The sequence below is a fragment of the Streptomyces sp. NPDC054872 genome, assembly GCF_053610705.1.
The window spans coordinates 341,066-456,408 of sequence record NZ_JBSGYY010000001.1; the positions used below are offsets into that span (position 1 = coordinate 341,066).

Consider the following 115,343-nt stretch of genomic DNA (forward strand, 5'->3'; position numbering starts at 1 on the left):
GCGTGCTCCTGGAGATGTACCGCGAGGCGAAGTCCCGGCTGCGGGACCCGGTCCTGGCCTGGGCGGACATCCAGGGGGATCCGGAGCGGCGCAGGACGTACCAGCAGGCGCGCGGCAAGGGCGGCCTCGTCCGGGCGACCTGGGACGAGGCCGTGGAGATCATCGCGGCGGCGCACGTCCACACGATCAAGACGCACGGCCCCGACCGCGTCGCGGGCTTCTCCCCCATCCCCGCGATGTCGATGGTCTCGCACGCGGCGGGCGCCCGCTTCATGTCGCTGATCGGCGCGCCCATGCTGTCCTTCTACGACTGGTACGCGGACCTGCCGGTCGCGTCGCCGCAGGTCTTCGGCGACCAGACCGACGTACCGGAGTCGGGCGACTGGTGGGACGCGGCGTATCTGATGATGTGGGGCTCGAACGTCCCGGTGACGCGGACGCCGGACGCCCACTGGATGGCCGAGGCGCGCTACCGCGGCCAGAAGGTCGTGGCCGTGTCCCCGGACTACGCGGACAACACGAAGTTCGCCGACGAGTGGCTGCACCCGCACCCCGGCACGGACGGCGCCCTGGCCATCGCGATGGGCCACGTCATCCTCAAGGAGTTCTTCGTCGACCGGCAGACGGACTTCTTCACGGACTACGTGCGCAAGTTCACCGACCTGCCCTTCCTCGTGACGCTGACCGAGCGCGACGGCGCGTACGTCCCCTCGAAGTTCCTGCGCGCCACCGATCTCGGTCAGAGCGGTGAGGGCGGCGACTGGAAGACGGCGGTGCTCGACGAGAACACCGGGCAGCCCGCCGTCCCGAACGGCTCGCTCGGCTTCCGCTGGACCGAGTCGGGCAAGGGCAAGTGGAATCTGGAGCTCGGCAACATCAAGCCGCAGCTCACCCTGCACGACTCCGACATCTCGACGGGCGTCGAGGTGCTGCTCCCCCGCTTCGACACCGAGGGCGGCACGCACGGCCAGGGCCGCGGGGAGATCGTCCGGCGCGGGGTGCCCGCCACGCGGCTCGGCGGCCAGGACGGGCCGCTCGTGACGACGGTCTTCGACCTGCTGCTCGCGCAGTACGGCGTCGGGCGCGCGGGCCTTCCGGGCGAGTGGCCTTCTTCGTACGAGGATGCCGACGCGCCCGGTACCCCGGGCTGGCAGGAGGCGCACACCTCGGTCCCGGCCGCGAAGGCGGTGAAGATCGCGCGGGAGTTCGCGCGGACCGCCGAGAAGTCACGCGGGCGCTGCATGATCCTCATGGGGGCGGGGACCAACCACTGGTTCCACTCCGAGACGATCTACCGTGCCTTCCTCGCCCTGCTCCAGCTGACCGGCTGCCAGGGCCGCAACGGCGGCGGCTGGGCGCACTACGTGGGTCAGGAGAAGTGCCGTCCGGCGACCGGCTGGGCGACGCTGGCCAGCGCCAATGACTGGAGCAGGCCACCTCGGCAGATGATCGGCGCCGCGTACTGGTTCCTGAACACCGACCAGTGGCGCTACGACAAGTTCGCGGCGGACGTGCTGGCCTCGCCGCTCGGCGATGGACGCTTCGCGGGCATGACGGGCGCCGACTGCCTGGCCCTGTCGGCGCGCACCGGATGGATGCCCTCCTACCCGACCTTCGACCGCAACTCCCTTGACCTGGGCGACACTTCGGGGGCCTCCGGCGATCCGGTGGCCAATGTCGTCGACGAGCTCAAGGCGGGCACACTCAACTTCGCCTGCGAGGACCCGGACGCCCCGGAGAACTGGCCGCGCGTCCTGACCCTGTGGCGCGCCAATCTGCTCGGCTCGTCCGCGAAGGGCGCGGAGTACTTCACCAAGCATCTGCTCGGCACGCACTCCTCGCTGCGGGCGGAGGAGGCATCGCCCGACGAGCGGCCCTCGACGGTGACCTGGCGGGACGAGGCTCCCGAGGGGAAGCTCGATCTGCTCGTCTCGCTGGACTTCCGCCAGACGTCGTCGACGCTGCTCTCGGACGTGGTCCTGCCCGCCGCGACCTGGTACGAGAAGCACGACCTCTCCTCCACGGACATGCACCCCTACGTGCACTCCTTCACCCCGGCGGTCGACCCGCCCTGGCAGGCCCGTACCGACTTCGACGCGTTCAAGGCGATCGCGGAACGGCTCAGCGAGCTGGCCGTGGACCATCTCGGCGTACGCAAGGACGTCGTCGCCACCGCGCTCCAGCACGACACCCCCGGCGAGACGGCGCAGCCCGGCGGTGTCGTCCTCGACTGGCGCAAGGGCGAGTGCGAGGCCATCCCCGGCAAGACGATGCCGGGCCTGACGGTGGTCGAGCGGGACTACACGGCGATCGGCGCGAAGTTCGCGGCGCTCGGCCCGCTCGCGGAGAAGCTGGGCCTGCCCGCGAAGGGCATCGCCCTGCGGCCCGACCAGGAGGTCGACGAGCTGCGCGAACGCAACGGCGTCGTACGCGGCGGCCCCGCCGACGGGCGCCCCGCCATGGACACGGCGGTCAAGGCGGCGAACACCATCCTCGCCCTGTCCGGCACCACCAACGGCCGCCTCGCCACGCAGGGCTTCCACACCCTGGAGGCGCGCACGGGCCAGGAGATGGCGCACCTGGCCGCCGAGCACGAGGGCAAGCGCATCACGTACGCCGACACGCAGGCCGCGCCCGTCCCCGTGATCACCTCGCCCGAATGGTCGGGCAGCGAGTCGGGCGGGCGGCGCTACACGGCGTTCACGCTCAACACCGAGCACCTCAAACCCTGGCACACGCTCACCGGACGCCAGCACTTCTTCCTCGACCACGACTGGATCCACGAGCTGGGCGAGGCGATGCCCGTCTACCGGCCGCCCCTGGACATGAACCGGCTGTTCGGGGAGCCACAGCTCGGCCCGGACGGCGAGAAGGAGGTGACGGTCCGCTATCTCACCCCGCACAACAAGTGGTCCATCCACTCCGAGTACCAGGACAACCTCTTCATGCTGTCGCTCTCCCGGGGCGGACAGTGCATCTGGATGTCACCGCAGGACGCGGAGGCGGTCGGAGTGAAGGACAACGACTGGATCGAAGCGGTCAACCGCAACGGCGTCGTGGTGGCGCGCGCGGTCGTCTCGCACCGGATGCCGGCCGGCACGGTCTACATGCACCACGCGCAGGAACGCACGGTCAACGTCCCCAAGACGGAGACCACCGGCAAGCGCGGCGGCATCCACAACTCCCTGACCCGCCTCATCCTCAAGCCGTCCCATCTCATCGGCGGCTACGCCCAGTTGTCGTGGGCGTTCAACTACCTGGGCCCGACGGGGAACCAGCGCGACGAGGTGACGGTCATCCGCCGCCGCTCGCAGAAGGTGGAGTACTGACACATGCGCGTCATGGCACAGATCGCGATGGTCATGAACCTCGACAAGTGCATCGGCTGCCACACCTGCTCCGTCACCTGCAAGCAGGCGTGGACCAACCGGGACGGCATGGAGTACGTCTGGTTCAACAACGTCGAGACCCGTCCCGGCCAGGGCTATCCGCGCCGCTACGAGGACCAGGAGAAGTGGCGCGGCGGCTGGGAGCTGAACAAGCGTGGCGCCCTGAAGCTCAAGAACGGCGGCCGGATCAAGGCGCTCCTGGAGATCTTCTCCAACCCCAAGCTGCCGGAGATCAAGGACTACTACGAGCCCTGGACGTACGAGTACAAAAACCTCACCGACGCCCCGCTGGGCGACGACTACCCGGTGGCCGAGCCGCGCTCACTGATCAGCGGCAAGCCCATGAAGATCGAGTGGTCGTCGAACTGGGACGACAACCTGGGCGGCGCGACCGAGTACGGCGACCTCGACCCGATGGTCGCCAAGACCCGTGAGAAGGCCACGGAGAAGGTGAAGTTCGCCTTCGAGCAGACCTTCATGTTCTATCTGCCGCGGATCTGCGAGCACTGCCTGAACCCGTCGTGCGTCGCGTCCTGCCCGTCCGGGGCGATGTACAAGCGCGAGGAGGACGGCATCGTCCTGGTCGACCAGGACAGCTGCCGGGGCTGGCGCAAGTGCGTGACGGGCTGCCCGTACAAGAAGGTGTACTTCAACCACCGCACCGGCAAGGCCGAGAAGTGCACGATGTGTTACCCGCGCCTCGAGGTGGGTCTGCCCACCGTCTGCTCGGAGACGTGCGTGGGCCGCCTCCGCTACCTCGGCGTCATCCTCTACGACGCCGACAAGGTGACGGAGGCCGCGTCGGTCAAGGACGACAAGGCGCTGTACGAGGCCCAGTTGGGGGTCTTCCTCGATCCGGAGGACCCCGAGGTGCGGCGCGAGGCCGAGCGGGCCGGGATCGGCCACGACTGGATCGAGGCGGCACGCCGCTCCCCCGTGCACGCGCTGATCAGCACGTACAAGGTGGCGCTGCCGCTGCATCCGGAGTACCGCACCATGCCGATGGTCTGGTATATCCCGCCGCTCTCCCCGGTCGTGGACGCGCTGAGCGAGACCGGGCACGACGGCGAGGACCTGGACAACCTCTTCGGCGCGATCGACACCCTGCGCATCCCGCTCGAATACCTGGCGGAGATCTTCACGGCCGGCGACGTGGGCCCGGTGCGGGCCTCGCTGGAGAAGCTGGCGGCGATGCGGGCACACATGCGGGCCATCAACCTCGGTGACCGGCCCGACAGTTCGGTGGCCGGGGCCGTGGGCATGTCTGGCCAGGAGATCGAGGAGATGTACCGCCTCCTCGCCATCGCCAAGTACGAGGACCGCTACGTCATCCCGACCGCGGCGGTCGGTGACGCGCAGCGCCTCGAGGAGTCGGCACTGCCCGACTCGTGCAGCCTCGACTTCGAGGGCGGTCCGGGGGCGGGCGGGGACGGCCCGTTCGGCCAGGACTCGGGCCGCAAGCAGCTGCCGCTCGTGACCATCGAGAACTTCCACACCCTGCGGGACCGGCAGACCGCCGACGAGCAGCCCTCCGCGACCGAGAAGGACACCCTGTGAGCGACCACGCCGTGCTCTACCGGGCAGCCGCGCACTGCCTGGCCTATCCGGACGAGGAGTTCCGCGACCTGCTGCCGCAACTGACGGCCGCCGCACCGGAGTTGCGTACCTTCCTGGAGCACGCGGCGGCGACCGGACCCTCCGAGCTGGCCGCGCACTACGTCCGGGTCTTCGACTTCAAGAACCGCCACAGCCTGTATCTGAGCTGGTGGCGCGACGGTGACACGCGGCGGCGCGGCATGGCCCTGGTCCGCTTCAAGGAGGTCTACCGGGAGCACGGCCTGGAGTTCACGGGCGAGGAGCTGCCGGACTTCCTGCCCGCGGTCCTGGAGTTCTCCGCGCACGCGGGCCCGGTCCTCCTGGAGGAGCACCGGCCGGGCCTGGAGCTGCTGCGGCTCGCCCTCACCGACTTCGGCACGCCCTACGCGTCCGTGCTCCAGGCGGTCTGCGCGACACTGCCCGGCCCCTCGCCGAAGGACCGGGCCGAGGCGCAGGCCCTTGCCAGGTCGGGGCCCCCGCGGGAGGACGTCGGCCTTGAACCCTTCGCACTGATCGGGGAGCACTGATGAGAACGCTGCTGTGGGGCGTCATCCCGTACGTGGTCCTCGTCCTCCTCGTGGCGGGCCTCCTGTGGCGCTATCGCTACGACAAGTTCGGCTGGACGACGCGCTCCTCGCAGGTGTACGAGTCGAAGCTCCTGAACATCGCGTCACCGATGTTCCACTACGGCATCCTCTTCGTCCTCGTCGGACATCTGGTGGGGCTCTTCGTGCCGGAGTCGTGGACGGAGAAGGTGGGCGTGAGCGAGCACACGTACCACCTGTTCTCGCTGTACGGCGGCACGGCGGCGGGGATCCTGCTGGTGCTCGGCATCCTGCTGCTGCTCTACCGGCGGCGCACGAACGCGCCGGTGTTCCGGGCGACGACCGCCAACGACAAGCTGATGTATCTCGTGCTGTTCGCGGCGATCGTGCTCGGCATGGTGGCCAAGCTGACGCACGCGTCGGGCGAGGGCTACAACTACCGCGAGTCGATGGCGCCTTGGGCCCGCAGCCTGTTCACCCTCCAGCCGGACACGGACCGGATGGCGGGGGTGCCGGTCATGTACCAGATCCACGCGGTGGTCGGCATGGCGCTGTTCGCGCTGATCCCGTTCACGCGGCTGGTGCACATGTTCAGCGCGCCGGTGCAGTACCTGTTCCGGCCGTACGTGGTGTACCGCAGCAAGGACCCCCGCCGCGTGGGGCCGCGTCCCGAGCGGCGGGGGTGGGAGAAGACGGGGTCGTGATCTCCCGCCCCGCCGGCCGGGACCCGGGCTAGCTCTGAGTGCCCTTCTCCTTGCCCTCCCCCGGCCTCTCGTCGCCCTCCCCCGGCTTCTCGTCGTCCACGATCTCCGCCTCGACCACGACGTCATCGGGGGAGGAGCCCGGAGCCGCCTGTTCCTGGGCGCTCTCCCCCGGGCTCTCGTACATGGCCTGCCCCATCCGCTGACTCACCGAGGCCAGCTTCTCCGCGCCCGCGCGCAGCGCCGCCGTGTCGTCGGCCCTGTCCTTGAGGAGGCCCTTCAACTCCGTTGCCGCCGCCTCCACCTCGGTCCTGGTGTCCGCGGGGATCCGCTCCTCGTTCTCCCGCAGGAACCGCTCGGTCTGGTAGACGAGCTGCTCCGCCTGGTTGCGGGTCTCGGCGGCGTCGCGCCGCTTGCGGTCCTCCTCCGCGTGCTCCTCGGCCTCCCGCACCATGCGGTTGATGTCGTCCTTGGGCAGCGCGGAACCGCCCGTCACCGTCATGCGCTGCTCGCGCCCCGTCGCCTCGTCCTTCGCCGACACGTGCATGATGCCGTTGGCGTCGATGTCGAAGGTGACCTCGATCTTGGGCACGCCACGCGGTGCCGGGGGCAGTCCCGTCAGATCGAAGACGCCGAGCCTCTTGTTGTACGCGGCGATCTCCCGCTCGCCCTGGAAGACCTGGATGCCGACCGACGGCTGGTTGTCCTCGGCGGTCGAGAAGGTCTCCGAACGCCGGGTGGGGATCGTCGTGTTGCGTTCGATGAGCTTGGTCATGATGCCGCCCTTGGTCTCGATGCCGAGGGACAGCGGGGTCACGTCCAGGAGCAGGACGTCCTTGACGTCGCCCCTGATCACACCGGCCTGCAGCGCCGCGCCGAGCGCCACCACCTCGTCCGGGTTGACCCCCTTGTGGGGCTCGCTCCCGGTGAGTTCCTTGACCAGTTCCGTCACCGCGGGCATCCGCGTCGAGCCGCCCACCAGGATCACGTGGTCGACGGCCGAGAGCTTGATGCCCGCGTCCTTCACCGCCTGGTGGAAGGGACCGCGGCAGCGTTCGAGGAGGTCCGCCGTCAGCTCCTGGAACTGGGCGCGGGTCAGCTTCTCCGCGAGGTGCAGGGGGCCGTCCGCCGACGCCGTCACGTACGGCAGGTTGATGTCGGTCTCGCTCGACGACGACAGCTCGATCTTCGCCTTCTCGGCGGCCTCGCGCAGCCGTTGCAGCGCCATCTTGTCCTTGCCGAGGTCCACTCCCTGCGTGTTCTTGAACTGCCGTACCAGGTACTCGACGATGCGCTGGTCCCAGTCGTCGCCGCCCAGCTGCGTGTCGCCGTTGGTGGCCTTCACCTCGATGACGCCGTCGCCCATCTCCAGGAGCGACACGTCGAAGGTGCCGCCGCCGAGGTCGAAGACGAGGACGGTCTGGTCGTCGCCCTTGTCGAGGCCGTAGGCGAGGGCGGCGGCGGTCGGTTCGTTGATGATGCGGAGCACGTTCAGGCCCGCGATCTCGCCGGCCTCCTTGGTGGCCTGGCGCTGAGTGTCGTCGAAGTACGCGGGCACGGTGACGACCGCGTCCGTGACGTCCTCGCCCAGATAGGACTCGGCGTCACGCTTGAGCTTCTGCAGGACGCGGGCGGAGAGCTCCTGCGCGGTGTACCGCGTGCCGTCCACGGAGCCGCCCTCCGGGAAGCGCCAACTGCCGTCGCCCATATGGCGTTTGACGGAACGCGCGGTGCGCTCCACGTTCGTGACCGCCTGCCGCTTGGCCACTTCTCCGACGAGCACGTCGCCGTTCTTGGCGAAGGCGATGACCGAAGGTGTGGTGCGCGCTCCCTCCGCGTTGGCGACGACCGTGGGATCACCGCCCTCCAGGACGGCCACCACCGAGTTCGTCGTACCGAGGTCGATCCCGACTGCACGTGCCATGTCCAGTCCCCTTCAACGCGAGCCCGTTTCCCGGAGTACTTCGACCTCCATCACAAAACTTGAGCGGCTTGTTGTCAATGCCGCCCATGGCTGTGCCGCCGTCCCCGGGGGGACGGCGGCACAGTCGGGGACCGGCCGGAAAGGCCGTGCTCCGGGCTTGGGTCAGGCGAGCTTCGCCGTCAGCGTGATCGTCGTGCCCGTCAGCGCCTGGCTCACCGGGCAGTTCGCCTTGGCGTCCTCGGCGGCGGCGGTGAACGCCGCCTCGTCGATGCCCTCCACCGTGCCCTCGACGGTCAGGTGGATGCCGGTGATGCCGGTGCCCGGCTGGAAGGTCACGTCGGCGGACGTCACCAGCCGGGTCGGCGGAGTGCCCGCCTTGGCCAGGCCGTTGGAGAAGGCCATGGAGAAGCAGCTGGAGTGCGCGGCGGCGATCAGCTCCTCCGGGCTGGTCTTGCCGTTGGCCTGCTCGGCGCGGGACGGCCAGGACACGGCCTGCTCCCCGATCCCGGAGGAGTCGAAGGTGACGGTGCCGGAGCCCTCCAGCAGGTTGCCTTCCCAGACCGTGTGCGCGGAGCGCGTGGTAGCCACGATGTACTTCCCTTCAGTGCGGTTCCGGGATGCGTTCCGGAACTTCCGTGCGCCCATCCGATCACACCCGGACGCGGTGCACGCGCAAGTCCGGTCCTGTCCACCGGGGTTCCTGAGGCGTCAGTACAGCCCCGGGGCATGGTCGCTATGGCCGAAATGCCAACTGTGCAAGGCGCGTCCACGGTGACACTTTGAGGCCCCCTCGCCCACGGGACGAGGAGTCCACTCAGGGGGTTTGACCATGCGCATGAACTACTCCGAACGCGGTCCGTCTCCACTGGAGGGCGCGAAGCCCGGAGCCGCCGGTGACCGTGACTCGACGTTCGGCTGGTGGGGCGCCTTCAGCATCCAGAAGTTCGTCAACCAGTCATCTCTCTTCCACACGCACGCCGACGCCACCGGGTGGCTGGCGTACCTCCAGCAGTTCTACGACCGCAACTTCTGGTTCGCCGACGGCGGGGCGCAGGTCTGGGCGTACGAGGAGACGTACGACAACTGGCAGGACCGCTACGGCATGGACGCGGTGGTCGCCGTGTACCACTCGGGTCACGGCGGCATGGACAACAACGGCGTCTTCTTCGCGCCGCTCGGGGCGGTCTGGGACGGCCGCAGCGACGCGGTCTCGAACCGGATGGCGCTGGGCAACGAGAAGGCCAACTACGTCTTCTGGTCCACCTGCACCTCGCTGCGGGTCCTCGGCGGGCACTCCCCGATCCGCACCTGGGCGGGCCCCAACATCGGCTTCCGCATGATCTTCGGGTTCGAGACCGTCAGCATCGACAGCCCGGACTACGGCAAGAAGTTCTGGGAGAAGTGGCGGGCCGGCCAGACGTTCACCGACGCGTGGCTGAACGCGAGCTGGGACATCTACAAGGGCCAGGCGCCCTCGGTCTGCGCGGTCGGCGCCAACCAGGCCGAGGCCACCGCCCGGCTCAACGGTGAGCGCACCCTCTACCGCGAGCACGTGCCGGACAACTGGTACGCGTGGCGCTGGTTCAACGCGCGCGACTCCCTCAGGGAGCCGCTGACGCAGGCGCCGGGCAGCCCGCAGATCGTGCAGCTCGCGCCGCGCGACCCGGGCGCCGAGCTCACCAAGATGGGCCGCATCGCCGACTTCCCGTCGGCGGCGCTGCAAGAGGTGCAGGTCGAGCGGCAGGGCGTGCTCAGTGCCACCTCCGGCGACCGGACCGTCTCCACGGCTCCGCACGCGATCCGGTGGGTCAAGCTCGCCGAGGCCAACCACCGCAACCTGCGGCAGCTGCCCACGGAGCGGGCGGTCGAGGCGGCCCGCGCGTTCGCCGAGCAGCACGCCGACGGCGCCGAGCTCGTCGTGGACAGCGTGCACGACCTGATGCAGAACTCCGGGGCGAAGGACGGCTCCGAGCTGGGCGAGCCGGTGTCACTGGAGACCCACGTGACGTTCCGGCAGGTCTTCGACGGCATACCGGTCATCACGCCCGACCGCGGTCTCATCCGGGTGGCCCTGGACAACGACGCGACCGTCGTCCAGGCGCAGATCTCCACGCGCGACACCACCGGCACGACGCGTGAGCCGAGCACCGACATCGCGCCGCCGCCCGCGGGCGGCAAGGCCGCGGCCGCCCCGCAGCGGGCACGCGACCCGCGCGAGGCCCTCGCAGCCGCCCAGCGCAAGCTGCTCGCCGAGCTCGCCTCCGTCACGGCGGACGAGCAGGGCGGGCGGGGTGCCGCCCCGCAGCGCGAGCCCGAGGTCCGGGACGTGCTGGGCACCTTCGACGTCGGCTATGAGATCGAGGGCAACGAGGCCTACCCGGCCGCCCGCAAGCTGATCGAGATCGGGTCGCCCGACAGCATGTACACCACCCGCCGCTGGGTGGTCGCACCGCTCGCCAGGTAGTCCGGGAGCATCAGTGGGTGGCGGTCCGCTCCTTGCGGGCCGCCATCCACGCGTAGACGAGCACCCCCGCGAAGAGGAACAGGACGCCCTGGTAGACGGCCGCGTATCCGGACCCGGCGACCAGCCACATGGAGAATCCGCACGCGATGCCCGCGAGGACGCCGTCCCGCACCAGGGCGGCACGGTTGACGCGCTCGCCCTGCCCGGAGACCAGGAAGTAGATCTGCGCGGCGGTGGCCAGCAGATAGGGCACTGTCGCGGTGAAGGTGGTGATCAGGACGAGGGACTCGAAGACGCCGCTCGATCCCGCCGTGTAGTTGTAGACGGTGAGCAGCGAGGCCAGGACGACGGTGACCAGGACTCCCACGGTCGGCACACCGCGCTTCTTCTTGCCGAAGACCTCGGGGAAGAGCCCGTCCTTGGCGGCGGCGTACGGCGTCTGGGCGCTCAGCAGGGTCCAGCCGTTCAGGGCGCCGAGGATCGAGACGACCGCCGCGAGCGCCACCGCCGTACCGCCCCAGGAGCCGCCGAACATGACGTTGACGGCGTCCGAGAAGGGTGCGGTGGAGCCGACGAGCTTGTCGTGGGCGACGGTGCCGAAGACGGCGAGGGTGCCGAGCAGATAGACGAGGGCGGCGCCGAGGGTGCCGAGGATGGTGGCGCGTCCGACGTTGCGCCGCGGGTCGCGCACCTCACCGGCGCTGACGGCCGCCGATTCCACGCCCAGGTAGGAGAAGAGCAGGATCGCGGCGGAGGCGGAGATCGCGCCGGCCGGGCTGTCGTCACTCGCCTGGAAGGGGCCGAGGTTGGCGCTGTCGAAGAAGAAGAGCCCGCCGATCGCGACCAGGAGCAGGGGCACGAACTTCAGGACGGTGGCGACGACCTGGACCGCGCCGACGTAGCGGGTGCCCGCGAAGTTCGCGAGTGCGGGCAGGAGTTGCAGGGCCAGGGCGGCCAGGCAGGCGGTCCACCTGTGGTCGCCCACCGGTATCAGGACGTCCAGATAGCCGACGGCGGCGACGGCGAGCGCGGCGTTCGACACCCAGGCGGTGGCCCAGTAGGACCAGGCCGCGAGGAAGCCGGCGAAGTCGCCGAACGCGGCGCGGGCGTAGACGTACGGTCCGCCGGTGCGCGGGTCGCGCCGCGCGAGCCGGCCGAAGACCAGGGCGAGGGCGATGGCGCCCGCGGTCAGGACGACGAACGCGACGAGGCTGATGGTCCCGAAGGGGGCGACGGAGGCCGGGAGCAGGAAGATGCCGCCGCCGATGATGTTGCCCATGACGAGGCAGGTGGCGATCGGGAGACCGAAGCGGCGGGCGTGCCTGCTGCCGCCGTCCTCGTGCTGCTCCGTCCGCTGTTCTTCCTGGTCGGGGGCCGGAGCCGACTGGTTCACGGTTCCGGTGTCGTGCATGGGGTGGTGCCTCTCAACGCGTCGGACGCCCGGGATCGCCGGGGCGAGAGACATGGTCGGGCACGAAGGGAACCGTACAAAATCAGCGCGTTTTGTCCTGCGCGGCAGGGTCGGCGACCGCAAAAGCTGTCTCGTCCGGGCCCTCGTGCGGGGAATCGTCCACGGCTGCGGGACCCCCTCCCACCTGCGGAACCAGCGGAACCTCCGGGCCCTGGAACTCCCCGAGCCAGCGCCGCAGCACCTCGTGGACGCGCTCGGCGCCGACGAGTTCGTGCCCGTCGTCGAGCGGCGCGGAGAGCAGGAGGGGCGAAAGGATGAACGGCTGCGCCTGGGCGCCGCCGAGCCCCCCGTGCGAGCCGATCTGCTCCTCGAAGGCGAGAACCTCCCCGTCCTCGGGGTCGTACCAGGAGTTGACCATGATGTCGGCGACGTGCGGGAAGCCGTCGGTGCGGCGCACGGCGTCGGCGGCGCCGGGCCCGAAGTCGGCGAGCGGGCCGAGGTCGCCGTGCTCTGTGTCCTCTTCACCCCCTTCGTCCGCTTCGTCGAGATACACCTCGGCGCCGCGCGCGCCGAGGACGAGGGGGCCGCGCTCCTGACTGCGTACGAGGAGGAAGCCGACGCCCGGGTGGTTGGCAAGGGTCGGCAGGAGCGCCGGGTGGCGCAGGTCGATCTCCTCGCGGGTCATGCGGTGCGGGACGTCGGGGAAGGAGACGAGGCCGAGGTTGCCGGACGCGAGGACGATCGGCTCCGCGCGGCGGGCGGGGCGGTGTTGTCCCGCGCCCTCCTCGACGGGGCGGCGCAGCGCGGCGCGGACCGTCGAGCGTGCCTCGGCGCCGCTGTGCGTGCGCTGCGCCTTGCGGGGCACGGGCAGGCCGCAGCCGGCCCTGACGAGGTCGCCGAGGGTGAGGCCGTAGCGGGCGTGGAAGGTCTCGCCGGGGCTCTGGCCGTGGTCGGAGAGGACCACGATGCGGTAGGCGCGGGGGGCGTGTTCGGCGACCTTCGCGATCAGCGCGAGGGACCGGTCGAGCCGCTGGAGCACCTTCTCCACGTCGTGGCCGGTGGGCCCGGAGTGGTGGGCCACCTCGTCGTAGGCGACGAGGTCGGCGTAGACCGCGCTGCGCCCGGCGAGCATGTCCCCGATGACCGCGGCGACGACGACATCGCGCTCGACGACGGTCGCGAAGGCGCGGATGAAGGGGTAGAGCCCGCCCCGGCCGACGCGCGGGCGCCGCTTGCTGATCCGGGCCCGGGTCGACTCGCCGATCTCGCGGCCGACCTCGGCGACGAAGGAAAGGGCGGTGCGGACGGCGTTGGCGGGGTCGGAGAAGTAGGCGAAGTACCCGGCGCGCGAACGGTTCTCCTTGCCGCGGCGTGCGGCCATGGAGAGCACCAGGGCGACCTGCTCGGCGCCGCCGCTGAAGAGGTTGCCGCGGCTGGCGCCGTCGAGGGTGAGGAGGCCGCCGTCACCGGTGCGCTCGATGGCGCGGCGCTGGAGCTCGACGGCCGAGGCGGGCCGGTTGGAGACCATGACCTCGCCGGTGTCCTTCTCGTACCAGCGGAAGGCGGGAACGTCGTGGTTGGAGCCGTGCAGGATGCCGAGCTGGCTCGCCCCGGTCTGGGACGACCAGTCGGTGCGCCAGGGGGTGAGGCGATGGGTCGGCGCCCCCTCCTGGCCGAGCCAGACGGCGACGGTGGGCATCAGGCCCTTGTGCACGGCGGTGCGCAGGACGTCGTGGCCGACGCCGTCGAGCTGGATGAAGACGGTGCCGGGCGGTACGGGACCGAAGCGCCCTTCGGCGAGGCGGCGCCGCTTGCGGTCGGCCAGGCGGTAGAGGCGGCGGCGGTAGGCGTCGTCGTCGCGGACGGCGAGGGCGCCGCCGGTTGCGGAGGCGACCGCGGACATGACCGCGGCGACGACGACGGCGGTCTCGGGGTTGGCCTCGCCGCGGCCGTCGGGGATGAGGCTGAGGGCGAGCAGCAGCAGTGAGCCGTTGAGGGCGAAGGCGAGCAGGCCGAGCACGAGCGCGGGCACGAGCAGCAGGGCCCGCACGAGCAGGGGCCACACCAGCGAGGAGAGCAGGCCGAAGGCGCCGGCGCCCAGGGCTGCCGTGCTGGCGATGCGGGTGGCGCTGTCACCGTTGTCGGCCTGCAGCTGGAAGTCGGGCAGGATCCCGGCGAGCGCGAGCATGGTGAGCGTACTGACCAGCCATACGGCGACGGATCTCCACAGCACGCTGCCGACCGCCCGCCATCGCTCTCGCCCCACGCCGTGCCGCCTCACGTTTCATGAAAGATCCGGACACCAGCCTGTCACAGGGTGTACGGCCGGGTGCCGGGGACCGGTCAGCGACCGTCGTACCCCGCGGTCGGCATGGAGAGCCGCCGGTGGACATGGGCCTTCATCACCGCGTCGTACGACGGCTCGGCGAGCCCCGCCGTCTCGATCCGCACCCCGCGCCGCCCGCACTCCGCGGTGAACTCGTCCGGCGAACGCAGCGCGCGGTCGAGCACGCGGCGGCTCGGCACGACGAACAGGTCCACGAGGCCCTCGTCGACGTCGGCCCAGAGCACGGCGTGATCGGCGGGCAGCCCGTGCACGACCAGTTCGCGCGTGATGACGTACCCCCGGGCCGCGGCCCACCGCGCGCACATCGCGTGCTGGCTGCGGGAGTCCACCAGGAAGGGGTCGGCGTCCAGCTCCTCCAGCGGTATCAGGCTGGCGATCGCGGCGACCCGCACCACTGTCACGCTTGCGGCGTCCCCCATCGCGTCCCCCTCACCTCTGGCATCCTCACCACTGGCGTCAGCCGAAGACCCTACTCCTGGCCGTAGGCTCGTAAACAGTCGCGCGAGGGGGGAAGAAGGAGGAATGGGAGTGCCGGTGGAGATCACCTGGTGGGGTCATGCCACCTGCACGGTCGAGGATTCCGGTCTCCGGGTGCTCACCGACCCGTTGTTCGCCCGCCGCCTCGCTCATCTGCGCCGGCGCAGGGGCGCGCTCCCGCCGCCCGAGGCGGCCGTAGCCGACGCCGTGCTCCTCTCCCATCTGCACGCCGACCATCTGCACCTGCCGTCCCTCGCACGGATCACCCCGGGCACCCGGGTGCTGTTGCCGCGCGGCGCACGCCGGCAGGTGCCGGGGCTCGCGCGGCGGCTCTCCCATCTGCGCCTCATCGACGTCGTGCCGGGTGACGAGGTGCGGATCGGCGATCTGGTCGTGCGCGTGGTGACGGCGCGGCACGACGGGCGGCGGCTGCCCGTCGGACCGCATGCCGCGCCCGCGCTCGGCTTCGTGGTGCGAGGTGAGGCGCGGACGTACTTCGCCGGGGACACCGGGCTCTTCGACTCGATGGCCGAGGAGGTCGGGGAGGTCGACGTGGCGCTGCTTCCGGTCGGTGGCTGGGGGCCGTATCTCGGCCATGGTCATCTCGACGCGGGGCGCGCGGCCCTGGCGCTGGCCGAGCTCGCGCCGCGCAGCGCGGTACCGGTGCACTACGGGACGTACTGGCCGATCGGCATGGACGCCGTGCGGCCCCATGAATTCCATACGCCGGGCGAGGAGTTCGTGCGCCAGGCCGCGCGGATCGCGCCCGGGGTGGCGGTGCACCGCCTGGGGCACGGCGAGAGCGTGCGGCCCGAGGTCGCCAAGGGAGACACTCAGTGATCCTCGCCCTGACGGCGCAGGTGGCTCCTGGTTCGACGCAGGCCGTCGGCTATCCGTCGCTGTTCCTGCTCATCGTGGTCGGCGCGCTTGTGCCCGTGGTTCCCACGGGCGCGCTCGTCAGCTCGGCCGCAGTGGTGGCCTTCCATCAGCAGGCGCCCCTCGCGCTGCTCCTGGTGTTCGTGGTCTCCGCGTTCGCCGCGTTCCTGGGTGACATGGCGCTGTACTGGCTCGGCCGGCGCGGCATGCACTCGAAGAACGGCTCTCGCTGGCTCGCGGCGATCCGTGACCGGGCGCCCGAGGAGCGTCTGGCCCAGGCACAGGAGAAGCTCGCCGATCACGGCGTGCTGGTGCTCGTCCTCTCCCGGCTCGTACCGGCCGGGCGGATTCCGGTGATGCTGGCCTGTCTGATGGCGAAGATGCCGCTGCGCCAGTTCGCCCGCGGTGACATACCGGCGTGCCTCGCCTGGGCCGTGACGTACCAACTGATCGGCATTCTCGGCGGCTCCCTCTTCAAGGAGCCGTGGCAGGGCGTGGTGGTGGCGGTCGGTCTGACGGTGCTGATCAGCGTGGCGCCGACGGTGTGGCGCAAGGTCCGCCGGCGCACGGCGTCCTAGGTCCCGTCGTCACCGAGGGGGTTTCATGCGCTGCGCTGTCGCGCGGAGATCGTCGAAGGTCGCGCCCAGTGCGCTCAATGCCCTCCCCACATGCGGCAGTTCGGCCTCGTCCGGTGCGGCGAGGGCCGCGAGGCGCTCCTGCGGGGTCGGGCCGAGCAGAGGCCCGGTGGACAGACGTACACGCAACGCCCCCAGTTCGTCGCCGAAGCGGTGGCCGCCGGGCGCGGGCATGGCGAGGCGTTCACCGAGGAAGTCCTCCAGGTCCTGCGAGTCGCCGACGCCCCGCGCGGCGAGGGCCTGGCGGAGCGGTCCGAGGTCCACGTAGAGGTGACGGCCCGCCCTCGGCGGCCGGGCCAGCGCGCCCGCCGCGAGCACCGTGCGCTGCGCGGCCGCGGCCACGCGCGCGTGCAGGCGGGTCGCGCGGACGAGGCGGTCGGTGACCTCGTCGGGCTCGCCCAGGGCGTAGGCGGCCGCCGCCCCGACCGGCGCCGTGACGCACGCGCCCAGCGCGGTGAGGACGTCCAGGGTGCGGGCCCGCAGCGCCGAGCCCCGGGCCCCGGCCGGGAACCGGGCGACCGCGGCGGGCCAGCCCGGCGGCAGGAACGCTCCGGAGAGATCGGCCAGCACCGTCACGCGTCCGGGATCCATCTCGGCGGGGCTCACGAGGACCGTGTCGTGCGGCCGGTGCAGGGTGTCGCGCCAGGTCTCGTCGCTGACGATGTGCAGCCCCTCGTCCGCCGCCGCCTCCACGGCTTCGTGCAGCACCTCGGGCGGCGGCACGGTGGCGGTGGGGTCGTCGGCGACGGAGAGCACGAGGAGGCGTGGGGTGCCGCCCTCGGCTCGGATGCGGCGAACGGTCTCCAGGAGGGCGAACGGATCGGGGACGCCGCCGCACTCGGCGGGCGTCGGCACGTGATACACCGACCGGCCGAGCAGCCGCGCCTGCGGCGCCCACCAGGCGGGGCAGGGGCGCGGGAGCAGGACGTCGCCGCCGAGGGCGGCGGTCAGCGCGAGCAGCAGGGGCGCGGCACCGGGCGCCGCGACGACCTGGTCCCGCTCCCCCGGCAGCCCGCGCCGGGCCCAGTAACCGCTCGCGGCGTCGAGCAGGGCGGGGCTGCCGCCGGGTGGTTCCGCGTGGGGGCGGCCCGCGGCGCCGGCGAGCACGGCGGCGAGTCCGGGTAGGACCGGGAGGCCCGGCTCCGGCAGGGGAGGCCCGTACCGGACAGGGCCACGGCCTTCGGGTTCCGTCCGCATGTACCCATCGAAACGCGACGGGCCGCTCTCCGCGCGCGGGGGCCGCAGCCGAGTGCTTTCATTCCGGTCTCCGGCCTCCAGATTCTGGATTCTGGTCTCGGGTCTCTGGTCTCCGGTTTCCGGTCTCTGGTCTCGGGTCTCCGGTTTCGGGTCTCCGGTGGAGCTGGGCGGTCAGTTCTCCGCTGCCAGGGCCGCCAGCTCCTTCTCGAGGCCCTTGCCCCGCCTCTCCACCACCGCGGCCGCGACGTCGGCCAGTTTGCGGTTCGTGGTCTGGGAGATGCGGCGCAGCATCGTGAAGGCCCTGTCCGCGTCGCAGGTCAGGACGTGCATGATGATGCCGCAGGCCTGGTCGACCACGGGGCGGGTGCGCAGGGCGGTGCCGAGGTGGTCCAGTTCGGTGAGGGCCGCGCGGTAGCGGCGGTCGCGGACCAGGGCCGTCGTGGCGAGGTCGCCGAGCGCCTGGGCGGGACCGTGCCGGACGTCGTCCAGGGCGCCGGGGCGGAAGCTGAACAGGGTCAGGGTGACCGTGAGGCCCCCGCGCTGGAAGGGGAGCGTGACGCTGGAGCGTACGCCGGAGTCGAGCGCCATGGCGCGGTAGACGGGCCACCGCTCGTCCCGCAGCAGGTCATCGGTCTCCACCGGCGCGCCCTGCTCCTGCGCCGCCGGAATGGGCCCGTCGCCCGAGCGCAGCTGTACGGAGACGAGACCGGCGAGGTCGGGGTGGGTCACCGAAGCGGGGTGGTCGCTGCCGCCATCCGACACGGTCGTGCCCGCGCCGCAGCACGCGGTGGTGCAGCGCACGGCCTGTTCCGCCAGCTCCGAGAGCCTGCGTCCCGGCAGTGCGGACTCCGGTCCCGCCAGGTCGAGGTCCGGTTCCGGTACGAGGGGCATCATGGATTCCTCCTCCTCTTCTCCGCCTTCCCGCGAGTACCCCCGCAAAACGGCCGCAGCGGATACGTTCGGCACATGGCTCAAACGGAGGAGTTCGGTGAGGATATTGCGGATTTCGTGCGCCGCGTCGCCGAGTTGAAGTCGGCGCGCTCCCTGCCGGCGGACGACCTCGGACCCGTTCTCGACGCCGCTCTCTTCGAACTCGACCACGTGGCCGCGCAGTTGCGGCCGCTCTACGAACGCCTCTCCGCCGACGGCCACTTGGGCGGCGGCACTCCCGACCGGGACGAGCAGCGTCTCCTGCGGGCCCTCTTCCAGCGCCTTCCCCTGCCCGTCGCCCTCGTCGACCGGGAGTCGGTGGTACGGCGGATGAACTTCGCCGCGACCGGCCTCACCGGCGTACGCGCGGGGTACGCCACCGGCAAGCCGCTGACCGGATTCCTGCTGCACGCGGACCGGGTCGCGTTCCGCTCGCAGACCGCCGCGGTCGCCCGTGGCGAGGGTGACCGCAGCCTCACCGTCCACCTCCAGCGCGCCCCGCACCTCCCGGTCCGCGCGACGCTCACCGCACTGCGGCCCGGCGCCGAGCCCCGCACGGCGGTCCTGGTGGTGCTGCAGCCGGGCACGCGGCCCGCGGACTCGCACGCGTCGCCCCGGGGTGCCTCACACGCTCCCGCCCCCGACCTCGGCGAGGCGACCCGGCACGCGGCCCGCGTGGATCTCGCGGACGCCATGACCACCGCCCTGCTCACGGCTCCCGCCGGGGACCGCGCGGTCGTGCTCGAACGGGCGGCCGGTGTCCTGCACCCGCGGTTCGCGGACTGGGTGATCGCCGACGAAGGCTCCGCGCGGCAGCGGCGTACGACCGTCCTCGGGCCGAAGGACGCGCCGGTCGGCGACGTCCTCGCACAGCCGCCCGCCGCGTGCCCCCTCGTCGTCGAGGCGGCACGCGGCGGGGCGCCCATGCTGCAGGTGCGTCCGGAGGACCCGGACTCCTTCGGCCCGGACGCGTCCGGCGCCCCCGTCCTCGTACGCGCACAGGTGACGTCCCTGCTGTGCGTGCCGCTGAGGGGACGCTCGGACGGCCCGGTGGAAGGGGTCCTCACGCTGTTCAGGAGCGGGGCGCGGCTCGCCTTCTCGATGGCCGAGGCGCAGACGGTCGACGTGATGTCGCGCCACATCGCCCTTGCCATGGCCGCCCGCCGTGCGAGCCGGGGGACCTCCGGGCCGAACTAGGCGGCGTCCTGCATGACTTCCTCGCGCAACCGGTTGCAGCAGCGGCTGATCAGGCGCGAGACATGCATCTGGGAGATGCCGAGTTGCTCGGCGATCCGGCTCTGCGTCATGTCGCCGAAGAACCGCATGTAGAGGATGTCGCGCTCCCGCTCGGGCAGCGCGGCGATGCGCGGCTTGACGGCCTCGCGGTCGATGACGACGTCCAGCGCGGGGTCGGGCGCGCCGAGTGCGTCGCGCAGCGCGTATCCGTCCTCGCTGCCCGGCAGTTCGGCGTCCAGGGAGAGTGCGGTGAAGCTCTCAAGCGCCTCCAGACCGGCGGCCGCGTCCTCCTCGGAGAGCTGCGCCTTCTCGGCGATCTCGGCGAGGCTCGGCGCGCGCCCGGGGACGGTCTGGGTCAGCTCCTGGCGGGCGAACCGCACCCGGTTGCGCAAGTCCTGTACGCGGCGCGGCACATGGAGGGTCCACATGTGGTCACGGAAGTGGCGTTTGATCTCGCCGGTGACCGTCGGCACGGCATAGCTCTCGAAGGCGCTGCCGCGCTCGGGGTCGTAACGGTCGACGGCCTTGACCAGGCCGAGGGCCGCCACCTGGCGCAAGTCGTCCAGCGCCTCACCGCGGTTGCGGAACCGGCCGGCGAGCCGCTCGGCCATTGGCAGCCAGGCCCTGACCAACTCCTGGCGCAGTGCATCGCGTTCGGGACCGTGCGGCATCTCGGTCAGCCTGCGGAAGGCGGCTGCGGTGTCGGGGGCGTCGTCGTGCGGGTGGCGCTTCGTCTGTCGCGCGTCGGATCGCATGATGCGTCGCAACTCCCTGTTCGGTGCCTTGGGTTGAAGAGTCACCGTGGGGTGGACGCGACAGCGCGACGGGGCACACCCGGGCGAGCGCGAATCGCTCCCACGGACGTGCCTCCGGTCCGAAGCACTGTGAACTCCGCCTGCCCCGAGGCCCGGGAAGCAAACACGTGTGCGCTACGGGGGGGGCGGCACCCGCGGGAGGGGGCGCCGCCCTGCCGCCTTCATGTGGCGCGGCGTACGGCTTCCGCCTCGTCGGCGTTCACGGCGTGCTCGACGGACGGCAGCATCCACTCCTCGTACCGGCCGAGTGCCAGGATCACGCCCAGCATCAGGACCGGGATGAACACAGCGAGTACCGCCATGACTCCTTCCCTCCCAGAGTGCCCGTGGGGGGTGCAGGAGGCGGGTCTCCCCACTTCTTGGGGGCAAACCCGCATGGACCGGCCCCTCAGGGGTACTGCGGCACAACGACCGACCCCCCACAGAAAGGGCCCCACCATGGCTGTTGTCGTAAGGGACGTCATGACACCGGGCGTCGTGGCGGTAGGTCCCGATGCCTCGCTGGTGGAAGCGGCCCAGCTGATGCGCGCGCAGGACATCGGGCACGTCCTGGTGGCCACGTCCGGCCGGCTGGTCGGCGTGCTCACGGACCGGGACATCACGCTGCGGGCCGTGGCTGACGGCGCCGATCCCCTCACCGTCAGCGCGCAGGCCATCTGCACGCCGAATCCGGTGATGGTCGCCCCCGACGACGCGGTGTCGTCGGCGGTCAGCCTGATGCTGGAGAACGCCGTGCGCAGGTTGCCCGTCGTCGAGGACGGAACGCCGGTGGGCATGGTGACACTCAGGGATCTCGCCGCCTCGGCCTGAGGCGGGTCCGGTTGCACGGATGGTGCAGGGGGAGCGACCGGACCCGCGGCACGGGCCCGGCCCGGCCTGAGGCCGGGCCGGAACGTCCCCGGTGGTCCGTCACGGTCACAGCCCCGGGGCGGGTTGAGGACCCGTGGGCGGCGACCGGCCCGACCGGTGACAGGTAAAACGATAAATCGCTGCCCCGGTGGTCACGATCCGCTGAGCGCGCCCGCTGTCCGAATAACGCAGGCTCCGTTGACCCGCGCTCCGGACAACGCACCCCGGGGATCCGGATTCAGCCCCGCAGCGTCCGGGACGGCAGCTCCCCGAAGCGGGCGTGGTACTGCTCGGCGAACCTCCCCAGATGGCTGAAGCCCCACCGGTGCGCCACCTCGCTCACGCTGAGCGCGCCCGGCTCCGCCTCCCGCAGTTCGTCGCGCACGCGGATCAGCCGTACCTCCCGTACGTACGCCATGGGGGACATCCCCACATAGCGGCGGAAGGCCTCCTGGAGCCGGCGCACCCCGACGTGCGCCTCGGCGGCGAGCCCGGCGGGCGTGAAGGGGTGCTCGGGCCGCTGCTGCACGGCGTCCATCGCGCGCTTCACCGGCGCCGGGCGCAATCTCCGCTCAGGGAAGGTGAGTTCGTCGCGGTAGGGGTGGTCGACGGCGAGCAGCAGCCCGCTCAGGATCGCCTCCTGCAGGGGCGCGGCGACCAGGGGCGACGCGTAGAGGGACGGCTGGTCCGGCCCAGCGCCGGGCTCCGCGCGCAGATCCCCGATGACCGTGGTGACGAGCCGGGCCCAACTGCGGCCCGGGCCACGGGTGATGTCCAGCTCGGGGGCGAGGGTCAGCGGGACGCGGGGCGGCCGGCCGAGGAGCTGCTCGAGACGCTCTTCGAGCGCCTCGCGGTCCATCTTCACCGCGAGCACCCGGCAGTCGCCGGTCCACCGCTCCACCACCGTGTCGCCGACGGGCTGGAACACCCCGGCCCGCTGAGCCGTCGCGACGGTGCTCGCGCCGCCGCCCTGCCTGAAGCGCATGTGCCCGCCGAGCGGGATGTTCACGTGATACGCGCCCAGTTCACCGACCCGCATCCACACATCGGCGCCGCAGCTGAGCTCGCCGACGGTGAGCGCACCGAGCCGCCCGATGTCGAACTCGGCACGGAAGGCGCGCGGCCCGTCGAGGACATCCATGAAGTTGCTGTAGAACGCGGCACCGATCACCTGTCGCGCCTCGTCCACGTCCGCGGTCCTGAAGGGCGTCCTCAGCACCTGGGCACTCACGCGTGACTCACCGCTCCCCCGACATCGTTGACGCTCCCCCGCTGCTACACCTGGCGCCCCACCAGACTCAGCAGCTCCGTCTGTGCGTCGGCGTCCTGCGGCGGTTCCACCGCGGGGGCGAAGAGCCCACTCTTCGCCAAGTCCGCAGCGTACGGCTTGATTTCGTGCAGGGAGAAGGCGACGAGGTCTTCCGGAAGGGTTTCGTCCGCGCCGATGGCCCGGGACAGGTCCCAGGCGTGCACGACGAGATCGGTGATCATCTGCCCGCAGTAGAAGTCGGCCGCGGTGTCGCCGAAGGAGAGGTGCACCGTGCGGTAGATGGCGCCCGGCTCGCCGAACGCCTCCTGGGCGGCGGCTGCCGCCGTGTCCCAGGATGCGACGGGGTCGGGGCCGAGCACGTCTCCGTCGAAGGCGTCGCCGACGGAGGTGATGGTGGCGCCGTCGCGGACGAGGGAGGGCACCCAGAGCTGCTCGGTGGTCAGGTGATCGACGAGGTCGCGCACGGACCAGTCGGTGCACGGCGTTGCCGCGTCCCACTGGTCGGGCCCGATCGCGTGCACCCGGTCGCCGAACAGGTCGAGGGCGGCGGCGTGCCGGTCGAGGAGCTCGCGGTCGTTCAGGTCGGACGGGCCAGCTGTGCCAGTCGTGTCTGCCATACCCGCCATTGTCCTCCCACGGCCAAGAGCCGCTACCGCTTGCGCTCCACGCGGCGCTCGTCCCACACCGGCTCGGGCGTCTCGCGCACGAGACCGTCGCTGCCGAAGACGAGATAGCGGTCGAAGGAGCGGGCGAACCAGCGGTCGTGCGTCACGGCGAGGACCGTTCCCTCGTACGCCTCGAGACCTTCCTGAAGGGCCTCGGCGGACTCCAGGTCGAGGTTGTCGGTGGGCTCGTCGAGGAGCAGGGCGGTGGAGCCCTCCAGCTCGAGGAGCAGGATCTGGAAGCGCGCCTGCTGGCCGCCGGAGAGCCGTTCGAAGCGCTGTTCGGCCTGCCCGGTGAGCTCGTACCTGCGCAGCCGCGACATGGCGGGGCCCTTGGCCTGGGCGTGCTCGCGCCACAGGATGTCCAGGAGCGTGCGGCCGAAGAGCTCCGGGTGGGCGTGGGTCTGCGCGAAGTGGCCGGCCACGACGCGCGCGCCCAGCTTCCAGGCGCCGGTGTGCTCGACGTCGCCGCCCGCGAGCAGGCGCAGGAAGTGCGACTTGCCCGAGCCGTTCGAGCCGAGGACGGCGACCCGCTCGCCGTAGAAGACCTCCAGGTCGAAGGGCTTCATCAGGCCGGTCAGCTCGAGCCCCTCGCAGGTGATGGCCCGGATGCCGGTACGCCCGCCCTGCAGTCGCATGGTGATGTCCTGCTCGCGCGGCGGCTCGGGCGGCGGCCCCGCCTCCTCGAACTTGCGGAGGCGGGTCTGCGCGGCGGCGTACCGCGAGGCCAGCTCATGGCTGATGGATGCGGCCTGGCGCAGGCTGAGGACCAGCTTCTTCAGCTGCGCGTGCTTCTCGTCCCAGCGCCTGCGCAGCTCCTCGAAGCGCGCGAAGCGCTCGCGCCGCGCCTCGTGGAAGGTGTCGAAGCCGCCGCCGTGCACCCAGGCGTCGGCGCCCGCGGGCCCCGGCTCGACGCTGACGATCTTCTCGGCCGCGCGGGCGAGGAGCTCGCGGTCGTGCGAGACGAAGAGGACGGTCTTGCGCGTCTCCTTGAGCCGCTCCTCTAGCCAGCGCTTTCCGGGTACGTCGAGGTAGTTGTCCGGCTCGTCCAGGAGCAGCACCTCGTCGCCGCCGCGCAGCAGGGCCTCGAGCACGAGGCGCTTCTGCTCACCGCCGGAGAGCGTGCGGACCTCGCGGAACTGCGCCTTGTCGTACGGGATACCGAGCGCGGCCGTCGTGCACATGTCCCAGAGGGTCTCGGCCTCGTAGCCGTGGGCCTCGGCCCAGTCGGACAGCGCCTGGGCGTACTGGAGCTGGGCGGCCTCGTCGTCGACGGTCATGATCAGGTGTTCGGCCACGTCGACGGCCTTGGCGGCATCGCGGATGCGGGGGTTCGACACGGAGACCAGCAGGTCACGCACCGTCGTCTCGTCGCGCACCGACCCGACGAACTGCGGCATGACACCGAGGCCGCCGCTGACGGTGACGGTGCCGCCGTGGGGCTGGATCTCGCCCGAGATCAGCCGGAGCAGGGTGGTCTTGCCCGCGCCGTTCGCCCCGACGAGGGCGACGATGGCGCCCTCACCGACACGGAAGGAGACATCACCGAGCAGCGCTCGGCCGTCCGGCAGGTAGTACTCGATGTGCGCGGCTTCCAGATGTCCCATGCGGGGGATTCTCCGTGGGGGGCGCGCGTTGCCGCAAATGCGTTTCCCCTCCCTCTTCCGGTCCCTCTTCCGGCCCCTCCATTTCCGGCCGACCCTTTCCGGCCCCCGGACGCCGGGCGGGGTGGACGGTCCGTCCCGCCCCTACTCAACTGCTGCCCACATAGTGATACGCGGGTCTCATTATGCGACATGGCGGCGTACCGTTCGGTCCACCGCAGCGAGCGGCAGCGAACGTGAAGGAGTTCCCGCCATGCCGGAGGAGACCGCCGTCTACACGCACGGACACCACGAGTCCGTCCTGCGCTCCCACACCTGGCGGACCGCCGCCAACTCGGCCGCCTATCTCGTCGACGCGGTGAAGCCACACATGCGGATCCTCGACATCGGCTGCGGACCCGGCACCATCACCGCCGACCTGGCCGCGCTCGTGCCCGACGGCCGTGTCACGGGCGTCGACCACGCGCCCGGCATCCTGGACCGGGCCCGCGCGACAGCGTCCGAACGCGGCCTGCGGAACGTGGAGTTCGCCGTCGCGGACGTCCACGACCTGGACTACCCGGACGACTCCTTCTGTGTCGTCCACGCGCATCAGGTGCTCCAGCACGTCGGCGATCCGGTGCGCGCCCTGCGCGAGATGCGGCGCGTCTGCGCGCCGGGCGGCATCGTCGCCGCACGCGACGCGGACTACTCGGCGATGGCCTGGTACCCGAGGCCCCCCGCCATGGACGGCTGGCTCGACCTGTACCGGCGGGTGGCCCGCGCCAACGGCGGCGAGCCGGACGCGGGAAGCCGCCTCAAGTCCTGGGCCCTGGAGGCCGGTTTCGACGACGTCACCGCGAGCGCGAGCACCTGGTGCTACACCTCGCCCGAGGAGCGTGCCTGGTGGAGCGGCCTCTGGGCGGACCGTACGGTCGCCTCCGGCTACGCGGATCTCGCCGTGCAGGGCGGACACACCGACGCCGGTGAACTGCGGGCCTTCGCCGACGCGTGGCGGGAGTGGGGAGAGCGGGAGGACGGCTGGTTCGCCGTACTGCACGGGGAGATCCTCTGCCGGAAGTGACGGGGCGCTGCCGGCGCGACGAGCCTCAGCCGTGCAGGGCACGCAGTTTGCGGCGGGCCGGGCCGAGGGCGCGCCCCGAGCGCAGGAGGCCCGCCCAGGGATCGGTGCGCGCCTGGTCGACCGCGTCCGCGATGGTCCAGCGGCGGGCGCCGAGCGCGGGGTCGTCGATGTCCTCCCAGGCGACGGGCACGGCGACCGGGGCGCCGGGTTCGGCACGGACCGAGAAGGGGGCCACGGCGGTCTGCGCGTACGCGTTGCGCTGCACGTCGAGGTAGAGACGGTCGCCGCGGTCCTTCTTGCGGGCGGCCGTCGTCAGCTGCTCGGGGTGGGCCCGGGCGAGCGCTTCGGCGACGTCCTTGGCGAAGGCGCGTACGTCGTCGAAGTCGTGCCGGCCGTTGAGGGGCACGAGGACGTGCAGTCCGCGCGAGCCCGTGGTCATCAGGGCGGACGGCAGTCCTACGTGGTCGAGGAGTTCACCCAGGAGACGCGCCGCCTCACGGACCGGGCCGAAGTCGTCCTCGGCCGGGTCGAGGTCGAAGACCAGCCGGTCGGGATGGGTGACACCGCCCGAGCCTCCGACCCGGGACGTCCAGCGGTGCAACGTGAGACAGGCCTGGTCGGCGAGGTAGAGGAGCGTCGCGGTGTCGTCGCACACCGTGTGGGTGACGGTGCCGCCCTCCTTGGCGACCTCGGCGCGGGTGATCCAGTCCGGGTAGTGGTCCGGGGTGTCCTTCTGCATGAAGCGGGGGCCGTCGACGCCGTCCGGGTGCCGCTCCAGCATCAAGGGGCGCCCGCGCAGGTGGGGCAGCATGAACGGGGCGACGGCCCGGTAGTAGTCGGCGAGGTCCCCCTTCGTATGACCCGCTCCCCCGCCGTCGGGGAAGAGGACCTTGTCGGGCCGGTGCAGCCGTACGGTGCGGCGGCCCGCCCGCAGGGTTCGTGCGCTGGTCATGTGGGGTTCCTTTCATGCTGCACAGGGGTGCTGACAACACCCGAAGAGGGGGGTCGGCGGGCGTGCCCCGGGCCACGGTCAACCGGAACCATCGAGGCAGACGGTTCAGGGTGGACCGCAGTGAGCGAGGCACACCATGGCGAACACGACGCAGAGACACCCGGGGCACCGGCCGGCGCGGCGGGGCGGCGGTGAACCCTCCGCCCCGCCGCCCGTCCACGCCGCGTTCGCGCTCTGGATCACCGCGGTCGTGGCGGGCTTCTTCGAGACGGTGCTCATGGCCGGCGGCCTGATGGCCGACGGCGACGCGTCCGCCGGGGAACTGGCGGGCGGCCTGCTGCTGCGGATGGCCGTGTTCTCGGCGGCCGTCCTGACCGCCGTCCAGCTGCGCCGCGGCAGGAACTGGGCGCGTCTGACGCTGGCCGTGGGCCTCGGCGTCCTCGGCACGCTGTCCCTGGTGGTCGAGCCGCTCCGGTGGCTGGCCGACGGACACTCCCCGGGGGAGGCCTTCCGGGACCTGGGGGCGGTGGACGTCCTGTTCGGCGCGAGCCGCGTGCTGCATCTGAGCGCGGTGCTCGTCGCGACGGTCCTGATGTTCCGGCCCACGTCCAACGCCTGGTTCAGGGCGCGGACAGCGCGGTCGGTGGGCTCGACGGGGCCCGGCAGGCGCTGACCGGCCTCACCGCACGACCGCCTGCTCCACGAGGAGCCGCGCCGCCGCGGCGATGGACTCGGCGTCGATGCCGGCGAGGTGCAACTGCTCCTCGGGGGACGCCGATCCGGGCATCGTGTTCACCGCGAGCCGCACCAGGCGGGGCACCGGTCCGCCGTCGCCGAAGGCCTCGACGACGGCGTCGCCGATGCCGCCCTCCGGCCGGTGGTCCTCGACGGTGAGCAGACAGCCGGTGCGTTCGGCGGCCTCGCGCAGGGTGGCGCGGTCGACGGGCTTGACCGAGTACAGGTCGATGACCCGCACCTGGATGCCCTCGCGGTCGAGGTACTCGGCCGCGGTCAGCGCCTCGTGCACGGTCACGCCGGCGGCGACCAGCGTGAGCCGGTCGTTGTCGGACGAGCGCAGGGTCTTGGAGCCGCCGACGGGGAACTCCTCCCCGGGGCCGTAGATGACGGGCGCGTCCCCACGTGACGTACGCAGGTACCGCACGCCGTCCAGGCCCGCCATCTGCGCGACGAGCTTGCCCGTCTGATGGGCGTCGCACGGATACAGGACCGTCGAACCGTGCACGGCGCGGAACATCGCCAGGTCTTCGAGGCCCATCTGGGACGGCCCGTCCTGGCCGATGGCCACACCCGCGTGCGACCCGACGAGGTTGATGCCGGCGCCGCTGATCGCCGCCATGCGGACGAAGTCATGGGCGCGGGTGAGGAAGGCGGCGAACGTCGACGCGTACGGCACCCAGCCGCGGGCCGCCAACCCCACGGCCGCGGCGACGAGTTGCTGCTCGGCGATGTAGCACTCGAAGAAGCGGTCGGGGTGTTCCTTGGCGAAGTACTCGGTCCGCGTGGAGTCGCCGACCTCCCCGTCGAGGGCGACGACGTCGCCGCGTGCGGCGCCGAGCGCGGTCAGCGCCTGGCCGAAGGCGGTGCGGGTGGCGACGGAGTCGCCCACCTCATGGCGCGGCAGTTCCAGATGGCCGCTGCGTGTCGCGTGCAGCGCACGCGCGGCGGCGGGCTTGCGCACCTCCACCCGGACGTCGGCCGCGCCGCCCAGCTCCTGGATCGCGGCTGCCGCATCGGGCAGGGGTTTGCCGTGCAGGCCCTCGCGGTCCTCGGCGGCGGCGACTCCCTTGCCCTTGACGGTGCGGGCGAGGATGACCGTGGGCTGCCGGGTGGTGGAGCGGGCCTCCTGGAAGGCTCGGTCGACCTCCTCCAAGTCATGGCCGTCGGCCTCCACGACATGCCAGCCGAAGGCGGCGAACCGGCGTGCGTAGGCGTGCAGATCCCAGGCGTGGCGGGTGGGGCCGCGCTGCCCGAGACGGTTCACGTCGACGACGGCGGTCAGATTGTCCAGGTGCTCGTACCCCGCGTGCTCGGCGGCCTCCCACACCGAGCCCTCGGCCAGCTCGCTGTCGCCGCACAGCACCCAGACCCGGTAGGGAATGCGGTCGAGGCGCTTGCCCGAGAGGGCCATGCCCACGCCGACGGGAAGCCCCTGACCGAGGGAGCCGGTGGCGACCTCGACCCACGGCAGGCGGCGCGGCGTCGGGTGCCCTTCGAGACGGCTGCCCTGGGCGCGGAAGGTCAGCAGTTCGTCGTCGGTGACGACGCCCGCAGCCTTGTACGCCGCGTAGAGGAGGGGCGAGGCATGCCCTTTGGAGAGGATGAAGCGGTCGTTGCCGGGATGGTCGGGCCGGTCGAAGTCGTACTGCAGGTGGCGTGCGACGAGCACCGCCATCAGATCGGCGGCGGACAGCGAGGAGGTGGGGTGCCCGGAGCCCGCGGCATCGGCGGCCCGGACGGAATCGACCCGCAACTGCCGGGCGATCGGGGCCAGTTCACTGGTGGTCATGGCGGGTCCTCCTCGGGTGGGGCGGGTGGTTCCGGCGGTCCGCCGGGCGCGTCGGCCGTCGGTTCCTGTCGGGCGTGACCACCGACGGCACCGGCACGCGGGCCCTTCGGGTTGCCCTTGCGCCCCGCCGTCAAACACCGCGGCGACGCGGGGTGCGATCCGGGGCCGGTCCGGTTTGCCCGCCCGGCTTCGGGATACCCGTATGGAGCGCCGTCGCAGGTGCGGGGGGTTCGAACCGGCCCCGCGCCGCCCCGCGCCCCCCACCCCGCACGTGATCCAGGACGGTCCCGATGAAGGACGCAGTGCCCATCGAAATGCCCGCCTTGTCCGCCTACTCGGTCCCCGCGGACGCCCCGGAGGCGGACGGCACCTTCGCCTGGGAGAGCACCACCATCGTGATCGTCGAGATCACGGCGGGCGACGCGACGGGCACGGGCTGGACCTACGCCCCGGCGTCCACCGTCGCCCTGCTGGCCGAGCAGCTCGCCCCGGCGGTCACGGGCCTCGACGCGCTCGACATCCCCGCGGCGCACACGGCGATGACGAAGGCGGTGCGCAACACCGGCCGCCCCGGTGCCGCGTCGTGCGCCGTCTCGGCGGTCGACATCGCCCTGTGGGACCTGAAGGCGCGCCTCCTGGAGATCCCCCTCGTACGCCTTCTGGGCGCCGCCCGCGACGAGGTTCCCGTCTACGGGAGCGGGGGCTTCACCACGTACCACGACACGCATCTGGCGGCCCAGCTGAACGGCTGGGTGCACGGCCAGCGCATACCCCGCGTCAAGATCAAGGTCGGCGAGGACTGGGGCCGGGCGGCGGCCCGCGACGTGCTGCGGGTGCGCACCGCGCGCGATGTCATCGGCTCGCAGGCCGAGTTGTACGTCGACGCGAGCGGCGGCTACACCCGCAAGCAGGCGATCCGGGTGGGCCGGGTGCTTGCCGAGCACGGTGTGGGCTGGTTCGAGGAGCCGGTCCCTTCGGAGGATCTGCGGGGCCTCGCGCTGGTGCGGGACGCGCTGGTCTGCGACGTGGCGGCAGGCGCGTACGGCTACGACCTCCCGTACTTCGCGCGGATGATCCCCTCCGTGGACTGCCTCCAGCTGGACGCGACGCGCTGCGGCGGTCTGACCGAGTGGCTGCGCGCGGCGGCCCTCGCGCAGGCGCACGGGATCGAGGTGTCGGCCCGCGGCGCGCCGCACGCGCATGCCGCGGTCGCCGCGTGCGTGCCGAATCTCCGGCACATCGAGTGGTTTCACGATCACGTGCGGATCGAGTCGATGTTCTTCGACGGCGCCCTCGACCCGACGGGCGGCGTCGTCCGCCCCGACGGCGGCGTGGGCCACGGCCTGGAGCTGCGGCGCACGGAGGAGGTCGAGGAATACCGGGTCGCGTAGCGGCGCCCCCGCCTGCCACGCTCGGCTCATGCGAGAGCGAAAGACGGAGGCCCTGCTCATCGGGGGCCGCTCCGGGGCGGGCAAGTCCTCGGTCGGCCGGGAGGTCGCCGCGCGGCTGCGGGCGGCGGACGTGGGGCACGCGTACATCGAGGGCGACGTACTGGACGCGGTCCATCCGGCGCCGCCGGGCGACCCGCACCGCTCCGGGATCACCGAGCGGAATCTGGCCGCGCTCTGGGCGAACTACACGGACCTCGGCTGCCGTCGTCTGATCTACACGAACACGGCGAGCGTCCTCGGGAGCGAGGAGCGGCTGTTCACCCGCGCCCTGCGCGGCCCGCGCCTCATCCGCGTGCTCCTCACGGCATCGGACGCCACCGTCGAGGAGCGGCTGACCGCGCGCGAACGGGGCTCGGAGCTCCAACGGCAGTTGCGCCGCAGCGCGTTCATGGCCCGGTGGCTCGACGACCACGCGGCCGAGGGCACCCACCGCGTGGCGACGGACGGGCGGCGGGTCGAGGACATCGCGGCCGATGTGGTGGCCGCCACGGGGTGGGATCCCCGGAAGTCCGCCGAAACGATCTCGGATGCCGGCCGGGCCAACTAGGCTCGCCCGTATGGAGATCCTGGGAGCCACGCTGCGTATCTGCGTCGAGGACCTGGAGTCCTCGGTCGCCTTCTACGAACGCCTCGCGGGCGGCACCGCGCAGCGTTTCGAGCGGGAGGGCGTGTCGGTCGCGGCGGTGGGCTGCTTTCTGTTGATGAGCGGGCCCGAGCGTGAGCTGGAGATCCTCAGGAAGGTCTCGGCGACGATCGCCGTACCGGACGTCGACGAGGCGTACGCCGTCCTGAACGCGTCGGGCGCCCGTGTCATCGCGGGCCCCGTCCCGACGCCGGTGGGCCGCAACCTCATCGCTGTGCACCCGGACGGCACGGTGTTCGAGTACGCGGACCGGCGCCCCGCGTCCTGAACCGCGCCCGCGCGGCCCTCCCCGTATCCTCCACGGCAGGCAGGCCGAACGGAGGACGGTGCACGTGGCGGGCAGTACGGCGGACGGTACGGAACGGATCTCGCTGAGCGCTCAGGCGCGCGAGGCCGTCCGGCAGCGCATCGTGGACCGCCGCTACCCGCTGGGCTCGCGTCTGGTGGAGCGTGAGGTCGCCGAGGAGCTGCGGATGTCGCGGGTCCCGGTGCGGGAGGCGCTGCGCGCGCTGGTCGCCGAGGGCCTCCTCGAACTCCTGCCGCACAGCGGGGTACGGGTGCGCCGTCTGGAACGCTCCGATGTGCGGCATCTGTACGAGGTGTGGGAGCCGCTCGCCGTCCAGGCCTCCCGGCTCGCGGCGCGCCGGGTGACAGGGAGCGCGCCGGAGGAGCCGCCGGGTCTCGCCGCGCTGCGGGCCACCCTGCGGCAGGCCGAGCAGGCGTCGGACGTGGACGACGGGCCTCGCGAGGTCGCCGCGCACACGGCTTTCCACGAGGGCATCGTGGCCCTCTCCGGAAATCCCCTCCTGGCCCGCACGATGGAGCAGCTGAGCTGGCAGCTCCAGCTCCTGTTCGGCATGCGCGCGGAGCCGGACCACATGCGGGCCCAGCATGACCTGATCTACCGGACGATCGCGTCGGGCGACGAGGAGACGGCCGCGGCGAGCACGCTGCTGCATGTGCGGGACAGCCGGTCGGTGGCGCTGCGGTCGCTCTTCGAAGAGAGCGTGGAGAGCGACTCCTAGGTTTCTTGTATACCAACACGTGCAGGGCAACACTCCCACACGTAGCACTCGGCACATACCTGCGCATTTCTTTACGCTCCCTTGCGGGCCACTCCGGCTTGGTATACAAACTGCGGACGCGTTCCCTCCGCAACCCGCCCTGGAGCAGCCCCATGTGCGTCGAGTCCATCCCTCCGCCCTCCTCCCGGCTCACCCGGCGCGGCGTCCTCGCGGGTGCGGCGGCGCTCGCCGGGACCACGGCAGCGCTGACCGCCGCCGCGCCCCGGGCCGGCGCGAGCTCCGCCGCCCCCGGCAGCCGGCGGACCGGCGGTGATCTGGTCGTCGACGGCGGCACCCTCCTGGACCCCGCGACCGGCGAGGTCACCGAGGACGCGGTGGTCGTCATCGTGGACGGTGTCGTGCGCGCGGCGGGCAGGCGCGGACGGACGGAGGTGCCCGAGAACGCCGAGGTGCTCGACGCGCACGGGCGCTGGATCCTGCCGGGTCTCGTCGACGCGCACATCCACCTCAACACCGCGGCCGAGGCACGTGACGCGGTGCTGCTCGGGGCGACGAGCGCGCGCAGCGGCTCGACCAACTTCTTCCAGGACATCGCCGTACGGGAACTGGCCCGCCAGGCCCCGCGGCAGGCGCCCCGCCTCCGCGCCGCCGGTGTCTTCGTCACGCCCGACCTGGGCGACACGATCCTCGCCGACCCGGAGCTGACCCCGCTGGCCAAACTGCGTGACGGCGTGCGCTCGCCCGAGGCGCTGCGCCGCGTCGTCGAGGTCAACCTCGCCCGTGGCGCCGACGTCATCAAGACCCGGGTCAACGAGCGGGCCGGGCTGCCCGAGCAGGACCCGCTGGCCCAGGTGTACGACCGCGAGCAGCTGTCCGCCGTGGTCGCGGCGGCCCGGCGCGGCGGCAAGGGCGTGCTCTGCCACAGCTACAGCGAGAAGGGCTGCCACGACGCCGTCATGGCGGGTATCCGCTCGCTGGAGCACGGCGCGTTCGTCGGCGAGCGCACGCTGCACGAGATGCGGCGCAGGGGCACGTACTTCACGCCGACCCTCACCGCGATCGCCGGTCTCGCGGAGTCCTCGGACCCGGTGCTCGCGGAGCGCGGCCGTCAGTACCTGCCGGTCCTGAAGCGGGCCGTGCTCGCCGCGCACGAGCTGGGGGTGCCGCTGGCCGCGGGCACGGACTCCTCCGGCGGGAAGATCAAGCCCATCGGCCGCGAGGTGGAGCTGATGCGGGCGGCGGGGCTCTCCGCGCTCGACGCGATCCGTACGGCCACCACCGGCGCCGCCCAGCTGCTCGGCGTGGACCGCACGGCGGGCCGCCTCGCGCGTGGCTTCGCCGGTGACGTCCTCCTCGTGGACGGCGACCCGCTGGCCGACGTGACGGTCCTCAAGAAGCCCGTACGCGTGGTGCGTTCGGGCATCGCGCTCTGAACACCCCCGAGTCCCCGGTCACTCCCCGCGCACCACACCTCTTGAAGGAGACCCCATGACGCCTCTCTCCCGCCGCGGCGTACTCACCGGAGCCGCCGCCCTCGCGGGCACCGGAGCCGCCCTTTCGGCCGCCGCACCGGCCGTCGCCGCACCTCACGGCGACAAGCGACGCTCCAGGGCCGTGGTGTTCCGCGATGTCCGTCCCTTCGGCGCGAAGACCCCCGTGGACCTCACGGTCGTCGACGGCCGCATCACGGAAGGCCGGGCGCCCAAGGGTGCCAAGGTGATCGACGGCGGCGGCCGGGTCGCCCTGCCCTCGCTCGTGGACGCCCACATCCACCCGGACAAGACGACGTGGGGCGGCGACTGGGTCACGCGGAAGCCCGCGAGCGGCATCGCCGACTACTGCGCCCAGGACGTGGAGCTGTTCAAGAGCCAGGCCCGGCCGGTCGGCGAGCGCGCCCACGGCCTGATGGCGCACGCCGTGACCCGTGGCACCCGCGCGATGCGCGCGCACGTGGACGTGGCGCCCGCCTACGATCTGGCCGGTGTCGAGGGGGTGAACGCGGCCCGCGAGCGGCTGCGGGACGCCCTGGACGTGCAGATCGTGGCGTTCCCGCAGCACGGCGTGATCCGGACGCCCGGCACGGCGGAGCTCCTGGAGGAAGCGGCCCGTTCCGGCGCCGTCGACCTGGTCGGCGGCATCGACCCGATCAGCTTCGACGACGCGATGGACGAACAGCTCGACCTGGTCTTCGGCCTCGCGGACCGCCACGGCGTCGGTGTGGACATCCACCTCCATGACCGCGACGAGAAGGGCACGAAGGTCCTGCGGGCCATCATCGAGCGCACCCGCGCGCTGTCTCTGCGCGGCAAGGTCACGGTCAGCCACGTCTTCTGCCTGCCCCACCTGTCCGACACCGACCTGGGCAAGATGGCGGCCGACCTGGGCGAGCAGGACATCTCCCTGACGACGGTCGCGCCGAACGAATCGCTCGTCCTGCCGATCGCGAGGCTGCGCGAGCACGGGGTGCGGGTCGGGCTCGGCTCGGACGGGGTGCGCGACGCGTGGAGCCCGTTCGGCAACGCCGACATGCTGCACCGTGCGCACATCCTCGGCTGGGTCACCGACGTCCGTCTCGACGACGAACTCGCCGACTGCTACGACGTGGGCGCGCACGGCGGCGCGGACGTGATGGGCCTCGACCGCGCCGACCTCGAGCCCGGCTCCCCCGCCGACTTCATCCTCGTGCGCGGGGAGTGCCTCCCGCAGGTCCTGGTGGACATGCCGCAGCGGGACATGGTGGTGCACGGCGGTCAGGTCGTGGCCAGGAACGGCGAGTTGACCTGACCACGGGCCTCACGTCTCCGGGGCCTTACTCCTGAGAGGCTGCCCGCATCCGGTAGTCGTACCGAGCGGGCAGCTCCTCGTCGCTCACCGCGCGCCAGAGCTCACCGAGCACTTCGGCGCCCTCGCGCAGGTCGGCCACCTCGAAGCCCTCGTCGAATATCGCCCGGGCCGCGGCCTTCTCCCCCTCCGCCAGGAGCAGTTGGACCTCGACGAGGCGGAAGCGGCCCTCCGCCCGCGTGGCGGGTGGCAGCCGGTCCCACACTCCGCGGGCCGTCTCCTGTCGTCCGACCGCGAGCAGGACCTCCATCGCCTCCCTGCCGAGGGCGGCGCTCGCGGACGTCCACAGGACACCGTCGTCGCGCCGTTCCTGGCACAGGTCGTCGAAGGCTTCCGCGTACCGGTCGGCGGCGCGCTCGAGGTGTCCCGCGTCCTGGTCGGCGACCGCGAGGCAGCGCAGCAACGGCCAGCGCGAGGGGGCGAGTTCGAGGCCTCGCTCCCAGCTGCGCACCGCCTGCGCCAGGTCGCCCGCGTGCCACTGCGCCACACCCAGGTGGTACTCGGCGGCCGGCCGCGCCGGCGCCGTCTCCAGCATGTCCCGCCAGTGCGGGGCGACCAGGGTCGGGCCGGGCGGCGCGACACGGCGCGGTTCGGGGACGGCGCCGGAGTGCAACAGCTCCAGCCACGGCTCCTGTTCGGGGCCGAGCGTGGACTCGGCGAACGGCGTGCCCGGCAGCTTGTGCCCCGCGCGCAGGACTTCGAGCGCGCCCCACCCGGAGCCGGTGGCGAGCACCTCGCCCGGCTCGCTGTCGGCGCACGGCCGCCACGCGTCGTACGCCTCCTCCACCGCGCCGCGCGGCAGCACGTCCGCGAGCCGCGCCTGGGTCTCCTCGCGCGCGGCCCGCCAGTCGGGGCCGTGCGCGAGGCCCGGGTCCGCCGACAGCGGTCCGTACGACTCGAGCCAGCTGAACTCGCTCTCGGCGTCCAGGCGTACGTGCTCCAGCTGGGTCCGTGCGAGGCCGGCCTGGATCTCCGCGTACCCTCCGGTGCCGGGCTCCGTCAGCCACTCCTGCCAGCGCCGCCCGCCCGCGCCCGAGCCCCACACGAAGAGTTTGCGGCCGCGCAGCAGGTCGGTCGACGTCTGGACGAGGCCGTGCCCGTCGTCGTCGAGCGCGGCGATCCAGCGTCGAGCGCGGTCCGGTACGTCGTAGAAGTAGTCGGCGGCGTACTCGCTGCGCGGCGGGTAGGTGCGGTCAACGCCGTCGGTCTGCGGCACCGGCACCTTGCGCAGCGCGCCCGTGTACCCGAAGTGCCAGGCCTCGTCGGCCGGGGCGAGGACCCGGCGCTCCTCGGGCACCGCGATGTTGGACCACCAGTAGACCGGCACCGCCTTCTCGTGCGGGTTGCGGATCCGCACGCCGACGTGGAGGAAGTCGGACCCCTCGGGCAGCCACAGGTCGACCTGGAACGGCACGTCGCGCAGTCGCTCCCACTCCCAGAGCCGCAGCATCTCTCCGCCGTCGGGCGCCGTCACGCGGGCGGCGTGCAGGGGCGCGCAGGACAGCGTCGTATGGCCGGTGGCGCCGATGTTCCACTCGATGCCGCCGGAGAACCAGGCGCCGTTCAGCGCGAAGGCGGCGGGCTGCAACACCGGGTTGCGGTAGAGGAGCTCACGTCCGGTCGGCTTGTGGAAGAGGGAGTGGACGCGGCCGCCGAAGCCCGGCAGGACGGTGGCCCGCAGCCGGTCGTTCTCGATGACCAGGGTGTCGAGGGTCGTGTCGGTCCGTTCCCGCCCGTACCCGTCGAGGACGCGCGTCGGCAGGACCCCGCGCAGCGGCTCGTACCCGAGCTGGCGCGCCATGTCGCGCGGCAGTCCCTCTCTGCCGCGCTCGTCCAGCGCGTGCACCTCACGGAGCGGCCGCAGCGGCGGCAGCGGGTTCTCGGGGCCCAGCGGGGCGGCGGGCAGCGTCAGTACGTCACGTCGCACGGTGGTCGTCACGATCACCATGGAACACGCTCGACGCCCTCCCGACCAGGGTCTCTCCCGGTCAGGATTGCGCAAAGGCGCTACTTGCGCCGACGCATGAAGTACGCCCCGCACAGCGCACCGATCAGGCCGGTCCCCAGGAGTGCCACCCACAGGGGCATGGTCACCTCGGGGATCAGGAGTCTGATCTTGGTGTGGCGGGTGTTCTCGAAGATGAAGACCAGGGTGAGGACGCCGATCGCGAGGACGGCGATCCTGCCGGGCGTCATGACGCCACGGCCGCCACCGCCGCCGCCCGAGCCGCCCTTCGAGCCGCCCGTCGAGCTGCTGGGACTCATACGTGGACCTTCCGTCGGAGCTTCGACCGGCCTCCCCCGGTGACCAGCATGGGCAGCTGGTCCGGGTTCGCGCGCGGTGAGCGCCCTTCCGGGGTGGCGGTGTGGGCCGTACGGGTGAGTCCGGGGCGGGTCGGCCCACCGCGGGCGGCCTGCGCGGGTGAGCGAGGTCTCGCGCGCGGGGAGCGGACCTCATGTCCTCATGCGAGCGCGGGCGTCTCCAGCGTCAACGTCCCCTTTTCCGCGTCCAGTTCACCTTCCAGGCCGAACGGCACGGTCAGCGCCCCGTCACAGTGCCCGAACCCGAACTCCTCGACGATCGGCACACCGAGACCGCCGAGCCGGTCGAGCAGCAGCGCCCGCACCGTGTCGTACGTCTCGCAGTCCACCCATGAGCCGAGTGCGATCCCGCGCACCCCCTCCAGCCAGCCCGCACGCAGGAGTTGGGTGAGGTAGCGGTCGAGGCGGTACGTCTCCTCGCCGATGTCCTCCAGGAAGAGCAGACCGCCGCGTGCCGACGTGCGCACCCCGGGGGCACCGACGTCCGAGGCGAGCAGGCAGAGGCAGCCGCCCAGCGTGACCCCCCTCGCGCGACCCGGCACGAGCGCGGTCCCGCCCGAGGCGATCACCTGGACCTGCTCGGGCGCGAAGAGCGTGGCCCGCAAGTGCTCCTGCGCGCGGTCGCTCTTGAGGAAGTCCATGGCCGCGACCATCGGGCCGTGCAGCGTCGCGAGGCCGAGGCGCGCGGCGAACGCCTCGTGCAGCGTGGTGATGTCGCTGTAGCCGACGAACACCTTGGGGCCCGCCGCCCGCATCGCCGCCCAGTCGAGGGACTCCACCATGCGCAGGGCTCCGTAGCCGCCGCGGGCGCAGAGCACCGCGGCGACGGACGGGTCGCACCACGCGTCCTGGAGGTCGCGGGCCCGGCCGGCGTCCGTGCCCGCGAGGTAGTCGAGGCGCGGGTGGCGGTCCAGGACGTGCGGGGCGACGACCGGTTCGAGGTCCCAGCCCCGCAGGATGTCGAGGCCCGCCTGGAGCCGCTCCTCCGGGAGGGGCCCGCTGGGCGCGACGACGGCGACCCGCGCGCCGGGGGCGAGCCGCGCGGGACGCGTCAGGGGTATCACTTCGCAAGCTCCAGAGTGGGCGCGGCGCCGGACAGCTTGAGGCGGAACACCTGGGCGTACAGGGCGAGTTCGGCCTCCAGGGCCCGGATCAGGGTGTCCGCGCGGCGGAATCCGTGCCCCTCGCCCTCGAAGGCGATGTAGGCGTGCGGCACACCGCGCCCCTCCAGTTCGGAGACGAACCGCTCGGCCTGTTCGGGCGGGCAGATCACGTCGTCAAGTCCCTGGAGCAGCAGGAAGGGCACAGTGACCCGGTCGGCGTGCTCCGCGGGGGAACGCTCCACGTACCGCGTGGGCACCTCGTCGAACGGCCCGATCATCGAGTCCAGGTACCGCGACTCGAAGTCGTGGGTGCCGCCCGCCGCCCATTCCGTGAGGTCGAGCACGGGGTAGATGATCGTGCCGCAGGCGTACACGTCCGTCGTGGTCAGCGAGGAGGCCGTGGTCCAGCCGCCCGCGCTGCCGCCGCGGATCGCGAGGCGGTCGCGGTCGGCGGTGCCCTCGTCGGCCAGGGCCAGGGCGACGGCCGCGCAGTCCTCGACGTCGACGACGCCCCACTGCTCGCGCAGCCGGTTGCGGTACGCGCGGCCGTAGCCCGTCGAGCCGCCGTAGTTGACCTCGGCGACGCCGATGCCGCGCGAGGTGAAGTAGGCGATCTCCAGGTCGAGCACGAGCGGGGAACGGCTGGTGGGCCCGCCGTGCACCCACACCACGTACGGCGGGAGTTCCTCGTCGGGGGCCACGCGGGCCGGGTGGTGCGGAGGATAGATGTGCGCGTGGATCTCGCGGCCCGCCGGACCGCTGAAGGTGCGGATGCGCGGCTCGGGGTAGTACGCGGTGTCCACCGGGTCGTCGTGCGCGGCGCCGATCACGCGGGCGCGGCCGGTGCTGGTGTCCAGCTCCACGACCTCGTACGCGCTACGGGGGCTGGCCGCCACGCCGACGGCACGGGTGCCGTTCACCGCGACGGTCGCCGCCCACTCCGTCCAGGGGCCCGCCGCGTCGACGACTTCACCGGTCTCCGGGTCGAGCACACCGAGCGCGGTGGCACCCTTGCCGTGCACGACGGCGACGAGGCCGCTGTCCAGGGGCGCGAACCAGCCGGAGCCGATCTGCCACAGGGGGCCGCCGAACTCCTCCTCGCGCGGACAGACAGGGGATCCGTCACCGCCCTCGGAGACGTCACCGCGGTAGAGGTTCCACCAGCCCGTGCGGTCGCTCGCGAACAGCAGCCGCCCGTCGGGGGCCCACTCCGCCTGCGCGATGGACTCCTCGGGGCCGCCCGCGAACACCCGCGGGGCACCGAACGTGCCGTCCGCGCGGACCTCGGCGACCAGGAGTTCCGTGCCGTCCCACGGCATCCGGGGGTGGTCCCAGGCGATCCACGCGGCGCGGGCGCCGTCCGGCGAGAGGCGGGGCCCGGTGATGAACCGGTGCCGGTCGTCGGAGAGTTCCCGGACCGCCGCGCGGTCGTCGGCCGCCGAGCCGTCGAGCGGCACGGCGACGGCGACTCTGCGCACATCGGTCGGCCCCTCCCCCGTGTACTCCTCCAGGACGCACCACACCTCGCCCCGGTCCAGGTGCACGCACGGGTCGATGTACCGCAGGCCGCCGCCCACGACGGAGAGCGGGGTCAGCGGGCTCGGCACGGCTCCGGGGGCGTCGGGCGCGTACGCGTACAGGCGCTGGTCCGCGAAGTTCGCGAACACGATCAGTGGTCCGTCCGGTCCCGCGGCCCCGGCCCACGAACGCCCCCCGTACTCGATGACCCGGCTGCGCACGTTCCACGGCTGGGGCAGCACGGACTCCTCCGTGCCGTCCGCACGCCGTCGCACCAGCGCGCGCCTGCCGCCCTCGGCGGGCCTCGGCTCGGTCCACCACGCCTCGTCCCCGACGAAGCCCACGGTGGCCGGGGAGCCGTCGTGGGCCGCGGCGAGCGCCGCGTCGATGGGCGACGGCCATGATCCGTAAGCCTGGGTCTCCATCATGTCCTTCTCTTCCCCCATGATCGGTTGTGTTCCCTAGGCCGTTCTCAGATAGCGGTCGAGTACGCGGACGCCGAAGTGCAGCGCGTCGACCGGGACGCGCTCGTCGACCCCGTGGAAGAGCGCTTGGTAGTCGAAGCCCTCCGGTGTCCTCAGCGGCGAGAAGCCGTAGCCGGTGATGCCGAGTCGCGAGAACTGCTTGGCGTCCGTGCCGCCGGACATGCAGTACGGCACGACCTGTCCCTCCGGCGCGAATTCCTCGACGGCTGCCCGCATCTTCGCGTACGTCGACGAGTGGACCGGCGCCTGCAGCGCCACCTCACGGTGGTGGAACTCCCAGTCGACGTCCACTCCGGTGAGCCGGTCAAGAGTGGCGGCGAACTCTTCCTCACCACCCGGCAGATACCGGCCGTCCACATAGGCGACGGCCTCTCCGGGAATCACGTTCACCTTGTAACCCGCTTGCAGCATCGTCGGGTTGGCGCTGCCCCGCACGGTCGGCGCGACCAGGTCGGCGGCCGGACCGAGCTTCTCCAGGAGCGCGTCCACGTCGAATCCGGGCACGTCCAGGTCGGCCTGTTCCCCGTACAGCTGGGCCAGTTCGGTCAGGGAGGCCCGGACCGTCGGCGTGAGCCGCACCGGCCAGCGGTGCTCACCGATGCGGGAGATCGCGGCCGCCAGCTTGCTCACGGCGTTGTCCGGGTTCACCTTCGAGCCGTGGCCCGCCTTGCCGCGCGCGGTCAGCTTGAGCCAGCCGGTGCCGCGCTCCCCCGCGGCGATGGGATAGAGCTGATTGCCGCGGCCGTCGTGGAAGGTGAAGGCGCCGGACTCGCTGACGCCTTCCGTGCAGCCCTCGAAGAGGGACGCGTGCTGATCGGCGAGGAACCCGGACCCGTCCTCGGCGCTGGCCTCCTCGTCGGCGGTGAACGCGATCACGATGTCGCGCCGGGGCCGTACCCCCGCGCGCGCCCAGCCGCGCACCACGGAGAGGATCATCGCGTCCATGTTCTTCATGTCGATGGCGCCGCGGCCCCAGACGACGCCGTCGCGGATCTCCCCGGAGAAGGGGTCCACGCTCCAGTCCGCGGCCTCGGCGGGGACGACGTCCAGGTGACCGTGCACGAGCAGCGCGTCGGCCGAGGGGTCCGTGCCCTCGATGCGTGCCACCACGTTCGTACGGCCCGGTGTCCGCTCGAGGAGCTTGGGTTCGAGCCCGGCTCCGGCCAGGCACTCGGCCGCGTACTCGGCGGCGGGCCGCTCCCGGCAGTCGCCGCCGCCCCTGTTCGTGGTGTCGATGCGGATGAGTTCGGAGGTGAACCGGACGACCTCGTCGAGCGCCTGCCCGTCGACGTGTCCGGTGCTCCGATGCCCCGGCTGCTCCTCAGCCATACTGCTCCTCCACGGCGGCCGATGCGATCGTCGTGACCGCCTTGAACGTACGAATGCCCTCGTACATGGTCTCGCTGGTGTAGGCGACCTTCCGCTCGCCGGTACGCCGTACGCCGGGCACCACGGTGGACGCCATGGACAGGTGCTCGGCGTCGAATTCGAGCTCCACGGTGAACGGGCCGCCCTGTACCGGTTCGTGCCGCACGGCGAGCGGGGCCGCCTCCTTCGCCGCGGCGCGGATCTCGGAGGCGGTCCGCCGCGGGGTGCGGCAGACCGCCGCGTACCGCGACACGTGGTCCTTGACGGCGACCTTCAGCGCGCCGGGCGCGTAGCCGAGGGCGTCCTCACACGCCAGGTCGTCGCCGGTGACGAGGACGACGGGGACCCCGTACTCGGCGACGACGTGGGAGTTGAGCAGCCCCTCGCTGGCCCGGTCGCCGTTGACCCACACGCCGGTGATCGAGTTGGCGAGGTAGGTGTGCGCGAGCACGCCCTCCATGCCGGCGCCCGCGTGGTAGCCGATGAAGGCGATGCCGTCCACGTCGTCGTGCTGGACGCCCTCGACCATGGAGAGGGACTTGTGCCGCCCGGTGAGCATTTCGGCCCGCTCGTCGAGGTCCTCCAGGAGCAGATTGCGCATGGTCCAGTGTGCTTCGTTGATGAGCACCTCGTCGGCGCCCCCGTCGAAGAAGCCGAGCACGGCGGCGTTGACGTCCGAGGTGAACATCGAACGGCACCGCTCCCACTGCGGCGTACCGGGCAGCACGTCGGCCGGCCACGTGACACCTGTGGCCCCCTCCATGTCTGCGCTGATCAGGATCTTCATGCGGCCTCACGCTACGCGTTCGCCAACTCCTGGACCAGGTGCGTCGGTGACCGCGTCGCGTGCCGGTTGCCAGAGTGTGCTGCGCAGATCCGATCCGCGGACCAGCTGGATCCGCCAGGGCTCGATGCGGATGACGTGGTACTCGGGGTCCTGCGGGCCGCCGCGCCAGTAGTGGACCGGGTCGTACCCCACGCCGGGCGGGCCGCCCCGGGTGTAGAGCTCCCAGGCGTGGCGTCTGGATGCCTCGTCCTGCGCCCAGGCGGAGAGGGCGTCGACGTGGACGGTGTTCTGTCGGGGGTTCCAGTAGGAGTACGTGGTGTGCGGGTTGTCGGCCAGATGGGCGGCCTTGACGGGTGTCCTGTACGCGGCGAGCCAGCCGACGGGGCGGCCGTCGACGATCTCCCAGACGGGCACCAGGACGCGGGCCCTGGGGCGGCTCTTCCGGTCGACGGTGATCATCGTGGCGTACTTGATGTCGCGTACGTACGAGAAGAACGTGTCCCGCACTTCGGAGAAGTCGCTGACTTTGGTGGTGGGCATGGTTGAGGCTCCTTGCTGGGCGGGGTGGCGTATCAGTGGGCGGCGGGGATCTCGGGGGTGCGGTCGTCCGCCGGCGCGCCGGAGGCCTCCACCGTGCCCGGCCGCGAGCGGAGCCCGAAGGCGCTGATCAGCGCGGCGAGCAGGGCCGCGGCCAGCGGGACCCAGAGGGCGGCGCGGTAGCCGTCGAGGAGTGCGGCGGGTGAACTCGACGTGGTGGCCCAGACGTTGACGGCGGATGCCGTGGAGAGGCCGAGCGCGGCACCGAACTGGAAGGCGGTGTAGAGCAGCCCGCCGGCCAGGCCCTGCTCCTCCTCCTTGACGCCCTCGGTGGCGACGATGGTGAGCGGGCCGTAGGTGAGGGCGAAGGCGAGGCCGAGGATGATCAGGCTCGGGAACATCGCCGCGTACGTCCAGTCGGCGCCGACCGGCAGGAACAGGGCGTAGGAGAGCGCGGCGAGCAGCAGTCCGCCGAAGATGACCCGGGCGTTGCCGAAGCGCTCGACCAGCTTGGGGGTGAGGGTGGGCGAGAGCACCGCGTCGGCACCGATGACGAGCATCGCGAGGCTGGTCTGGAGCGTGGACCAGTCCCGCAGCTCCTGGAGGTAGAGGACGACCAGGAACTGGAATCCGAAGAAGCCGCCCGCGAAGAAGAGTCCCGCGAGGTTGGCGCGGACCAGAGGGCCGCTGCGGAGGATGCCCAGGCGGACGAGCGGGGAGGGCGAGCGGCGCTCGACGGCGACGAACACGGCGAGGAGGACAAGGCCCGCGCCGAGGGTGCCGATCGTGGCGGCGGCGCTCGCGTGGGAGGCGCGCTCGACGCCCAGGACGAGCAGCACGATCGCGGTGGTGACGGTGAGGGCGCCCGCCAGGTCGACGCTCTGCCCGGTGCGGTCGGGCCGCGGGGACTTGGGGACGTAGGCGAGAGCGGCGGCCAGGATCAGCGCGGAGAGCACGACGGGCACGAAGAAGACCCAGCGCCAGCCGAACGTGGTGAGCAGACCACCGACGACCAGGCCGATCGAGAAGCCGCCCGCCGCGGTGCCGGAGTAGATGAGCAGCGCCTTGTTGCGGCGCGGGCCCTCCTCGAAGCCGGTGGTGATGATGGAGAGGCCCGCGGGGGTCATGAAGGCCGCGGCGACGCCGGTGACGAAGCGGGCGACGATCAGCGTCCAGCCCTCGGTGGCGAATCCGCCGAGCCCGGAGAAGACCAGGAAGACGGAGAGCCAGAAGACGAACATCTGACGGCGTCCGAAGAGGTCGGCGGCGCGGCCGCCGAGCAGCATGAAGCCTCCGTATCCGAGGACGTAGGCGCTCATGACCCACTGGAGGGAACCGGTGGACAGGCCGAGGTCGGCGCGGATGGACGGCATCGCCACGTTGAGCATGGCCACGTCGATGCCTTCGAGGAAGATCGCACCGCACAGGACGAGCAGGACGCCCCACTCGCGGGGCTTGAAGGTGACCGGAGGGGCGCTCGGCGCCCCGGCTGATGAGGGTGACTGCGTACGCGAACTCATGTCGGTTCTCCGCCAGTTGTACGGTGACACCGGGGATTTCCCGGCTCACTCACCCTCGATCAGGGCGTAGGCACGGAACAACGGCGAAGATCGCAACGTTCGTTCAACCAGGCTTACCGATCCGAGCTGCCTGGGGGGACGTCGATGGAACGCGATGAACTGGAGTGCTTTCTGCTCCTTGCCGAGGAGCTGCATTTCGGCAGGACGGCCGAGCGCATGCGGCTGTCCCGGGCCCGGGTGAGCCAGCTGATCCAGCGCACCGAACGCCGCGTCGGGGCCCCGCTGTTCGTCCGCACGAGCCGCCGTGTCGGCCTCACCGCGCTCGGCCGCCAGCTCCGCGCCGACCTGGAACCGCACCACCGGGCCATCGACGCCGCCGTCGAACGGGCCGCGGCCACCGCGCGCGGCATCGACGGCGTGCTGCACGTCGGTTTCGCCAATCCGCTGGCGGGAGAGATCGTGCTGCGGGCGACGGAGGTGCTGCGCGTCAGCCATCCGGGGCTCGCGGTGGAGATCTGCGAGGTGCCGCTCGGTGATCCCTACGGGCAGTTGCGCAAGGGCGAGTTCGACGTGCAGCTCACGGAGCTGCCGGTGCGCGAGGATGACCTGGGGGGCGGTCCTGAGCTGCTCGCGGAGGAGCGCGTGCTCGCGATCGCCTCGTCGCATCCGCTGGCCGTACGGGACTCGGTGTCGCTCGACGATCTGGCCGACGTGCCGCTCCTGCCGATCGAGGGCGAGGTGCCCGACTACTGGCTGGAGCACCACGTCCCGTCGCACACCCCGTCCGGCAGGCCGATCGGCCGCGGACCCGCGGTGACCAACATGCAGGAGGCGCTGACGCTGGTCGCCGGCGGCAGGGGCGCGTTCCTCGCCCCCGCGCACACGGGGACGTACTTCGCCCGGCCCGGCGTCGCGTACGTGCCCTTCACCGACGCCGAGCCGGTCGGTTACGGCCTGGTGTGGCGGGCCGGGCACGGCACGGGGGCGGTCGCGACCTTCGCGCGGACCGCACGCGAGGTGGCCCACGAGGTGGCGCTGGGAGATCCCCGGAGCGTGGTGCCGGGGGGCGTCAGCGTGGCGGGCTGACGGAGGCGGGGCCTGGGCCGGGGGCCAGGTGCGGCGCGCCGCACGGATCGCGCCGACGGCGACCACGGCCCGGGCCGCGAGCGCCGAGGTGGCCGCTCACAGCTTGAACACCACTCCCCGCCACACCCACCCCGCGCCGAGGACCGCGTCGCGCAGGGGGTCCTTCATGTCCGCGGGGTCGAAGCGGAACGTCTCCTTCTTGTGCAGCTTGCCGTCGGCGCCGCGCTCGTAGGTCCACTGGCGGGACTTGACGGTCGTCTGGCCGCGGGAGTACTCGCGTGACGCGGCGAGGCGTGGCGTGTCCCCGACCCACGAGACCTCCCACTGCTCGTCCAGGGCCCGCACCTCATGGCTGTCCGGCACCAGGCGCATCCGGGTCTTGATGGTCCGGTCCAGCTGGGTGCGGACGAAGAAGGTGTGCCAGGCGGGTTCCAGGATCCGCCACTCCGCCACCAGGTCGGCGCCCTCGGAGGGGGTGCCGTTGCGTATGCGGTACGGCACGTCGGAGCCGTTGAGCCCGAGCAGCGCGGCCCGCACTTCATCGGCCGCACGTGGTGCGACACCACTGCTGGGGTGCTTGGTGCCGGTCAGCTTGTCGAAGAGGCCCATCGGGTCAACCTAGAGACGGTCGACGTGAACCCGCAAATGCCGGACGGGGTCCGGTGACGGGCGCGCCGCACCTGCCGCAGGTGCCTTGCCAAGCTCTATTCAACGGTCGTAGAGTTCAACACCGGACGAGTTCAACGGGTGTTGACTTTGATGTTCGTCCGCCCCCACGGCGCCCCCTACGACCAGGAGAGGCAGGGCTCGCTCGTGCAACAGATCCCCTTCCAGATGAACGACGGCGGTCTCGTCGCTCTCCTGCCGGACGGGCACGTCGAGTTCCTCGCCGCGCCTGCCCGGGAGCTGATCCTGCGTCACAACGCAGGGAACCCGGTGTCGTCGGCCGAGTTGATGAGCCATGTGCTCACCGACCCCCTGGTGGAGCTCGAGCGGTTCCATCTGTCCGCGCCCGCCATCGCGTTCGTGGAGACCACGAACCTCTGCAACCTGCGCTGCCGGCACTGCTACGCGGACTCCGCGCTCAAGCGGCCGGACGAGATCTCCACCCCGCGCATCAAGCAACTCCTGGACGACTTCGCCGAGATGGGCGTACTTCAGGTGTTCCTGACGGGGGGTGAGATCTTCTCGCACCGGGACGCCGGGGAGATCATCCGGCATGCGCGCAGCAAGCCGTTCAGCACGCAGATCTTCACCAACGGGCTGCTCGTCACCGAGGAGCGGCTCGCCGAGATCCCGGCGGGACAGTCGTTCTTCATCAGCTTCGACACCGCCGACCCGGAGCGCACCGTGCGCGGCAAGATGGACTTTCCCAAGCTGCAGCGCGCCTTCGAGATGATGCGCAAGCACGGGCATGTGTTTCGCACCGCGATCTCCGTGCACCGCAACAACATCCACGACGCCGAGGAGATCTTCGACTGGTGCGCCGAGCACGGCTACCCCCGGCCCCAGTGGCTGGAGACCCACCCGGTGGGCCGCGCCCTGCTCCACCCGAACATGCTGCTCAGGCCCGAGGACATCGATGAGGTCTTCGGCGTCTACCAGCGCTGCATGGAGCGGTACTCGTCGGACCCGGGCATGGCGCCCGGCGACGGCGCGGGCTCCGGCGGTGGTGCCGGGACCGGGCGGCGCGCGGCGGACGAGATCCGCGGCGTCGACACCATCAAGTTCTGCCAGCGCCTCGAACGCGCCGTGGGGCAGGAGAAGTGCGGCCGCTCCGTCGTCTACGTGAACAGCCGCGGCGACGTGTACCCGTGCAGCAACTGCATGTCCGGACAGCTCTACGGCGCGGGGAACATCACCGAGCGCTCGTTCAGGGACATCTGGGAGCACGGCTTCGACGAGTTCCGCGACATCCGGTTCAGCGACCACTCCGTCTGCGGCCAGTGCCCGGTGGCCCAGGAGGACATCTGGTGCCAGTTCCGCTGCCCGCCCCTCGCCCGCAACATCACCGGCGACCCGAAGGGCTGCGGCGCCACCGAGTACCTCCAGGAGTTCACCCTGCGCTCCGGCCGCTACTGGCGCGGGCGCGCCCAGCGCGACGTACGGCTGACGCTGACCCCGCGTTAGCCGCCCTAGCGCCCTTTGACCCCCGCTCCCGACGACGTGAGCGGGCCCCCGTCCACGGCGGCACCACCGAAGCCGCCCCACCGAAGGGAAAGATCATGGGAGCCGAGGAGAAGAAGGTCATCCGCATCCACCTGGAGCCGGGGCAGGAGGGCGTGACGCTGAGCGCCGTCGGCGCCGCTTCGGCCACCGCACCCTCCGAGACGCTGGTGGAGGCCACCACCGTCACCGAGGCCACGGTCATCGAGGTCGAGGTCTGAGCCCCACAGGACCCGCAATCCGGCGCACCGCCGCCCGGCACCGGCCCCGCCCCTGACGTGGGGCCGGGCCGGGACGGCCCGCCGCGCCTGCCGAGCACATCCCCTCCGGTCCATATCCCGTCACCAGAGACGAGGTCGCGACGAGCATGGAGAAGACCGCCTCAGCCAGCACCACCACCCTCCGCCCCGGCACCGGGCTCGCGCGACTGCTCCAGGAGAACCCCGCGCTGCGGATCGGCCAGGACGACTACAACATCAACGTGACCGCCAACTTCGGCGAGCAGCTGTCCGATCAGCACGTGGCCGACGCCCTGCGGCACCATCCGGGGGCCGGGCGTCCGGCGCACCTCTACTTCCATGTGCCGCTGTGCGCGTACATCTGTCACTTCTGCAACTACGTCAAGCGCAAGGTGCCCGAGGGCCCCGAGGGCGAGCAGGCGCCGCGGATCTGGACCGACATGCTCCTCGACGAGTCGGACCGCCAACTGACCCACTCCCCCTGGCTTTCCGGTGCCCGCATCGAGTCCGTGTACCTCGGCGGAGGCACCGCGTCCCTGCTCGGCACGGAGCAACTCGCCCGCCTCGTACGGCACATACGCACGCGCTACACGCTCTCCGCCGACTGCGAGATCTCCCTGGAGGGCAACCCGGACAACTTCCAGCACGACGAGCTCGCCGAGGCCTGCGCCATCGGCTTCAACCGCTTCAGCGTCGGTGTCCAGTCCCTGCAGAGCGAGGTCAACGCCTTCGCGGGACGTGGCCACGACGCCGCCATGTCACTGACCGCGGTGGAGAAACTGCGGTCCACGGGGCGGCCGTTCAACGTCGACATGATGTTCGGCCTGCCGCAGCAGAGCGTGGCCACCGTCGCCGACGGGATACGCCGCCTGGTCGACCTCGACGTGCCCACCATCACCATCTACCGCCTGCGCAACGCCGACCGCGCGAAGATGGGCATCGGCAACCGTGCCCTGTGGAACGTCGAGAGCGTCAAGGCGCGGCTGAACGACGAGCACCGCTTCCCCGCCCTCGGCGAGACGTACGAGATGCGTGAGGCCATCGTCGAGACGCTCCTGGACGGCGGATACCACCCGAGCCCCTGCGGCTGGTGGAACCGCCCCGGCGTCTACCCCGACGGAAACATCCCCCGCGTATCCCGCAACAAGTGGCAGCGGCACGACTCGATGATCGCCATCGGCCCCGGCGCGTACGGCTGGCTGACCGGGGACGGGGACGAGATCGTGCAGACCCACAACATCGCCGACATCTCCTCGTACGCCCGCCGGTTGCGGGAAGGGCCCGGGCTGCCCCTCGCCTCCGGCCGCCGTCTGGTGGGCCACGAGGCCATCGGCATGGTGCTCGGCTTCGCCTTCAAGGCGAACCAGCCGATCGACGCCGGGCGGTTCAGGAGGCGGTTCGGCGTGGAGCTGTTCCGTGACGAGCCGTTCGCCCCCGTCTTCGACGAACTGATCGAGCGCGGACTCGTGGAGCCGGTGCCGGGCACGGCGGAGAGCGTCGTTCCCACACTGGACGGCGAGGCGCTGCACGAGGAGATCATCAGTGTCTACTTCCACCAGCGCGTCGGCGGTTTCGCCGAAGCCGTCTGCCGTCGGTGACCCCGTGGCCGTACAGGAACGCACCCAGTGGCGGATCGACCCCGCGGGCTGTGCCTATCGCACCCGGCGGTCGTTCCCGGCCGGGCCACCGAACGCGACGGTGCTGCTCGCCGGGCCCGGCAGTGTCTTCGCCCTCGACGGCGAGGGCCGTGACGACACACTGCTGCGGGACCTGACACGCCGTCTGGTGACGGGCGGGGCTCAGGTCCTCACCTGCGAGATGCCCGAGAGGGACCGCGGGCGGCCCGCGGACGACTCCGACGCCCGCGCCAGGGCCGACCGGCTCGGCCAACTCCTGCGCGCCCACGAGCACGTGACGGCAGGCCCGGTCACCCTCATCGGGTTCTCGCTGGGCGGACAGGCCCTGCTGCGGATGCTCGCGTCCGGCGACCCTCGCCGGACGGACCGGGTGGTCCTGGTCGGCACGGTGCTCGAGGAGGACACCTTCCTCAGCAGCCAGATCGAGACCCTCGACCTGGTCTACGGCAGCCTCGACCTGATCGGCTACGTCGCCGAGGCCGACGACGGCCTGCCGCCCGTGGCCCTCACCCCCGACATGTACGGCAAGTGGTCGGCCGCCCGGCTCATCGGACGGCACGCACTCGACGTGCACGTCTATCTGTTCAAGGGGCTCGGGCACACGCTGCACCCCTGCGCGGCCGGTCCGCTGCCGGACCCGGTCTCGGCACTGACCGCGCTGGCCGCCGGCCGGTGACGACGAACGAGAGGAAGCAGGCCAAGAACATGCTCTCCAGCCAGCGATTCGACAAGATCGCCGACAATTTCGCCACCAGTGAGGTGCACCGGTCGAGCCCGACGATGGAGGCCCTGCACGAGACGCTCGGCCCGCAGACCGGCAAGGACATCTGCGATGTCGCCTGCGGCGCCGGTCACCTGGCGCTCTCCTTCGCCGACGAGGGCCCGTCCCGCCTGGTGGGCGTCGACCCCGCGCCCAGCATGCTCGAATCCTTCCTCAAGCTCGCCGCGGAACGCTCGGCGACGGTCGAGTCCGCCGAGGCCTTCGCGGAGGAACTCCCCTTCCCCGACGCCTCGTTCGACCTCGTCGTCTCACGTCTTGCCCCGCATCACTTCCGTGACATGCCGACGGCGGTGGGCGAGATGACCCGGCTCCTGAGGCCCGGCGGGCGCCTCGCCGTCATCGACCTCGAAGGTCATCGCGACCCGGAGGTCGACGCCCTCAACCATGAACTGGAGATGCTCCACGACCCGACCCACCACCGCAGTTACACCCTCACGGAGTGGGTCGGCTTCCTCCAGGACGCCGGTCTGAACGTGCCGGTGGCCCGCGGCTCGCTCGCGGAGAGCCGCACCGGCGTGCCCGTCAAGCGGTGGTGCGAGATCGCCTCGTCGGGGCCGGAGGCCGAGCAGGCCATCCGGCGGCGGCTCGCCGACGCCCCGAGCGGCCATCTGCACGCCCTGGGCATCCGCAAGGACGGCGCCGAGTTCCGCATTCCCGTACGCACCTGCATGGTGATCGGCGTCAAGCCGCTGCGGGGGGCGCGCTGAGATGCCGGTCATCAGGCTGTACTCGCCGGCGCCGAGCCCCGGCGAATCCGTTCTCGCCCAACTGGCCAGTTCCGTCACCGAGTTGCTCGGCATTCCGGCGGGCCACTGCTGGCTCTGGTGGCAGCAGGTGGAGCCCGGCTCCTTCCACCGGCCGCAGTGGCAGGGCCCGGGGAACCCCGCGCCGGTGGGCTTCGTCGTCTGCAAGGAGAGTTACGGACGGGCCCAGGTGAGCAGCCTTCTGCGGCTGCTCCGGGACCGCATCGGCGACCTGCTCGACGTGCCCCGCGCGGATGTCTACCTCACGGTGGCGCGCGCGGGGGCCGGGGAGCTGCTGGTGCGGGGCGAGGTCTGGCAGGGCGACGCCCAGGAGCAGGGCGGGCCCGGGGAAGTGACCGGCATCGTGCCGATCGCCACCGTGCACAACGACCGCAAGGCAGTCGTCGACGACCACTGGGGGCCCGTGGCCTCCGTGATCCGTCTGGACGCCGGACGTTTCGGCCCGGACGCGCTGCTCGGCCTTGATTCCTTCTCGCACGTCGAAGTCGTCTTCCACTTCCACCGGGTGCCGCCCGAGAAGGTGGAGCGCGGGGCCCGCCACCCCCGCGGGAACCCGGACTGGCCGCAGGCCGGCATCTTCGCGCAGCGCGGCAAGAACCGCCCGAACCGCATCGGCGTATCGCGTTGCCGACTGGTCAAGACGGACGGCCTCGACCTGCACGTCCTGGGACTCGACGCGGTGGACGGCACACCCGTACTGGACATCAAGCCGTACATGACGCAGTTCGCGCCGCACGGCGATACCGAACAGCCCTCGTGGGTCGACGAGTTGATGCGCGACTACTACTGAGCGATGCGACACCGGGGCGAGGCAGCGGAGAGAGACGGGGGCGAGGGCGTCATGGCGGAGCCGACGGAGCACACGCGCGACGGACGGCGGCGCGGGCTGCCCGGAGCGGCGGGCAGCCTGCTCGCCGCCGTGTTCGTCGACGCCCTCGGGAGCGGCCTCTACATGGCCGTGTCCGTCATCTTCTTCACGCGGTATCTGGACCTGGGGACGGGCCAGGTCGGCATCGGCCTGTCCGTCGCCGGCGCCCTGTCGTTCCTGTCCCTCGTGCCGATCGGGGTGCTCGCCGACCGGGTCGGCCCGCACCGGATGCTGGTCGCCGCGCATCTGGTGCGGGCGGCGCTGCTCCTCTGCTACCCGCTGGCCTCGGACTTCTGGGCGTTCCTCGTGGTGGTCTCCGTCCTCGCGGTGGCCGACCGCGGGGCGTCGCCGCTCGTTCAGGGGCTCTTCGGGGCGGCGGTGGGCAAGGAGGAGCGGGTCCGTGCCATGGGGCGCGCGCGGTCGCTGCAGAACCTGGGGCTCGCCCTGGGCGGTCTGGCGGCCGGCGCCACTCTGCTGCGGGAGAGCGACACGGCGTACGTGAGCACCGTCTACGCCAACAGCTTCTCCTTCGTCCTCGCCGCGGCCCTGGTCCTGCGGCTGCGGACGCCCCGCCATGACGCGGGCGGCGGCAGACCGCTCCCCTGGCGGCAGCGCCTCAGTGTCCTGAAGGACCGCAGGTTCAGCGCGCTGACCTCGTTGAACTCCCTGGTCAGCCTGCACGTCACCGTACTGACCACGGGTGTGCCGCTGTGGGTGCTCGCCCATGACGACATCCCGCGGGGCACCATCGCCTGGACGCTCGTCCTCAACACCGTCGTGGTCGTGCTCTTCCAGGTCCACGCCACCAAGGGCACCCAGAGCGCGGCGGACGGCGGCCGTGCCCTGCGGCGGGGCGGCCTGCTGCTCGCCGTGTGCTGCGCCGTCCTGGCCGTCAGCGGCGCGGTGCCCGTCTGGGCGGCCGTGACCCTGATCCTCGCGGCGGTCGGCTGCCAGGCGTTCGCGGAGATGCACCAGCAGGCGGGGGCCTGGGCGATCTCCTACGACCTCGCGCCCGAGGACCGGCGCCAGGTCTATCTGGCGTTCTTCAGCCTGGGCAACGCCGCGCGCAATACGTATGGGCCGCTGGTCATCACCTTCCTCGTGGTCCGACAAGGGCCGGTGGGCTGGCTGTTGCTCGGGGCGCTCGTGCTCGGCGCGGGCACCTGGGCCGCACGCCTCGGACTGCCGCGGGCCCGGGCGCCCGTGCCCGGCCGGCCCGTGCGATCCGGCGCCACCGCTCCCTGAACCGCGCGAACACCCGTTACCGAACCAGCCACAGCCATCGCCACAGCCGTACGAGTCCAAGGAGGACCCCGTGGCCACCAGCGCCCCTCAGCAGTCCGTCATCGTCGTCGGGGCCGGGCCCACCGGTCTCGCCCTGGCCTGTGAACTGGCCGCCGCCGGGATCTCCTGCACGGTCCTGGAGCGCCGCACCGCGCCCTCCGCGCAGTCCCGTGCGATGGGCCTCTACAGCAGGACCATGGAGGTCCTCGACCTGCGCGGCCACGCCGACGACCTGGTGGCCCTCGGCCGGCCGGTGCGCCGGATGGTCCCGGCCCGCGGCGCGGTCGTCGACTTCGCCGAGCTCGACACCCGCTTCCCCTATCTCAACGTCATCCCGCAGAGCCGGACCGAGTCGGTGCTCCAGCAGCGCGCGATCGACCTCGGCGTCACCATCGAGCGGGACGCCGAGGTGTTCGGCCTCGGCCAGGACGGCAAGGGCGTGACCCTTCAGGTGCGTTCGCCCGCCGGGGAGTGGGAGGAGAGCGCCGACTTCGTCGTCGGCTGCGACGGCGCGCACAGTGTCGTACGCGAACTCGCGGGCATCGCCTTCCGGGGACGGACGTACGACATCGCGCCGATCCTCGCCGACGTGCGGCTGCGCAAGCCGCCGCCGGAGGCCGTGCTCCTGCGCAACGGCGGGGGCGGGATCGTGCTCTCGGTGCCTTACGGCGACGGCCTGTACCGCCTCGCCGTGGCCCACCGGGACCGGCCGTGGACGCGTGACCCGGTGACCCTTGACGAGCTGCGCGGTCTCCTGATCGATGCGCTCGGATTCGACCCCGAGCCCTACGAGCCGACCTGGCTCGCCCGGTTCAAGATCCACCAGCGGATCGCGGACCAGTACCGCACCGGGCGGGTCCTGCTCGCCGGGGACGCGGCCCATCTGCATTCGCCGCTCGGCGGGCAGGGCATCAACCTCGGCATCCAGGACGCGGTCAACCTCGGCTGGAAGCTCGCCGCCGAGGTGCAGGGCTGGGCGCCCTCGGGCCTGCTCGACTCCTACGCGTCGGAGCGCCGCCCGCACGCCGAGCAGATCCTGCGCGCCACGGACCGGGCGACGCGCCTGGCCACGAACCCCTCCCCCGCGCTCAACACCGTGCGGCGCACCGTCCTCGCGCGGCTCCTGTCGCACAGCGGGCCGAGGCGGGTGGCAGGGGAGGCGATCAGCGGGCTGCGCGCCGGCTACGCGCCGCGCGGCAGCCGGGGCGGCGGCCTTCCGATCCGGGCCGGACAGCGGGTGCCCGACCTGCGGGTGCAGCGGCCCGACGCGCCGCCGGTGCGGCTGTACGAGCTGATGCGCGACGGTCGTTTCCTGCTCGTGGACCTGACCGACGACGGGGCGGCGGCGAAGCTCGCCGAGGACTGGGGTTCGCGGGTGAGCCCGGTCCGGGCGACCGGGCCGCTGCCCGGACTGCCGGGCGTGGAGCTCCTGTTGGTCCGGCCCGACGGGTACGCGGCCTGGGTGGCGGGACCGGAGGAGCGCGGCGCGGACGAGGACCGGGTGAGCGAGGCCCTGCACCGGTGGTGCGGGGTCCAGGGCCCGGCACCGAGCCGCCGTACGCACGAGACGCCGGCCGCGCGGCCGCCGCGGTCCGCCCCGGCCCCCGCGCCGGAAGCCCGTGCGGGCGGCAGGGCGGGCGATCAGGCTGACGGCCGGGCGGGCTACCAGTCCGGCGCGGAGAGCCTGACCTCGCGGCCCGAGGCGTAGCCGGTCCGCGTCCCTCTCCCGCACCGGGGCCGGGTGCGCGCCGCTGAAGCCGCGTACCCGGCCGGCTGTCGCATCGCCACCGCGCCGCCACCACTTCCACCCGGTCAGAATCCGCCCGGTCAAGAAAGGGGATGCCGTGGACCACAGCGGGACCACACGTTCGCACCGCACGCGCGCGGCCATCCTGTACGCCGCCCGGCTGCACTTCGCCGCCGACGGCTACCAGCGGGCCACCATCCGCGCCATAGCGGCCACCGCTTCGATAGACCCCTCGATGGTCATGCGGTACTTCGGGACCAAGGACCAGCTCTTCGACGCCGCTCTCGACGTCGACCTGGGCCTCCCCGACCTGACCGGCACGCCTCCGGAGCAGCTGCCGTACGTCCTGGTCACCTATTTCCTCGCCCCGTGGGAGAACGACACCGACGAGGGCTCCCTGCGGCTGCTCCTGCGGTCCGCCGCGACCAACGAGCGGGCGGCCGAGCGGCTGCGGCGCATCCTGCACCAGCAGTTCACCAGCAGCCTGACGGGCGTGCTCGGCGCCGAGCGCGCCGCGTCCAACACCAGTCTGGTCGCGGCGCAGTTGCTCGGTGTGGCGTTCGCCCGCTATCTGCTGCGGCTGCAGCCGATCGCCGATCTGCCCGTGCAGGCGCTCGCGAAGCTGGTCGCGCCTTCACTGCTCACCGCCCTCTGGGCCAACTAGGCGCCACTGAAGGTCAGTTGCGCCAACTGAGCGGGGAGCGGTAGCGGGACTGCGGGCCGGGGCGCTCCCACAGCGGGACCACGGTCACGGACTCCGCGGCGGGCTCGTCAGCGTCCTGCGGGGCCACCGCCGCGGCGCGGGACAGCAGCACCGCCGTCAGGGCCGCGAGTTCCTCGTCGAGGACGCTGCCGCCCTTGACGACACGGACCAGGGGCTGTGCGGGGGTCGCGGTGGTCATGTGTACTCCTCCTGCGAAGTGGGGTGGGGTGGCTGCGCTCTGTTGCCGGGGGGCCGCCTACTGCGGCGGGTTGCCGTGCTTGCGTGCCGCGAGCTCCGCGTGCTTGGTCCGCAGCATGCGCAGGGCGCCGACGAGGACCCGGCGGGTGTCGGCGGGGTCGATCACGTCGTCGAGGAGTCCGCGTTCGGCGGCGTAATAGGGGTGCATGAGCTCGGCCTTGTACTCCTTGACCATCTGCTCGCGCATCGCGTCGGGGTCGTCGGCCGCCTGGATCCGGCGCCGGAAGATCACGTTCGCGGCGCCTTCGGCTCCCATCACCGCGATCTCGTTGGTGGGCCAGGCGTACGAGAGGTCCGCGCCCACGGAGCGGGAGTCCATGACGATGTACGCGCCGCCGTACGCCTTGCGCAGGACGAGCGAGATCCGCGGGACGGTCGCGTTGCAGTACGCGTAGAGGAGCTTCGCGCCGTGCCGGATGATGCCGCCGTGCTCCTGGTCCACGCCGGGCAGGAAGCCCGGTACGTCGAGCAGGGTGACCAGCGGGATGTTGAAGGCGTCGCAGAGCTGCACGAAGCGCCCCGCCTTGTCGCTCGCGTCGATGTCCAGGACGCCGGCGAGGGACTGCGGCTGGTTGGCGACGATGCCCACGACCTGCCCGCCGAGCCGCGCGAACGCGACGACGACGTTCGTCGCCCACCGCTCGTGCACCTCCAGGAACTCGCCGTCGTCGACGATCTCCTCGATGACGCGGCGCATGTCGTAGGGGCGGTTCCCGTCGACCGGCACCAGGTCGGTGAGCGCGTCGCACGGCCGGTCCTCGGGGTCCTCGGGCGTCACGGCGGGCGCGGTCTCACGGTTGTTCTGGGGCAGCAGCGAGAGCAGATAGCGGACGTCCTCCAGGCAGCTGTGCTCGTCGTCGTACGCGAAGTGCGCGACACCCGAGACGGTGGCGTGCACGTCGGCGCCGCCCAGACCGTTGTGTGTCACCTGTTCCCCGGTGACGGCCTGCACGACGTCGGGGCCGGTGATGAACATCTGTGAGGTCTCGCGCACCATGAACACGAAGTCCGTGAGCGCGGGGCTGTAGGCCGCGCCACCGGCGCAGGGCCCCAGCATCACGCTGATCTGCGGGATCACGCCGGAGGCGCGGGCATTGCGGGTGAAGATCCCGCCGTAGCCGGCCAGCGCGGTGACGCCTTCCTGGATGCGGGCGCCCGCCCCGTCGTTGAGCGAGACGAGCGGTGCCCCCGCGGCGATGGCCATGTCCATGATGCGGTGGATCTTCGCGGCGTGCGCCTCGCCGAGCGCGCCGCCGAAGATACGGAAGTCATGGGCGTACACGAACACGGTCCTGCCGTGCACGGTGCCCCAGCCGGTGACCACGCCGTCCGTGTAGGGCCGCTTCTCCTCCAGGCCGAAGCCCTGCGCGCGGTGCCGCCGCAACGGCTCCACCTCCTGGAAGGTGGCGTCGTCGAGCAGCAGCGCGATGCGTTCGCGCGCGGTGAGCTTGCCCTTGGCGTGCTGGGCGGCGGTCGCCTTCTCGGAGGGTCCGCTCTCGGCGAGTTCGCGGATCGCGCGCAGGCGGGCCACGCGGTCGCGGGCGTCCGACGCGAAGGCGTCCGGGGTGAAGGGGCCCGGGGTGAAGGGGTCCGGCACGGGGCCCGCGGAAGGCGTCTTCCCGGCCCGCCCTTTCGGCGCGCTCATGACGCCAGCGGCGCGGGGCCGCCGGCCGCGAGCAGGTCGGGGACGTTGCACAGAGCGTCGGCCACCGCTGAACTTCGGCGCGTGGGCCGGGTGTTGCCCTGGGCCGACATGCTCCATGTCAGCAGCGCGGTCCCGATGCTCATGCCGCCGCCGAACGCGGCGAGCACGACCGGGTCGCCGGGTGCCGCCGCTCCCTTGCGGTCCATCTCGGCCAGGGTGATGGGTACGGACGCCGCCCCGGTGTTGGCGTACCGCTCCAGGGTGAGGTGCAGCGCGGCGCGGTCCATGCCGAGTCCGGGCCAGAGGTCGGCGAGCATGATGCCGTTGGCCTGGTGCGGGACGAAGTGGCGTACGGCGGTGGCGGGGACGCCGGCGCGTCGCAGCAGGCCGCCGATCTCGTCCGGCAGCGTGCGCTGGATGAAGTCGCGTACGCCGCGGCCGTCCATCCGGAAGTAGTGGCCGCCCTCGGTCACGGTGGCGGGCGATGCCGGGTGCCGGCTGCCGCCGGCGGCGACGCCGATCAGCCGGTGCGCGTCCCCGCGCGACGTCAGGGAGATCTTGTGCAGACCGAGGCCCGGCGCCACCGGGCCCAGGACGGTGGCCCCCGCTCCGTCCCCGAAGAGCACGGCGGTCCGCCGGTCGGCGTAGTCGAGGATGCGGGAGTAGATGTCGGCGCCGATGACCAGGCCGTGGCGCGGCTCGTCGGCGGGCGCGCCTGCCAGCATGCGCTCGACGGCCTTGAGCGCGTAGACGTAGCCGCTGCACACGGAGTTGACGTCGAAGGCGGCGGCCCGGGTCGCCCCGATCAGGTTCTGTACGAGGGCGGCCGTGGCGGGCTGCGGGTGATCCGGGGTCGAGGTGGCGACCACGACGTACGCCAGCTGATCAGCCGTCAGACCCGCTCGTTTCAGGGCTCGTTGCGCCGCCACGGCGGCCAGGTCGGAAGTGGCCTCGTGGGCCGCGGCCCTGCGCCGTTCGCGGATTCCGGTCTTACGGACGATCCACTCGTCGGTCACGCCCGCGCCGCGCCCGATCTCCTCGTTGGTGATGATGGTCTCGGGCAGGTAGGACCCCACTCCGACGATGCCGATCGACTGCACGATTCCTCCTCGGCGCGGTGCGAACCGCGGTTCCACTGGGGGCGCTCTCACTGGCGTCGACTGCCCGCGCTGTCCGGGCGGTTGCGGAGCCCACAACTCCACACCCGATGAACTCATCGCTTGTGGAGTTTTGCACACGCGCGCCCGCCCGCCAAGCCCCCACCACCGCGTCGACGTTGACCACCGATGGGCACATCTCCCTGCCACACGCGGCCACTTGACTAATTCAACGCCAGTAGAGTTCACTGCATCGTGAAATAATTCAGCGGGGGAACACCCGCACCCGGCGGCCGTCGAGCACGGGTCTCGTCACACGGCACTCCCTCTGCCGGCGCCGGCTGCACAGCGTCGCCACGTCACACACCAACGGGAGATGCACCATGACCATCACCACCGAGAGCCTCGTGGACACCCAGCGGACCGAGGCCGCCCAGGCCCTGGTCTCCGCGGCCCGCACACTCTTCGTCGAACGCGGCTACCGGCAGACGAGCCTGGACGACCTCGCCGACCAGGCGGGGCTCGAACCGGAGCTCGCCCGTGCGCTGTTCGCCGACAAGGCCGAGGTCTTCGCCGCCCTGCTCCGGCGGACCTTCAAGGTGGCCGGGCTGCTCGCGCCCGAGGTCGCGGTGGGCATCGACGACGACCTCCCGACCCGCCTCGCCCGCAGCTACCTGCCCCTGTGGGAGCCCGGCGACGAGGAGTCACCGCTGGTGGAGGTCTACCGCATCGCACTCTCCGACCGGGACGCCTCCGCGGTCCTGCGCACCTGCATATCGGAGTCGCTCAACGGCCAGGTCGACCACCAGCTCCCCGGCCCGGACGCGGACCTGCGCACCGCGCTCTTCGGGGCCCACCTCGGCGGCACCGCGATCGTCCGGCACCTGATCGGGGTCGAGGCCGTCGCCTCCGCCGACCTCGAGACGGTCATCGAAACGATCACCCCGGGACTGCGCCACACCCTGATCGGACCCGCCAACTCCCGGTGAATCGGCCTCCGGCACGTGCCGGAGGCCGGGCGCCGGAACGGGGCATGACTCCGCGCCAAGATCCACGCACACCTCTGGAGTCCTCGGTTTGCGCCTGTTAGGATGTTTTCACTAAGCAATGAATTACCCGCTCTGACACCCCCCGAAGTGCAGTGATTCCATGACACCCAGGCGCACGGACGGACCAGCGACGTCCGCCCGAAAGTCCACGTCCCCTCAGAAGCCGCCCTCCGGCAAGAAGCCGAGGCCGCTGCGCGCGCGCAGCGGCCGCCGACCCGGCGACAGCGGCACACGCGAGCAGATCCTGGTGGCCGCACTCCATCTCTTCGCGGACCGCGGCTACACGAGCACGACCATCCGCTCCATCGCCGAGGCAGCACAGGTGGACCCGGCGCTCGTGCATCACTTCTTCAGCAACAAGGAAGGGGTCTTCCGCGCCGCGGTCGAGTCCCGGCTGAGCGTCTCCGCCGCCTTCGACGAGTTCGACGCGCCCCAGCCCGACGGTTCCACCCGGACCGCCGCATGGCTGGCCCGGACGTACCTGAACTTCTGGGAGCACGAGGACACCCGCTACGCGATGACGGCCATCTACCGCGCGGGACTCGCCGACAGCGCCACCTCCGACCTCCTGCGGGACCGGATCGAGACAAGCATCAAGAACTGGGCCGGGCAGATGGTCTTCAAGGACCACCCGGACGCGTCGATCGTCTCGGCCCTCGCCTCGTCCCACCTGGCGGGCGTCGCCATCATCCGCTACGTCCTCAAGGTCGAACCACTGGCCTCGATGGACTTCGAGGACATCATCCGCTGGGTGACTCCCACCCTGAACCTGCGTCTCGCCTCGCTGGACCTCCCAGATGTCCCGGACCTCCAGAACCTTCCGGACACCGCCCCGGAGGGCCAGGACTGACCCGGTCCCTCGAGCCGGGGGCCGGACCCGGTCCGTCCACAGGACGGCCGGACCCGACCCCTCGGGACGAAGACCGGGGAACCACGATGCAGCTCCCCGGCCCGCCAACTGTTCCTCCCCCGAGGGCAGTTGACGCGTCGCGTGTCAGGCCCGCCAGGTGATCTTCGAGGCGATGAGCGAGATGCCGGGGCCGAGCGCGAGCAGCAGCCCGTGGTCACCGTCGGCCGGCGGCTTGGCGAAGGTCCTCTCCAGTACGTCGAGGACCGAGGCCGAACCGACGTTGCCGAGCTCCCGCAGGGAGTCCCGGGACAGGTCCACCATCTCCGGCGGGCAGCCGAGGCCCGCCATCACGGCGTCCAGGATCTTCGGGCTGCCGGAGTGCGAGACGACGAACCCCGGCCGCGCGTCGGCACCGGGTGGCGCGGTTCGCTCCAGCCACTCCTTGACATGCGGCGCGATGTCCTGCACCGCCCGCAGCAGCCGTGGGGCGTTGTGCGCGTGCAGCCCGTCGGAGTCGACGTAACTGCCCACGATGTCGCGGCTGCCGGGGAGGAGGTACTCCCAGGGGTCGTTGAGCTCCATGTGCGGGCCGTCCGTCCCCGCGCGCACCACGCAGGCACCCGCGGCATCCCCGATGAGCCCCTTGAAGATCATGCCGTCCATACCGGTGTCGGCCGGGTGCAGATAGTGGCTGTAGACGTCGGCGCAGACGACAAGCACCGTCGCGTCGGGCCGCGCGACGACCAGATCCCTGGCCCGGGTGAGGGCGAACGCTCCGCCCCCGCAGCCGAGTTGGGTCACCGGGAGGCGACGGACCGAGCAGGGCAGGGCGAGCCGCTCCATCAGGTGGATGTCGAGGCCCGGCATGGTGTGCCCGGTGGCGCTCGTCACCACCAGGTTGGTGATGTCGCCCGGCTCGAGGCCCGACTCGAACAGGGCCTGCCGGGCCGCGCTCTCCGCCAGATCGAGGGAGTCGCGCAGGTGGGTGCGCATCCGCTCCACGACGGGTACGTCGGTGCTGAACTGCTCGGCCAGCGGGCGGGTGTACCAGCGTGACCGGACGGACGTGGCACGAATGGCCGTGTGGATGGCTTCGAGCCGCGGGTGGTCGACGTACAACTCACTCAGCAGGCTGAGGAGTTCGTCGGTGTCGACCTGATGGCGGGGCAGGGCTACGACAGGTGCGCTGACGACCGGCATGGGAACCTCCAAGACGCTCGGACAGTGGCGAACTGAGCGCGAGCCCGAGCTTCGAGCGGCATGGGGCGCCGTGACATCTGTGGGGATGGCGGCCGCCGGTCCGTTCGTCAGCTCTCGCAATGGCAGTAAATGCACGTAAAACACCCCTTCAGGTGTCCGACCGTGCTCCCCCCGTTGGGAGCGCCGTACAGCGCGGATGAAGAACGTCGAGCTCGATGGCGCGTGGCGTTCAAGAGCGTGGATCTGGGCTGCCTGGTGCCGGGGGGTGCGTCGGCCGGTGCCGGGGCACAGCCAGGGCACGTCCGTCGGCACTCCCCCGGGACCCGATTCGGGTCCGTGTGGTTTGAGCCATGGGGACCGTACGCCAAGCGAGTTGGCTCCAGCAAGACTTGATTTCAACACGCGAGGAATCCACAGAACGGGCGCGGCACGACCACCTCACGGTCACGACCCCGGCGCCCCGGCAGGCCGGGGCCGCTCACCTGGGACATCTTCCGTCGACGCGGGCGCGGGAGCGGTTTCATGCAGGAACCACGCGTCCGCGGTGCCGTCTTCAGGCCATCTCGATTGAGCTCAACACCCATTGAAATCATTGAGTGTTGACTTTATTCTCGACAGCAGCGGGACGGCATCACCGCGTCCGCGGTACGCCGCGGGCACCGCCGCTCGCCATGGTCGTCTTCAGGTCATTGAGGGGGCGGTTCCGCATCGGTTCGGGGCCGCGATGAAGCGAAGGAAGGGCCGACCGACATGTACGCACCAGCGAATCAGCACACACTCGGGGCACCCTGGGTGGAACGGGCGGCCTGCCGTGGCTGTGATCCGGACACCTTCTTCCCGTCGGGGAGGAGCCCGGACGACACGGAGTCGGAGGCGGCCGCCAAACGGCTCTGCGCGAGCTGCCCGGTGGTCGCCGACTGCCTGGCCGAGGCGCTCGCACACGAGGAGAGCGCCGGCATCTGGGGCGGGCTCACCGTCCGGGAGCGCCGGGAGCTGCGGCGCGTGGCCGGCACGGTCGACGCGATCAGCGGGAACCTCCACCAGTTCCTGGAGAGCGGCGGCCGGAGGAGCAAGCCGCGCCCCCAGGAGCGCTCGGCCTATGTGTGGTTCCTGCGCCGCCGGGGGTGGGGCCAGACGCGTATCGCCACGGCGCTCGGCATGACCTTCGGGCAGGTCCAGCACGCGTGGCGCACGGCCGAGTTCGCCGCTGTCTGCGGCTGCGACTTCCCGGCCACGCCGCAGCCCACCGAACCGGCCCCGGCGCTCCCCGCGGAACCGGTGCCGGCGCTCCCCGCCGAGCACGAGAAGGCGTCATGAGTACCGCCGCGCCGGCCGAGCCGCGCCACCAGGTTCATGTCCTCGGCACCCCTGACGGGGCCGAGCTCGCCGTGTCCACGCACGGTGATCCCGATGCCCCGCTCGGCGTGCTCCTCTGTCACGGCTGGACGATGTCCGCCCTCGACTGGCGTCCGCACATCGACGCGCTGACCCGGCCGCGCCCCGGCTTTCCCGCCCTGCGCGCCATCAGCTTCGACCAGCGCGGGCACGGCCGTTCGACGCGGGGCAGTGCCGTACTCGACATGGAACTGCTCTGCGCCGACCTGGCCCTGGTCCTCTCCGACGCGGCGCGTGACGGCAGGCCCGTGATCCTGATCGGCCACTCCATGGGCGGCATGGCCATCCAGGAACTGGCCGCGCGGCGGCCCGGCCTGTTCGGCACGGAGGTGGCGGGCGTGGGCCTGATCTCCACCTCGCTCAACGAGGTCGGCGCGACGCTGAGCGCCCTCAACGACCGGCCGGGTCCGACGGGTACGCCCGGGTCCCGGCGGCGCGCTCGCACCCAGCAGAAGGTCGCCGACCGTCTGCTGCGCTCACCCCGCGCGGCGCGGACCGCCCACCGTCTCCTGACGGGTCCGCTCTCCCACCCGACGACGGCGCCGCTGTGGCGCGCGGTCTTCGGCCCCGGGCCCACCACCGAGGCGGTCCGGGCCAACGCGCGCGCCTTCCGTGACGTGCCCGTCCTGGCGATCGCCGAGTTCTACTCGGCCCTGACCTCGCACGACTGCGCGGGCCGCATCCGTGCCCTCGGCAACGTCCCCACCCGCGTCCTGGTGGGCGAACTCGACCGCTACACACCGCCCGACCAGGCGCGGGCCCTCGCATCGGAGATACCGGGCGCGACCCTGCAGACGGTGCCGGGGCACGGCCACGACCTTCCGTACGAGCAGCCGGTCCTGGTGGTGGAGACGGTGCACGCGCTGCTGCGCGAGGGCGCGCACGGGCTCCCCGGGGCCAGTGGCATCTCGACTGCGGCGCCCCGGTGACGGGCCCGGCCCGCGGGCCGAGGACCGACGTGCTCACCGCCCGCCGCATCGTGGTCAAGGTCGGCTCGTCCTCGCTCACCACGGCTGCCGGAGGGCTCGACTCCGATCGCGTCGACGCGCTCGTGGACGTCCTTGCGCGTGCGAAGTCCGCCGGTGTCGACGTCGTGCTCGTTTCCTCCGGCGCCATCGCGGCCGGTCTCGCCCCGCTGGGCCTCACGGCCCGTCCGCACGACCTGGCGCGGCAGCAGGCCGCCGCCTGCGTCGGGCAGGGGCTGCTCGTCGCCCGGTACACCGCCTCCTTCGCGCGGTACGGGGTGCGGGTCGGGCAGGTGCTGCTCACCGCGGAGGACGTGAGCCGCCGGGCGCACTACCGCAACGCGTACCGCACGCTGGAGCAGGTGCTCGCCATGGGCGCGCTGCCGGTGGTGAACGAGAACGACACCGTGGCCACCGCGGAGATCAAGTTCGGCGACAACGACCGGCTCGCGGCGCTCGTCGCGCATCTGGTGCGGGCCGACGCGCTCATCCTGCTGTCCGACGTGGACGGTCTGTACGACGGCGTACCGGACCGCCCGGGGTCGCGCCGCATCAGCGAGATCCGCGGGCCCGCTGATCTGACGGGCGTGGAGATCGGCAGCACCGGGAGCGCGGGCGTCGGCACCGGCGGCATGGTCACCAAGGTCGAGGCCGCGCGCATCGCCACCGATGCGGGCATCCCGGTGGTCCTCACCGCCGCCCGGCACGCGGCGGACGCGCTGGCCGGCCGGGACACGGGCACCTACTTCCACCGCACGGGAGCGCGCGCCGCCGACCATCTCCTCTGGCTGGAGCACGCGAGCAGCCCGCGCGGGGCGCTGCACCTGCACGCGTCCGCCGCCAGGGCTCTCGCGGGCAGGGCGGGCCCTGTCCTCGCCACCGGCGTGACGTACGCCGACGGCGACTTCGCCACGGGCGATCCCGTGGAGCTGATCTCCCCGGCCGGGCAGGTCGTCGCACGGGGCCTCGTCAACCTGGACGCCCGCGAACTCCCGCCCCTGCTGGGCCACTCGGACACGGAACTGGTGAGCCTGGACGACCTCGTCCTGCTCCTCCCGGGCCCTTCGGCCCTGCCGCACCTTCCGCAGCAGCCCCCGGCGCCGGCACCCCGACGTGTCACCATCCGGGTGCGGCCGGCTGCCGGGCTGGCCACGGAGGCGATGCGCTGAGGCGCGCGTGACCGTCGCCAGAAGGCGCCCCCGCGATCCTCTCGCGTGGGCGCCTTCGGTGTGCGGTGCGCGTGGTCCCTCAGTCGATGCCCCGCACGATGTGGGGCTCCGTCGGGTCGTCCTCCGCGCCTGCCAGGCCGAGCCAGGGCGGGACGGGGGCGGCGGTCCGGGGGAAGCGGTCCCTTGGACGGCTGTCCTCGTACAGGAACCTTCCGGAAGGTTCCGTGGCGGTGAAGATGCGTACATGCATGGCCCGTTCCTCCTTGAACTACCGGATCTGACCGTCGCCCACCAGGACGTATTTCGTGGTCGTCAGGGCGGTCACGCCCATCGGGCCCCGCGCGTGCAACTTCTGGGTGGAGATGCCGAGTTCGGCCCCGAACCCCAGCTCGCCGCCGTCCGCGAACCTCGTCGAGGCGTTGACGGCGACGACCGCCGTGTCCAGGGCGAGGACGAACCTGCGTGCCGCGGACTGGGATTCGGTGACGATCGCCTCGGTGTGCCCGGTGCCGTGGCGGCGGATGTGCTCGACCGCCGACTCCAGCGAGTCGACCACGGCGGCCGCGATGTCCGCCGCGAGGTATTCGCGGTCCCAGTCCTCCTCCGTGGCCGCGACGACCTCCGGCCCGCCCGCGGCGGACGGGACAGCGGATGCCGCGGCCAGGACGCGGGCGTCACCGTGCACGGTGACGCCGTGCCGCGCGAGCTCCTCGAGCGCGCGCGGCAGGAACAAGGGCGCCACGGCCTTGTGCACGAGAAGCGTCTCCGCCGCGTTGCAGACGGACGGACGCTGCGTCTTCGCGTTGATCAGGATGCGTAACGCCCGCTCCACGTCGGTGTGTTCGTCTACGTAGACATGGCAGTTCCCGACGCCCGTCTCGATCACCGGGACCGCCGCGTCGCGCACGGTGGTCTCGATCAGCTCCCGGCCGCCCCTCGGTATCAGTACGTCCACCAGGCCGCGCAGCGACATGAGTTCCTTTACGGAGGCATGCGTATCGCCGGGTACTGTCTGGATCGCATCGGCCGGCACCGCCGTGTCCTTCACCGCGTCCCGCATCACGGCGATCAGCGCGGCGTTGGTGTGCCGGGCGGCCGAAGAACCGCGCAGCAGCGCCGCGTTGCCGCTCTTGACGCAGAGCACGGCGGCGTCGACGGTGACGTTGGGCCGGCCCTCGTAGATCATGCCGACGACACCGAGGGGCACCCTGATCTGGCGTACTTCCAGGCCGTTGGGCAGGACGGAGCCACTCGTGACCGTACCGACCGGGTCGGCCATGGCGGCCACGTCACGCGTCATGTCCGTGAGGCGGGCGAGCTGACCGTCAAAGATGGCGAGCCGGTCGAGCACCGCCTGCGGGCGTCCGGCCGCGCGGGCGTCGTCCATGTCCCGTTCGTTCGCGGCCAGGATCTCCGGCGCCCGGTCGGTGAGGGCCCGCGCGATCGCGCGCAGCGCGGCGTTGCGCTGGGCCCCGGTCGTGGCGGCGAGCCGGGCGGCGGCGGCCTGGGCCGCCACCGCGGCTTCCCGGACAGTGCGCGTGGCCATGGGTGTGGAGGTGGTCATCGGCTCGCTCCCTCCGGCAGCGGCTGTCCCGCTTCGGGGGCCTCGCAGAGCCCTCGTACGAAGGGGTCCAGGTCGGGCCATCCGGTGAGCTCGGCCAGCATGGCGCGGGCGATGGCGTCCACGCCGACCTCGATCTCGGCCCTGCGGTGGTCCCGCCGGTGCTCGGCGCCCGTCTCGGTCCTCATGTCCTCGTCCATCCGTTGTCCACCCGTTCCCTTCCGTCACGCCCTCGGCGATCAGCCCGCTCACCCATGGACCCGGAATCCCGCCCCCGCCTTGCGCCCGGCCCGTCCCGCGGCGACCAGGTGCTCCATGAGGGGCGCGGGCGCGGTCGCGGGGTTACCGTCGGCGGCGTGCAGGATGTGCTGGATGCTCAACGAGATGTCGAGGCCGATGACGTCGAGGAGTTCGAAGGGGCCGAGCGGATAGCCGAAGCCCAGTTTCATGACGGCGTCGATGTCGTCGACGGTGGCGTAGTGGCTCTCGGCGAGCCGCACCGCGCCGTTGAGGTAGGGGAAGAGCAGTGCGTTGACGATGAAGCCCGGCCGGTCCATGCAGCGCACCGGGTGCTTGCCGAGCGTGCGGCACAGCTCGCGGGCGGCGGCGACGTTCTCGGGCGCGGTCTCCAGGGAGCCGATCACCTCGACGAGGCGCATCACGGGTGCCGGGTTGAAGAAGTGCAGTCCGAGTACGTCGGCGGGGCGGCCCGACGCGAGTCCGCACTCGATCACGGGCAGGCTCGACGTGGTGGTGGCGAGCAGCGCGCCCGGCCGGCAGACCTCTCCCAGCTCGCGGAAGAGCTGCTTCTTGACGGCCAGGTCCTCCGCCACGGCCTCGATCACCAGGTCGCAGTCGGCGAGTTCCGTCAGATCGCTGCTGGGGGTCAGGTGGCCGAGGGCGGCGTCGCGCGTCGTCTCGTCGAGCCGTCCGCGTTTCAGGGAGCGGCCCGTCGAACGGGACACCGCGTGCCAGGCCGACTTGGCGCGTTCGTCGGTGCGGCCGACCAGGACGGTGGCGCGTCCGGCGAGCGCGAAGACCTCGGCGATTCCGGCGGCCATGGTGCCCGACCCGACGACCCCGACCGTGCGGATGGCGGACGGACCGGAGGGCTTCTCGGGAGCGGCGGAACCTTCCCCGCTCCCCCGGTAGTCGTAGAAGCCGCGTCCCGACTTATGGCCGAGCAGTCCGGCGAGGACCATGTGCCGCAGGCGGCGCGCGGGGCGCAGCGCGGGCTCGTCCCACCGTTCGGCGAGCACGGTGAGGATGTCGCAGGCGGTGTCCGTGCCGATGACGTCGAGCAGCTGCAGCGGTCCGAGCGGCAGTCCGCAGCCGAACCGCATCGCGGCGTCGATGTCGTCCCGGCTCGCGACCTGCTGGTCGTACATGGTGACGGCCTGGTTGAGGTAGCCGAAGAGCAGCGCCGACGAGATCAGTCCGGCCCGGTCGCCGACACCGACCGCCCGGAGGCCGAGCCGCTCCACGAGATCCTCGACCTGCTCGAGGGCGTCGTCGTCCGCCATCACCGTGCGGCCGACCTCGGCGATCTCGGCGGTGGGAAGAGGGAGTTGGAGTCCGACCAAGCGTCCGGGCCGACCGCAGGCCGCCGCGAGGTCGGTGAGCGAGAGGGCGGCGGCCGTGCTGGCGATGACCGTGCCGGGCGGGCAGATCCGGGTGACGGCGCGCAGGACGTCCACCTTGGCGGTGCGTCGCTCGGGCACCGCCTCGACGACCGTGGCCGCCCCGGCGAGCTCCTCCCAGCGTTCGGCGCGGCGGATCCGCGCACCGGCTTCGCGGGCCTGCTCGGCGGTGACCGTCCCGTCCGCGAGGCCCGCCTCGAAGAGTTCGGCGGCCCGGTCGCGCGTGGTCGGGGTGTCCTTGTCGATGACGATGACGTCCAGGCCGCCGAGCGCGGCCCTGCGGGCGAGCGCGGAGCCGATGCTCCCCAGGCCCACCACCGCGAGCGTTCCGTGGTCGCCGTTCACGCCGCCACCCCTTTCAGGGAGGGGAGTTGGGACGGCGCGGAGGGCGCGGTCCGGAAGCGGTTGATGGCCGTCTCGTGGCGTTCGCGGAACTCGGGGGCCGTGACTCCGAGGCCTTCGGCGGGTGCGAGGCAGCGCACTCCGACCTTCCCGTGGTGTTCGTTGCGGTGCAGGGACTCCACGGCGGCGCCGACCTCGTCGAGGGCGTAGGTCCGCGAGAGGGTGGGGTGGATCTTGCCCTTGGCGATGAGGCGGTTGGCCTCCCATGCCTCGCGGTAGTGGGCGCAGTGCGAGCCGACGATCCGCTTCAGGGACATCCACAGATAGCGGTTGTCGTACTCGTGGTTGTAGCCCGCGGTGGACGCGCAGGTGACGATGGTGCCGCCCTTGCGCGCGACGTACACGCTCGCGCCGAAGGTCTCGCGTCCCGGGTGCTCGAAGACGATGTCTGCGTCCTCTCCCCCGGTCAGCTCCCGTATCCGCTCGCCGAGCCTGCGCCATTCCTTGCGGTCCTGGGTGCGTTCGTCGCGCCAGAAGCGGTAGCCCTCCTCGGCGCGGTCGATGATGAGCTCGGCGCCCATGCGGCGGGCCAGTTCGGCCTTCTCGGGCGAGGACACCACGCAGATGGGCGTGGCGCCGCCGGCCAGGGCGAGCTGGGTCGCGTACGAGCCGAGTCCGCCGGCAGCGCCCCAGATGAGGACGTTGTCGCCCTGCTTCATGCCGGCGCCGTTGCCGGTGACGAGCTGGCGGTAGGCGGTGGAGTTGACCAGGCCGGGCGAGGCCGCCTCCTCCCAGGTGAGGTGCTCGGCCTTGGGCAGGAGCTGGCTCGCCTTGACGAGGGAGAGTTCGGCGAGGCCGCCGTAGTTCGTCTCGAACCCCCAGATGCGCTGCTCGGGGTCGAGCATCGCGTCGCCGTGTCCTTCCGCGCCTTCGAGTTCGACGGACACGCAGTGGGCGACCACGCGGTCACCCGCGTGCCAACGCCGTACCCCTGGGCCGGACTTGAGGACCACGCCCGCGAGGTCGGAGCCGATGATGTGGTACGGCAGGTCGTGGCGCGCCGCGAGTCCGCCGAGCCTGCCGTACCGCTCCAGGAAGGCGAAGGTCGGCACGGGTGAGAAGAGGGCGCTCCACACGGTGTTGTAGTTCACCGCGCTCGCCATCACCGCCACCAGGACCTCGCCGGGGCCGGGCTCCGGGGTCGGCACCTCCTGGATGTGCAGGGAGTCGGCCGGGGCCCTGTCGCGCAGCTCGACGCCCTCGAACATGGCGGCCTCCTCCTTGCGCAGGACGGCGGCGCGGTAGGAGTCGGGAATCCTGAGGGCCGCCACATCGGCCGGGCCCGAGTCCGGGGCCTCGATCGCCTCCACCAGTTCGCGCATGGTCACGCACCGCCTTCCGAACAGGGAAACTCACCAAACAGTGAACTCAACTGGCGATGAGTTTTGCATGGACCGCGCACCCCAGCAAGCCCCCGAAGCGACCCGAAAACGCCGTGCACGGACCGCTCGGAGTAGCTCAAGAACGGGTCAAGGGACGCCAGTTCCCCCTTGCAGCGCCCGACATCGGCATGCAAAACTCATCACCAGTTGACTTCAGCGACGAATGAATTAGGTGACGCTGTGCCCACTCCACATGAGCTGGAAGACTTACAGGCCACCGCTTTCGCCGGCATCGCGGTCATCCTGACTGTCGGCGCACTGCTGGCACGCCTGGCACGGCGGTTTCATCAGCCCGCCGTCATCGGCGAGATCACGGCGGGCATCATGCTCGGCCCGAGCCTGCTCGGGCTCCTGCCCGGCGACCTGACGAACCGTCTGTTCCCGAACGACGTACGCCCCTTGCTCTCGATGGTCGCGCAGATCGGCCTGCTGCTCTTCATGTTCACCGTGGGCTGGGAGCTGGACTGGGCGACGATGCGACGGCGCAAGCGGTCGGTCGCCGCGGTGACCGCCGGCAGCATTCTCGTCCCGCTGGCCCTGGGCATGTCGATCGCCTGGGTCATCTACCAGAACCACTCGGTGGTGAACGGCGAGAAGATCGACTTCTTCTCCTTCGCCCTGTTCCTCGGCGTCAGCATGTCGATCACCGCCTTCCCGGTACTTGCCCGCATCCTCAAGGACAAGCACCTCTCGCGCACCAAGGTCGGCGCGCTCGCGCTCACCAGCGCCGCGTTCGGCGACGTCATCGCCTGGTGCGTGCTGGCCGGAGTGGTCGCGATCGTCACCGCGTCCGGGCCCACCGGGTTCACCAACACCCTCTGGATGTCCGCCGGTTACGGCGCCGCGATGATCGTCGTCGTCCGCCCGGCGCTGACCCGCGCCGTCGCGTGGATGTCCCGGCGCGGCAGCGGCACCTACCTCGCCGCCCTCGTCACCGCGGGGCTGCTGCTCTCCGCGTACATCACGTCGAACATCGGCATCCACCCGATCTTCGGTGCCTTCGCCTTCGGCCTGGTCATGCCCCGCAAGCCGAGCGAGCTCCTCGAGGAGAAGATGCTCCGGCCGCTGCAGCACGCGGGCGAGCTGATGCTGCCCGTCTACTTCATCATCACCGGCCTCTCCGTCGACATCGCCGGCATGTCCGCCACCGCCTGGGGCGAGCTGGCCCTGATCCTGTCCGCCGCCATCGTGGGGAAAATCGTCGGCGCCTCGCTGCCCGCCCGCTCATTCGGGCTCAGCTGGCGCGAGTCACTGGGCGTCGGCGCCCTGATGAACACCCGTGGTCTGACCGAGCTGATCATCCTCGGCATCGGTCTCAACCTCGGGGTCCTCGACCAGACCCTCTTCACCGAGATGGTCCTGATGGCACTCATCACGACCGCCATGACCGGCCCCGCGCTGCCCCACCTGCTGCCGCGCACCCGGATGGACCTCGTGACCCGACGCGGTTCAGGCCCACCGCGCCCGTCCGCGCCGCTGCGCGAGCAGCCCGCGGTGCGCGACGCGTCGAGCACCCGCGAGAGCGTGACCGCCCGCGACACCACCCCCGCCGTGGTGCGGCTTCCCGAACCGGCCGACGACCACGCACCGGACATGGCGGGATAGCAGCCGCCGGCTCGGTACGACGACAGAGAAGGAGATGCCCCACGTGCATCCCGTCATCAGCACGCTCTCCCGGGTCTTCGACATGCCGTCGGAACACATCGGCGACGAACTGCGGCTCCGCGCGGTGGCCAGCTGGGACAACCTCACGGCCGTCGAGCTCCAGGTCCACCTGGAGCATGAGCTCGGCACCACACTCGACAACGGTCTGATCGAGCACATTGAGTCCGTGGGCCAGCTCCGCGCGTTCTACGACGAACGCCTCGCCGAGCTCTCCACGTCCGACGAGCTGGCGGAGATCGACATTCCGCAGGACGCGTCGGCCGTGACCCCCGCGCTGCCCCGCATGCAGCGCCCCGACCCCGAGCGGACACCCGCCGTGGCGGACATGATCGTCGGCGAGACCGGTATCTCCGAGGTGGACCCCGACCGCGGCAGGCTCGCCTACCGCGGGTACCCCATCGAGGAACTGGCGGGCCGGGTGACCTTCGAGGGGGTCGTCCACCTGCTGATCCGCGGCTGGCTGCCCGACCCCGACGAGCTGCGCGCCTTCCGGGCCAGGCTCGCCGCGGCCCGTGAGCTGCCCTCCATGGTGGCCACCAACCTCGTGCTCAACGCCGGGTGCAGTACGTCATCGGTGCTGCGCACAGCGGTCTCCGCGCTCGCGGTCGCCGCCGAGGCCGACGCCGACCCGGCCGCGCACATCGGCCTCGGCGAACGCCTGATCGCGCGCATCCCGACCATATTCGCCATCCAGCAGGCCGCCCGCACCGGCCGCCGGATGATCAGCCCCGATCCCGAGCTCTCGCACGCCGAGAACATCCTCCACATGCTGGACCTGCCCCGCGACCCGGAACGCGTCCGCCTGGTCGACCTCTGCCTGGTCCTGCAGGCCGAACACGGCTGCAACGCCTCGGCGTTCGCCGCCCGGGTCGCGGCGGGCACCGGCGCCGACACCTTCGCCGCCATCACCGTGGCACTCGCCACGTTCACCGGACCGCTGCACGGCGGCTCGGCGAACCAGGTGGTCGACCAGGCCCAGGAGACGGAGAACCCCGACGCGGCCGCCGCCTACCTGCGGGGCCGTGCCGATCAGGCCGCCGCCGTACGCACCCGACCGGTGCCGTACGCGATGGAGGATCCCCGGGTCGGGCCGCTGCGCGAGGCGGCCCGCGGCTTCCGGGCGAGCCCCGGCCGCGACCACGTCCTGAAGGTCCTGGACGCGGTGCGCGCCGCCGCGCACCCCTCCAAGGGGCCCCGCCCGTACCTGACCGTGGACTGCTACGCGGCCGCGATCTACCACCTCCTCGGCATGCCGTCCGACCTCTTCGTCCCGATGTTCGCCGCCGCCCGGGTGCCCGGCTGGCTCGCCCATGTCGAGGAACAGCGCGCCCAGCAGGGGCGCATCCACCCGCGGCTGCGTTACGTCGGCCCGCGGAACCTGCGCCACCTGCCCGGCCCCGCCTGACGGCACGCGGCACCCACCACTCACCCAGATCCCGACGCGGGAGGGAGCCCCTTCCCCGTACGACAGGAGCAGATGTGGAGTTCGGCTGGAACGAGGGCCAACAGGCCCGCTACGACGAGGTGCTGGCAGCCACCCGGGCCGCCTTCCCCACCGGGCCCGGCTCGGGCCACGGGTTCTACACCCGCAAGGACTGGCTGCGGCTCGGCGAGATCGGGCTGCTCGGCGCCCCTCTGCCCACGGAGGCCGGCGGTCAGGGGCTCGGCGCCCTGGACACCGCGCGCGTCGTCGAGGCGGTGGGCCGCGGCTGCGCGGACACCGGCCTGGTCTTCGGCGCCGCCGCGCACACCTTCGCGTGCGCGGTGCCGGTCGCGGAGTTCGGCAGCGCCGCCGTACGGGAGCGGCTGCTGCCCGAGCTGGCCGCCGGACGGCTGATCGCGGGCAACGCGATGACCGAACCGGACGCGGGATCGGACTCCTCCAGGCTCGGCACGATCGCCCGTCCCGTGGACGGCGGCCTCGTGCTCAACGGCACCAAGAGCTTCGTCAGCAACGGTCCGGCCGCCGATGTGTACGTGGCGTACGCGACCGTCAATCCCAAGGCCGGGTTCCTCGGCGTGACCGGCGTCGTCGTCGACCGGAACACGCCCGGCGTCGTCGTGGGTGAGCCGCACGAGAAGATGGGCATGCACTCCTGCCCGGCCGGTGCGATCACCTTCGAGGAGTGCTTCGTCCCCGACGAGAACGTGCTCGGCGGTGTGGGCCAGGGCGCGGCGATCTTCCAGCACTCCATGGGCTGGGAGCGGGCCTGCCTCTTCGCCCTCTACGTCGGGCTCCTCGAACGGCTCGTCGAGAGGTGCGTGCGGCACGCCACCGAGCGGCGCCAGTTCGGCAAGCGCATCGGCGAGTTCCAGTCGGTGTCCCACCGGATCGCCGAGATGAAGCTGACCCTGGAGAGCGCCCGGCTCCTGCTGTACCGCGCCTGCTGGGAGATGGACCAGGGCAACCCGGCCGTCCTGGCGATCGCGCTGTCCAAGCTCGCGGTGTCCGAGGGCGTGCTCGCCGCCGCCACCGATGCCGTACGGGTCTTCGGCGGACGCGGCTACCTCCGCGACGACGGCATCGAGGCGGCCCTGCGCGACGCCGTGCCCAGCACGATCTTCTCCGGCACCTCGGACATCCAGCGCCAACTGATAGCGAAGGAGATAGGACTGTGAGGCTCCACCAGCTCGTCATCGACTCCGCCCGCCGCACCCCGGAGGCACCGGCCGTGCGGTCCCCTCAAGGGGTCTACAGCTACCGGGAGTTGGATGCTCTCGCGGACCGGTATGCCGCCGCGCTGCACCGGCGCGGGGTGCGGCCCGGCGACCGGGTCGTGCTGTGGAGCCACAAGACCCTGGAGGCGATCGCCCTCATGCAGGGCGCGCTGCGCGTCGGCGCGATCTACGCCCCGGTCAGCGCCGCCAACCCCGCCGCGCGCGTGCGGCGGATATCCGACAGCTGCTCCCCCGCCCTCGTGGTGGCCGACAGCGACGGCCTGCGCCGCGCTCACGCCGGCGACTGGCCCGCGTCGGTGCCGCTGGTCGGATTCGCCGACCTGGCGCAGGAGGCCACCGCGGACGACGCCCCGGCGGCGTACGAGAACGAGGCCGACGAGCCGGCCTACATCCTCTACACGTCGGGCTCCACCGGGGAGCCCAAGGGCGTCTGCATCAGCCACCGCAACGCCCTCTCCTTCATCCGCTGGGCCGCCGCCGAGATCGGCGTCACCCCCGACGACCGGCTCTCCAACCACGCGCCGTTCAACTTCGACCTCTCGGTCTTCGACCTGTACGCCGCGTTCCTCACCGGCGCCTCGGTCTTCCTGGTGCCCGAAGGGCTCGCGTACGACCCGGTCCAGCTCGGTGCGCTCCTGCGCCGCGAGGAGATCAGCGTCTGGTACTCGGTGCCGTCCGCGCTGACCCTGATGATGCAGCGCGGCGACCTGCTCGCCGACGAGCCGCCCAAGGCGCTGCGCGCCTGCGTCTTCGCCGGTGAGCCGTTCCCGATCCAGCAGGTGCACGAACTGCGCAAGGCCTGGCCCGATGTGCGGATGTACAACTGGTACGGGCCGACCGAGACCAATGTCTGCACCAGCTACGAGGTCACCGACCGCGACCTGGGCAGCACCCGCCCGCTGCCCATCGGCACCGCGGTCTCCGGTGACCTGATCCGGCTGCACCCGCCGCGCTCGCGCGAGGGGGAGATCGTGGTCACCGGACCGACCGTCATGCTCGGCTACTGGGGCCAGGAGCCCCAGAAGGGCGCCTACTTCACCGGTGACATCGGGCGGATGGGCGCGGACGGGATGCTGGAGTACGTGGGGCGCCGCGACCACATGGTGAAGGTGCGCGGGCACCGCATCGAGCTCGGTGACATCGAGGCGGTGATCGCCGACGCCCCCTCGGTGACGTCCGCCGCGTGTGCCGTGGTGGGTTCCGGCCTCGACGCCAAACTGCACGCGTTCGTGGTGGCGGAGGGTGACGAGCGCCCCGGGCTCCTGGAACTCAAGCGGGACTGCGCCACCCGGCTTCCCCTCTACATGGTGATCGACGCCGTGCACGTCGTGCCCGAACTCCCCCTGACCGCCAACGGCAAGACGGACCGGCCGGCGCTGGTCGCCGCGCTCGCCGACAGCGCTCCGCGGTAGCCCCGGTGTCCTCCCCCGGACTGAGCCGCCTCGGACTCACAGACGAGGATTCATACATGCCCGATCAACTGGACGTCGCGGACGCCGTGTTGGACCAGGTCGACCTGAACACCTTCCGTTCCGTCATGGGCTCCCTGCCCACCGGCGTCAGCGTGGTCACCAGCGTGACGGCCGACGGGGAACCACGCGGACTGACCTGCAGCGCGGTGTGCAGCGTCTCGGCGTCGCCGCCGCTGCTCCTGGTCTGCGTCAAGGCGCCGAGCGCGACGCTGGAGGCCATCCACCAGAGCTCGGTGTTCGCGGTGAACTTCCTCTCCGCCGACATGACGGCGCTGGCGCGTACGTTCGCGTCGTCGGTGCCGGAGCGCTTCTCGGACGTCGCGTGGCGGCCCGGCGAGCGCACCGGCGCACCGCTGCTCGGCTCCACCGTGGCGCTCGCCGAGTGCATCCTGACCAGCAGCCATCTCGCCGGCGACCATCAGGTCCTGATCGGCCGTCTGGTGCACGGCGAGGCCAGCGCGGCCAGGACGCCCCTCGCCTACTGGCGCACGCAGTTCTCCGAGGTGCAGCCGCAGGGGCTCGCGAGCTGACCCGCCGAGCTGAGACACGACCGAACGCCGTCGGCCTTCCCCTTGAGCGGGGGAAGGCCGACGGCGTCGGTCGTGTCTCAGCTCGGCGGCAGGGCGGCGAGGACCTTGGCGACGTACGCGTGGAACTCCGGTGTGTCGAGGATGAAGTGGGCGCCGGGCAGCCACTCGGTGCGTACGTCGCCCGTGCCGTGGTTCTCCCAGTCGTGCAGTCCCGCGTCGTCGACCATCGGGTCGTCGCGGCCCGCGCACACCCACAGGGGGCAGTCGAGCGGGGCACCGGGCAGCGCCTCGTACGTCTCCGAGATGGTGAAGTCGGCCCGGAGCATGGGGATGAAGAGCTTCACCAGCTCGGGGTTGGCGAACACCTGCGGCGGTGTGCCGCCGAGTGCGCGGACGGCGTCCAGGAACTCCCGCGCCCCCAGGGGGTGGATGTCGGGCAGGATGCGCCGGGCGGTGGGGCCGTTGCGTCCGGCCAGGATGACGGCCACCGGCGCCCTGCCCAACGCGGCCCAGTAACGCGCCAGTTCATAGGCGAAGGCCGCGCCCATGCTGTGCCCGAGCAGGACGTAACGCCCGCCGGTGTGCGGGGCCGAGGTGCGCACCAGGTCGTCGAGCACGGCGCCGAAGTCGTCCCGCGGCGCCTCGCGCATCCGGGCGCCGTGGCCGGGGAGCTCCAGCGGGGCGGAATCCACGTGCGGAAGGGCCGCCCGCAGGCTCGCGAAGACGCGGGCGGCGCCGCCGGCGTGGGGCAGGCAGATCAGGGCCGGCGGCGCGGTCGAGGGTGCCGGGGACATCGGTTCGGACGATCGGGGGCTGCTCAGCTGCATGACGGACCTCCACGGTCGGGAACGGTCTGGCGGCCGGGGGCCTCGGGGACCCCGGCGACTTCGGGGAGCACCGGCGGGGAAGGTACGGGCAGGGCCGGCGGGACGCTGGGGATGCTGCCGGGCGCCATGTGGAAGGCGCGCACCAGGCTGCCGCCGTCCGCCACGGCCACGGCGGCCCTGAACTCGGGCCCCAGGTCGATCAGTTGCAGCGCCCAGGTGCGGGTGGCCGCCTGGGCGGGCAGCGCGTGGACGGGGACGGGTCCGGAGCGCCGCGCCCCGGGAACCACCTGAATGGCCGTCAGGTCGCCCGCGAGGCCGCTGCCGATCGCCTTGAGTACGGCTTCCTTGCAGGTCCAGTGGGTGAAGAGGCCGCTCTGTGCGGCGTCTTCGGCGGTCTGGGGCCAGCGAGCCGCCTCCCAGGGCGAGAGCACCTGGCCTCGCATGCCCGCCGGGTCGTGCAGGGTCGTGATGCGCTCGACGTCGACGCCCACGGGGCCGTCCCGGGTCACCGCGACCAGCGCCATGCCCTCCGTGTGCGCGAGGCTGACCCGCAGGCCGGGATCCGACGCCACGTACGGCTTTCCGAACTCGCCGGTGGTGAAGGCGACGTGCGGCACGCGCAGCCCGGTGTACGCGGCGGTGACGGCGCGCAGTGCGGCATGCGCGCAGGCGTGCAGGGCCTGCTGGGACGGCACGACGCGTTCGCAGCGGCGGAGCTCCGCGGGTGTGAGCAGGGCGAGGCAGCGCTCGACCACCGCCTTGCGTCCCGGCCCAGGTGGTGGCTCGCGCACCGCCCAGACGTGTGCTTCTCCGGTGGGTGGACCGTGCCGTTCCCCGCTCATGGCGCCTCCAACTACGCGACCACTGCTTTGTGTTGGGCCCTTGACGATGAGCTCAACACTAGTAGAGTTCATCAGGAAATGAAATCACCGGGCGTTGAACTCCCCGAGTGTTGAACTCCTTCCTCAGGGTTCCCCCGGCGGCTCCAAGTGCCTCCCCGGCAGCGGAGCGTCCCGCCCGTCATCAGCATCTTCAGGAGGTACGGCGTGGCCAGTGACCGTGACGAACTGATCGGCCGGCTCACCGAGTTCATCCAGGAACGGCTTCTGTCCGAGCCGGACCCCAAGGGCATAGCTCCGGACACCCCGCTGCTCGAGTGGGGGATTCTCACCTCGATCAACACCGCCCAGCTGCTCACCTTCATCCGGGACGAGCTGGGCACCAACATCCCGCCGACCGAGCTGACCGGGACCAACTTCCAGAACCTCGACAGCATCACCGACCTGCTGCTGTCCCTCGGCTCTCCCGTGCACTGACCGCGACCACGGCGCAGCACACCGACCGAACCCTTGAAGAGGAGCTCACGTTGTCCGCAAACTACGACTACGACATCGGCATCATCGGCGGCGGTCCGGCCGGCGCGACCGCCGCTTCCTACCTCGCCAAGGCGGGCCTTTCCGTCGTGGTCTTCGAGTCAGAGACCTTCCCGCGCGAGCACGTCGGTGAGTCGCTGGTGCCGGCCACCACGCCGGTCCTCATCGAGACCGGCGCGATAGACGCGGTCGAGGCGGCGGGCTTCCCCAAGAAGTACGGCGCCGCCTGGACGTCGGCCGAGGACCGCGACATCGACCACATGGGCTTCCAGGGCCTGGACCACGACTTCCGGGCCGCCGAGGTGCTCTTCAGCGAGCGCGACCAGGCGGGCGTCGACCGCGACTACACCTTCCACGTCGACCGCGGCAAGTTCGACCAGATCCTCCTGCAGCACGCGGAGAGCCTGGGCGCGAAGGTCTACCACGGGGTGCGCGTCAACCGCGTCGACTTCTCCGAGCGCGACCGCCCCATCATCCAGGCGAAGGTCGGCAACCAGCCGATCGGCGTGCCCGTGCGCATGGTCGTCGACGCGAGCGGCCGGCGCACCATGATGGGCAGCCAGCTCAAGGTCAAGGTGCCCGACCCGGTATTCAACCAGTACGCGGTGCACACCTGGTTCGACAACTTCGACCGCAAGGCGCTCGCGGTCAACAAGGAGCAGTCGGACTACATCTTCATCCACTTCCTGCCGCTGACCGACACCTGGGTCTGGCAGATCCCGATCACCGACACCATCACCTCGGTCGGCGTCGTCACCCAGAAGTCCCGCTTCAAGGAGGCCAAGGACGACCTGGAGACCTTCTTCTGGGACACCGTCGGTTCACGTCCCGCGCTGTGCGACGCGCTCAAGAACGCCCAGCGCGTCAAGGAGTTCAAGTCCGAGGGCGACTACAGCTACGCGCTGACGCAGATCGCCGACGACTCGCTCATCATGATCGGTGACGCGGCCCGCTTCGTCGACCCGATCTTCTCCAGCGGTGTCAGCGTGGCCCTCAACAGCGCGCGCCTGGCGGCCAACGACATCATCGCGGCGCACGAGGCGGGCGACTTCCGCAGGAAGCGCTTCGACACGTACGTCGACACCCTGCGCAGCGCCGTACACAACTGGTACGAGTTCATCTCCATCTACTACCGCCTGAACATCCTGTTCACGGCGTTCGTGCAGGACCCCCGCTACCGCCTGGACGTGCTGAAGATGCTCCAGGGCGACGTGTACGACGGGGAGCCCAAGGCGCTCGCCGCCATGCGGGAGATCGTCACGGCGGTGGAGAACGATCCGAACCACCTCTGGCACAAGTACCTCGGGGAGCTCAAGGCGCCCACGGCGGCGGCGAAGTTCTAGACCGTACGGCCGCCGCACACCGGGTGGCGCGGACACCACTCGCGCCACCCGGACCTCGTTCCTGACCCACTCGTCGCACTCCCGTCGCACTCCTTGAGGGGGACCCATGCCCGTCCGCAGCGGACCAGTCACCGATCCGGCCATAGCCCTTGTCGGCATCGGGTGCCGTTACCCGGGCGGAGTGGTCGACCTCGCATCCTTCTGGCACGTCCTGCGGGACGGCGTCGACGTGATCGGCGAGATCCCCGCGGAGCGCTGGGGTCCCGAGTTCATCAGCGAGGACGGCGCGGAGCCCGGCACCGGCTACTGCCGTTACGCGGGTGTCCTGCCGGGGCTCGACCAGTTCGACGCGGACTTCTTCGGCATCTCCTTCCGCGAGGCCCGCGAGATGGACCCGCAGCAGCGGCTCCTGCTCGAAGTCTCCTGGGAGGCCCTGGAGCACGCGGGACTGACGAAGCCGCAGCTCGCCGGTTCACGCACCGGCGTCTTCTTCGGCATGCTCGGCATGGACTACACGCTCCTGCACTCCAAGACGCGGGGCGTGCGGGGCATCGACCCCTACTACGCGAGCGGCAAGGAGTTCAGCTTCGCGCCGGGGCGGGTCGCCTACACCCTGGGGCTGCACGGGCCCGCGCTCGCGGTGAACACCGCGTGCTCCTCGTCCTTGGTCGCGGTGCACCTGGCGTGCCGCAGCCTGGCCAGCGGGGAGGCCGACACCGCGCTCGCGGGCGGCGTCAACGTCCTGGCCGCACCCGAGCTCTCCATCTTCATGAGCAAGGTGCAGGCCCTGTCCCCCACCGGCCGCTGCAAGCCCTTCGCGGCGGACGCCGACGGGATCGTCAGGGGCGAGGGCTGCGGGGTCGTCGTTCTGAAGCGGCTCGACGACGCGCTCGCCGACGGTGACCGGGTGCTCGGCGTCATCCGCGGCAGTGCCTTCAACCACGACGGCCGCAGCGCCGGCCTGACCGTACCCAACGCCTCCGCCCAGGCGGCCCTGCTGCGGGACGCCCTGAGCCGCGCCGACGCCACACCGGGCGACGTCGGCTACGTGGAGACGCACGGCACCGGCACACCGCTGGGCGACCCGATCGAGGCGTACGCCCTGTCGGAGGTGTTCGGGCCCGGCCGTGATCCCGCCCGCAAGCTGCACATCGGCTCGCACAAGGCGAACTTCGGGCACACCGACGCGGCCGCCGGTGTGGCCGCGCTCATCAAGACCGTCCTGACCGCACGGCACCGGCTCGTTCCGCCGCAGCTGCACTTCGGCACACCGAACCCGGCGATCCCCTGGGCGGACGGCCCGTTGCAGATATCCGCCGAGGCGCGCCAACTCGACGGCCCCGACGACCAGTTGCTCGGCGTGAGCGCTTTCGGGCTGAGCGGCACCAACGCCCACATCCTGCTGTCCGCCGCGCCCGAGCCGGCCCCCGCCGAGCCCCGCGAGGAGAGCCCCGAACCCTCGCCGAAGGTGCTCCTCCTGTCCGGCTCCACCGACGATGCCCTGCACGAGCGTGCCAGGGACCTCCTGACCACCCTCGACGGCGAACAGCCCCTGCCGGACGTCCTGCACACGGCGGCGGTCCGGCGCACGCACCACGAGACCCGCGCCACCGTCATCGGCGCCGACCTGGACGAACTGCGCGCCTCACTGGCCGAGTTGGCCGATGGCACACCCGACGAGCGCACCCTCACCGGTGTGGCCGAGCCCCGTCGGCGCCACCGCACCGTCTTCGTCTTCTCCGGGCAGGGCTCGCAGTGGCGGGGCATGGGCCTCGACCTCTGGGAGCGGGAGCCGGCCGCGGCCCGCTGCCTGGAGCGCTGCGACGAGGTGATCCGCGCCGCCGGCCTTCCCGGACTGAGGGAACTGTTCGGCGAGGCCGACCTCACGGCCACCGAACTCGCCCAGCCCGCCGTGGTCGCCCTGCAGCTGGCGATCGCCGAGGTCTGGCGCGAGCGAGGCGTGCGGCCCGACAAGGTCATCGGCCACAGCCTCGGTGAGATCTCGGCGGCCTGCTGGTCCGGCGCGCTCGACCTGCCCACCGCCCTCGACCTCGCGATCCGGCGCGGGCGCGTCATGGCCGGCGCCTCGGGCACCGGGCGCATGCTCGCGGTGGGGCTGCCCGAGGTCGAGGCCGTCGACACGGTCGCGGGCACCGGGCGCCCGGTCACCGTCGCGACGGTCAACGGACCGAACGCGACCGTGCTCGCCGGGTCCGAGGAGGACCTGACGGCAATCGCGGGCCTCCTGCGCGAACGGTCGGTCACCGCACGCTTCGTCCCTGGGGACTACGCCTTCCACAGCCCGGCGATGGAGCCGTACGCCGAGGAACTGCGGGCGGAATTGGCCGAGTTCGCCGCCGCCCCGACACCCGACTCGTTCGTCTCGACCGTCTCGCCCGATGAGCGTCCCGCCGTACTCGACGCCGCGTACTGGGCGGCGAACGTCCTGAGCCCCGTACGGTTCTGGCCCGCCGTGCGCCACCTCCTGAACGACCGGGGCGCCGACTTCATCGAGATCGGCCCGCACCCGACGCTGGTACGCCCGCTGACCGAGGCGCTCACCACCACACGTCGGCACGGCGTCGCCGTGGCCTCGCTGCGCAGGGACGCCGACGGGCCCGCGACGCTGCTCGGCGCCCTCGCCCAGCTGCACTGCGCGGGCGCCGACATCGACTGGGAAGGCCTGCTGCCCGGCAGCCCGGTCGACCTGCCGCGCCATCCGTGGCAGCACGAGTCCTTCTGGCTGCCCGAGGTCACCCGCGGCGCGCAGTCCGGCGCGGTCACCCCCGGCGCCCCGCAGGCGTCGTCCGCCAGGCTCGCCGTCCAGCTGATCGACCCCGACGGGCGTCCGCTGGGCCCGGCGCAGGAGCTGCAGATCGGCGCCGGTACCACCACCGGCGCCCCCTTGATGCCGGCGGGGATCCCCCTCTCCGCCGGTGACTCCCCGGTCACGGTCCCGACCCCCGACGGGCTGGTCCGGGAGGCCGTACCGTCCGCCGTCGCCCCGCACGGTCAAGCGGAGGCGACGGCGGACGGGACGGAACCGGCACCCGGCGCCGCGGGGACGGCACGCGACCGGCGCGAGCTGATGCGCCAGACGTCGGCCGTCCTGGCGGAGATCCTCGGCCAGGACCCGACCCGCCGTATCTCGCCCCGCCGCGGCTTCGCCGACCTGGGCCTCGACTCGCTCTCCATCGTCGAGTTCGTCGACCGGCTCGGCATCGCGCTCGGCCTGGAGATCGCCCTGTCCACGCCGTTCGAGCGTCCGTGCCTGGACGAGCTGGTGGACTTCCTGCTGCCGGAGGTCCTCGCGAAGGCGCAGGCCCCGGACAGGGAACAGCTCACGGCGCGAACGGCCGCGCCCGCCGACACACAACCCGCGACTCCCGCACCCGCACCCGCCGACGACCCCATAGCCGTCGTCGGCATGAGCTGCCGCTTCCCCGGCAGTCCCACCGTGCGCGACTACTGGCAGCTGCTCGTCGACGGGCGCGAGGTCATCCGTGACGTCCCCTCCGACCGCTGGGACGGCAAGGCCTTCCTTTCCGACGGAGCGTGGACGCCCGGCACGATGACCTCGCTGCGGGGCGGCTATCTCGACGACGTACGCGGCTTCGACGCCGCCTTCTTCCGGGTCTCGCCCCGCGAGGCACGCAGCCTCGACCCCCAGCACCGGCTCTTCCTCGAGGTCGCCTACGAGGCCCTCGATGACGCCGGGGCCACCAGGGACCGGCTGCGCGGCTCGGCGACCGGCGTGTTCGTCGGGATGAACAGCTCCGACCACGCCCAGCACGTCAGCAGTCACCTCCAGGACGTCGACCTCTACTACGGGACCGGCAACTCCTTCGCCGGGGCGTCCGGCAGGCTCTCGTACTTCCTCGGCCTGACCGGTCCGAGCCTCGCGGTGGACACCGCCTGCTCCTCGTCGCTGACCGCCGTGCACCTGGCCGCGCAGAGCCTGCGCCAGGGCGAGAGCGACCTCGCGGTGGCGGGCGGCGTGAACGTGATCCTCAGCCCGGTGATCCCCGTGTCGGTCTCGGCGGGCGGCGCCCTCTCCCCCACCGGCCACTGCCACACCTTCGACGAGGCCGCCGACGGCTATCTGCGCGGCGAGGGTTCCGGGGCGGTCGTGCTCAAGCGGCTCTCCAAGGCCATCGCCGACGGCGACCGCGTCTACGCGGTGCTGCCGGGCAGCGCCGTCAATCAGGACGGCGCGAGCAGCGGTCTGACGGTGCCCAACGGCACGGCCCAGCAGGCGCTCATCCAACAGGCCCTCGACCAGGCAGGGTTGGCGGGCAGTGCGGTCGGCTACGCGGAGGCCCACGGCACCGGCACACCACTCGGCGACCCGATCGAACTGCGGGCGCTCGCCCAGGCGCTGCGCCCGGGGCACTCCACGGCGCCGGAACCCGAGGCCGCGCCACTCCTCGTCGGTTCGGCCAAGCCCAACATCGGTCATCTGGAAGCCGCCGCCGGAATGGCCGGGCTCATCAAGGCCGTCCTCTCCGTCCACCACGGCCGCATCGCCCCGCACATCGGCGTCACCACCCGGCCGACCACACAGGTCGCCTGGGAGAAGCTGGGCCTCGAAGTCGCGGGCGGCGACGAACAGTGGCCTTCGGCCCCCGGCCGGCCCCGCGTCGCGGGCGTCAGCTCCTTCGGCTTCACCGGCACCAACGCCCACATCCTGGTGGCGGAGCCGCCCGCGGCCACCCCCGCTCCCCCGGTCCCCGCCCCGGCCCGCTTCGCCGTCCCGCTCTCCGCCGCGCAGCCCTCCGCGCTCACCCCGGCCGCCGAGGCCTTCCTCGCCCGGACCGAGGGGATCGACGAGACGGAGCTCGCGGACCTCGCATACACCGCCTCCGTACGCCGCAGCCGCCTCGACCACCGCGCGGTGGCCGTCGGCAGGAGCCTCGCCGACGTCCGTTCCGCGCTGGCCGCGCTCGCGGCGGGCGAGGAGGACCCCGGCCTGCTCACGGGCACGGCGGAGGCCGCACGCTCCTGCGTGTTCGTCTTCTCCGGCTTCGGCTCCCAGTGGGCCGGGATGGGACGCCAACTCCTTCAGGACGAACCGGTGTTCAAGGATGCCGTGCTCGCCGTGGAGGAGGAGATGCGCAAGTGGATCGCGTGGTCGCCCCTGGCCTCGCTGCGCGGCGAACCCGGCAGCAGGCCGTTCGACGAGGGCATCCCGCAGGAGCTGATCTTCGCCGTGCAGGTCGGTCTGGTCGAGCTGTGGCGCAGCTGGGGCGTGGTGCCCGAGGCGGTCGTCGGCCACAGCATGGGCGAGGTCGCCGCCGCCTGGGCCGCGGGCGCGCTGACGCTCGCGCAGGCCACGGAGATCCTCTGCCTGCGCTCGCGGCTGCTCGACACGGTGGTGGGGACGGGCGGTTCGATCGCGGTGGGTCTGCCGCGCCAGGAGCTCGCGCCCTATCTGGCCCTGTACGAGGACCAGTTGAGCATCGCGACCATCAACGGTCCGCGGACCACGGTGGTCGCTGGTGACGACGGCGCCCTGGAGGAGCTCGCCGCCGAGCTGAGCGAGGCGAACATCTTCGTGCGCCGCATCAAGGTGCCGGTCGCCCCGCACTCTCCGCTCGTGGAGCCCCTGCGCGAACGCCTGGTGACGGGACTCGCAGCCCTCGTGCCCGCCGAGGCCCGCATACCGATCTACTCCGCGGTGGCGGGCGGCGAGGTGGCGGGATCTTCGCTCACCGCCGAGTACTGGGGCCGCAACCTCCGCGACACCGTCCTCTTCCAGGACGCGGTCAGCGCCGTCGAGGACCCGGAGGACCGGGTGTTCGTCGAGATCTCGCCGCATCCGGTGCTCGTGTCGGGAACCGAGGAGTCCCTGACCGCCGCCGGCGTCCGGGCCCCGGTCGTGCTGCCCTCGCTGGTGCGGGACGAGGACGAGGTGGGCGCCCTGCTCCAAAGCCTTGGTGCGCTGCACGCGCAGGGCGCCCCGGTCGACTGGGCCGCGTTCGCCGGGTCCGGCCGCAGGACCGTGGAGCTGCCCGCCTATCCGTGGCAGCGCAAGGAACACTGGCTGCCCCAGCAGCCCAAGGAACGTGCCGGAGGTTCGGGGGCCCTGGTCGGCGCTCCGGTCCGTCCGGCGAACGCCTCCTGGACCGCGCTTCTGCCGGTGACGGTCGACGGGGTGCGCGCACCCTGGCAGACGACCGCCTCCGGCACGGTGGCCGCGCCCGCGCTCCTGGAGGCCGCGCTCGACTGCGCCGCCTCGACGGGTGCGCCGATACCCGCGCTCTCCGGCGTACGGTTCGGTCCGGCGCCCCGCACCGACGCCGAGAGCCGGGCGGAGCTGCAGGCCGTGGTCGACACCCGGCAGGCCTCGGTGGCGCTGCGCTCCCTGGCCGATGACGCGCCGTCCGATGCCGCCCTGACGGCGTCGACGGACACCGGGGGTGTGAGCGCGCCGCGGCCGGCCGCGCCGGGCGGGCTCGCGGTGGACGAACCCCTGCGGGCGGGCCTCGCCGAGGCGTTCCCGGGGCTGCGGATCCTGTCGGCTGACTCCGCCGCGGGTGCCGCCGAGATCTCCGTGGAGCTGCCCGACGGGGCGTCCCGGCGGAGGCTGCCGGCCGACCTGCTGCGGCTGGCCCTGCGGCTGGTCGCCGAAGGCGCCGGAACCGAACCCGCCGAGACCGAGCCGCTGCCCGCGTCGATCGGCCTGGTCCGGGTCAAGGCTGCTGCCGACGGCACGGTGCGGGTGTGCCGCGGCCCGGTGCGGCTCTCGGCGGACGGGCTGCGTGAGGCGGACGTGACGGTGCTCGACCCGGCGGGCCGTGCCGTGGTGGAACTGGCGGGCCTGCGCCTGGCGGCACCCCGCGGCCTCGTCCCCGCGGACGCCGCTCAGGACCGCCTGGAGAGCCTTCTCTACCGCATGGCCTGGCGGCCCGCCCCGCTGCGCCCCACCGACCACGACGCACAGTGCCCCGCGCCCGCCTCCCGCTGGCTGGTCTGCGGCGACACCGAACATCTGGCGGGCGCGGTGGCGGACGGGCTGCGGGACGCGGGAGCCGAGGTGATCCGGGTCCGGTCGTCGCAGGTGGCGCACGAAGGCCACGCGAGCGCCGCCGACGTAACCCTCGACCCGAACGACCGGGACGCCTGGCAGCGGCTGTTCGCCGGAACCGACGGCGGGGCGGAGGCCGACGCGGGCACCACCGCCGTCTGCGACCTCTGGCCCCTGGAGGATCTGGACGCCCGTCCGGACACCTGGCGCGCCACCACCGCGCTCGCCGCCACCCTCGCCGGCCTAGAAGGCACCGCACCAAGGCTGTGGCTCGTCACCCGGCACGCGCTCGTTCCCGCGGGTCACGCCGGGTTCCCCGTCGCCGCACAGGGCGCGCACGCGGGACTCGGCCGGACCCTGGCGATGATGCGTCCCGACGCGTGGGGCGGGCACGTGGACCTCACGCACGGCAGCGCGGAGGAGCTGCGGACCCTGGTGGCCCGGCTGCTCTGCGCGCCGGGCGACGAACACCTCCGCATCGAGCACTCCTCGCTTCAGGTGGGGGAGTTGACGCAGAGCAGGCCGCCCGAGGCGTCCGGCCACGCGCCGCTCTCCGCCGACCGCTGGCACCTGGTGACCGGGGCGCGGCGCGAGCTCGCGCCGCCCGTGGTGGACTGGCTGATCGGGTCGGGAGCCCGGCGCATCGCGCTCGCGGACACCGAACCGGCGTCGGACGACCCGCTGCCCTGGGACGAGCCCCGCATCGAGGCCTGGCGCGCCCAGGGCGTGGAGATCCGCCGCGCCCCCGGCACCACCCGCGGTGAACTCTCCGACCTGGTGGGCCAGTTGCGCGCCGACTCCGGAATCGCCGGCGTCGTCTGCGCGGACTCCCCCGGCACCGCGACGCTCCTGGACGAGACCACGGACGCCGCCGTGCACGCGGAGCTGCGGCGCGCCACGACCGCGGAGCTGCTGCACGAGCTGACCGCCAAGGATCCGCTGGGCCTCTTCGTCCTGCTCGGCTCGGTGCCCGGCACCTGGGGCGGCGCCGTGACCGGCGCGGCCGCGCCCGCCGACTGGACGCTGCGGGCGCTCGCCGCCCGGCGCAGGGCGAGCGGGCTGCCCGTGTCCCATCTGGAGCTCATGCCCCTCGCGGGCAGTGAACTCCTCGACGAACGGACGATTTTACTGCTGAAGAGCAGTGGGATCGCGCCTCTCCAGGAGGAGGATCTGGTCGGCGCCCTCGGCCTGCTCGCCCGCGAGAGCGCCGTGCACGTGTCGGTGGCCGACGTCGACTGGGAACTCTTCAGGGCCGCGCTCGCGGACTCCCCGCACCAGCGGCTCTTCGCCCCGGTCCTCGGGTCGGCCAAGCGCGACGGCGGCACGGAGTTCGTGGCCGGGCTCGGCGAGCTCGACCCGGCCCTGCGCCGCGACCGGATGCTCGACTGGGTCTGCACCCAGGTCGCCGCGGTCCTCGGGCTCCCGGAGGACGACCTCCAGGCCGAGCAGGGCTTCTTCGATCTCGGCCTCGACTCGGTCATGTCCCTCACACTGCGGCTGCGGCTCTCGCGGGGCCTGAAGACCGACCTGTCGTCCACGGTCGCCTTCGAGCACCCCACCGCGCTCGCGCTCACCGCCCATCTGCTCGACCGCCTCGGCTACCCCGCCGACGCCCCGGACGCGGCACGGCAGGCCGCCGACGCGGACGGCGCCGGGACCGGCGAAGCCGGTGACCCGGACGGCATGGACGAACTCGACGACGACGAACTGCTTCGCCAGCTGGAGGCCGAGATCTCCGGCACAGCCCTTGGGTTCGAGGAGAACTGATGACGAACACCCCCGCAGAGAAGCCGAACCGCTCCGCGCAGGAGCCGAACCGGCCCGCGGACAAGCCGGCCCAGCCGAGCCAGGACGTCCTGCGCGGCCGTCTGAAGGAGTCGCTCGGCACGATCCGCAGCCTCCGCGCCCGGGTCCAGGAGCTCCAGCAGCCCCAGCCCCTCGCGGTGATCGGTCTCTCCTGCCGGCTGCCGGGCGGCGGGACGCCCGAGGAGTTCTGGGAGTCCCTCGCCGACGGTCGTGACGCGACGTCCGACTTTCCCGAGGAGCGGCATCCGGTCGCCGGTTTCTACCACCCCGACCCGGACCACCCGGGCACCGCCTACACCCTGGCGGGCAACTTCCTCGACGGTCCCGTGGACACCTTCGACCCGACCGTCTTCGGCATCTCGCCCCGCGAGGCCGCGGGCATGGACCCCCAGCAGCGCCTGGTCCTCGAACTGGCCTGGGAGGCCATGGAGGACGCCTGCCTGCCGCCGACCGACCTGGAGGGGCAGCAGGTCGGCGTGTTCCTCGGCGCGAGCACCAGCGACTACGTCCGCATGCGTCAGCAGGAGGGCGCGATCGCGGACGTCGACGCCTACCAGCTGATCGGCGAACCCAGCTTCCTGGCGGGCCGCATCTCCTACACCTTCGGGCTCCAGGGCCCCAGCATGGTCATCGACACGGCCTGCTCCTCCTCCCTGGTCGCCCTGGAGCAGGCCTGCCTCTCGCTGCGGTCCGGCGCCTGTGACATGGCGCTGGTCGGCGGGGTGAACCTGATGCTGTCGCCGTACGGCTTCGTGCTGGTCAGCAAGTTGCGCGCACTGTCGCCCGACGGGCGCTGCAAGACCTTCGACGCGTCGGCCAACGGCTACGCGCGCGGTGAGGGCGGTGCCCTGTTCGTGCTGAAGCGGCTGAGCGAGGCGGAGGCCGCGGGCGACCGCATCCTGGCCGTCGTCCGTGGTGTCGCCACCGAGCACGACGGGCGCAGCAGCGGCCTGACCGTGCCCAATCCGTCGGCGCAGCAGAGCGTCATCAGCTCCGCCCTGAAGGACGCGGGGGCCGCCCCCGCCGAGCTCAGCTATGTCGAGGCGCACGGCACGGGCACCCCACTGGGCGACCCGATCGAGCTGAAAGCCCTCGACGCCATTACGCGTACGGACCGCCCTGCCGACCGGCCGTTGCTCGTCGGCTCGGTGAAGACCAACATCGGCCACCTGGAGCCCGCCGCCGGCGCCGCCGGGATCCTCAAGGTCGTCCTCGCCCTCAAGCACGACACGCTGCCGCGCCATCTGCACCTCAACAACCCGAATCCGCAGGTCCCCTGGTCCGATCTGCACCTGAAGGTCACCACCGAGGAGACCCGCTGGCCCCAGGGCCCGCGCCTGGCCGGCGTGAGCAGCTTCGGCGCGAGCGGCACCAACGCGCACACCGTGATCGGCGAGGCCCCCAAGCCCGCGCCGCGCGGCGGCACCACCCGCGGCACCGGTCTGCTGACCCTGAGCGCCAACAGTCTCCCGGCGCTGCGGGCGATGGCGACGTCGTACGAGACGCGGGTGCGGGACGCGGATCCGCGCACCCTGGCGGACATCTGCTACACCACGCACATCGGCCGGGCCCGCATGAAGCACGGGCTCAGCGTCTCCGGCACCCGCGAACAACTCGCCGCCGGTCTGGCCGCGTTCGCCGCGGGCGAGCGGTCCGAGCAGGTCACGGTGCACGCGCCGACCGGCGCCAAGGCGCGCCGCCTCGGCTGGCTGTTCACCGGGCAGGGTTCGCAGTACGCCGGGATGGCGTCCGAACTGGCGGCGAGCGAACCGGTGTTCGCCGCGGCCCTCGCCGAGTGCGTGGCCGCGCTCGACCCCCATCTGGCGGAGCCGCTCGGCCCGGTCCTGGAGGGAAGCGTCGGGGACGCCGACCGGATCAACCGGACCGGTTTCACGCAACCCGCCCTGTTCGCCGTCGAGTACGCCCTCGCCCGGATGTGGGAGTCGTGGGGCGTGCGGCCGAGCGCGCTGATCGGGCACAGCCTGGGCGAGATCACCGCCGCCTGCGTCGCGGGTGTCCACTCGCTTGCGGACGCGGCCCGGCTCATCACGGCACGCGCCCGCCTGATGGAGGCGCTGCCCGCGGGCGGTGTGATGGAGACGCTGGTCTGCGACGAGGAGACGGTGCGCGCCGCGATCGCCGAGGCGGGGCGGTCCCGCGAGGTCGCCGTGGCGGCGGTCAACGGCCCCACCGATGTGGTCCTCTCGGGCCCCGGCGCGGAGGTCGCCGAGGTCGTCGCACTGCTCGCCGCGCAGGGCGTCAAGCACCGCCCGCTCGCGGTCTCGCACGCCTTCCACTCGCCGTTGATGGCACCGATGCTGGAGGAGTTCCGTGCCGTCACCGAGACCCTGACGTTCCATCAGCCCAAGTATCCGATCATCTCGAACGTCACGGGCAAGGAGTGGGGACCCGAGCAACTGCGCCCCCAGTACTGGTCCGAGCACGTCATGGCGCCGGTCCGGTTCGCCGAGGGCATCACGACGCTGCACGAGACGGGTTGCCGTACCTTCCTCGAACTCGGTCCTGCCCCCGTCCTGTTGGGCCTCGGTGCCCGCAGCCTGCCGGAGGACGGCGTCTGCTGGATCCCGTCCCTGCGCCGGGACCGGGAGGACGGCCACATCGTCGCCCAGGCCCTCGGCGCCCTGCACCACCGGGGCGTGCCGGTCGACTGGGCGGCCGTGCACCGCGCCGAGGAGCCGCGCCGCGCCGCGCTGCCCAGCTACCCCTGGCAGCGGGAGCGGTACTGGTTCAAGGAGGACGGCACGGGCGGCGCGTCGCCCGCCGCCGCACCGGACGACTCCCCCGGCGCCTTCTTCGACGGGCACCTGCTCTCGGGTCAGCCCACCTTCTCCCCCGAACTCGACGAGCTGCCCTCGGTGTTCGTGCAGACCGGACAGGACGGCCGACGCTCGGTGTCGGCGGGCGGTTTCTGCAACTGGGCGCTCGCCGGCGCCGCGAAGCTGCCCGGCGCGCAGCCCCGGGTGGTGGAGCGCTTCGTGGTGGGCGAGCCGCTGCTGCTCGACGCCGAGCACCGGCCAGGACAGGTGCGCGTCTACGTCCTGCCGCAGGACGACGAGGGACGCTCGCTCTTCCTCTGCTTCTCGCTGCAGGGCGGCGACTCCGTCGAGTCCGGCAGCTGGCGGCTGCACGCCCGTGGCGTCCTGGCCCGCCGTACGCCGGACGCACGCCCCGGTGGCGGCGACCTGGCCGCGGTGCGGGCCCGGTGCCTGCCGGCCGCCCCGGCCGATGTCACCGTCCCCGTCTGGGCGGAACCGGTCCTGAACGAGGTCTATCAAGGCCCCGGTGAGGTGCTCGCCGAGGTCAACTCGGCCGCCGAGGAGCTGCCGAGGGGCGCGCTCCTGGATCTGACGATCGGGCTGCTCCGGCAGTCCGCACGCGTCGGGGAGGCCGCCGACGCCAAGGCGCCCAAGGCGCAGCCCGTCGGCGTACGACGCTACATCCACGGTTGGCTCGACCCCGAGGACCCGGACGCGCAGGACGGCGAGCTCCGCGGCGGCCTGGAGATCCTGGGCGCCGACGGCAGCCCGCTGATCGTGATGCGGCACGTCCATCTGCGCTCGTCGTCGGCGGACCTGGACGACCTGCCGCGCAGCCCGCGCGAGGACACCGTCTGGGAGCAGGCCTGGCAGCCCGTGGACCCGGCGACGGCGACCGGCGAGCGGGAGCTGCGCGGACAGCGGGTGCTCCTGGTGGGCGGCGGCGCGGACAGCGTGCGCAGCGGAATCGTCGAGGCGGCCACCACACAACTCGCCCTGTGCGGGGCCTCGGTGACGCATGCGGAGGCGTCCGTGGACGCGGTCCGTGCCGCGCTCTCTTCGGCGGGGGCGTACGACCATCTCGTCCTGCTCAGCGGCCTCGACCTGCCGGTGAGCGGGTACGACTCCTCCGCGATCCAGCAGGCCCGTGAGCAGGCCGAGTACGTGTTCCTCGCCGCCGTGAAGCAGCTGGCGACGGAGGAGTCCGCCACGCGGGTGTGGGTGGTGACCCGGGGCGCCCAGTTCACGGGTTCCGGCCAGTCCGAGATCTGCCTGCCGGCGGGTCCGCTGTGGGGCCTCGGCAAGGTGGCGGCCCTGGAGCACCCCGAGCTGTGGGGCGGCCTCCTTGACCTGGACCCGGCGGGCTCGCCGGACGAGGCCGGGCAGATCGCGGCCCTGCTCGCGACGGAGACCGCGGAGGATCTGACGGCCCGCCGGGCAGGGGCGCTGCTCGTGCCCCGCCTGGCCCCGGCGCCCGTGGCGGAGTCCGCCGCCGAGCGGCCCGTGCCGCAGCTGAGCGACCTCGGCAGCTACCTCGTCACCGGCGGCCTCGGCAGCCTCGGTCTGCTGGTCGGCGAGTGGCTCGCGAGCCTGGGCGCGGGCACCGTCGTCCTCGTCGGGCGCGGCGGCCTGCCGGACCGTTCGGCCTGGGACGCCCCGGAACTCGACGACGCGACGGCGGCCAAGATCGCCGGGGTGCGCCGCATCGAGGCCCTGGGCGCCGACGTACGCGTGGTGGCCCTCGATGTCGCCGACGAGACCGCGCTGCGCTCGCTGACGGATCAACTCGGGCTCGCGGGGCGCCCGTTGCGGGGCGTCGTGCACGCGGCCGGGCTCTCCGAGCCGCAGTTCCTGCGGGAGAGCGACCCCGAGACGTACGACCGGGTCATGCACGCGAAGGCGGCGGGCACCTGGGCGCTGCACAACGCCACCGTCGACCAGAACCTGGATCTGTTCGTCTCCTTCTCGTCCATCGCTTCGGTGTGGGGCTCGCAGCACCTGGCCGGGTACTCGGCGGCCAACGCCTTCCTCGACTCCTTCGCGTACTACCGGAAACTGCGGGGCCTGAACGCGACGACGGTCAGCTGGGGCCCGTGGGGCGCCCAGTCCGGGCTCGCGGACGACACCGTGATGGCCTTCCTGCGCTCCATCGGCCTGCACCAGCTCAACCCCGCCCACGCCCTTGAGCTGCTCGGCGAGGCGATGGTCGACGGGGTCGCGAACCGCACGGTGTGCTCGGCGGACTGGTCGCTGTTCCGCGACCTGATGGAGGCGCGGCGGGAGCGGCCGATCCTGAGCGGCATTCGCTCCGCGCCCGCCGCCGGCGCCTCCACCGGGGCCGAGCCGGGATCGCTGACGGCGCGACTCCTCGGCCTGCCCCGCGACGAGCGGCTCGCGGAGATCAACGAGTACGTACGTGTGCAGCTCTCCGGGATCCTGCGGATGGAGCTCGACACGCTGACCGCGGACACCCGGCTCGCCGACATGGGCCTGGACAGCCTGATGGTGATGGAGCTGATCAGCCGGTGCAGGGACGACCTGGGCCTGGAGATCAACAGCCGTGACTTCTTCGCCTGCCCCGGCATCGACTGGGGTTCCTTCCTGCACGAACTGATCGAGGAGAAGTACCCCGCCGCCGACCTGTCGGCCGCGCCGCGTCAGGCGGCCACCGCGTGACCGGCGCCCGCCCCGAGCCCGCCCCGCCCTCCGAAGCCCGTACAGCCCCTCAAGCCCCTGAAGGGACGAGCATCATGCAACCGCTGCCCGTGTCCGACTCGCCCGGCAAGGCCGACCACGACGTCGCCATCCTGGGCGCCGGTATCGCCGGGTCGATCCTGGCCGCCATCCTCGCCCGCAACGGGGTCAGGACCGTCCTGGTGGACGCCGGGGCCCACCCGCGCTTCGCCGTCGGCGAGTCGACCATCCCGTACACGTCGGTGATGCTGCGCATCCTGGCCGCGCGCTACCAGGTGCCGGAGATCGCGCACCTGAGCCACTTCTCCACGATGCGCTCGAAGGTCTCGTCGAACTCCGGCCAGAAGAAGAACTTCGGCTTCGTCTACCACCGCGAGGGCGAGCCCCAGGACCCGCGGGAGATCAACCAGTTCGTGATCCCGGTGGCCCTGTCCACCGAGTCGCACATGTTCCGCCAGGACGTCGACGCCTACATGTTCAACGTGGCGGTGCGCTACGGCGCGGTGCCGCGGCTGAACACGCGGGTGACGGACGTCGACATCGACGGCTCCGGCGCCACCCTCGCCGTGTCGGACGGGCCCGACATCCGTGCCAGGTACGTGGTGGACGCGGGCGGCCACAGCTCACCGCTGGCGAAGAAGTTCGGGCTGCGGGACGAGGTGCCCCAGCAGCGCACGCACTCCCGGACGCTCTTCACGCACATGGTGGGCGTGACCCCCTTCGACACCAGTCCCGCGGGCCGCAAGCACGACAACCCGAGCCCCTGGCACCAGGGCACCCTGCATCACGTCTTCGACGGCGGCTGGGTCTGGGTCATCCCCTTCGACAACCACCGCGGCGCCACGAACCGCCTCTGCAGCGTCGGCCTGACCCTGGACCCGCGCCGCCATCCCAAGACCGACCTGGCGCCCGACGTGGAGTTCGCCCAGTTCCTCGACCGCTTCCCCGACATCGCCCCGCAGTTCAGGAACGCCAAGGCGGCGCGCCCCTGGGTGTCCACCGGCCGGCTCCAGTACTCCTCGCACCAGGTGGTCGGCGACCGCTTCTGCCTGACCTCGCACGCGGCGGGCTTCGTGGACGCCCTGTACTCGCGCGGCCTGACCAACACGACGGACGTCGTCAACTCCCTCGCCTGGCGGCTCATCGAGGCCGCGAAGGACGACGACTTCTCCGCCGAGCGGTTCCGTCACATCGAGACGCTCCAGCAGGGACTGGTCCGCGCTCATGACGAGGTGGTGGCGTCCTCCTTCACGTCCTTCCGGGACTACGGCATGTGGAACGCCACGTTTCGTATGTGGGCCCTTGGCACGGTGCTCGGCACCCTCAACGCCCAGGACGCACTCGTGCGCTTCCAGCGCGGCCGGGACCCGATGGTCTGGCGCGAGCTGGAGGCGCAGCCGCACCCCGGGGCGCTGTTCCCGGCGAGCGTCGGCTTCAACAAGATCACCGACGCCGCCTGGTCGGCCTGCCGGGACGTCGAGGCGGGCCTGATGACCCCCGACCACGCCACCGGCGAACTCTTCGACCTGCTCCAGGACGACAGCTACGCCCCGCCCCCCTTCGGCCTGCACGACCCCGCGAACCGCTTCTACAACCCCAACCCGGCGCGCATGATCCGCACCATGCTCTGGGCCAAACGCGGCCCGGCCGCGTCCGACACCGGCCCGATCCTGGCCAGTGCGCTCGGCGGATTCCTGCGCTCCCGGTTCCACAAGAGCTGACGACGGCCGACCCAGGAGGACGGGAACATGTCTGACCGACACGAGGAAACGCGCGCCGGGGCGGAGCTCCCGGCGGACGCGGGGCTGCCGTCGGACCCCGCGTGGTGCGAGGGCGCCGACGCGGTGGGGCCATCGGAGTCGGCGCTCCCCGACGAGCCCTTCGACGACCCCGCGCCCGAGGCGGGCCCGGTGCACACGGTGGCCGTGCTCGGCGCACACCTGGGCGGCGGCATGCTGGCCGCCGTCCTGGCCCGCGCGGGCGTGGACGTCGTCCTGGTGGACGCGCCGCACGACGCGACCGCGCCCGCCGGCGAGAGCACGGTGCCGTACACGGCGGAGGTCTTCGAACTGCTCGCGCGCCGCTTCGACGTCCCCGAGCTCTCCGCGCTCGGCCACTTCGGGGAGCTGCCGCCGGAGATCCGCCGGACGTCCGGGGTCAAGAAGAGCATCGGTTTCGTCTACGCGCGCCCCGGCGAGCCGGTGCGCCCGCGCCAGAAGCTCCAGTTCAACGTGCCGAGCGAGCACGGCGAATCGCATCTGTACCGGCCCGACGTCGACGCCTGGGTGCACCAGCTCGCCGTGTCGTACGGCAGCAAGGTACCGCCGAGCCGGGCGCCCCTGGCCGACGTGCGCGGCGGCCCCGGCGACTTCACCGTCGAGCTCACCGACGGACGCTCCGTACGGGCCGGGTTCGTGGTCGACATGTCGGGCCCCGACGCCCCGATGCTGAGCCGCCTGGGCACCGCCCTGCGTCCGCTGCGCCACTCGTCGCGGGTCCTGACGGCCCAGCTGCGCGGCGTACGGCCGCTCGAGCGGCGGGTGGACCCCGGCGACGGCGGCACGCCCTGGACCGGGGGCACCACACAGGTGGTCTTCCCTGGCGGCTGGCTGCAACTGATCCCCTTCGGTGACGAGCGTGGCGGGGCGCAGGCCCTGACGAGTGTGTCGGTGAGCCTGGACGCCAAGCGGTGGCCGCAGCGGTCGGCGTCGCCGGAGGCGGACTTCAAGGATCTGATACGTCAGTTCCCGGACCTGGAGTGGCAGTTCGCGGCCGCCACGCCGGTGCGGCCGTGGTCCGGGGGCGAGCAGTGGCAGTACGGCGCGTCGACCACCGCGGGTGACGGGTTCGTCGTCCTGGACCGTTCGGCGGTCCGCTGCGACTTCACGCTGTCCCGCGATGTCACGCTCACCGCCGAGCTGGTCCACGAGGCGGCGGTGCGCATCCTCGCCGCCGCCGAGGCCGGGGACTGGTCCGTCGAGCGCTTCCGGGGCCTTGAGGCCTTCCAGGCCTCGCTGACCGAGCACAGCGACCGCCTGCTCCAGACGGCGCTCACCGCCACCACGGACTTCCGGCTGTGGAATGCCTTCTGCCGGGTCTGGCTGCTGCACTCCATGTTCGCCGCGCTCTCCCTCAAGCGGGCCCGCAACGACGCGCTCGCCAGGCCCGGCGCCGCCGACCAGTGGGCGGAGCTCGAGAGCTACCGGGGTGACGGCATGTGGTTCCCCGCCTATCCGGGCTTCGGGGTGCTGTTCGACGACACGTACCGGCTGCTGCGTCAGGTGGCCGACGAGCGCGTCAGCGCGGGAGCCGCGGCCGAGCGGATTTTCGGCCAGATGCGGAGCGCGTCATTCATCCCGCCGCTGTTCGGCTTCGGGGACCCGTCCGACCGCTACTACAACTTCACTCCGCTCAAACGGGTCAAGGTCCTGCTGTGGGCCAAGCGCAAGGCCCCGCACCTGGTACGCAGGGTGCTCACCAAGGGGGCGACGATCCAGCCCAGCGTCACCGAATAGCAGTCGGCGGGCCGTCCCCTCGCGGGGCGGCCCGTTGGTGCGTTCCGGCCAACGACTCCGCCTGGAAGTGGCTGTGTTCTGGACACTCCGACGGGGTGCCGGGATGCTTTCGACGACAAGCAAGCCGTGCGTGAATGGGTGGTAACTTTGATCGCCGCGAGCCGTGTACGCATGACGGAGGGTTCCCTATGAACGCCGGAAACGGGATCCCTCACGCGCGGAAGGCCGCCTCGCGCCTGCGGAGCACCACGCGCGGAGGGCGCCCCCTGTCGGCCCGCAGCGGCCGCCGCCCAGGGGAGAACAGCACCAAGGAGCAGATCCTCACCGCGGCCCTCGATCTCTTCGCGGCCAAGGGCTACTCGGGCACCACGATCCGTGCGATCGCGGGCGAGGCCGGCGTCGATCCGGCCCTGGTGCACCACTTCTTCAGCACGAAGGAAGGCGTCTTCCACGCCGCGGTCAACTCCCGCCTGAGCGTGTCGTCGCTCTTCGACGCCCTGACGGACGACGGCGCGCAGCCCGCTCCCGAGGACCGCGCCGAGTGGGTCGCCCGTACGTTCCTGTCGTTCTGGGAGGACGAGACGACGCGGCCCGCGATGGTCGCCATCTACCGGACGGGCCTGGCGGACGAGTCGACGTCGAGGACGTTCCGGGAGCGCATCGAGTCCAGCATGGGGAACTTCGTGCTGCGGATGGTGCCCGAAGTGACCGAGCGCACCGAGGTGTTCACCTCACTGGTGTCCGCGCAGCTCGCGGGTCTCGCGATGCTGCGCTACATCCTCAAGGTGGAGCCGCTGGCCTCGGTCGACTTCGAGGACCTGCTCACGTGGTTCGTGCCCGCGCTCGACGTGCACTTCGACAAGCTGGCGCAGGGCTAGATCCGTCGGCGTCATCGCGGCCTCCGGTGTGCGGACGGCCGTCTCGCGCGCCTGAACGGCCGCTTCGGACCGCGCGAGGACGAGCACGCCCCGGCCCGCCACGAGCGCGGCGGCGAGCACGGCCAGGAGTGCGGCAGGACCTGACACCCCGCGCTCCCCCAGGACGACGGTCCCGATGAGGGAAGCGAAGACGGGGTTGACCAGGGTGACCGTGGCCAGTGGTGCGTCCAGGGCCTCTCTGAACGCGAGTTGACTGAGCATCAGCCCTGCCGTCCCCAGTCCGGCGGTGACCGCCACCACGATCACGGTCGTCCACAGCGGCAGCTCGGCGGTGTCGTCGCCGGAGAGTTTCAGGACGGCGGTCTGTGCCAGGGCCGACGCGGTGGCGAAGGCGATCCCGGCGGCAGCCGCGTACCAGAGCCCCCTGCCGGCCGGGCTCCGGACCACGGCCGCGGCCGCGATGGCCAGGCCGAGGGCCACGGTGGTGGCGGCGATGACGCCGAGCACTTCCGGCGTACGCAGGGTCCGGCTCGCGGTGGACGACCCGGTGAGCGCGAGCAGCCCGGCGACTCCCGTCACCGTCAGCGCCGTACCGGCCCATTGGGCCGAGGTCATCCTCGTGCGCGCGACGGCGGCGGACAGGAGCGGCGCCGCGACGAGCGTCAGGACGCCGAGCGTCTGGACGGTGATGAGCGGTCCGTGGCGCAGCGCCCCCACGTGGAGCGCCGCGCCGGACAGGTTGAACAGGACGGAGGCCCACCAGGCCCCCGTACGGAAGAGCCCACCGGCCCCCCGCGCCGCCACTCGCCGCTGCACCACGGCGGCGGCGGCGTAGGCGAGGGCGGAGACGACGCCGAGTGAGAGAACCGGCACGACGGTGTCCACCGCGGCTTCCTTTCGCAGACGGGGACCCGGCGGTCCGGGGGCGCGGGGTCCTGCCCCGTCCCCCGGACCGCCGAGTCCGGTCACTCAGGGCGGTGTCACGCGCCTCCCGGCACGTCCGTGACGTCCTCCGGGCGGATCCTCGGCAGGGCGAGGACGAGCAGGCAGGAGAGGCCGAAGCAGCCGATCTGCCAGTAGACGACCTGTTCGAAGCTCTCGCTGAAGTTGGTCTTGCGGGCCTCGGGCACGGCCTTCTCCAGGACCGCGGCCTGCACCTTGTCCTTGACCTCCTGCGGGGCCGGGTTGTTCGCCATCTCCTTCTCGATGGCCGCGCAGCTCTCGGGTGTCTCGGTGAGGTCCTTCTGGTTCATGCGGTCGTGGAAGCAGGTCTGGAATCCCGCGACCGCTTTGTCCTGCTGGTCGTCGACGACGCCGGCGGCCGTGAGGTCCTTGCGCAGTTCCGACACGGCGGAGCGGCTGGAGTCATCGGCGTTCGTGCCCAGGAATCCGTAGAAGAGGATGCCTGCGACCGCGATGCCGATCGCGATGCCGACCTGCTGCACGGTGGCGAGCATGCCGGACGCCGAGCCCGCCTCGCGGGAGCGGATGCCGGCCAGGATGATGCCGGTGCACGGTGCGAGGAAGAAGCCACCGCCCATGCCGGCCACCATCAGTGAGGGGATCAGCTGGTAGCCGTGCAGGTCCGATCCGGCCCAGTGGACGGTCGCGATCACCCCGGTCATGCCGACGAGCAGGAGACCGGTGCCGAGGGCGAGCGTCTTGGTGCCGAGCTTCTTGACCACGGCCGTGGAGCGCGCCGAACCGGCCGCGATGAGGACGGCGAAGCCGAGGCTCACCAGACCCGCCGAGATCGGCGTGTAGTCGAACCCGACCTGCAGGCTCATGAAGAACGTCATGAAGAAGGACGGGATGCCCGCGAAGAACACGATGCTGATCAGCAGCCCGACCGAGAACGACCGCTCCTTGAAGAGCCGCATCGGAATGAGCGGTGACTTGTCGGGGCGGTTGGACAACCTGGCCTCGTAGAGCGCGAATCCGAGCAGGATCAGCGGGCTGAGACCGAGCAGCCCCAGGCTCCAGGTCGGCCAGTCGTGCTCGCGGCCGATCACCAGCGGCAGGATCAGGCTGAAAAGGCCGGCGGAGAGGATCGTCGCGCCCACGACGTCGAGACGCTGGGCGCCTTCCGCCTTGGACTCGGGGATCTTGGCCATGCCGAGCGCGAGCGCCACCAGACCTACGGGCAGGTTGACGTAGAAGATCGCCCGCCAGTCGCTGCCGAGGATGTCCATGTCGATCAGCCAGCCGCCGAGCACGGGCCCGAGCACGGTGCCGAGACCGATCGAAGCGCCGTACATGGCAAGGGCCTTGGGACGTTCCCGCGTCGAGAAGGTGACCTGGATGATCGAGAGGACCTGGGGGAACATCAGGCCCGAGAACAGGCCCTGCAACACCCGGGAGCCGATCAGGAACGTCGACGTGGGGGCGGCGCCGCACAGCACGGAGGCGGCGGTGAAGCCCAGCATGCCGATGAGGAAGATCTTGCGACGGCCGTAGATGTCGCCGAGCCTGCCACCGGTCACCAACGCACAGGCGAACGCCAACGAATAGACGGCGACGACCAGTTGGATCTCGGCGAAGGTGGCGCCCAGGTCACTCTGCAGCGACGGCAGGGCCACCATGGTGATCGTGGTGTCCAGCATCTGCATGAAGATCGCGGAGAGCGTGACCGCGAGGACCACCCAGCGTGCGGAGTGTCCGGCGGGCCCTGACCCGGACGAAGTACCCGGCGGCTGCCCCGCCTTCACATCGGTACTCATTGCTTCCATGTTCCCTCCTCGGGCCCACTGACTGCGGCCTGCTGGATTATTCACTGTCCAATGAAGTCTACGAGCATTGAATTTCCTCACGCAACCCTGATGGCTCGCTTCCGGACATCTGGGCTCCGGTCAACTGCGGGCCGTGCGGACCGGTTTGAGGGCCAAGAGGCATACAGAGCGCAGAGATTGAATGGGCGTCACGTCGGCCGGATCAGCCACGATCAGGGCATGCAGAAGCGAGCCTTTGCATTTATGAACGCAAAGGCTCAGAGATCGGGCGCCTTACGACTGCCGTAGACGCCTGCGGCTGCCGAGACGGCTCAGCGCCCGGCCGAGAGGTAGCTGGCGACGACCGGCATGAGCGAGCGCACGAGTTCGTCGGAGCCGCCGTCCTTGGCCAACTCGGCCGGAAGCAGCTCCAGATGACGCGCCATCACCACGCCCACGAACAGGCTGCTGATCAGAGCAAGCCTGATCTCGTCGTCCTCGCTCTCGGCGACCCCCTCCGGCACGAGCGACTGCCGCAGCCGCGACTCGGCGGCGGACAGGTCGAGTGCGGACCGCAGGACGCCGAGAATGCGCGTGCGCTGCACCTGGTCGTCCCAGTCGGCGACGGCGTTACGCAGCAGCCACTCCGCGGCGTCCGGATCACGCCGTCCGACAGCTTCGCGGAGCACCTCGGCGGGCCGGACCGTCTCCGCGACCACGGCGGTGAACAGGTCTTCCTTGGAAGGGAAGTAGTGCCCGATCAGGGCGGGATCGCAGCCCGCGTTCGCGGCTATGGAGCGCAACGAGGCCCGGCGAAAGCCTTGCTCGGCGAAGAGGTCCGCGGCGGACCGCATGATGGCCTCACGCGTGCTCGGCACGCCCTTGTCGTCCCCCACGGCGGCAGCCCCTCTCGATCACGAGCCCGCACGGAATCAATTCAACTACCGATGAAGTCTACATAGCGTGAGTTCAGCGGTCCAGCCGCTCGACGCCGGCACCTCCGGATGAATTCAACGTCTATTGAAATATTCTGACGGCGCTTCTAGGCTCGGCCCTGGCGGCGGTCGGACGGCCGCTCGACCGCCCAACCACCCACCGTGAGAGAGGACTTGTGCCGGTGACGAAGCAGACAGAGCGGCTCGATCGAGTCATCATCCGTTTCTCGGGTGACTCCGGCGACGGCATGCAGCTCACCGGGGATCTGTTCACCTCGGAGACGGCATCCTTCGGCAACGACCTGTCCACGCTGCCGAACTTCCCCGCCGAGATCCGCGCTCCCGCGGGCACGCTGCTCGGAGTGTCCAGCTTCCAACTCCACTTCGCCGACCACGACATCCTCACGCCGGGCGACGCGCCGAACGTCCTGGTCGCGATGAACCCGGCCGCGCTGAAGGCCAACCTCGGTGATGTGCCCCGGGGTGCCGAGATCATCGTGAACACGGATGAGTTCACGCCGCGCGCACTCCAGAAGGTCGGGTTCTCCTCAAGTCCCCTCGAAGGGAACGAGCTTGACGCGTACCGGGTGCACCCGGTGCCGTTGACGACGCTGACGGTCGAGGCGCTCAAGGAGCACGATCTGTCGCGCAAGGACGCGGACCGGTGCAAGAACATGTTCGCGCTGGGTCTGCTGTCGTGGATGTATCACCGGCCGACCGAGGGCACGGAGAAGTTCCTGCGGACCAAGTTCGCCAAGAAGCCTGCCATCGCCGAGGCGAACATCGCCGCCTTCAGAGCGGGTTGGAACTTCGGTGAGACCACCGAGGACTTCGCGGTCTCCTACGAGGTCGCCCCGGCAACCGAAGCCTTCCCCGCCGGCACCTACCGCAACATCTCCGGCAATCTCGCCCTCTCGTACGGCCTGATCGCTGCGGGACGCCAGACGGGCCTGCCCCTGTTCCTCGGCTCGTATCCGATCACCCCGGCCTCCGACATCCTGCACGAGCTGTCCAAGCACAAGAACTTCGGCGTCCGCACCTTCCAGGCCGAGGACGAGATCGCCGCGATCGGCGCCGCCCTGGGGGCCGCGTTCGGCGGCTCGCTAGCCGTCACCTCCAACTCCGGCCCCGGTGTGGCGTTGAAGTCGGAGACGATCGGCCTCGCGGTGTCGTTGGAGCTGCCGCTGCTGATCGTGGACATCCAGCGCGGCGGGCCTTCGACCGGTCTGCCGACCAAGACCGAGCAGGCGGATCTGCTGCAGGCCATGTTCGGGCGCAACGGCGAGGCACCGGTGCCGATCGTGGCGCCCAAGACGCCGGCGGACTGCTTCGACGCCGCCCTCGAAGCGGCGCGGATCGCGGTCACCTACCGCACCCCGGTGTTCTTGCTGAGCGACGGCTACCTGGCCAACGGATCCGAACCCTGGCGGATCCCACAGGCCGATGACCTACCCGAGATGCTGGTGCAGTTCCCGCAAGGGCCCAACCATGTCCTGGAGGACGGGACCGAGGCCTTCTGGCCCTACAAGCGCGACCCGGAGACACTCGCGCGTCCCTGGGCGATCCCGGGCACCCCCGGTCTCGAACACCGCATCGGCGGCATCGAGAAGCAGGACGGCACCGGCAACATCTCCTACGACCCCGCCAACCACGACTTCATGGTCCGCACCCGCCAGGCCAAGATCGACGGCATCCAGGTGCCCGACCTCGAAGTCGACGACCCCGGCGGCGAGGCACGACTGCTGGTCCTCGGCTGGGGTTCGACCTACGGGCCCATCACCGCAGCCGTCCGGCGCCTGCGCCGCGCGGGAACTCCCGTCGCCCAGGCTCACCTGCGCCACCTCAACCCCTTCCCGCACAACCTGGGCGAGGTCCTCAAGCGGTACGACAAGGTCGTCGTCCCGGAGATGAACCTGGGCCAGCTCGCCCTGCTGATCCGCGGGACCTACCTGGTCGATGTCGTCTCCCACACGCAGGTCAACGGGATGCCGTTCAAGGCCGAGCAGCTCGCCACCGCCCTCAAGGAGGCCGCCCGCCATGCCCACTGAGGCCCTCACCCTCATCCCCAAATCCGACCTGCCGCTCACCGCCAAGGACTTCAAGTCCGACCAGGAGGTGCGCTGGTGCCCCGGCTGCGGTGACTACGCCGTCCTGGCCGCCGTACAGGGCTTCATGCCCGAACTCGGCCTGGCCAAGGAGAACATCGTCTTCGTCTCCGGCATCGGCTGCAGCTCACGCTTCCCGTACTACATGAACACCTACGGGATGCACTCCATCCACGGCCGCGCCCCCGCCATCGCCACCGGACTCGCCTCCTCCCGCCGCGACCTGTCCGTGTGGGTGGTCACCGGCGACGGCGACGCCCTGTCCATCGGCGGCAACCACCTCATCCACGCCCTGCGCCGCAACGTGAATCTGAAGATCCTGCTGTTCAACAACCGGATCTACGGCCTCACCAAAGGCCAGTACTCCCCGACCTCCGAAGTCGGCAAGATCACCAAGTCCACGCCGATGGGCTCCCTGGACGCGCCCTTCAACCCGGTGTCGCTCGCCATCGGCGCGGAGGCGAGCTTCGTGGCCCGCACCGTGGACTCCGACCGCAAACACCTCACCTCCGTACTGCGCGAAGCCGCCGAACACCCCGGCACCGCGCTCGTGGAGATCTACCAGAACTGCAACATCTTCAACGACGGCGCCTTCGAAGTCCTCAAGGACAAACAGCAGGCCGAGGAAGCCGTGATCCGCCTGGAACACGGCCAACCCATCCGCTTCGGAACCGACCGCGCCAAAGGCGTCGTACGCGACCCCGCCACCGGCGACCTCAAAGTCGTCCCGGTCACCCCTGAAACAGAGCCCCACATCCTCATCCACGACGCGCACTCGACCTCGCCGACGCTGGCCTTCGCCCTCTCCCGCCTCGCCGACCCCGACACCCTGCACCACACCCCCATCGGCGTCTTCCGCGACGTCGAGCGCCCGGTCTACGACACCCTCATGTCCGACCAGCTCGACACCGCGATCGAGCAGAACGGCAAAGGCGACCTGGCCGCACTGCTCGCCGGCAACGACACCTGGACCGTGGAGCGATCCTCATGACCTATGTCATCGCCCAGCCCTGCGTCGACCTCAAGGACAAGGCCTGCGTCGACGAATGTCCCGTCGACTGCATCTACGAAGGCGCGCGGAAGATGTACATCCAGCCCGACGAGTGCGTCGACTGCGGTGCCTGCGAGCCCGTCTGTCCGGTCGAGGCCATCTTCTTCGAGGACGACACTCCCGACGAGTGGCAGGACTACCGGAAGACGGACCTCGAGTTCTTCGCCGAGCTCGGCTCCCCGGGTGGTGCCGGCCAGCTCGGGCCTCTCGACCGCGATCATCCGGTCGTCGCCGCGCTGCCCGCACCGCCCCTCTGACGGGCTCAGCCCACCCGCCCCACCACCAGCCACTTCGACGGCAGTTCGATCCGCGTGCCGTCCGGGGCGAACTCGGTGGTGGTCAACGGAAGTTCACCCTTCGCGAGCACCTTCAGGCCCGCCGCGGTGACGTACTCCGGCACCGCGGCGTCGGCGACCTCGCCCGGCGCGATGCCGTGCGCGAACACCGGCGCCAGCTTCGGCGGCGGGCCCTCGGGGCTCTGGGCGAGGCCTCGCAGGATCGGGCCCGCGGCCTCGGCGAGCTCCACCACGAACGCTCTGCCGCGCTCGCCGAGCAGCGTCGCGATGCCGTCGACGAGCGGCTGGCGGTCGTCGGGATCGCACTGGTGGAGCACGCCGCGCATGTAGATGTTCGCGTCGCCGATCTCCGCGTGCAGTTGCTCCGCCTCGGCCTTCTCCGCGGCGTCGACCTGCCGGAACTCCACCTGTCCCGCCGGGTCGGCGTCCCGTGCGAGGCGCAGTGCGGCGGCGGACAGGTCGGCGCCGAGGACGCGCGGGTAGCGGTCGGCGAGGAAGCGCGACTGGGTGCCGTTGCCGCAGCCGAGGTCCAGGAGGGGCAGGCCCGCGGCCACCATGTGCGGTTCGAAGAGGGCGAGGTGAATGCCTGCCGTGAGCACGGGTTCCGCGTCCCAGAAGACTGCTCCCGCTTCGGCGGGCGCATCCCGCCAGAACCCCTCCCAGGCATCCCTGTACCGACGCGTGACGCTCATGCCCAGCTCCCCAGGATTGCGACGACGACCGCCGAAGCCGACGGCAAGATCGGTCTATCGCGCCCGGGGTGCACGGACAAGTCACCGGCGCCATCAATCCCGCGCCCTCGACACCTTTCCGCCGTGCGCACGCCCCCGCGGAGCGCCCGGAGCCCTTATGCGCGCGGCGGTCCCAGCTCGAACCACACGGTCTTGCCGGAGGTCGTACGGCTGGTCCCCCACTCCTTGGCGAGCACGCTGACGATCCGCAGACCGCGCCCGAACTCGTCGCCGGGGCCCGCGTTCAGCAAGGTGGGCAGGGTGTGGTCGTCGTCCTCGACCTCGCAGATCAGCGTGGCCCCGGAGCGGACGAGGCGGAGTTCGACCCGGCCGCCGCGCGCGTGCCGTACGGCATTGGTGACGAGCTCGCTGACCAGGAGTTCGGCGGTCTCGGCGAGGGTGTCGCGGGACCAGGTGCGCAGCTGGTCGCGGACCAGATCGCGGGCCCTGCTCACCTCGCTCGGGTCGAGTGCGAGCCGCCAGCTCGCGACGTCCTCGTCCGCGATGCCGTTCAGGCGTGCCATCAGGAGGGCCACGTCGTCCTTGCGCCCGCCGCGCGTGTTGAGGGCGCGGATGATGGTGTCGCAGGCGGTGTCCATGGAGGCGGCCGGGTGGGCCGCGGACTCGGTGAGCGTGGCGAGGCCGACGCCGATGTCCTCGCCGCGGACCTCGACGAGGCCGTCGGTGCACATCAGGAGCCGGTCGCCGGGCGCCACGCGTACGGTGACCGCCTCGAAGGGCACGCCTCCCACGCCGATGGGCGCCCCCGTCGGCAGGTCGAGGAGTTCACTGCGGCCGTCTTCGGCGCGCACGAGCACGGGCGGGATGTGTCCCGCGTTGGCGAGGTGCAGCTCGCTCGCGATGGGGTCGTAGACCGCGTACAGGCAGGTCGCGAGGTAGTGCTCACCGAGTCGCTGTGCCAGGTCGTCGAGGTTGCGCAGGAGCTGGGCGGGCGGCAGGTCCAGGGCGGCCATGGTCTGTACGGCCGTGCGCAACTGGCCCATCATCGCCGCCGAGTTGAGGCCGTGGCCCATCACGTCGCCGACGACGAGCGCGGTGCGCGATCCGGGCAGCTTCACGGAGTCGAACCAGTCGCCGCCGACCCGGCCGAGGAGCGTGCCCGGCAGGTAGCGCGTGGCGATGTCGCAGCCGGTCATGCGTGGCTCGATGTGCGGCAGCATGCTGTCCTGGAGGGTGTCGGCGACGCTCTCCTGGTAGGTGTACATGCGGGCGTTATCGAGCACGAGGCCCGCGCGGGCGGCGAGTTCGGCGCCGGTGACGCGGTCCATGTCGTTGAAGACGGGCCGCTCCCTGTGGCGCAGCAGGATCATGAATCCGAGCACCACATTGCGGGCCTTCAGCGGTACGACGAGCATCGAGCGGTGGTTGATGAGCGGGCGGATGTCGCGCTTCTCGAACTGCGAGGCGATCGCGTTGCCCATCTCCTCGGTGATGCGCGGCACGAGGACCGGATCGCCCGAGGTCATGCACTGGAAGAACGGGGTGTGCGACGGGAAGGGCATGGATTCCCCGACGGGTACGACGTCGTCCCAGCGGCCCGGTTCGTCCGTGTGCTCCACGGCGACCCGGTGCCACATCGTGGTCTCGTCCGGCGGCCCCTCGGGGAAGCCCTCGCCCGCGACGACCTGTTCGCGCAGGTATGTGCCCGCGACGTCCGTGAACCGGGGCACGACGGCGCGGCTGACCTCGATGATGGTGCGCGAGAGGTCGAGCGAGGAGCCGATGCGTCCGCTGACCTCGTTCAGGAACTCCAGGTGCTCGCGCACCGCCGCGTATTCGAGGTCCTCGCCCTCGTCGCGTATGCCGGGCTCGGACGTGCCGCTGTCGGCGGCGGCCTGCTGGGCGCGCAGCCTGCGCGCCCTGCGCTCGGCGCGCCGCGGCACGCCCCAGTCGGGCGTGACGGGAACACGGTCGTGCTTGCTGAACTCCAGGACGGGATAGCCCAGTTCCAGGATCTGCGCCACGATGCGGGAGCTCTCGCCCACGCTCATGCTCGGCAGGATCTCGGGCAGCCGGCCGGCCAGCTCGTCCGCCCCGGGGAAGTCCGTGTGCAGGGCGAAGCCCGGCGCGATCCGCTCGACCTGACCCGGCTCGGGGTCGTCCTCGTCGGCCAGCCGGTCGGCGTCCGCCGCGAGGACGAGCAGCCGCTCCGGCCCGGGACCGATGAGGGGGTACGCCCACCACAGGACGTCCACCCTGTGGCCTTGGCCGCCGGGCACGGAGAGCCGCGCGCGCCCGGCGGCGGGGTACGAGATGCGTCCGTCGAGGGAGGTCCCCAGGTCGGGCCCCAGGCCGTCGTACTCGCCGTAGTCGGCGTGGCCCTCGGGGATGGCCCCGGACACCGGGAGCAGGTCACCCGCCGGGGTGCCGACCGCCGTCTCCTTCGCGTACCCGAACAGTTTCCGCGCGCCGGTGCTCCAGTGCGACACGAGGCCCGCGCCGTCGATGACGACCACGGCGAGTGGGATCCGGCCGGCCACGGCATGCTGCGCCACCGGCCCGCCCGGGGTGCCGTATTCCATGGCCAACGCTCCTTCCGGCGGCACCGCGAAGGCCTGCACCGCCCCAACCACCGTACGACCGGCAGAGGTTGCCATGCGGTGCAATAGGGGAATTGGGACCCACGGGGGCGCCTCCGGCGGGTATTTTCTTTCCCTCCCGCCAAAAGGGCCCTAGTCCTCGTGGCCCAGCTGGAGATCCCGCTCCGTACGGCCCCCGCCCGCGACCTGGAGCACGGTGGCCACCGGCGGGTAGCCCGCGGCGATGACCGTGTACTCGCCGGACGACAGGTCGATGAACCGGAAGGTGCCGTCCTCCCTGGTCGTGAGGGTGTCCACGACGTTGCCCGCCGCGTCGAGCAGCGTCACGCGGGCATCCTCCACGGGCCGCCCGCCGTTGGCCCGCACGGTGCCCCGCAGGACTGCGCCGCCGGCGAGCTCGACGTCCTGCCGTGTCTCGCGGGACGCCTGCACGCTGACGGGCAGGGCCGCGGGGCGGAAGGCGGGTGCGCTGGCGGCCAGGGTGTACTCGCCGGCCACCAGCTCCGTGATCACGTAGCCGCCTTCGCGTCCGCTGCGGGTGGTGGCGACGACCTCGCCGCGGACGTCGGTGAGGGTCACCGCGGCGTCCCTGACCGGGGTTCCGTCGGCGGTGACCACGCTGCCGGCCAGGCGTCCCGCGCCGCCGAGCACCACGTCGAGCTCCACGGGGCGCTCGCCGACGGTGACGGTGACCGCCTGCGGCTGGTGGCCGCCCGCGGCCGCGATCAGGACGAACGATCCCGAGCCCGGCGTGGAGAGCGCGTAGCGCCCGTCGTCGCCGCTCGCGCCCCGGCCGATCTGCCGGCCCCCGACGTCGATGAGGGTCAGGGCGGCGCGGGGTACGACGGTGCCGTCCGGGTGCTGCACGGTGCCGCAGACGGGCACACCGGCGGCGTAGGAGGTACGGGCCTGCGGAACGGGTGCGGCTTCGGCGGTGGGGGCGTCCTGGGACGCTGCGCTGGACAACAAGGGGGTCTCCTTGAGGAAGAAGGTGATCAGCATGCCGAGGGCGAGCACCGGCACCAGATAGAGGAAGATCCGGGGCATCGCGTCGGCGTACGCCTGGATGTAGCCCTCGCGCAGCGGGGCGGGCATCGCGTGGACGAGCTGCGGGGTGATGGCCTCGGGGTCCGGAAGACCGGCCCCGGCCGGGATGCGGTCGGCGAGCGAGTCCGCGAGGCGGTCGGCGAAGAGCGTGCCGAAGATGGCGGCGCCGACACTGCCGCCGATCTGCCGGAAGTAGTTGTTGGCGCTGGTGGCCGTGCCCAAGTCGGAGGGGCGTACGGCGTTCTGCACGGCGAGGATGAGCACCGGCATGACGAGGCCGACGCCCGCGCCGAGCACGGCCATCCAGATGCTGTAGTGCAGCCGGGGCGTGTCGGCCTCGAGGCGGGAGAGCAGGAACATGCCGATGACGGACAGGACGCCGCCGACGACCGGGTAGATCTTGTAGCGCCCGGTGTGGCTGATGAGCTGGCCGGAGAGGATCGAGGCGCCGACCACGCCGCCCATCATCGGCAGCATGAGCAGTCCGGACTCGGTGGCGCTCGCCCCGTCGACCATCTGCAGGAACGTCGGCAGGTAACTGGCCGCCCCGAAGAGGGCGATGCCCACGACCATGCCGACCAGCGCGGTGATGTTGAAGACCGAGTCGCGGAACAGGCGCAGCGGGATGATCGGTTCTGCGGCGAAGCGTTCGGCGACCACGAAGAGCACGATCGAGGCGAGGGCCCCGGCCGCGAGCCCCAGGATGACGCGTGAGCCCCACTCGTACTCGGTGCCGCCCCAACTGGTCAGGAGTACCAGGCAGGTGGAGGCGGAGGCGAGCAGCAGCGCGCCCAGTACGTCGAGCCGGGCCTTCACCGCGCGCTTGGGCAGCTTGAGTCCGAAGCTGACGACGAGGAGGGTGACGAGCCCGAAGGGCACGTTGAAGTAGAAGCACCAGCGCCAGGTGACGTGGTCGGTGAAGAAGCCGCCGAGCAGGGGCCCCGCGACCGACGCGAGGCCGAAGGCGGCGCCGATCAGGCCCATGTAGCGGCCGCGTTCCCGGGGCGGGACGATGTCCGCGATGATCGCCTGCACGCCGATCATGAGTCCGCCCGCGCCGATGCCCTGGATGGCGCGGAAGGCGATGAGCTGGTCCATCGTGCGCGACCAGCCGGCGAGGGCGGAGCCGACGATGAAGATGAGGATCGCGAACTGGAAGACGCCCTTGCGTCCGAAGAGGTCGCCGAGCTTGCCGTAGATGGGCAGGCCGATCGTGGACGTCAGCAGGTAGGCGGTGATCGCCCAGGACATCTTGTCCAGGCCGTGCAGCTCACCGACGATCTTCGGGAGCGCGGTGGCGACGATCATCTGCTCGAGGGCGGCGAGCAGCAGGGCGAGCATGAGTCCGACGAAGACCATGCGGACGCGCCCGGGGCTGAGTCCCGCCGCCGCCGACATGTGTTCTTGAGGTGGGGGCGGCTCCTCGATACCCGGAGGCACCGCCACCACCGGCAAGTCCCCCTGCTCGGCGCCCTTCACCAGCGTCGTGCCGCCCACGTCCTGCTCCCCTCGTCTGCGCCTGCGCCGCATTTCTCGCATTACGCGACAACTACGAGCAAGCGCGACGAGTCGCCCTTGTCGGGGGTCCGGCACACGTATGCGCCGGTGGGAGCCCTACGCCGTACAATTGGCCCGAACAGAAAACCACTCGAAACGGTGAGCGTGACAACAACCCTGTCGGGCTACCGGAGTTGAGGTCCGGTCGGACGTACTCCTGCTTCTCGCCCTACTTCTCGACCTCCGCGGCGAGCTTGCCGAGCACCTCGTCGTAGATCCGACCGAGCCCCTTGGGGGCGAAGGTCTTCTCGAAGAAGCCGCCGATGCCGCCCGCGCCGTTCCACACGGTGGAGACGACCACGCGCGCCTTGCCCTCCCCCGCCGGGGTCACGGTCCAGGTGGTGACCATGGAGGAGTTGCGGTCCTTCTCGACGAGCTCCCCGTCGGTCGGCTCGCTGACCTCGAGGAGGCAGTCCCGGATGCGCTTGCTGGTGGCCTGCAGCTTCCAGTGGACGAGCGTCCCCTCGCCGTCGCCGCCCTCGCGCACCTCGAACTCGCTGAAGTGCTCCGACAGGATCTTCGGACGCGTGCCTTCGTAGTCGGCGAGCGCGTCGAAGACGTCCTCCGGCTGCGCCGCGATGATCCGCTCCGTGGTCGCCTCGACCTGCGCCATGGCACTTCCTCCAGCACTCGGTTGTTCAGGGTGATCCCCGGAAGCCAACCACCCTGCGTACCGGCCCCTCAAATCGGGGTCGCCGAGGCATCCCCTCGCACGATCAAGGGAACATGTGTTCTATTCTGTGGTCAGTGCTACCGAGGAGGCGTCATGCGCTGGGAGAACCTCGCCGACGGGCCGTCACGGGGTGTCGCGGATGCCGCGCTGTTCGGCGCGGACGCGGTCACCACAAGGACCTTCGACACCCCTGAGTTCCGTGGGATCACCTTTCACGAGATCCGGGCCAGAACGATCGTGAACCGGGTGCCCGGAGCGTCCCGCATGCCGTTCGAATGGACGGTCAATCCGTACCGGGGCTGCACGCACGCGTGCGTCTACTGTTTCGCGCGCAAGACGCACAGCTATCTGGACCTGGACACGGGGCTCGGCTTCGACAGCCAGATCGTGGTCAAGGTCAACGCCCCCGACCTGCTGCGCCGCAAGCTCGCCTCGCCCCGTTGGCAGGGCGAGCACATAGCGATGGGCACGAACGTCGACTGCTATCAGCGGGCCGAGGGGCGCTACGGCCTCATGCCGGGGATCATCGCCGCCCTGCGCGACCACGCGAACCCCTTCTCCATCCTCACCAAGGGCACGCTGATCCTGCGGGACCTCGACCTGCTGCGGCAGGCCGCCGATGTCACCGACGTCGGGATCTCCGTCTCGGTCGGCTTCGTCGACCAGGAGCTGTGGCGCACCGTGGAACCGGGCACGCCCGCCCCGGAGAGGCGCCTGGACGTCGTACGGACGCTGACCGATCACGGCATCGGGTGCGGGGTGCTCATGGCGCCGGTGATCCCCTTTCTCGGGGACCGGTCCGAGCAACTGAGGGCGACGGTACGGGCCATCGCCGCCTCGGGGGCGACGTCCGTGACCCCGCTCGTGCTGCACCTGCGGCCCGGGGCGCGCGAGTGGTTCATGGCCTGGCTGCAGCAGCACCACCCGTATCTCGTGCGGCGCTACGAGCGGCTGTACGCGGAGGGCGCCTACGCACCCAAGTGGTACCAGCGGCGCATCACCCGCCAAGTGCACGAGCTGGCCGAGGAGTTCGGCATCGGACCCACGCGTGCGGACGCGGCCCGGCGCCTCCGCGCGCCCCGCACCCCTGACACCGAGCCCGCCCCCGCCCCGCCCGGCGGCACCCAGCTCACCCTCCTGTGAGCCCGCCCCGCCAACCCGCGGCCCCGCCGGGGGTGTTGTCCCACCGGTGGTCCAGGATGGAGCCATGAGCCGGCTGACCCACATCAACGCCCCCGACGGCGTCTTCCCCGCCACCGCCTACACGCACGTCGTCATGGGCACCGGCCGCTTCGTCGCGATCTCCGGGCAGCTCCCCCTCGACCAGGACGGAGAGCTGGTCGGCGAGGGCGACCCGGCCGCCCAGGCGCGGCAGGTCTTCGACAATCTGCGGCGCTGCCTGCTGGCAGCGGGCGGCGGCTTCGGCGACATCGTGAAACTGACGTACTACGTCACGGACATGGCGCACATGCCCGCGATCCGGGCCGCGCGGGACGTCCACATGGACCCGGCGCGACTCCCGGCCTCCTCCGCGGTGCAGGTCTCCGGACTCGTCTCGCCGCGGTTCCTGATGGAGATCGAGGCGTACGCCGTCCTCTAGGCCGGCAGGCGGGCGAGGGCCGCGGACGCCGCCGCCGCGAGCCGCGGAAAGCCGCACGCCTGCGTCAGGACCGGCCGGGCCCGCGGGTCTCCCAGCGCCCCCAAGCCCTCCACGCACGCCAGCGCGATCTTCCCGTACGGGTCGTGCGGGGCGAGCCTGCGCTGCAGCGTGGTGATGAGGGCGGGCGCGGATTCGGGCGCGCGCAGCTCGGTGAGCAGACGCACGGGGTGCAGGGCGTAGGCGACGCGTAGCTCATTGGTGGCCAGGGCGGCTGCCGCCCGTGCCGTACGAGGATCACCCAGCCTCGCCAGGGCGTACGCGGCGGCCGCGCAGCGTGAGGGGTCCCGGTGGTTGAGGAGCAGCACCAGGGCCTCGAAGGCCCTGCGGTCCCCCGCGATGCCGAGCCGGACGGCCGCCAGTTCCCGGGCCCACAAGGGTTCGCCCGCCCCGACGAGCACCTCCGCGAGTTCCTCCACATCGCCGGTCGCGACCAGCCTCTCGTAACTCTCCGAGACTCCCGCCTCGCGGCGTAAGC

At 71.8% G+C, this 115,343-nt stretch carries 90 protein-coding genes (2 of these 90 running past the window's edge); 49 read left to right on the forward strand and 41 right to left on the reverse strand.

From position 1 onward, the window contains the following. The 4 genes in view from ACWGIH_RS01465 to narI are tightly spaced (at most 3 nt apart) and all read left to right on the forward strand, a layout consistent with a single transcriptional unit that may run on beyond the window. Nucleotides 1-3,329, forward strand: the 3' portion of a protein-coding gene (locus tag ACWGIH_RS01465; protein WP_453446037.1) for a nitrate reductase subunit alpha. Its footprint begins 364 nt before the window's first position; 3,329 of the gene's 3,693 nt are visible here — the last part of the coding sequence; its start codon lies beyond the left edge, outside the window; its stop codon occupies nucleotides 3,327-3,329. Nucleotides 3,330-3,332: 3 nt separating this feature from the next. After that, entirely contained in the window at nucleotides 3,333-4,946 is a 1,614-nt protein-coding gene (gene narH / locus ACWGIH_RS01470; RefSeq protein WP_453446035.1) for a nitrate reductase subunit beta, read from the forward strand. After that, complete coding sequence (gene narJ, locus ACWGIH_RS01475; RefSeq protein ID WP_453446033.1) at nucleotides 4,943-5,512, forward strand: nitrate reductase molybdenum cofactor assembly chaperone; 570 nt, start codon at nucleotides 4,943-4,945, stop codon at nucleotides 5,510-5,512. The genes narH and narJ overlap by 4 nt, the downstream gene beginning before the upstream one ends. Beyond that, on the forward strand, nucleotides 5,512-6,234 hold the full coding sequence (narI, locus tag ACWGIH_RS01480) for a respiratory nitrate reductase subunit gamma (protein ID WP_453446031.1): 723 nt from the start codon (nucleotides 5,512-5,514) through the stop codon (nucleotides 6,232-6,234). Before narJ ends, narI begins: the two co-directional genes overlap by 1 nt. Nucleotides 6,235-6,262: 28 nt before the next feature. On the opposite strand, the gene dnaK is transcribed toward narI, so the two are convergent. Both dnaK and ACWGIH_RS01490 read right to left on the reverse strand, forming a co-directional pair. Beyond that, nucleotides 6,263-8,155, reverse strand: a complete 1,893-nt coding sequence (dnaK, locus tag ACWGIH_RS01485; RefSeq protein WP_453446030.1) for a molecular chaperone DnaK — start codon at nucleotides 8,153-8,155, stop codon at nucleotides 6,263-6,265. 162 nt (nucleotides 8,156-8,317) lie between these two features. Then, a complete protein-coding gene (locus ACWGIH_RS01490; protein ID WP_451212308.1) occupies nucleotides 8,318-8,743 on the reverse strand; it encodes an OsmC family peroxiredoxin in 426 nt (141 codons plus the stop codon). A 241-nt stretch (nucleotides 8,744-8,984) separates the two neighbouring features. On the opposite strand from ACWGIH_RS01490, the gene ACWGIH_RS01495 reads away from it, so the two are divergent. Beyond that, a complete protein-coding gene (locus ACWGIH_RS01495) occupies nucleotides 8,985-10,619 on the forward strand; it encodes a DUF6345 domain-containing protein (protein ID WP_453446029.1) in 1,635 nt (544 codons plus the stop codon). A 10-nt stretch (nucleotides 10,620-10,629) separates the two neighbouring features. Here ACWGIH_RS01495 and ACWGIH_RS01500 read toward each other — a convergent pair whose 3' ends face one another. The 3 genes from ACWGIH_RS01500 to ACWGIH_RS01510 all read right to left on the reverse strand — a co-directional run bounded on the left by ACWGIH_RS01500 (nucleotide 10,630) and on the right by ACWGIH_RS01510 (nucleotide 14,778). Beyond that, a complete protein-coding gene (locus ACWGIH_RS01500; protein ID WP_453446027.1) occupies nucleotides 10,630-12,030 on the reverse strand; it encodes an amino acid permease in 1,401 nt (466 codons plus the stop codon). A gap of 82 nt (nucleotides 12,031-12,112) precedes the next feature. Continuing rightward, nucleotides 12,113-14,296 carry a phage holin family protein gene (locus ACWGIH_RS01505; protein ID WP_453446026.1) on the reverse strand — a complete coding sequence of 728 codons (2,184 nt, stop codon included), beginning with the start codon at nucleotides 14,294-14,296 and terminating at the stop codon, nucleotides 12,113-12,115. A 77-nt stretch (nucleotides 14,297-14,373) separates the two neighbouring features. Next, the gene (locus tag ACWGIH_RS01510; RefSeq protein ID WP_453446140.1) at nucleotides 14,374-14,778 is read right to left on the reverse strand and encodes a hypothetical protein; all 405 of its coding nucleotides are present in this window, start codon (nucleotides 14,776-14,778) and stop codon (nucleotides 14,374-14,376) included. 127 nt (nucleotides 14,779-14,905) lie between these two features. On the opposite strand from ACWGIH_RS01510, the gene ACWGIH_RS01515 reads away from it, so the two are divergent. Together ACWGIH_RS01515 and ACWGIH_RS01520 are read left to right on the forward strand one after the other, a co-directional pair. Beyond that, entirely contained in the window at nucleotides 14,906-15,694 is a 789-nt protein-coding gene (locus ACWGIH_RS01515) for an MBL fold metallo-hydrolase (protein ID WP_453446139.1), read from the forward strand. After that, complete coding sequence (locus ACWGIH_RS01520) at nucleotides 15,691-16,308, forward strand: DedA family protein (protein WP_453446025.1); 618 nt, start codon at nucleotides 15,691-15,693, stop codon at nucleotides 16,306-16,308. Before ACWGIH_RS01515 ends, ACWGIH_RS01520 begins: the two co-directional genes overlap by 4 nt. 9 nt (nucleotides 16,309-16,317) lie before the next feature. Here the strand turns inward: ACWGIH_RS01520 and ACWGIH_RS01525 are convergent, their stop codons facing one another. Both ACWGIH_RS01525 and ACWGIH_RS01530 read right to left on the reverse strand, forming a co-directional pair. Then, on the reverse strand, nucleotides 16,318-17,562 hold the full coding sequence (locus ACWGIH_RS01525; RefSeq protein WP_453446024.1) for an aminotransferase class I/II-fold pyridoxal phosphate-dependent enzyme: 1,245 nt from the start codon (nucleotides 17,560-17,562) through the stop codon (nucleotides 16,318-16,320). 171 nt (nucleotides 17,563-17,733) lie between these two features. Further along, a complete protein-coding gene (locus ACWGIH_RS01530; protein ID WP_453446138.1) occupies nucleotides 17,734-18,453 on the reverse strand; it encodes an ANTAR domain-containing response regulator in 720 nt (239 codons plus the stop codon). A gap of 75 nt (nucleotides 18,454-18,528) precedes the next feature. On the opposite strand from ACWGIH_RS01530, the gene ACWGIH_RS01535 reads away from it, so the two are divergent. Further along, nucleotides 18,529-19,689, forward strand: a complete 1,161-nt coding sequence (locus tag ACWGIH_RS01535; RefSeq protein ID WP_453446022.1) for a PAS domain-containing protein — start codon at nucleotides 18,529-18,531, stop codon at nucleotides 19,687-19,689. On the opposite strand, the gene ACWGIH_RS01540 is transcribed toward ACWGIH_RS01535, so the two are convergent. Continuing rightward, the gene (locus ACWGIH_RS01540) at nucleotides 19,686-20,483 is read right to left on the reverse strand and encodes an RNA polymerase sigma factor SigF (RefSeq protein ID WP_453446021.1); all 798 of its coding nucleotides are present in this window, start codon (nucleotides 20,481-20,483) and stop codon (nucleotides 19,686-19,688) included. The genes ACWGIH_RS01535 and ACWGIH_RS01540 overlap by 4 nt on opposite strands. Before the next feature lie 221 nt (nucleotides 20,484-20,704). Further along, nucleotides 20,705-20,845, reverse strand: a complete 141-nt coding sequence (locus ACWGIH_RS01545; protein ID WP_453446019.1) for a hypothetical protein — start codon at nucleotides 20,843-20,845, stop codon at nucleotides 20,705-20,707. A gap of 136 nt (nucleotides 20,846-20,981) precedes the next feature. Between ACWGIH_RS01545 and ACWGIH_RS01550 the strand changes: the two genes are divergently transcribed. Next, nucleotides 20,982-21,353, forward strand: a complete 372-nt coding sequence (locus ACWGIH_RS01550) for a CBS domain-containing protein (protein ID WP_453446017.1) — start codon at nucleotides 20,982-20,984, stop codon at nucleotides 21,351-21,353. Nucleotides 21,354-21,630: 277 nt separating this feature from the next. On the opposite strand, the gene ACWGIH_RS01555 is transcribed toward ACWGIH_RS01550, so the two are convergent. Genes ACWGIH_RS01555 through ACWGIH_RS01565 form a run of 3 tightly spaced genes read right to left on the reverse strand, consistent with a single transcriptional unit; the run spans nucleotide 21,631 to nucleotide 24,931 of the window. Continuing rightward, the gene (locus ACWGIH_RS01555) at nucleotides 21,631-22,623 is read right to left on the reverse strand and encodes an AraC family transcriptional regulator (protein WP_453446016.1); all 993 of its coding nucleotides are present in this window, start codon (nucleotides 22,621-22,623) and stop codon (nucleotides 21,631-21,633) included. Nucleotides 22,624-22,667: 44 nt separating this feature from the next. After that, nucleotides 22,668-23,279, reverse strand: coding sequence for a TIGR03086 family metal-binding protein (locus tag ACWGIH_RS01560; protein WP_453446014.1), 612 nt, complete (start codon nucleotides 23,277-23,279; stop codon nucleotides 22,668-22,670). A 32-nt stretch (nucleotides 23,280-23,311) separates the two neighbouring features. After that, nucleotides 23,312-24,931 (reverse strand): ABC-F family ATP-binding cassette domain-containing protein, encoded by a 1,620-nt coding sequence (locus ACWGIH_RS01565; protein ID WP_453446012.1) that lies wholly within the window; start codon nucleotides 24,929-24,931, stop codon nucleotides 23,312-23,314. A 250-nt stretch (nucleotides 24,932-25,181) separates the two neighbouring features. On the opposite strand from ACWGIH_RS01565, the gene ACWGIH_RS01570 reads away from it, so the two are divergent. Beyond that, complete coding sequence (locus tag ACWGIH_RS01570; RefSeq protein ID WP_453446010.1) at nucleotides 25,182-25,991, forward strand: class I SAM-dependent methyltransferase; 810 nt, start codon at nucleotides 25,182-25,184, stop codon at nucleotides 25,989-25,991. A gap of 25 nt (nucleotides 25,992-26,016) precedes the next feature. Here the strand turns inward: ACWGIH_RS01570 and ligD are convergent, their stop codons facing one another. Further along, the gene (gene ligD, locus ACWGIH_RS01575; RefSeq protein ID WP_453446008.1) at nucleotides 26,017-26,943 is read right to left on the reverse strand and encodes a non-homologous end-joining DNA ligase; all 927 of its coding nucleotides are present in this window, start codon (nucleotides 26,941-26,943) and stop codon (nucleotides 26,017-26,019) included. 136 nt (nucleotides 26,944-27,079) lie between these two features. On the opposite strand from ligD, the gene ACWGIH_RS01580 reads away from it, so the two are divergent. After that, on the forward strand, nucleotides 27,080-27,616 hold the full coding sequence (locus ACWGIH_RS01580; protein WP_453446007.1) for a hypothetical protein: 537 nt from the start codon (nucleotides 27,080-27,082) through the stop codon (nucleotides 27,614-27,616). 6 nt (nucleotides 27,617-27,622) lie between these two features. Here the strand turns inward: ACWGIH_RS01580 and ACWGIH_RS01585 are convergent, their stop codons facing one another. Further along, nucleotides 27,623-29,470: a transketolase gene (locus ACWGIH_RS01585; protein WP_453446006.1), complete on the reverse strand. Its 1,848-nt coding sequence runs from the start codon at nucleotides 29,468-29,470 to the stop codon at nucleotides 27,623-27,625. Between the two features lie 290 nt (nucleotides 29,471-29,760). Here ACWGIH_RS01585 and ACWGIH_RS01590 point away from each other — a divergent pair, with 290 nt between their 5' ends. The 6 genes from ACWGIH_RS01590 (at nucleotide 29,761) to ACWGIH_RS01615 (ending at nucleotide 35,373) form a co-directional block, all read left to right on the forward strand. Further along, nucleotides 29,761-30,861 carry an enolase C-terminal domain-like protein gene (locus ACWGIH_RS01590; protein WP_453446004.1) on the forward strand — a complete coding sequence of 367 codons (1,101 nt, stop codon included), beginning with the start codon at nucleotides 29,761-29,763 and terminating at the stop codon, nucleotides 30,859-30,861. 28 nt (nucleotides 30,862-30,889) lie between these two features. Beyond that, nucleotides 30,890-31,468 (forward strand): hypothetical protein, encoded by a 579-nt coding sequence (locus ACWGIH_RS01595; RefSeq protein WP_453446002.1) that lies wholly within the window; start codon nucleotides 30,890-30,892, stop codon nucleotides 31,466-31,468. A gap of 10 nt (nucleotides 31,469-31,478) precedes the next feature. Beyond that, nucleotides 31,479-31,832 (forward strand): VOC family protein, encoded by a 354-nt coding sequence (locus ACWGIH_RS01600; protein ID WP_365816111.1) that lies wholly within the window; start codon nucleotides 31,479-31,481, stop codon nucleotides 31,830-31,832. Nucleotides 31,833-31,896: 64 nt separating this feature from the next. Continuing rightward, nucleotides 31,897-32,589, forward strand: coding sequence for a GntR family transcriptional regulator (locus ACWGIH_RS01605; protein ID WP_453446000.1), 693 nt, complete (start codon nucleotides 31,897-31,899; stop codon nucleotides 32,587-32,589). Nucleotides 32,590-32,741: 152 nt separating this feature from the next. After that, nucleotides 32,742-34,022 carry an amidohydrolase family protein gene (locus tag ACWGIH_RS01610; protein WP_453445999.1) on the forward strand — a complete coding sequence of 427 codons (1,281 nt, stop codon included), beginning with the start codon at nucleotides 32,742-32,744 and terminating at the stop codon, nucleotides 34,020-34,022. Nucleotides 34,023-34,077: 55 nt separating this feature from the next. Then, nucleotides 34,078-35,373 (forward strand): amidohydrolase family protein, encoded by a 1,296-nt coding sequence (locus ACWGIH_RS01615; protein ID WP_453445997.1) that lies wholly within the window; start codon nucleotides 34,078-34,080, stop codon nucleotides 35,371-35,373. Between the two features lie 25 nt (nucleotides 35,374-35,398). Here the strand turns inward: ACWGIH_RS01615 and ACWGIH_RS01620 are convergent, their stop codons facing one another. The 8 genes from ACWGIH_RS01620 to ACWGIH_RS01655 form a co-directional block, all read right to left on the reverse strand. Beyond that, nucleotides 35,399-37,378 carry a DUF5107 domain-containing protein gene (locus ACWGIH_RS01620; protein WP_453445995.1) on the reverse strand — a complete coding sequence of 660 codons (1,980 nt, stop codon included), beginning with the start codon at nucleotides 37,376-37,378 and terminating at the stop codon, nucleotides 35,399-35,401. A 59-nt stretch (nucleotides 37,379-37,437) separates the two neighbouring features. After that, nucleotides 37,438-37,695: a DUF1049 domain-containing protein gene (locus ACWGIH_RS01625; protein ID WP_453445994.1), complete on the reverse strand. Its 258-nt coding sequence runs from the start codon at nucleotides 37,693-37,695 to the stop codon at nucleotides 37,438-37,440. A gap of 197 nt (nucleotides 37,696-37,892) precedes the next feature. After that, a complete protein-coding gene (locus ACWGIH_RS01630; RefSeq protein ID WP_453445993.1) occupies nucleotides 37,893-38,816 on the reverse strand; it encodes a S66 peptidase family protein in 924 nt (307 codons plus the stop codon). Then, on the reverse strand, nucleotides 38,813-40,798 hold the full coding sequence (locus tag ACWGIH_RS01635) for a prolyl oligopeptidase family serine peptidase (RefSeq protein ID WP_453446136.1): 1,986 nt from the start codon (nucleotides 40,796-40,798) through the stop codon (nucleotides 38,813-38,815). The genes ACWGIH_RS01630 and ACWGIH_RS01635 overlap by 4 nt, the downstream gene beginning before the upstream one ends. Nucleotides 40,799-40,834: 36 nt before the next feature. Beyond that, nucleotides 40,835-42,187, reverse strand: a complete 1,353-nt coding sequence (locus tag ACWGIH_RS01640; protein ID WP_453445991.1) for a M20/M25/M40 family metallo-hydrolase — start codon at nucleotides 42,185-42,187, stop codon at nucleotides 40,835-40,837. Further along, on the reverse strand, nucleotides 42,180-43,013 hold the full coding sequence (locus tag ACWGIH_RS01645; protein WP_453445989.1) for a M55 family metallopeptidase: 834 nt from the start codon (nucleotides 43,011-43,013) through the stop codon (nucleotides 42,180-42,182). The genes ACWGIH_RS01640 and ACWGIH_RS01645 overlap by 8 nt, the downstream gene beginning before the upstream one ends. 6 nt (nucleotides 43,014-43,019) lie before the next feature. Continuing rightward, nucleotides 43,020-43,553, reverse strand: coding sequence for a pyridoxamine 5'-phosphate oxidase family protein (locus tag ACWGIH_RS01650; RefSeq protein WP_453445987.1), 534 nt, complete (start codon nucleotides 43,551-43,553; stop codon nucleotides 43,020-43,022). Nucleotides 43,554-43,585: 32 nt separating this feature from the next. Further along, nucleotides 43,586-45,070: an MFS transporter gene (locus ACWGIH_RS01655; RefSeq protein WP_453445986.1), complete on the reverse strand. Its 1,485-nt coding sequence runs from the start codon at nucleotides 45,068-45,070 to the stop codon at nucleotides 43,586-43,588. 144 nt (nucleotides 45,071-45,214) lie between these two features. Here ACWGIH_RS01655 and ACWGIH_RS01660 point away from each other — a divergent pair, with 144 nt between their 5' ends. Beyond that, nucleotides 45,215-46,156, forward strand: coding sequence for a LysR family transcriptional regulator (locus ACWGIH_RS01660; protein WP_453445984.1), 942 nt, complete (start codon nucleotides 45,215-45,217; stop codon nucleotides 46,154-46,156). Nucleotides 46,157-46,252: 96 nt separating this feature from the next. Here ACWGIH_RS01660 and ACWGIH_RS01665 read toward each other — a convergent pair whose 3' ends face one another. Next, nucleotides 46,253-46,765 (reverse strand): hypothetical protein, encoded by a 513-nt coding sequence (locus ACWGIH_RS01665; RefSeq protein ID WP_453445982.1) that lies wholly within the window; start codon nucleotides 46,763-46,765, stop codon nucleotides 46,253-46,255. A gap of 150 nt (nucleotides 46,766-46,915) precedes the next feature. Here ACWGIH_RS01665 and ACWGIH_RS01670 point away from each other — a divergent pair, with 150 nt between their 5' ends. The 9 genes from ACWGIH_RS01670 to ACWGIH_RS01710 all read left to right on the forward strand — a co-directional run bounded on the left by ACWGIH_RS01670 (nucleotide 46,916) and on the right by ACWGIH_RS01710 (nucleotide 56,306). Further along, the gene (locus ACWGIH_RS01670) at nucleotides 46,916-48,286 is read left to right on the forward strand and encodes a radical SAM/SPASM domain-containing protein (RefSeq protein WP_453445980.1); all 1,371 of its coding nucleotides are present in this window, start codon (nucleotides 46,916-46,918) and stop codon (nucleotides 48,284-48,286) included. Nucleotides 48,287-48,381: 95 nt separating this feature from the next. Continuing rightward, nucleotides 48,382-48,543 (forward strand): hypothetical protein, encoded by a 162-nt coding sequence (locus tag ACWGIH_RS01675; RefSeq protein WP_389644163.1) that lies wholly within the window; start codon nucleotides 48,382-48,384, stop codon nucleotides 48,541-48,543. Between the two features lie 146 nt (nucleotides 48,544-48,689). Next, on the forward strand, nucleotides 48,690-50,159 hold the full coding sequence (locus tag ACWGIH_RS01680; protein ID WP_453445978.1) for a coproporphyrinogen-III oxidase family protein: 1,470 nt from the start codon (nucleotides 48,690-48,692) through the stop codon (nucleotides 50,157-50,159). Nucleotides 50,160-50,163: 4 nt separating this feature from the next. Next, nucleotides 50,164-50,874, forward strand: a complete 711-nt coding sequence (locus ACWGIH_RS01685) for an esterase/lipase family protein (protein WP_453510451.1) — start codon at nucleotides 50,164-50,166, stop codon at nucleotides 50,872-50,874. After that, nucleotides 50,871-51,686: a class I SAM-dependent methyltransferase gene (locus ACWGIH_RS01690; RefSeq protein ID WP_453445976.1), complete on the forward strand. Its 816-nt coding sequence runs from the start codon at nucleotides 50,871-50,873 to the stop codon at nucleotides 51,684-51,686. Before ACWGIH_RS01685 ends, ACWGIH_RS01690 begins: the two co-directional genes overlap by 4 nt. 400 nt (nucleotides 51,687-52,086) lie before the next feature. Further along, nucleotides 52,087-52,533 carry an SAM-dependent methyltransferase gene (locus ACWGIH_RS01695; protein WP_453446135.1) on the forward strand — a complete coding sequence of 149 codons (447 nt, stop codon included), beginning with the start codon at nucleotides 52,087-52,089 and terminating at the stop codon, nucleotides 52,531-52,533. 51 nt (nucleotides 52,534-52,584) lie between these two features. Continuing rightward, nucleotides 52,585-53,856 carry an MFS transporter gene (locus ACWGIH_RS01700; protein WP_453445974.1) on the forward strand — a complete coding sequence of 424 codons (1,272 nt, stop codon included), beginning with the start codon at nucleotides 52,585-52,587 and terminating at the stop codon, nucleotides 53,854-53,856. Nucleotides 53,857-53,926: 70 nt separating this feature from the next. After that, complete coding sequence (locus tag ACWGIH_RS01705; RefSeq protein ID WP_453445972.1) at nucleotides 53,927-55,603, forward strand: FAD-dependent oxidoreductase; 1,677 nt, start codon at nucleotides 53,927-53,929, stop codon at nucleotides 55,601-55,603. A 136-nt stretch (nucleotides 55,604-55,739) separates the two neighbouring features. Beyond that, complete coding sequence (locus ACWGIH_RS01710) at nucleotides 55,740-56,306, forward strand: TetR/AcrR family transcriptional regulator (RefSeq protein WP_363207805.1); 567 nt, start codon at nucleotides 55,740-55,742, stop codon at nucleotides 56,304-56,306. Nucleotides 56,307-56,319: 13 nt separating this feature from the next. Here ACWGIH_RS01710 and ACWGIH_RS01715 read toward each other — a convergent pair whose 3' ends face one another. The 3 genes from ACWGIH_RS01715 to ACWGIH_RS01725 are packed head-to-tail and all read right to left on the reverse strand — an operon-like array spanning nucleotide 56,320 to nucleotide 59,348. Continuing rightward, nucleotides 56,320-56,544, reverse strand: a complete 225-nt coding sequence (locus ACWGIH_RS01715) for an acyl-CoA carboxylase subunit epsilon (protein WP_453445970.1) — start codon at nucleotides 56,542-56,544, stop codon at nucleotides 56,320-56,322. Between the two features lie 57 nt (nucleotides 56,545-56,601). Then, nucleotides 56,602-58,248: an acyl-CoA carboxylase subunit beta gene (locus ACWGIH_RS01720; RefSeq protein ID WP_453445968.1), complete on the reverse strand. Its 1,647-nt coding sequence runs from the start codon at nucleotides 58,246-58,248 to the stop codon at nucleotides 56,602-56,604. Next, nucleotides 58,245-59,348: a 3-oxoacyl-ACP synthase III family protein gene (locus tag ACWGIH_RS01725; RefSeq protein WP_453445966.1), complete on the reverse strand. Its 1,104-nt coding sequence runs from the start codon at nucleotides 59,346-59,348 to the stop codon at nucleotides 58,245-58,247. Before ACWGIH_RS01725 ends, ACWGIH_RS01720 begins: the two co-directional genes overlap by 4 nt. Nucleotides 59,349-59,728: 380 nt before the next feature. Here ACWGIH_RS01725 and ACWGIH_RS01730 point away from each other — a divergent pair, with 380 nt between their 5' ends. Then, nucleotides 59,729-60,334 carry a TetR/AcrR family transcriptional regulator gene (locus tag ACWGIH_RS01730; RefSeq protein ID WP_453445965.1) on the forward strand — a complete coding sequence of 202 codons (606 nt, stop codon included), beginning with the start codon at nucleotides 59,729-59,731 and terminating at the stop codon, nucleotides 60,332-60,334. A 160-nt stretch (nucleotides 60,335-60,494) separates the two neighbouring features. Beyond that, complete coding sequence (locus ACWGIH_RS01735; protein WP_453445963.1) at nucleotides 60,495-61,244, forward strand: TetR/AcrR family transcriptional regulator; 750 nt, start codon at nucleotides 60,495-60,497, stop codon at nucleotides 61,242-61,244. Between the two features lie 144 nt (nucleotides 61,245-61,388). Here ACWGIH_RS01735 and ACWGIH_RS01740 read toward each other — a convergent pair whose 3' ends face one another. Further along, a complete protein-coding gene (locus tag ACWGIH_RS01740; RefSeq protein WP_453445961.1) occupies nucleotides 61,389-62,444 on the reverse strand; it encodes a PhlD in 1,056 nt (351 codons plus the stop codon). A gap of 750 nt (nucleotides 62,445-63,194) precedes the next feature. Here ACWGIH_RS01740 and ACWGIH_RS01745 point away from each other — a divergent pair. From ACWGIH_RS01745 to proB, 3 genes are read left to right on the forward strand one after another with little or no spacing between them, the layout of a single operon-like run. Then, on the forward strand, nucleotides 63,195-63,761 hold the full coding sequence (locus ACWGIH_RS01745; protein WP_453445959.1) for a WhiB family transcriptional regulator: 567 nt from the start codon (nucleotides 63,195-63,197) through the stop codon (nucleotides 63,759-63,761). Further along, entirely contained in the window at nucleotides 63,758-64,768 is a 1,011-nt protein-coding gene (locus tag ACWGIH_RS01750; protein ID WP_453445957.1) for an alpha/beta fold hydrolase, read from the forward strand. The genes ACWGIH_RS01745 and ACWGIH_RS01750 overlap by 4 nt, the downstream gene beginning before the upstream one ends. Nucleotides 64,769-64,797: 29 nt before the next feature. Then, nucleotides 64,798-65,973 (forward strand): glutamate 5-kinase, encoded by a 1,176-nt coding sequence (proB, locus tag ACWGIH_RS01755; protein WP_453445955.1) that lies wholly within the window; start codon nucleotides 64,798-64,800, stop codon nucleotides 65,971-65,973. A gap of 79 nt (nucleotides 65,974-66,052) precedes the next feature. On the opposite strand, the gene ACWGIH_RS01760 is transcribed toward proB, so the two are convergent. Genes ACWGIH_RS01760 through ccrA form a run of 5 tightly spaced genes read right to left on the reverse strand, consistent with a single transcriptional unit; the run spans nucleotide 66,053 to nucleotide 70,898 of the window. Further along, complete coding sequence (locus tag ACWGIH_RS01760; protein ID WP_453445954.1) at nucleotides 66,053-66,223, reverse strand: hypothetical protein; 171 nt, start codon at nucleotides 66,221-66,223, stop codon at nucleotides 66,053-66,055. Between the two features lie 18 nt (nucleotides 66,224-66,241). Then, nucleotides 66,242-67,537 carry a glutamate-5-semialdehyde dehydrogenase gene (locus tag ACWGIH_RS01765; protein ID WP_453445952.1) on the reverse strand — a complete coding sequence of 432 codons (1,296 nt, stop codon included), beginning with the start codon at nucleotides 67,535-67,537 and terminating at the stop codon, nucleotides 66,242-66,244. Beyond that, nucleotides 67,534-67,722 (reverse strand): hypothetical protein, encoded by a 189-nt coding sequence (locus tag ACWGIH_RS01770; RefSeq protein WP_453445950.1) that lies wholly within the window; start codon nucleotides 67,720-67,722, stop codon nucleotides 67,534-67,536. The genes ACWGIH_RS01765 and ACWGIH_RS01770 overlap by 4 nt, the downstream gene beginning before the upstream one ends. Before the next feature lie 60 nt (nucleotides 67,723-67,782). Further along, nucleotides 67,783-69,519, reverse strand: coding sequence for a 3-hydroxyacyl-CoA dehydrogenase family protein (locus tag ACWGIH_RS01775; RefSeq protein WP_453445949.1), 1,737 nt, complete (start codon nucleotides 69,517-69,519; stop codon nucleotides 67,783-67,785). Then, entirely contained in the window at nucleotides 69,516-70,898 is a 1,383-nt protein-coding gene (gene ccrA / locus ACWGIH_RS01780) for a crotonyl-CoA carboxylase/reductase (RefSeq protein ID WP_453445947.1), read from the reverse strand. The genes ACWGIH_RS01775 and ccrA overlap by 4 nt, the downstream gene beginning before the upstream one ends. 240 nt (nucleotides 70,899-71,138) lie before the next feature. Here ccrA and ACWGIH_RS01785 point away from each other — a divergent pair, with 240 nt between their 5' ends. The 5 genes from ACWGIH_RS01785 to ACWGIH_RS01805 all read left to right on the forward strand — a co-directional run bounded on the left by ACWGIH_RS01785 (nucleotide 71,139) and on the right by ACWGIH_RS01805 (nucleotide 77,304). Then, on the forward strand, nucleotides 71,139-72,563 hold the full coding sequence (locus ACWGIH_RS01785) for a cation:proton antiporter (protein WP_453445946.1): 1,425 nt from the start codon (nucleotides 71,139-71,141) through the stop codon (nucleotides 72,561-72,563). Between the two features lie 43 nt (nucleotides 72,564-72,606). After that, a complete protein-coding gene (locus ACWGIH_RS01790) occupies nucleotides 72,607-74,028 on the forward strand; it encodes a citrate/2-methylcitrate synthase (RefSeq protein WP_453445944.1) in 1,422 nt (473 codons plus the stop codon). 74 nt (nucleotides 74,029-74,102) lie between these two features. Next, on the forward strand, nucleotides 74,103-75,242 hold the full coding sequence (locus ACWGIH_RS01795; protein WP_453445943.1) for an acyl-CoA dehydrogenase family protein: 1,140 nt from the start codon (nucleotides 74,103-74,105) through the stop codon (nucleotides 75,240-75,242). Continuing rightward, nucleotides 75,239-76,714 (forward strand): amino acid adenylation domain-containing protein, encoded by a 1,476-nt coding sequence (locus ACWGIH_RS01800; RefSeq protein WP_453445942.1) that lies wholly within the window; start codon nucleotides 75,239-75,241, stop codon nucleotides 76,712-76,714. Before ACWGIH_RS01795 ends, ACWGIH_RS01800 begins: the two co-directional genes overlap by 4 nt. Nucleotides 76,715-76,770: 56 nt before the next feature. After that, entirely contained in the window at nucleotides 76,771-77,304 is a 534-nt protein-coding gene (locus ACWGIH_RS01805; protein ID WP_453445940.1) for a flavin reductase family protein, read from the forward strand. Nucleotides 77,305-77,381: 77 nt separating this feature from the next. Here the strand turns inward: ACWGIH_RS01805 and ACWGIH_RS01810 are convergent, their stop codons facing one another. Continuing rightward, entirely contained in the window at nucleotides 77,382-78,098 is a 717-nt protein-coding gene (locus ACWGIH_RS01810; RefSeq protein ID WP_453452774.1) for a thioesterase II family protein, read from the reverse strand. A 23-nt stretch (nucleotides 78,099-78,121) separates the two neighbouring features. After that, the gene (locus ACWGIH_RS01815) at nucleotides 78,122-78,973 is read right to left on the reverse strand and encodes a 4'-phosphopantetheinyl transferase family protein (protein ID WP_453452772.1); all 852 of its coding nucleotides are present in this window, start codon (nucleotides 78,971-78,973) and stop codon (nucleotides 78,122-78,124) included. 204 nt (nucleotides 78,974-79,177) lie between these two features. Between ACWGIH_RS01815 and ACWGIH_RS01820 the strand changes: the two genes are divergently transcribed. From ACWGIH_RS01820 to ACWGIH_RS01850, 7 genes are all read left to right on the forward strand, one after another. After that, the gene (locus ACWGIH_RS01820; protein ID WP_365816191.1) at nucleotides 79,178-79,447 is read left to right on the forward strand and encodes an acyl carrier protein; all 270 of its coding nucleotides are present in this window, start codon (nucleotides 79,178-79,180) and stop codon (nucleotides 79,445-79,447) included. A 50-nt stretch (nucleotides 79,448-79,497) separates the two neighbouring features. After that, complete coding sequence (locus ACWGIH_RS01825) at nucleotides 79,498-80,847, forward strand: NAD(P)/FAD-dependent oxidoreductase (protein ID WP_365816193.1); 1,350 nt, start codon at nucleotides 79,498-79,500, stop codon at nucleotides 80,845-80,847. A 106-nt stretch (nucleotides 80,848-80,953) separates the two neighbouring features. Beyond that, the gene (locus ACWGIH_RS01830; RefSeq protein WP_453510556.1) at nucleotides 80,954-89,641 is read left to right on the forward strand and encodes a type I polyketide synthase; all 8,688 of its coding nucleotides are present in this window, start codon (nucleotides 80,954-80,956) and stop codon (nucleotides 89,639-89,641) included. Then, complete coding sequence (locus ACWGIH_RS01835; RefSeq protein WP_453452438.1) at nucleotides 89,641-95,133, forward strand: SDR family NAD(P)-dependent oxidoreductase; 5,493 nt, start codon at nucleotides 89,641-89,643, stop codon at nucleotides 95,131-95,133. The genes ACWGIH_RS01830 and ACWGIH_RS01835 overlap by 1 nt, the downstream gene beginning before the upstream one ends. A gap of 74 nt (nucleotides 95,134-95,207) precedes the next feature. Beyond that, complete coding sequence (locus ACWGIH_RS01840; protein ID WP_453452437.1) at nucleotides 95,208-96,872, forward strand: NAD(P)/FAD-dependent oxidoreductase; 1,665 nt, start codon at nucleotides 95,208-95,210, stop codon at nucleotides 96,870-96,872. 27 nt (nucleotides 96,873-96,899) lie between these two features. Beyond that, on the forward strand, nucleotides 96,900-98,666 hold the full coding sequence (locus tag ACWGIH_RS01845; protein WP_453452436.1) for an NAD(P)/FAD-dependent oxidoreductase: 1,767 nt from the start codon (nucleotides 96,900-96,902) through the stop codon (nucleotides 98,664-98,666). Between the two features lie 188 nt (nucleotides 98,667-98,854). Next, a complete protein-coding gene (locus ACWGIH_RS01850) occupies nucleotides 98,855-99,544 on the forward strand; it encodes a TetR/AcrR family transcriptional regulator (RefSeq protein ID WP_453452435.1) in 690 nt (229 codons plus the stop codon). 980 nt (nucleotides 99,545-100,524) lie between these two features. On the opposite strand, the gene ACWGIH_RS01855 is transcribed toward ACWGIH_RS01850, so the two are convergent. Together ACWGIH_RS01855 and ACWGIH_RS01860 are read right to left on the reverse strand one after the other, a co-directional pair. Beyond that, a complete protein-coding gene (locus ACWGIH_RS01855) occupies nucleotides 100,525-102,273 on the reverse strand; it encodes an MFS transporter (RefSeq protein WP_453452434.1) in 1,749 nt (582 codons plus the stop codon). A gap of 311 nt (nucleotides 102,274-102,584) precedes the next feature. Then, the gene (locus tag ACWGIH_RS01860; RefSeq protein ID WP_453452433.1) at nucleotides 102,585-103,148 is read right to left on the reverse strand and encodes a TetR/AcrR family transcriptional regulator; all 564 of its coding nucleotides are present in this window, start codon (nucleotides 103,146-103,148) and stop codon (nucleotides 102,585-102,587) included. A 215-nt stretch (nucleotides 103,149-103,363) separates the two neighbouring features. Here ACWGIH_RS01860 and ACWGIH_RS01865 point away from each other — a divergent pair, with 215 nt between their 5' ends. Genes ACWGIH_RS01865 through fdxA form a run of 3 tightly spaced genes read left to right on the forward strand, consistent with a single transcriptional unit; the run spans nucleotide 103,364 to nucleotide 106,600 of the window. Continuing rightward, on the forward strand, nucleotides 103,364-105,235 hold the full coding sequence (locus tag ACWGIH_RS01865) for a 2-oxoacid:acceptor oxidoreductase subunit alpha (protein ID WP_453691574.1): 1,872 nt from the start codon (nucleotides 103,364-103,366) through the stop codon (nucleotides 105,233-105,235). Then, on the forward strand, nucleotides 105,225-106,283 hold the full coding sequence (locus ACWGIH_RS01870; protein ID WP_453691576.1) for a 2-oxoacid:ferredoxin oxidoreductase subunit beta: 1,059 nt from the start codon (nucleotides 105,225-105,227) through the stop codon (nucleotides 106,281-106,283). Before ACWGIH_RS01865 ends, ACWGIH_RS01870 begins: the two co-directional genes overlap by 11 nt. After that, on the forward strand, nucleotides 106,280-106,600 hold the full coding sequence (gene fdxA / locus ACWGIH_RS01875; RefSeq protein WP_453451802.1) for a ferredoxin: 321 nt from the start codon (nucleotides 106,280-106,282) through the stop codon (nucleotides 106,598-106,600). The genes ACWGIH_RS01870 and fdxA overlap by 4 nt, the downstream gene beginning before the upstream one ends. 5 nt (nucleotides 106,601-106,605) lie before the next feature. On the opposite strand, the gene ACWGIH_RS01880 is transcribed toward fdxA, so the two are convergent. The 4 genes from ACWGIH_RS01880 to ACWGIH_RS01895 all read right to left on the reverse strand — a co-directional run bounded on the left by ACWGIH_RS01880 (nucleotide 106,606) and on the right by ACWGIH_RS01895 (nucleotide 113,148). Then, nucleotides 106,606-107,331: a class I SAM-dependent methyltransferase gene (locus ACWGIH_RS01880; RefSeq protein WP_453451801.1), complete on the reverse strand. Its 726-nt coding sequence runs from the start codon at nucleotides 107,329-107,331 to the stop codon at nucleotides 106,606-106,608. 155 nt (nucleotides 107,332-107,486) lie between these two features. Further along, the gene (locus ACWGIH_RS01885) at nucleotides 107,487-109,913 is read right to left on the reverse strand and encodes a SpoIIE family protein phosphatase (protein WP_453451800.1); all 2,427 of its coding nucleotides are present in this window, start codon (nucleotides 109,911-109,913) and stop codon (nucleotides 107,487-107,489) included. A 150-nt stretch (nucleotides 109,914-110,063) separates the two neighbouring features. Then, nucleotides 110,064-112,475 carry an MFS transporter gene (locus ACWGIH_RS01890; protein WP_453451799.1) on the reverse strand — a complete coding sequence of 804 codons (2,412 nt, stop codon included), beginning with the start codon at nucleotides 112,473-112,475 and terminating at the stop codon, nucleotides 110,064-110,066. Between the two features lie 229 nt (nucleotides 112,476-112,704). Further along, on the reverse strand, nucleotides 112,705-113,148 hold the full coding sequence (locus tag ACWGIH_RS01895; RefSeq protein ID WP_451221815.1) for an SRPBCC family protein: 444 nt from the start codon (nucleotides 113,146-113,148) through the stop codon (nucleotides 112,705-112,707). A gap of 153 nt (nucleotides 113,149-113,301) precedes the next feature. Here ACWGIH_RS01895 and ACWGIH_RS01900 point away from each other — a divergent pair, with 153 nt between their 5' ends. Both ACWGIH_RS01900 and ACWGIH_RS01905 read left to right on the forward strand, forming a co-directional pair. Further along, entirely contained in the window at nucleotides 113,302-114,351 is a 1,050-nt protein-coding gene (locus ACWGIH_RS01900) for an Rv2578c family radical SAM protein (protein WP_453451798.1), read from the forward strand. 64 nt (nucleotides 114,352-114,415) lie between these two features. After that, a complete protein-coding gene (locus tag ACWGIH_RS01905) occupies nucleotides 114,416-114,808 on the forward strand; it encodes a RidA family protein (protein WP_453451797.1) in 393 nt (130 codons plus the stop codon). Here ACWGIH_RS01905 and ACWGIH_RS01910 read toward each other — a convergent pair. Continuing rightward, on the reverse strand, nucleotides 114,805-115,343 hold the 3' portion of the coding sequence (locus ACWGIH_RS01910) for an adenylosuccinate lyase (RefSeq protein WP_453451796.1). Its footprint extends 31 nt past the window's final position; 539 of the gene's 570 nt are visible here — the last part of the coding sequence; the start codon falls outside the window, past its right edge; its stop codon occupies nucleotides 114,805-114,807. The two genes, ACWGIH_RS01905 and ACWGIH_RS01910, sit on opposite strands and share 4 nt — an antisense overlap.

Bases quoted from the DNA above. Each gene is read 5' to 3' on its own strand.
- ACWGIH_RS01740 (WP_453445961.1), bottom strand. From the start codon at position 62,444: ATGCCGGTCGTCAGCGCACCTGTCGTAGCCCTGCCCCGCCATCAGGTC.
- ACWGIH_RS01880 (WP_453451801.1), bottom strand. From the start codon at position 107,331: ATGAGCGTCACGCGTCGGTACAGGGATGCCTGGGAGGGGTTCTGGCGG.
- fdxA (WP_453451802.1), top strand. From the start codon at position 106,280: ATGACCTATGTCATCGCCCAGCCCTGCGTCGACCTCAAGGACAAGGCC.
- ACWGIH_RS01680 (WP_453445978.1), top strand. From the start codon at position 48,690: ATGGAGAAGACCGCCTCAGCCAGCACCACCACCCTCCGCCCCGGCACC.
- ACWGIH_RS01895 (WP_451221815.1), bottom strand. From the start codon at position 113,148: ATGGCGCAGGTCGAGGCGACCACGGAGCGGATCATCGCGGCGCAGCCG.
- ACWGIH_RS01835 (WP_453452438.1), top strand. From the start codon at position 89,641: ATGACGAACACCCCCGCAGAGAAGCCGAACCGCTCCGCGCAGGAGCCG.
- ACWGIH_RS01700 (WP_453445974.1), top strand. From the start codon at position 52,585: ATGGCGGAGCCGACGGAGCACACGCGCGACGGACGGCGGCGCGGGCTG.
- ACWGIH_RS01635 (WP_453446136.1), bottom strand. From the start codon at position 40,798: ATGGAGACCCAGGCTTACGGATCATGGCCGTCGCCCATCGACGCGGCG.
- ACWGIH_RS01900 (WP_453451798.1), top strand. From the start codon at position 113,302: ATGCGCTGGGAGAACCTCGCCGACGGGCCGTCACGGGGTGTCGCGGAT.
- ACWGIH_RS01580 (WP_453446007.1), top strand. From the start codon at position 27,080: ATGGCGAACACGACGCAGAGACACCCGGGGCACCGGCCGGCGCGGCGG.
- ACWGIH_RS01625 (WP_453445994.1), bottom strand. From the start codon at position 37,695: ATGAGTCCCAGCAGCTCGACGGGCGGCTCGAAGGGCGGCTCGGGCGGC.
- ACWGIH_RS01640 (WP_453445991.1), bottom strand. From the start codon at position 42,187: ATGGCTGAGGAGCAGCCGGGGCATCGGAGCACCGGACACGTCGACGGG.
- ACWGIH_RS01530 (WP_453446138.1), bottom strand. From the start codon at position 18,453: ATGCCCCTCGTACCGGAACCGGACCTCGACCTGGCGGGACCGGAGTCC.
- ACWGIH_RS01570 (WP_453446010.1), top strand. From the start codon at position 25,182: ATGCCGGAGGAGACCGCCGTCTACACGCACGGACACCACGAGTCCGTC.
- ACWGIH_RS01495 (WP_453446029.1), top strand. From the start codon at position 8,985: ATGCGCATGAACTACTCCGAACGCGGTCCGTCTCCACTGGAGGGCGCG.
- ACWGIH_RS01545 (WP_453446019.1), bottom strand. From the start codon at position 20,845: ATGGCGGTACTCGCTGTGTTCATCCCGGTCCTGATGCTGGGCGTGATC.
- ACWGIH_RS01770 (WP_453445950.1), bottom strand. From the start codon at position 67,722: ATGAGGACCGAGACGGGCGCCGAGCACCGGCGGGACCACCGCAGGGCC.
- ACWGIH_RS01540 (WP_453446021.1), bottom strand. From the start codon at position 20,483: ATGCGATCCGACGCGCGACAGACGAAGCGCCACCCGCACGACGACGCC.
- ACWGIH_RS01560 (WP_453446014.1), bottom strand. From the start codon at position 23,279: ATGGCAGACACGACTGGCACAGCTGGCCCGTCCGACCTGAACGACCGC.
- ACWGIH_RS01660 (WP_453445984.1), top strand. From the start codon at position 45,215: ATGGAACGCGATGAACTGGAGTGCTTTCTGCTCCTTGCCGAGGAGCTG.
- ACWGIH_RS01805 (WP_453445940.1), top strand. From the start codon at position 76,771: ATGCCCGATCAACTGGACGTCGCGGACGCCGTGTTGGACCAGGTCGAC.
- narH (WP_453446035.1), top strand. From the start codon at position 3,333: ATGCGCGTCATGGCACAGATCGCGATGGTCATGAACCTCGACAAGTGC.
- ACWGIH_RS01840 (WP_453452437.1), top strand. From the start codon at position 95,208: ATGCAACCGCTGCCCGTGTCCGACTCGCCCGGCAAGGCCGACCACGAC.
- ACWGIH_RS01850 (WP_453452435.1), top strand. From the start codon at position 98,855: ATGAACGCCGGAAACGGGATCCCTCACGCGCGGAAGGCCGCCTCGCGC.
- ACWGIH_RS01815 (WP_453452772.1), bottom strand. From the start codon at position 78,973: ATGAGCGGGGAACGGCACGGTCCACCCACCGGAGAAGCACACGTCTGG.
- ACWGIH_RS01645 (WP_453445989.1), bottom strand. From the start codon at position 43,013: ATGAAGATCCTGATCAGCGCAGACATGGAGGGGGCCACAGGTGTCACG.
- ACWGIH_RS01845 (WP_453452436.1), top strand. From the start codon at position 96,900: ATGTCTGACCGACACGAGGAAACGCGCGCCGGGGCGGAGCTCCCGGCG.
- ligD (WP_453446008.1), bottom strand. From the start codon at position 26,943: ATGACCAGCGCACGAACCCTGCGGGCGGGCCGCCGCACCGTACGGCTG.
- ccrA (WP_453445947.1), bottom strand. From the start codon at position 70,898: ATGCGCGAACTGGTGGAGGCGATCGAGGCCCCGGACTCGGGCCCGGCC.
- ACWGIH_RS01735 (WP_453445963.1), top strand. From the start codon at position 60,495: ATGACACCCAGGCGCACGGACGGACCAGCGACGTCCGCCCGAAAGTCC.
- dnaK (WP_453446030.1), bottom strand. From the start codon at position 8,155: ATGGCACGTGCAGTCGGGATCGACCTCGGTACGACGAACTCGGTGGTG.
- ACWGIH_RS01590 (WP_453446004.1), top strand. From the start codon at position 29,761: ATGAAGGACGCAGTGCCCATCGAAATGCCCGCCTTGTCCGCCTACTCG.
- ACWGIH_RS01765 (WP_453445952.1), bottom strand. From the start codon at position 67,537: ATGACCACCTCCACACCCATGGCCACGCGCACTGTCCGGGAAGCCGCG.
- ACWGIH_RS01870 (WP_453691576.1), top strand. From the start codon at position 105,225: ATGCCCACTGAGGCCCTCACCCTCATCCCCAAATCCGACCTGCCGCTC.
- ACWGIH_RS01670 (WP_453445980.1), top strand. From the start codon at position 46,916: ATGTTCGTCCGCCCCCACGGCGCCCCCTACGACCAGGAGAGGCAGGGC.
- ACWGIH_RS01730 (WP_453445965.1), top strand. From the start codon at position 59,729: ATGACCATCACCACCGAGAGCCTCGTGGACACCCAGCGGACCGAGGCC.
- ACWGIH_RS01905 (WP_453451797.1), top strand. From the start codon at position 114,416: ATGAGCCGGCTGACCCACATCAACGCCCCCGACGGCGTCTTCCCCGCC.
- narI (WP_453446031.1), top strand. From the start codon at position 5,512: ATGAGAACGCTGCTGTGGGGCGTCATCCCGTACGTGGTCCTCGTCCTC.
- ACWGIH_RS01720 (WP_453445968.1), bottom strand. From the start codon at position 58,248: ATGAGCGCGCCGAAAGGGCGGGCCGGGAAGACGCCTTCCGCGGGCCCC.
- ACWGIH_RS01665 (WP_453445982.1), bottom strand. From the start codon at position 46,765: ATGGGCCTCTTCGACAAGCTGACCGGCACCAAGCACCCCAGCAGTGGT.
- ACWGIH_RS01535 (WP_453446022.1), top strand. From the start codon at position 18,529: ATGGCTCAAACGGAGGAGTTCGGTGAGGATATTGCGGATTTCGTGCGC.
- ACWGIH_RS01810 (WP_453452774.1), bottom strand. From the start codon at position 78,098: ATGTCCCCGGCACCCTCGACCGCGCCGCCGGCCCTGATCTGCCTGCCC.
- ACWGIH_RS01615 (WP_453445997.1), top strand. From the start codon at position 34,078: ATGACGCCTCTCTCCCGCCGCGGCGTACTCACCGGAGCCGCCGCCCTC.
- ACWGIH_RS01610 (WP_453445999.1), top strand. From the start codon at position 32,742: ATGTGCGTCGAGTCCATCCCTCCGCCCTCCTCCCGGCTCACCCGGCGC.
- ACWGIH_RS01650 (WP_453445987.1), bottom strand. From the start codon at position 43,553: ATGCCCACCACCAAAGTCAGCGACTTCTCCGAAGTGCGGGACACGTTC.
- ACWGIH_RS01525 (WP_453446024.1), bottom strand. From the start codon at position 17,562: ATGCGGACGGAACCCGAAGGCCGTGGCCCTGTCCGGTACGGGCCTCCC.
- ACWGIH_RS01595 (WP_453446002.1), top strand. From the start codon at position 30,890: ATGCGAGAGCGAAAGACGGAGGCCCTGCTCATCGGGGGCCGCTCCGGG.
- ACWGIH_RS01655 (WP_453445986.1), bottom strand. From the start codon at position 45,070: ATGAGTTCGCGTACGCAGTCACCCTCATCAGCCGGGGCGCCGAGCGCC.
- ACWGIH_RS01830 (WP_453510556.1), top strand. From the start codon at position 80,954: ATGCCCGTCCGCAGCGGACCAGTCACCGATCCGGCCATAGCCCTTGTC.
- ACWGIH_RS01750 (WP_453445957.1), top strand. From the start codon at position 63,758: ATGAGTACCGCCGCGCCGGCCGAGCCGCGCCACCAGGTTCATGTCCTC.
- ACWGIH_RS01885 (WP_453451800.1), bottom strand. From the start codon at position 109,913: ATGGAATACGGCACCCCGGGCGGGCCGGTGGCGCAGCATGCCGTGGCC.
- ACWGIH_RS01620 (WP_453445995.1), bottom strand. From the start codon at position 37,378: ATGGTGATCGTGACGACCACCGTGCGACGTGACGTACTGACGCTGCCC.
- ACWGIH_RS01500 (WP_453446027.1), bottom strand. From the start codon at position 12,030: ATGCACGACACCGGAACCGTGAACCAGTCGGCTCCGGCCCCCGACCAG.
- ACWGIH_RS01855 (WP_453452434.1), bottom strand. From the start codon at position 102,273: ATGGAAGCAATGAGTACCGATGTGAAGGCGGGGCAGCCGCCGGGTACT.
- ACWGIH_RS01675 (WP_389644163.1), top strand. From the start codon at position 48,382: ATGGGAGCCGAGGAGAAGAAGGTCATCCGCATCCACCTGGAGCCGGGG.
- ACWGIH_RS01585 (WP_453446006.1), bottom strand. From the start codon at position 29,470: ATGACCACCAGTGAACTGGCCCCGATCGCCCGGCAGTTGCGGGTCGAT.
- ACWGIH_RS01715 (WP_453445970.1), bottom strand. From the start codon at position 56,544: ATGACCACCGCGACCCCCGCACAGCCCCTGGTCCGTGTCGTCAAGGGC.
- ACWGIH_RS01550 (WP_453446017.1), top strand. From the start codon at position 20,982: ATGGCTGTTGTCGTAAGGGACGTCATGACACCGGGCGTCGTGGCGGTA.
- ACWGIH_RS01760 (WP_453445954.1), bottom strand. From the start codon at position 66,223: ATGCATGTACGCATCTTCACCGCCACGGAACCTTCCGGAAGGTTCCTG.
- ACWGIH_RS01600 (WP_365816111.1), top strand. From the start codon at position 31,479: ATGGAGATCCTGGGAGCCACGCTGCGTATCTGCGTCGAGGACCTGGAG.
- ACWGIH_RS01745 (WP_453445959.1), top strand. From the start codon at position 63,195: ATGTACGCACCAGCGAATCAGCACACACTCGGGGCACCCTGGGTGGAA.
- ACWGIH_RS01565 (WP_453446012.1), bottom strand. From the start codon at position 24,931: ATGGGACATCTGGAAGCCGCGCACATCGAGTACTACCTGCCGGACGGC.